Origin of the sequence: Nonomuraea sp. B10E15 (assembly GCF_039871615.1) — a bacterium.
Classification (GTDB): Bacteria; Actinomycetota; Actinomycetes; order Streptosporangiales; family Streptosporangiaceae; genus Nonomuraea.
This window is the reverse complement of sequence record NZ_JBDPMB010000001.1, coordinates 1,308,538-1,418,705: the sequence shown is the minus strand read 5'-3', so window position 1 is coordinate 1,418,705 and position 110,168 is coordinate 1,308,538. Positions and strand designations below refer to the sequence as shown.

Below are 110,168 nucleotides of genomic sequence, written 5' to 3'. Positions count from 1 at the left end.
GTGGCGGGCGCGGTGGCCGGGCTCACCCGCTTCCTGCTGGGCCTGGACTGGCGGCCGGGCTGGATCGTCGCGGCCTGCGCGGGCGCCGCGGTGCTGATCCTGGCCGCCGTGCCTGCCTATGACCTGGCCAGGTTGCGTACGACCCGCTGGCGGCTCACCGCCGAGCGCCTCGAGTTGCGCTCGGGCCTCACCACGCGCCAGCATCGCTCGATCCCGCGCGACCGGGTGCGCAGCGTGGACCTCAGGGCCGACCCGATCCTCCGGATGTTCGGCCTGACCGTCGTCAAGGTGGGCACCGGCGAGCACGCGGGCGAGCACACCGAGCTGACGCTCGACCCGCTGGCCAGGAACGACGCCGAGACGCTGCGCCGTACCCTGCTGCACGGGGAGGAGGAGCGGGAGGCGCGGGACGGGCCGCTGGCCGAGCTGCGCTGGTCGTGGATCAGGTACGCGCCGTTGTCGGTGTGGACGTTCACGGCGTCCGCGCTGGTGCTCGGCGCGCTCTACAAGCCGCTCAACGCGCTCGGGTTCAAGTCGGTCACCAGCAGGGCGGCGGGCGACCTGTGGGGCTGGATCGTCGCGCGGCCGCTGACGGCGGTCCCGCTGCTGCTGGCGGTCAACCTGGCCGTCGGCGTGCTCGGCGCGGTGCTGCTGTTCGCCGAGTCGTGGGGCCGCTACCGCCTGGAGCACGAGCCCGGCCGGCTCAGGCTGCGCCGCGGGCTGCTGACCACCCGGTCGCTGACCCTGGAGCTGCGCAGGCTGCGCGGAGTGGAGATCAGCGAGCCGCTGCTGCTGCGGCTGGGCGGCGGCGCCCGCGTCAGGACCGTCGCCACGGGGCTCGGCGAGAAGGCCGCGAACGAGACCGAGGACGCCGCCGCGCTCGCACCGCCCCTCCCCCGTGACCGGGCCTGGCGGCTCGCCGCCGAGGTCGCCGGGGCCGGCGGCGGCCATCCGGCCGGCGTGCCGGGGCCGCGCGGCCCCGCCGCCGAGGTCGCGTCGGCCGGCGTGCCGGTGTCGCGTGTCCTCGACGCAGGTGCCGAGCTGATCCCGCATCCCCTGGCGGCGAGGCGGCGGCGCGTCGTACGGGCCCTGCTGGCGACCACGCTGGCGACCGCGCTGGCGACAACGCTGGCGGCCGTTGCGGCGGGGGCCGCGTCCTGGCCGGCGCCGTGGCCGTGGGTGCGTGCCTGGGTGTGGCTGATCCCCGTCGTGGTGCTGGCGGCCGGGATGTGGGGCGCCGTCGAGGGCGCCAGGAACCTCGGGCACGCGCTGGGCGCCCGGCACCTGGTCAGCCGGAGTGGCGCGGTGGTGCGGCGGACCGTCGCGCTCGACCGCAGGGGCATCGCGGGATGGACGATCACCGAGTCGTACTTCCAGCGGCGCTCGGGACTGCTGACGGTCTCGGCCACCACCTCCGCCGGCCGCGGTCACTACGAGGTGGTGGACGTCGGCCGTGGCACCGGCCTGGACCTGGCCTCCAGCGCCGTGCCCGGCCTGCTGGAGCCGTTCCTCGTCAGGGGGAAGACGGTGGCAAAGCAATGAGCCGCGAGATCCCCCGTCGCTTGCCCATGCCCCTGTACTGGACAAACGTGATCGCGCGGCTCAAGTGCTTGCGGTCTTAACCGTATTTGTCACACTTGCAACCGGGTTGCAGGCTCTTTAACCGTTGATGCGAACCGCCGGTCAGGAGAACACGACAACGCCGCCCCTCCCCTCCCTGACGGCGGGGACGGGGCGGCGTCGCGCGAGGTCAGCCGCCCTTGGGCTGCTTGGTCAGCGTGGCCATGTAGGACTTGGCCAGGGTGAGCGCGCCGGCCATGGCCTCCTTCTCCGGCATGAACTCGACCTTGGACGAGTTCGTCGCCTCGCCCTCCGGCCGCTGGTGGCCCGAGTAGTCGACCCTGACGACCATGGCGCCCTTGCGGATGGTCACGGTGGCGCTGGACGCCGAGACCTCGCCCCGCCTCGTCTCCACGTACTGCCGGTAGGCCTGCTCGCCCAGCCCGTCGACCTCGGCCAGCTTGCCCCAGTTGATGCCTTCGAGCGATGAGTCGGCGGTGCTCTTGTCGCCGCCGTACTCGCTGACGTAGTAGGCCTTGGCGGCGGCCGCGTCGACCGCGCCGGCCCGGTTGGTGAAGCGGTGCACCGTGATCAGCGCGCTGCGGATCTTCTTGGTGCCCTCCCCGCCGGGCAGGTCCAGGTTGAGCCAGCGGCACTCGGTCTGGTTGTCACCCCCGGCCGTGGTGCCGCGGGCGCGGGTGGTGGGCTCGGGCACGAGCTTCGTGGCCGCCTCCGTCACGGCGGAGCAGTCGGCGGGGAAGACGGCCAGCACACTCGGCGAGGGCGTCGGGGTGGCGCTCGGCGACACCGTGGCCTCCGACGACTCCGCCTGGGCCAGCACGCCGGGATGCTTCGCCTGCCAGGCCGCCACCCCCTTCGCGAAGTGGCCGGCCAGCTTGGAGACCTCGCGGATCGCGTTGGCCTCGGTGATCGACTGGGTGGTCTCGTTGGACAGGATCTGGGCGTCCTTGCGCTGCTGGCTCGCCTGGTACTTGACCTCGATCGTCATGTCGCCGACGCGGGCGTAGGCCTTGCCGAACGAGTACCACAGCAGCTTGCCGTCGCGGCGCCAGGTGTACTGGGCGAACGCGCTGTCGCCGACGCCCTGGATGTCCTTCACCGGCGAGGTGTAACTCTTCTCGCCGGGCTTGAGCGACGGGGTGGCGGTCTCGCCGTACTTGCCGCCGCGGTAGTCGACCTCGTAGGAGTTCTGGGCCATCGCCCTGCCGGTCTTGGAGCCCTCGCCCTTGTGCTGATCGATCCGGACGTCGATCTCCCTGCTGCGCCAGAACTCGCCGTACGAGATGCGCTGGTTCTGCCAGTTGCAGGTGAAGCTGACCGTGTAGTGGCTGTCCCGGGACCTCTTGGCGATGGTCGCGTCGGGGACGAGCCGGTCGGCCTCGTCCTTCGGCAGCATGGCGCACACGTCGGGCCTCGTCGCGGCTGCCGCCGTGGAGGTCGCGGCGGAGGTCGCGGGGGCGGTGGCGGCCGGTTGCGCCGGCCCGTCGTCCGTCGTGTCGCCCGGTTGCGCGAACGGCGGCGTGGAGGTGCCCGCGACCTTGCCGTACACGAAGTAGGCTCCGACGCCGCCCGCCGCGACCAGCACGACGAGGGCGGCGGCCAGCGTGGGCAGCAGCCAGGCGGGCCGCCGCGGGCGCTGCGGCGGCGGCGACATCGGCGGCATGGCGGGAGGCAGGTACGGTGGCGTGTTCTGTGGCGTGCCGGGCTGCATGTTGGGCGGCATGTTGGGCGGCATGTTGGGCGGCCCGAACTGCCTGCCTGGCGCCTGGTGAGGGCTGGCAGGCGGCTCGTGCTCGCTACCGGGATTCACAAAGACTCCTGGGGTTGCCTTGACGTGCGGGGGTACATGGTAGTCACACCCCTTGCGAGAGGCTTGCAGGCGTTCACTTCGCCAGCGCCGCCGAGACCAGGCGGGCCGCGGCGACGGCCGGCTCCTTGTCAGCGGGGTCGGAGGACGGCACGTCATCACGATGCCAGACCACCTCGCCCAGCAGGTTGCTCGTCCGGAAGAGGATGACGCTGTCGGACGAGCCCTTCTCCTTGCTGTTGAGATGGAACTTGAACTTGTTCTGCATGATCGCCGCCTCCCCGACGCCCTTGACCTCTCTGATCCCGCCGCGCAGCTCGCGCATGTGCCTGCCCTCGGAGGCGGTGCGGGTGGTCCTCTCGCTGTCGAAGCGGCGCTGGGCGACCTGCGGCCCGCCGAGGTCGGCGCCCGGCTTCTCCGCCCAGGCGCGCACGATGAGCCGGCGTCCGGGCGTCGAGCCGTCACGGACCAGCCACTGGCACTCGTCCGGCCTGCTGCGCATGCGTTCGGGCTTGCCCTTCACCAGCCGGCCGGCCTGGGCGTCGGTGATCAGCGTGCACGGGTCGGGAGCCGTGGCGAACCTGCCGGTCTCCGGCCCGCCGACGAGCGCGCCGGCGGCGTACCAGCCGCCCGCGCCCAGGAGCGCGACGGCCGCGACCGCCACGGGCAGCAGCCAGCGCCGGGACCCCGAGCCCGCCCGCCGGCCGTGGGCGCCCGTGGTGGCGCCGGCCAGGCCGCGCAGCACGTGGCGCACCTGGGCAGCCGTGGGCCTGGCCGCCGGATCCTTCGCGAGCATGGCCATCAGCAGGCCGCCGAGCTCCCGCCCGGCCCTGGCGGGGAACGGCGGCTCGTGCAGCAGCACCGCCGCCGCGACCGCCGCGGACAGCTGCCGCTCGAACGGCGCCCTGCCCTCCACGGCCGTGTAGAGGCTGGCGCCGAGCGACCACAGGTCGGAGGCCGGGCCTGAGGGTTGCTCGTTGAGCCGCTCCGGCGCCATGTAGCCGGGCGAGCCCGCGCTGCCGAACCTGTCGGCGTGCCCGCCCATCGGCGCGGCGATGCCGAAGTCGGTCAGCATGGCCGAGCCGTCGGCGTCGAGCAGGATGTTGGCCGGTTTGACGTCCTGGTGCACCATGCCGTGCGCGTGGGCGACCTCCAGCGCGGACAGGACGCGCAGCCCGATCTCGGCCACGTACGCGGCGGGCAGCGGCCCCCGCTCCTTGATCACCTTGTCGAGCGAGCGGCCGGTGACCAGGTCCATGATGATCCACGGCTGGTCGCCCTCCAGGACGACGTCGTGCACGAGCACGATCGCCGGATCGCGCAGGCGTCCCGCCGACCTGGCCTCGTGGATGGCCAGGTCGGCGAAGTCCGCCCGCTGGGGCGGGGTCAGCCCTTCGGGCACGCGTACCTGCTTGACCGCGACCTGCCGGTCGAGCACCTCGTCGATGGCGCGCCACACCGTGCCCGCGCCGCCCTGTCCGAGCCGCTCGAGCAGCCGGTAGCGGCCCGCCAGCAGGTAGAGGTCACCCGGCATTGCGCAACGCCTGTTCGCTCGCCTGCGCCACCCTCAGCGCCGCCTGCCTGACGTCGTCGTCGGTCGGCCTGTTGGCCAGGGTGGAGTATTCGACGCTCACCACGAGGTTGGCCAGCCGGTAGTAGACGTGAGCGGAGTGCACGCGGCCGGTGGGGCCCTTCAGCTCGAAGGCGAAGGCCTCCTCGCCCACGCCGCCGACCGGCCGTACCGGCGTGCGCGTGGCCTCCCTGGAGTCCTTCACGCCGATCTCGGGCCACGACCAGGAGACCTCGTCGTATCTGGCCCAGTAGCGCTTCTGGTTCTCGAACAGCCTGTGGGCGGAATCATCGGTCATCGACCAGGGATCGACGGTGTCGGAGTCCTTCTGCACCTGCAGGCCCACGCCGCTGCCCGAAAGCGGCCAGCCGCACTTGGGCCCCGCCTCGTCGGCGTCGGGGCTCCCCTTCGGCGGGCTCTGCGTACGCAGCACGCTGCCGATCTCCTGGGAGCTGAGCAGGGTGCACACGTCCATGGGCACCGTGAACGCCGACGGCACGCCGTCGTCCTCCCCCCGCAGGAAGAAGAAGGCCGTGGTGCCCGCGGCGACCACGACCACCGCCGCGGCGGCGACGGCGATCCAGCGGGCCGCGCCGCCGGGCCGCTTCGTTCTGGTCGGCGCGGTCACGGTCTGGGTGACCGGCAACTGCGGCGCCGCCCCGCCCGCGGCGACCTGGCGCAGCGCCTCCCCTGCCGTGCGCGCGTCGGGCCGCGCCGCTGGGTGGTGCGCCATCATGGCGGCCAGCAGCGGCCCCAGCGGGCCCGGCGCGATCGGGACCGGCTCCATCAGCGTGGCCCGTACCCGCTGGGCCGCCGAACCGGAGTAGGCGGGCCCGCCCGTCACCGCGACGTAGAGCGTGGCGCCGAGCGACCACAGGTCGCTGGCGGGGCCGCCGGGCCGGCCCTCGAGTCGCTCGGGCGCGATGAACCCGGGAGAGCCGATCATGAGCCCCTGCTCGGTGAGGGTGGCCTGGCCCTCCTGCCTGGCGATGCCGAAGTCGGTGAGCACGACCCTGCCTCTGTCGGTCAGGAACACGTTGCCCGGCTTGACGTCGCGGTGCTGCACCCCCTGGGCGTGCGCCATGCCCAGGGCCTCCAGCACGTCGGCGCCGATCCGCGCGGCGTAGTCGGGAGGCATGGGCCCGAACTCGCGCACGGTCTCGGCGAGGGTGCGCCCGCGCAGCAGCTCCATGACCAGCCACGGCCGCTCGTTCTCGACGACCACGTCGTGCAGCGCCACGATGCCGGGGTGACGCAGCCGCGCGGTGGCCTGCGCCTCGCGCACGGCCCTGGTGATCGAGTCGGACCGTTCCTTGGGCGACATGCCCTCGGGCAGCGTGAGCTCCTTGACCGCGACCTCGCGGTCAAGCATCTCGTCCCTGGCCTGCCACACTTTCCCCATGCCGCCCGCGCCCAGCGGGCGCAGCAGGGAGTAACGGCCGGCAAGTCTTCCCGCGGACATAAAGGGAAGGGTAACTACTTATGGAGGTTCTGCTGAACAAAATGGTGGTAAGCGGCCTGGCCGCCCGGTGACAACAACGCCCCTCCGGTGACCTGTCACGGTGATCGCGGGTGCCGGTCGTGGTTCCTGTCGGTCGGCCTCTCTATGGTCTTGGTTCGTGGACCCGGTTCAAGGCACTCTCGACGAGCTCGGCACCCCGCTGAGTGACGTCACGTTCGTCGTGTTCGACCTCGAGACGACGGGGGGCGCCCCCGCCGAGGACGCCATCACCGAGATCGGCGCGGTCAAGGTGCGGGCGGGCGAGGTGCTCGGCGAGTTCTCCACGCTGGTCGATCCCGGTGGCCCCATACCTCCGTTCATCTCCGTGCTGACCGGCATCACCGACGCCATGGTCATGGCAGCGCCGCGGATCGACGCGGTGTTGCCGAGCTTTCTCGAGTTCATCCGCGGCGCCACGCTGGTGGCCCACAACGCCGGTTTCGACACCCGCTTCGTCAAGGCCGCCTGCGCCTCGCTCGGCTATCCCCCGCCGGTCAACCCGGTCGTCGACACCGTCGACCTGGCGCGGCGCGTGCTGACCCGCGACGAGACGCCCAACGCCAAGCTGGCCACGCTGGCGAGGTTCTTCCGCAGTTCCACCGAGCCGTGCCACCGCGCCCTGCAGGACGCCAGGGCCACCGTCGACGTGCTGCACGGGCTCATCGAGCGGGCCGGGTCGTTCCAGGTCCACACGCTGGAAGAGCTCAAGTCGTTCGTCCGCGCCCCCACCCCGGAGCAGCAGCGCAAGCGCCACCTGGCCGAGTCCGTCCCGCACGCCCCCGGCGTCTACCTGTTCGAGGACGAGCGCGGCGAGGTCCTCTACATCGGCAAGAGCACCAACCTGCGCAACCGCGTGCGCTCCTATTTCACGGCGAGCGAGACCCGCCCGCGCATCCGCGAGATGATCGGCATCGCCGATCGGGTGCGCCACATCGTCTGCTCGACCGCCCTGGAGGCGGAGGTCAGGGAGCTGCGCCTGATCGGCGGCGCCAAGCCCCGCTACAACCGCCGTTCCCGCTTCCCCGAGAAGGTGGTCTGGCTCAAGCTCACCACCGACCTGTTCCCGCGCCTGTCGATCGTGCGCGAGCTCAAGGACGACGGCGCCACCTATCTGGGCCCGTTCGGCAGCTCCCGCCTGGCCGACGACGCCCGCATCGCCCTGCACGAGGCGGTCCCCCTGCGCCAGTGCACGCAGCCGATCACGCTGCGCACCCGGCGGGCGGCCTGCGTGCTGCACGAGATGGGCCGCTGCGGCGCCCCCTGCGAGGGGAAGACCAGCCAGGAGGAATACGCGGTGCACGCCGAGAGCGCCCGCCGCGCGATGACGCTCGACGCGTCGCCGGTCTTCTCCGCCGTGTCGGCCCGCATGGAGCGCCTGTCGGTGGAGCAGCGCTACGAGGAGGCCTCCATCGACCGCGACCGGCTGGCCGCGTTCGTCCGCGCGGCCGCCCGCATGCAGCGGCTGAGCGCCATCACTCGCATCCCCCAGTTAGTGGCCGCCAGCCCCGCCTTCGGCGGTGGCTGGGACATCCACGTGATCCGCTACGGCCGGCTGGCGGCGGCTGGCGTCATGCCGAAGGGCGCCCATCCGACCCCTTTCGTCGCTTCGCTGACGGCCAGCGCCGAGTCCGTCATTCCTGGTCCCGGGCCCGTCCACGCCGCCAGCGCCGAGGAGACCGAGTGCATCCTGCGCTGGCTGGAGTCGCCGGGGGTGCGGCTGGTGGAGGTCGACGGCGAGTGGAGCCTGCCCGCCCGGGGGGCTGCCCGGCACAAGGCGCGCATCGATCTGGCATACCAGCGGCCTGATCGGCCACGCCCTCGGGAGGGGCGACCTTTGAGGTGAAACGATAGAGTTGTTACATGGTCACGGCTATTGTCCACATCAAGGCAGAGGTAGACCGCATCCCGGAGGTCGCCCAGACGATCGCCGAGATCCAAGGGGTCAGCGAGGTCTACTCCATCACCGGCGAATACGACCTGCTCGCCATGGTCAGGGTCTCCGCGTACGAAGAGATCGCGGAGGTCGTCCCCGGGCGGATCAACAAGGTCTCAGGCGTCCTGCACACCGAGACGCACATCGCCTTCCGCGCCTATTCCAAGCACGACCTCGAAGCGGCTTTCTCCATCGGCTTTCCCGAAGCCGACTGACCCCGCACCCGATCACTTCCTGACGCCCACCCCGGCCCTCACCCCGGCCCTCACCTGGAGCGTTCACCCACCCCGGCGCCTCCACCGCCTCGGAGCGTTCACCACCCCACCCGGCGCGTCCACCCCCGAGCGCTCACCGGCCCCTGACCCCGTGCGCCGCAGCCCGGCCGCCGGTGACATGCTCCCGGGTCCGCCCCCAGGTTCTCCCGCATCGCGTGCTTCTCCTGGGCCCCTGTGATGGTTGCCCCAGGATCCCCACCCGATCCCGGTTCCCGGCCGCGGCAGGGCGTCGTCCCCACGTCCTGCCGCGGTATCGGCCCGTCCCGGCGCCCCACCTGAACCACCGCACACGGCCGCGAACGCCGACGGGCCCGGACGAGCGGTGCTCGTCCGGGCCCGTACGGTGTGCGGCGTCAGCGCGTGAGGCTGTGGTCGTCGTCGGCTGAACCGACGGCGGCGTGCTCCTCCTCGTGCCCGTGCCCGTCCCCATGCCCGCCGTCCAGCGGGATCTTCTCCCCGCCGTACGCCTTGGACATGCGCGCACGCAGCTTGCCCAGGGGCCCGCGCATGCCCTTCGGCGGGATGCCCGAGCCGTCGGGCGCGACCGGGAGCATGAGCACCGGCTCCTTGCCGCGCATGTGCGCCTCGATGTCGTCGGCCGGGGTCGTGTGGACCTCGATGAACTCACCGTGCGGCAGCCGCTTGATCACGCCGGACTCCACACCGTGCGAGATGATCGCCTGGTCGGAGCGCTGCAGGCCGAGGCACATGCGATAGGTGATCATGTACGTCAGCGCCGGCGCCACGAAGATCAGCACCCGTCCCGCGTAGGTCGTCCAGTTGAGGCTGATGTGGAAGAACGCCGAGATCTCGTCGTTGGCGCCGAGCAGCCAGAGGACACCGTAGAACGCGATGGCCGACATGCCGATCGAGGTGCGGTGCGGGTTGTTGCGCGGCCGGTCGGCGATGTGGTGCTCGCGGTTGTCGCCCGTCACCCAGCGTTCGAGGAACGGATAGAGCGCCAGACCGGTCATGATGATGCCCATCGGCACCAGCGCCGGGATGATGACGCTCAACGGCAGCGTGCCGGCATGGGATGTGCCGAAGAGGTTGATCTCCCAGGCGGGCATGATGCGCAGCGCGCCTTCGAGGAAGCCCATGTAGAAGTCGGGCTGCGAGCCGGCCGACACGTCGGCGGGCGTGTAGGGGCCGAACAGCCAGATCGGGTTGATCTGGGCGAACGTCGCCAGGCCCGTGACCACGGCCAGCGTGAACAGGAAGTACGCCCCGCCCTTGGCCATGAAGGCCGGGTAGAACGGCGCGCCCACGACGTTCTTGTTGTCGCGCCCCTTGCCGGGCATCTGGGTGTGCTTCTGCACCCACATGAGCACCAGGTGGGCGGAGATCAACGCCAGCAGGATGCCCGGGATGAGCAGGATGTGCAGCGAGTAGAACCGGGCGACGACATCCTCACCCGGATATTCCCCGCCGAACAAGAAGAACGTGATGTACGTGCCGACCAGCGGCAGCGAGATCGCCACGCCCTCGGTGATCCGCAGACCGGCGCCGGAGAGCAGGTCGTCGGGAAGGGAGTAGCCGGTCAGGCCCTCGGCCAGCGCCAGCGTCAGCAGCAGCACGCCGATGATCCAGTTGAGCTCGCGCGGCTTGCGGTAGGCGCCGGTGAAGAACACCCGGAGCATGTGGACCATCATGCCCGCGACGAACATCAGGGCCGCCCAGTGGTGCATCTGCCGGATGAGCAGACCGCCACGGACGTCGAAGCTGATCTCCAGCGACGACGCGTAGGCCTCGGACATCATGACGCCCTTGAGCGGCGCGTACGAGCCGTCGTAGGCGATCTCCATCATGCTGGGCTTGTACCAGAACGTCAGGAACGTACCGGTCAGCAGCAGGATGATGAACGAGTAGAGGGCGATCTCGCCCAGGAGGAACGACCAGTGGTCGGGGAAGATCTTGCGCATGTTGCGCTTGAGGAAGTTCGCGCCGCCGAGGCGGTCGTCGAGGAATGTCGAGGGCCCGGAGACGGCCTTCGGAACATTCGTGAGCTCGCTCACGTCTGGCCTCCTTCCCTGACCGCGGCCTCGGCGTCACCGCGCTCCCAGTAGCTGGGGCCGACGGGCACCTCGAAGTCGTGCTGGGCGATGAGATAACCCTCGGCGTCGACGGTGATCGGCAACTGCGGCAGCGGCCGGGCCGCGGGACCGAAGATGACCTTGGCACCGTCAGCGGCGTCGAACGTCGACTGGTGGCAGGGGCACAGGATGTGGTGGGTGTTCTGCTCGTAGAGGGCAGCGGGGCAGCCCACGTGCGTGCAGATCTTGGAATATGCCACGATGCCGTCGTGCGTCCAGTTCTGGCGGGTGCCGCTCTTGATCTCTTCAGGACGGAACTTGATCAGGATCAGCGTCGCCTTGGCGAGGGCGTTGAGGTCGTGCTCGTAGCCCTCGGGGACGACCGACAGGATGCCGCCGGGCGAGTTGAAGTCGGCGGCGCGGATCGGCTGGCCCGTGCCCTCGACGACGAGCCTGAGCGGCTTGCCCTCCTTGGTCTTCTCTCCCCAGACGGTGTGGCGCAGCGTCTCGTTGAACTTGGCGCCGGGCATCTTGCTGTTGTCGAGGTCGCGCAGCAGCACCAGCGGCACCAGGCCGAGCGGCGCGGCCGCGAGCAGCAGCGTGCGGCGCAGCAGCTTGCGCTTGACGAAGCCGCTCTCGTTGGCGCCCTGGACGAACGTCTCGGCCACGACGTCGCGGTCGGGGGCGGCGGAGGCCATCTCGTGGCGCTCCTGGACCAGGGAGTATTTCGGCATGATCTGGCGGACCCAGACCACGATGCCGATCGCCAGCCCCAGGATCGCCACGGTCAGGGTGCTGCCCAGCGCGAAGTTGGACACCCCGGTCGCCTCGGGCCCGCCGACCTGGAAGACCACGTAGGAGACGATGAACCCGATCGCCGCCAGGAACGTGATCATGAAACACAGGGCGACGATCTTCTCGGCCTTGCGGGCCTTGGCTTCGTCCTGCAGCGTGACGCCGGGGACCTCCTGGCCGGCCTCCTGCGGCTTCTCGGTGGCGCCGAGCATCGAGGTGCCCGGCGCGGGGGTGCCGATGACGCGCTTGGGAACGCGTTCGTCCGGCTGCTCGATCTCGTGCTCGTTGTCTGTCATGACTTCTGTCGCTTCTTCGCGGTGATCCAGATGGCGGCCAGTGCGAGGGCGCTGAGACCCACGATCCACGCTACGAGACCCTCGGTGACCGGACCGATCCGCCCGAGGCCGAAGCCTCCCGGGTCTTTCTGCGCGCGCACCTGCGTGATGTAGGCGATCATGCTGCGCTTCTCTTCGGGCGTGATCGTCGTGTCGTTGAAGACCGGCATCGCCTGCGGGCCGGTGACCATCGCCTCGTAGATCTGCGTGGGGGTCGCCTCGTTGAGGTTGGGAGCGTGCTTGCCCTGCGTCAGGGCGCCGCCGGCACCGGCCCAGTTGTGGCACTGGATGCAGTTGGCGCGGAACAGCTCACCGCCCTTGCCCGCGTCGCCCAGTTTCGGGTCGACCTGCTCGGCGCCCGGCACCTGCGGGCCGCCGCCGAGCGACTGCACGTAGGCGGAGATCTGCGTGATCTTCTCCGGGGTGACCCACTCCGGCTGCGGCTTGCGCGGCGCCTGGGGCCCAGGGTTGGCGGCGGGCATGCGGCCCGTGCTCATCTGGAAGTCGACGGCCGCGGCACCGACCCCGATGAGCGTGGGCGCCGTCTCGGTGCCCTCGGCGTTGGTGCCGTGGCAGCTCGCGCAGTGCGCCACGAACAGGCTCTTGCCCTCGGCCACGTCGTCGACCTTGCCCGCCGCCAATGCCGCGTCGGCAGGCTTACCCGCCTGGACGAAAGCGGTGTATGCCATCCCGACCAGCGCCAACGCCAAAATCAGGACGGCGTATCTCGCTAGGGGATGCCGCCGCCAAGCGGTGATCCTAGTCACAGAAGTCCCGTTCCTTAACGAATGATGTAGATGGTCGCGAAAAGACCGATCCAGACGACGTCGACGAAGTGCCAGTAGTAGGACACGACGATCGCGCTGGTGGCCTGCTCATGCGTGAAGCGCTTCGCGGCGTACGTGCGTCCCAGCATGAACAGGAACGCGATCAGGCCACCGGTCACGTGCAGGCCGTGGAAGCCCGTCGTCAGGTAGAACACCGAGGTATAGGCGTTGGCGGACAGGGTCGCGCCGTCTGACGCCAGCTCGCCGTACTCGTACAGCTGCCCCGCGATGAAGACCGCGCCCATGAGGAAGCTGACGATGTACCAGAAGCGGAGCTTGCCGACCTGCCCCTTCTCCGCGGCCCACACGCCGAGCTGGCACGTCACACTCGACAGCACCAGGATGATCGTGTTGACCGTCGCGAACGGGATGTTCAGGTCGTGCTCGGGGTTCGGGACCATGAGCGGATTCCACGCCAGGCCCTTCCCCTCGCTCACCGACCGGATGGTGAAGTACATCGCGAACAGCGCCGCGAAGAACATGAGCTCGGAGGACAGCCAGACGATCGTACCGACGCTGACCAGGTTGGGTCTGCGGTACGGCTGGGCTGCCGTCGTCGAAGTTATTGCGGATGCTGTCGCCACGGGCAGCATTATTGCGGCTCCAGTGGTCGGTCCGGCGCACGACCCCCCGTTAGAGGGCACGAACCGCGCACCAACCTGGGATAATTGGGGCAAACCACACCCAAACCGCCCAGCATGCGCGGCACGCGCTCGGGCGGCCTGGGATTGCACACCGCCGCACCGGTACGATCCCAGGTGACCATACTGCTACGACACGATAGTGAGCGCGACAGCGATGTCCACTGGGAGCACCGACGACACGATGAAGGTCCTCGTCTACAGCGACGACGCCGCCACCAGGGCCGAGGTGAGCGCGGCCATCGGCAGGCGCCCGGCCGCCGACGTGCCTTTCGTCGAGCTCGTGGAGTGCGCCACCGAGCCCAAGGTCCACCAGTGGCTGGGCTCCGGCGAGATCGACGTGGCCGTCCTCGACGGCGAGACCCAGCCGGCGGGCGGCATGGGCATCTCCCGCCAGGCGAAGGACGAGGTCTACGACTGCCCGCCCATCTGCCTGATCATCGCCAGGCGCGACGACCGCTGGCTGGCCGACTGGTCCAAGGCCGACGCCGTCGTGTCGCAGCCCCTGGAGCCGATGGTGCTGGCCGACACGGTCGCCGATCTCATGCGCCGCCGCTCCTCCACCCGACTCAACGCTAAGTAGGTGCCCATGGACTCCCGCACGACCTGGCCCACCCTGCTTTCCGCTCTCCTGTCAGGCGAGCACCTCACCTCTGACGAGACGGCCTGGGCGATGCGGGAGATCATGTCCGGCACCGCGACGTCCGCCCAGATCGCCGGCTTCGCGATCGCGCTGCGCGCCAAGGGCGAGACGGTGGCCGAAGTGGTCGGCCTGGCCCGCACCATGCTGGAGCTGGCCACGCCGCTGAGCGTCGAGGGCCCCGTGGTCGACGTCGTCGGCACGGGCGGCGACCGTGCCCACACCGTCAACGTCTCGACGATGGCCGCCATCGTGGCCGCCGCCGCGGGCGCCAGGGTCGTCAAGCACGGCAACCGCGCCGCCTCGTCCTCGTGCGGCGCCGCCGACGTCCTGGAGCACCTGGGCATCCGGCTCGACCTGACGCCCGAGCAGACGGCGCTGGTCGCGCGCGAGGCGGGCATCGCGTTCTGCTTCGCCCCGGTCTACCACCCCGCGCTGCGCTTCGCCGGGCCCACCCGTAAGGAGATCGGCGTTCCCACGGTCTTCAACTTCCTGGGGCCCCTCACCAACCCGGCCCGCCCCGCCGCCCAGGCCATCGGCGTCTTCGACGCCGCGATGCTGCCCGTGCTGGCGGGCGTCTTCGCCGAGCGCGGGGTCTCCGCCCTGGTGTTCCGCGGCGACGACGGCCTCGACGAGCTGACCATCGCCGGCACCTCCACGGTCTGGGTGGTGAAAGACGGCACCGCGACGCAGACCGGCTTCGACCCGTCGGTGCTCGGCATCCCGCGCGCCGACGTGGGCGCGCTGCGCGGCGGCGACGTGGCGTTCAACGCCCAGGCCGTGCACGACCTGGTGCGCGGCAAAACCGGCCCGGTGCGCGACGCCGTCCTGCTCAACGCGGCCGCGGCCCTGGTGGCCCTCGACGGGCCCGGCGACAACCTCGACTCGGCGATGATCGACGGCTACGCCCGCGCGGTGCAGGCGGTCGACTCGGGTGCGGCCGCGGCCACCCTCGACCGCTGGGTCGAGGTCAGCGGCGCCTGCGGCCCCGCCTGACGTCCTGGTCGCCGGTCCTCCGGGATCGCGCTGCCCGGGCGGCACGTTGTGTGGCGCGCCGAGGCCCGCGGCCGGGCGGGAGGCGGGTCTGGCGGCAGGAACCGCCGGACCGGGTGGCGTGACCCGGTCCGGCGGTCGTCGTACGGTGGCCGGCTACGGCAGGGTGACGGTGGGACCCGACTTGATCGAGCTCCACTTGAGCCACTGTTTCCAGCTCTCCTGCCAGTGCCCCCACCCGTTCGTGGGCTCCAGCTGCCGCGGCGAGCCCGTGATGATGATGGGGTCGCCGATCAGCGTGTTCTTGATGAACCACGCGGCGTTCGCCGGGCTGACGTTGACGCATCCGTGGCTGACGTTCGCGTGGCCCTGCGACCCGACCGACCAGGGTGCGCTGTGCACGTACTCGCCGCTGTTGGAGATGCGGACCGTGTTGTAGACCGTCAGCCGGTAGTAGCCCGGGGAGCCGGGCCCGATCCCCGGAGAGGTCATGATCGTCACTGGTTCGCGCGACATGGCCAGGTGGATGCCGGAGGTGGTGTAGTACTTCCACTGCCCGCCCTGGCCGGCGCTCATCGGCATCGTCCGGATCTTCTTGCCGTTGCGCCTGACCGTGAGCACGTGGTTGTTGGTGCTGCCCTTGGTGATCTGCTCGCGGCCGATCTTGAAGTTGAGCCGGACGTCGCGCTTGCCGTACATGCCGGGCCCGCCGCGCACTCCTGCCAGCTTGGCTTCCACCCGCACCTTCGTGTGCGCGGGCCAGTACTTCCGCGGCCGGAAGTCCACGTGGGTGTCGTCGAACCAGTGCCAGGCGCCCTCGACCGGTTTGGACGTGCGGACGATGAGGTTGCGCTCGACGGACACGCGGTCGGCGACCGGCTGGTCGAACTCGATCATGATGGGCATGCCGACGCCGACCGTCAGCCCGGTGTAGTCCTTGTTCGGGGTGATCGTCTTGATGTCGAACGTCTTGTTGCTCTTGACCGTCTTGAACGTGCTCTTCGCCTGGGTCTGCTTGCCCGCGGCGTCGACCGAGAGCGCGGTGACCGTGTAGGTCACGCCCGGCCTCGCCGTGACGGTGCTGCGCCACCGCGTACGGTCGCCGCTCAGGACACCGTCCAGCGAGCCGGACTTGTCGCCCTCCACGCGCACGCTCCTGAGCGTTCCCCCTTGGGCCGACACCACGACGGGCTGGTCCGTGGGCACGTCGGCGGCCTTGTCGGCCGGAGAGAACGTCACAGAGGGCGCTCGCACCCCCGCGCCCGCCATCGCGACTCCGTCGGGCTCGCCCTCCGTGCCGCCCGCCGTGCCGGCTTCCGAGCACGCGGTGAGCAGCGCCAAGGCCAGCAGGCCGGCCGATCCATACGCTACGCGCCCCACGAGTGACTCCCTTGTCCCGCTCCATTGCCTTACCTGATGAGAAATCCGCTCGCTTGGCGCCCCATACCTGGTTAGGGCCATAGAGGCAGTCCACGCAGCAGATTTCTCATTAGTACCCTGAGTGATCGAATGACCACATCCGGACACCGGAAAAGAACACCAAAAAGCGGGCATCCTCCCTCATGGGAGCACGCCCGCCTCAGGTGTGGCTCAGTGCGAGAAGTTACCCCGGTAGTACTGGAACACAAACCCGATCATGGCCATGATGACCAGGAACACGCCGATCAGGAACATCCAGAAACCGATCACGAACCCGGCGAAGGCGAAGGCCGCCGCCAGGCAGAGGAAGAGCGGCCACCAGCTGCTCGGGCTGAAGAAGCCGATCTCCCCCGCGCCGTCGCTGATCTCGGCCTGCTTGCTGTCCTCCGGCTGGGCGCCGATGCGCCGCGCGGTGAACATCAGGTAGTAGCCGACCATGAACGCGAACCCGACCGAGATGGCCATGGCCGTGGTGCCGACCGGCTCGCCTCTGCCCATCGCCGCCTTGGTCCAGAACCAGTAGGCGATGTCGACGGCGGCGAAGAACAGGCCGCACAGCAGGAACAGCCAACCCTGGACCTTCATCAGGCCTCGACCTCCTGGGCGGACTTGGCGGACACGTGCGGATAGTGCAGGTCGAACGCGGGACGCTCGGACCTGATGCGCGGCAGCGACGTGAAGTTGTGTCGCGGCGGCGGGCATGAGGTCGCCCATTCGAGCGAGCCGCAGTAGCCCCAGGGGTCGTCGACGGTGACCTTGGGCGCGCTGCGCCAGGTCTTCCAGACGTTGTAGAAGAACGGCAACGTCGAGGCCCCCAGGATGAACGCGCCCACCGACGAGATCATGTTGAGGTCGGTGAAGCCGTCGGCCGCGCTGTAGTCGGCGTAGCGGCGCGGGAAGCCCACCACGCCCAGCCAGTGCTGGATGAGGAACGTGGTGTGGAAGCCGATGAACAGCAGCCAGAACTGCAGCTTGCCGAGCTTGTCGTCGAGCATCTTGCCGGTGAACTTGGGCCACCAGAAGTAGAACCCGGCGAACATGGCGAACACCACGGTGCCGAACACCACGTAGTGGAAGTGCGCGACGACGAAGTAGGTGTCGCTGATGTGGAAGTCGAGCGGCGGCGAGGCCAGGATGACACCGGTCAGGCCGCCCAGGAGGAACGTCACCAGGAAGCCGACCGAGAACAACATCGGCGACTCGAACGTGAGGTGCCCGCGCCACATCGTGCCGACCCAGTTGAAGAACTTCACACCCGTCGGCACCGCGATGAGGAACGTCATGAACGAGAAGAACGGCAGCAACACCTGCCCGGTCGGGAACATGTGGTGCGCCCAGACCGTGATGGACAGACCGGCGATGGAGATCGTCGCGGCCACGAGGCTGATGTAACCGAAGATCGGCTTGCGGCTGAAGACCGGCAGGATCTCCGTCACGATGCCGAAGAACGGCAGGGCGATGATGTACACCTCGGGATGTCCGAAGAACCAGAACAGGTGTTGCCAGAGCAGCGCTCCGCCGAACTCCGAGTCGAAGATGTGGGTGCCCAGCTTGCGGTCGGCCTCCAGCGCCAGCAGCGCGGCGGCCAGCACCGGGAACGCCATCAGCACGAGCATGCTGGTCAGCAGCACGTTCCAGGTGAAGATCGGCATGCGGAACATGGTCATGCCTGGAGCGCGCATGCAGATGATCGTGGTGATGAAGTTGACCGAGCCGAGAATGGTGCCCAGGCCCGACAGGGCCAGGCCCATGATCCACAGGTCGCCGCCGACGCCGGGCGAGTTGATCGCGTTGGACAGCGGCGTGTAGGCGAACCAGCCGAACGACGCCGCGCCCCCCGGGGTGAAGAAGCCCGAGACCGCGATGATGCTGCCGAACAGGTAGAGCCAGTAGCTCACCATGTTGAGGCGCGGGAACGCCACGTCGGGTGCGCCGATCTGCAGGGGCATCAGCTCGTTGGCGAAACCGGCGAACAGCGGCGTCGCGAACATGAGCAGCATGATCGTGCCGTGCATGGTGAACAGCTGGTTGAACTGCTCGTTGCTGGTGAACTGCAGGCCCGGCTGCGCCAGCTCGGCCCGCATGACCAGCGCCATGACGCCGCCGATGAGGAAGAACGCGAACGACGAGATCAGGTAGAGGTGCCCGATGATCTTGTGATCGGTGGAGGACAGCCACTTGGCGATGATCTGGCCCTTGGTGACGGGCCTGATCGGCGTCCTGAGTGGTTCTTGGATGGCGGTCACTGGGCACTCCCAGCCTGTTGGGTCGCGATGTACTGGTCGAACTCAGCCTGCGGAACGAGCTTCACCGAGAAGAGCATCCGGCTGTGGTCGACGCCGCACAGCTCAGCGCAGCGGCCGGCGAACACGCCTGTCCGGTCGAGCGTCGTGATCTCGAACTTGCGACCCGGGTTGTCCTCCGGGATGCCGGGGAGGATGTCCCGCTTGAACAGGAACTCCGGCACCCAGAACGAGTGGATGACGTCGTCGCTCTGCAGATCGAACTCGATCTTGGTCTTCGTCGGCAGGACCAGCTGGGGGCCCTTGTTGTAGTCGCTCACCGGAACGCCGGAGACCGGCGGCAGCTGCTTGCCGTCGACGGTGGTGGTGAAGCGCCAGCTCCACTGGTATGCCTCGACCTTGACCTTCACCGGCGCGTTCCCGGAGATCTGCTCCAGTCGCTCGCTGTCGCGGGCGGTGAAGAAGAAGAACACCGACACCATGACGAGCGGGATCAAGGTGTAGAGCATCTCGATCGGCAGGTTGTAGCGGACCTGCGGCGGGAGCTCGGCCTTCGCCTTGCGCTTGCGGTGGAAGATGGCCGCCCACACGATCAGGACAATGACGACGGCACCCGTGGCGAGCGCGGCGATCCAGGCCCCGTTCCACAGGCTTTGGACCACATTGCCCTCTTCGGTGATGTGGCCGGGAAGAAGGCCGCGAGACCAGTCGGCCTCGGGGACGTCATTAGCACACGCCGTAGCAGTGGCCAGCAGCAACGCCAAAGCGGCGGCGCGTGGCACCCTGCGCCGGGCCAACGAACGCCGCGTCGTACGGCGAGTCGGACTCACGGATCGCCTACCCCACAGATGTAGCCCAAGAGTCTTTCCCCTGGGCGCGTATTGCTGTTTCTGATTCATGCACAGACTGACAAGCAGACACATTAGCGTGCAGGGGCCTTGCCCCACCGCGCGACCCCTCCATGGCGCCGGAAGTGGGACGATGAGTCTCGTGGCGTATTTCGACGCGGCCTCGAGTGAGCCGCTCCACCCCCAGGCACGCGAGGCGCTGCTGGCGGCGATCGACGTCGGCTGGGCCGACCCCGCGAGACTCTACGGCCAGGCCCGCCGCGCGCACCTGCTGCTCGAACAGGCCCGCACGGAGGTGGCCGAAGCGCTCGGCGCGCGCCCCGACGAGGTGTCGTTCACCTCCTCGGGCACGCAGGCCGTGCATCTCGGCGTGCTCGGCACCCTACACGGCAGGCGCAGGGTCGGGCGTCATCTGGTCACCACGGCCGTCGAGCACTCCAGCGTGCTGCACGCCGGCGGCGTGCACGAGCGCGACGGCGGCACGGTCGAGACCGTCGGCGTCGGCCTGACCGGCCGGGTCGACCTCGACCGCTTCACCGAGGCGGTGGCCCGTCCCGGCACGGCGCTGGCCTGCCTGCAGACGGCCAACCACGAGGTCGGCACCCTGCAACCGGTGGCGGAGGCGGCTGCGGCGTGCCGCGCCAACGGGGTGCCGCTGCTGGTCGACGCGGCGCAGACGGCCGGCCGGATGCCGGTCCCGCCCGGCTGGTCGGTGCTGGCGGCCAGCGCCCACAAGTGGGGCGGCCCCGCCGGCGTGGGCGTGCTGGCGGTGCGCAAGGGCACGCGGTTCCGCTCGTTCCTGCCGGAGGACGAGCGGGAGCGTCGGCGGGTGCCGGGCTTCGAGAACGTCCCCGGCATCGTGGCCGCGGCGGCCGCGCTGCGCGCGATGGCCGCGGAGGCGTCGCAGGAGCAGGCGCGGCTGGCCGAGCTCGTCGGCAGGATCAGGGAGACGGTCCCGAAGATCGTCCCGGACGTGGAGGTGATCGGCGATCCCGACGAGCGGGCGCCGCACATCGTGACCTTCTCGTGCCTGTACGTCGACGGCGAGGCGCTGCTGACCGAGCTGGACAAGGCCGGGTTCGCCGTGTCGTCAGGAAGCTCGTGCACCGCTAGTACGCTTCGTCCATCGCACGTTCTGGAAGCGATGGGCGTGCTGACGCATGGGAATGTCCGGGTGTCGCTGCCCAGGGGCGCTTCCGCGGCCGAGGTCGACCGGTTCCTCGCCGTGCTGCCCGAGCTGGTGCGCCGCATCCGGCAGGACGCAGGAGTCGCATGACCGAGGTTACCCAGCCGGCTTTGACGATCGACGCGCTCGGGAAGAAGTGCCCGATCCCGATCATCATGCTGGCCGCGCAGATCAACCACGTACCGCTGAACGGGGTGGTGGCGGTGCTGGCCGACGACCCGGCCGCCTACACCGACGTGCCGGCGTGGTGCAGGCTGAAGTCGCACCGCCACGTCGGGTCGTACGAGCTGCCCGAGGGCGGCTGGGCGATCCACGTCAGGCGCAACTACTGACCATCCGCGCCGGGCCGTCCCGCCGGGCGGCGGGACGGCGCGCGCCGCTCAGGGGTGGTAGCAGCGGATGTGCTCGGCGATCTCCGCGGCTGCCTCGGCGCCGTAGGCGGCGCCGAACCGCTCGAGGAAGACCTGCTGGCCGAGCTCATATTCCTGGCCGCCGACGCGCTCCAGCACGTGGGTGGCGGTGAGGTTGCCGATCTGCCCGCAGCGCTCCAGCGGCAGGCCCCAGGCCAGGCCCGCGAGGAAACCGGCGCGGAAGGCGTCGCCGACGCCGGTGGGGTCGGCCTTGCCCCGCTCGGGGGCGGGAGCGACCATGATCGACGGCTCGCCCTTGCGGTCGATGACGGCGCCCTTGGGGCCGAGCGTGGTGATCCGGACGCCGACCCGGTCGAGGATCTCCGCGTCGGACCAGCCGGTCTTCTGCTCGATGAGCCCCTTCTCGTAGTCGTTGGAGAACAGGTAGGAGGCGCCGTCGACGAGGGCGCGGATCTGCTCGTCCTCCATGCGGGCGAGCTGCTGGGAGATGTCGGCGGCGAAGCCGATGCCGCGCTGGCGGCACTCCTCGGTGTGGCGCAGCATCGCGTCGGGGTCGTTGGGGCTGATGAGCACCAGGTCGAGGCCACCGGTGCGGGCGGCGACGGGCTGCAGCTCGATCAGCCGGGCCTCGGCCATGGCCCCCGTGTAGAAGGAGGCGATCTGGTTGTGGTGCTCGTCGGTCGTGCACAGGAAGCGGGCGGTGTGCCGGGTCTCCGAGACGTGCACGGATCCGCAGTCGACGCCGTGGCGCTCCAGCCACGAACGATAGTCGGCGAAGTCGTTGCCGACGGCACCCACCAGGATGGGGGTCAGGCCCAGACATCCCATGCCGAACGCGATGTTCGCGGCGCATCCACCGCGACGGATCTGTAGGTCATCGACCAGGAACGAAAGCGACACCCGGTCGAGTTGCTCGGCGATCAGCTGATCGCCGAAGCTTCCGGGGAAGGTCATCAGATGGTCTGTCGCGATGGAGCCGGTTACGGCGATGCGCACGGGGTTCTTCTTCCTCGTTGTCAGCAGGCCAGTGGGCCCAACGAGGATACGCGAAGGTCCCGCGCGCACAAAGGCGCGCGGGACCCGGCGACCAGTCGCCCGTCGCTCTAGTTGAACGAGTCGCCGCAGGCGCAGGAGCCCGTGGCGTTGGGGTTGTCGATGGTGAAGCCCTGCTTCTCGATGGTGTCGACGAAGTCGATCGAGGCGCCCATCAGGTAGGGGGCGCTCATCCGGTCGGTGACCACACTGACACCGCCGAAGTCGGACACCACGTCGCCGTCCATCGACCGGTCGTCGAAGAAGAGCTGGTAGCGCAGGCCGGAACAGCCGCCCGGCTGCACGGCGACCCGCAGCTGCAGGCCCTCCTCGCCCTGCTGCTCGAGCAAGCTCTTGACCTTGGCCGCGGCCGCGTCGGTCAGGATCAGGCCCTGTGCCGTGGTCTCGCTGCTCTCAACCGTCATCTGCTGACTCCCTAACCCGGCTGTCTGTTTTCGACGTCCTACTGATGACGCTACCAACACCTCGGGGATGCCACACATTCCCGGGCCCACCTCCCCCTGATTGCCCGCTTTCGTCCGTGTGTCATGATGAGTATCGTCAATTCGACGATAAGGGGGTACGGCCATGGCCACCCAGACTGGACTGCCGCTCTTCGTCCTCGGCAGTGGCGCCGATCCGCACAGCGAGAAGGGGGTCGAGTGTCCCGGCGAGCTACCGCCCGCCTCCGACCCCGGCCTCGTGGAACGCGCCCGCAAGGCGAAGGAGGCCCTCGGCGACCGCCTCTTCGTGCTCGGCCACCACTACCAGCGCGACGAGGTCATCCAGTTCGCCGACGTGACGGGCGACTCCTTCAAGCTGGCCCAGCAGGCCGCGGCCCGGCCCGAGGCGGAGTACATCGTCTTCTGCGGCGTGCACTTCATGGCCGAGTCCGCCGACATCCTGACCGGCGACGCCCAGAAGGTGATCCTGCCGGACCTCGCGGCCGGCTGCTCGATGGCCGACATGGCCACGTTCGACCAGGTCGAGGAGTGCTGGGACGCCTTGAAGGACGCCGGGCTGGCCGGCCAGGTGATCCCGGTCACCTACATGAACTCCAGCGCCGACATCAAGGCCTTCTGCGGCAGGAACGGGGGCGCGGTCTGCACCTCCTCCAACGCCCGCCGCGCCCTCGACTGGGCCTTCGAGCAGGGCGGCAAGGTGCTGTTCCTGCCCGACCAGCACCTCGGCCGCAACACGGCCGTCCTGGAGATGGGCATGTCGCTGGACGACTGCGTGGTGTGGAACCCGCACCGCCCGGGCGGCGGGCTGACGCGGGAGCAGCTTGAGCGCGCGCGGATGATCCTGTGGCGGGGCCACTGCTCGGTGCACGGCCGTTTCACCGCCGAGTCGGTGGACGACGTACGCGCGCGCATCCCGGGCGTCAACGTGCTCGTGCACCCGGAGTGCCGCCACGAGGTGGTGCTCAAGGCCGACCACGTGGGCTCGACCGAGCACATCATCAGGACGCTCGAGGCGGCGCCGGCGGGCTCCAGCTGGGCCATCGGCACCGAGCTCAACCTGGTCAAGCGCCTGGCCCAGACGTTCCCCGACAAGAACGTCTCGTTCCTGGACCGCACGGTCTGCTACTGCTCGACCATGAACCGGATCGACCTGCCCCACCTGGTGTGGGCGCTGGAGTCGCTGGTGCTCGCCGAGGACGGTGCGGTCGTCAACCAGATCACGGTGGACGACGACACCGCCCACTGGGCCAGGGTCGCCCTCGACCGCATGCTGGCCCTCCCGTGACGCGCCGCCCGAGGCCCAGGACCGGGCCTCGGGCCTACGCGAAGTCGTAGCCGACCCGGACCCTCACCGAGAGGGTCTGGCGTCCGGGACTGATCGAGGCGCCGCTCTCCGCGGCGGCCATCGTGAGCGGCTGCGGGCCGCTCGCGACCTCCTCGCTCACCGACACCACGCGGCCCAGCGGGCGGCCGGACAGCTCGGCGTACTGGGCCGCCTTGGCGGCCGCGTCGCGGAACGCCAGGGCCCGGGCCTCCCGCAGCGCGCCGGCCGGGTCCGACACCTCGAACACCACGCCGTTGAGCCGGGCCTCCTCGCCCACCCCCGCCACGGTGTCGATGACGCCGTCGGCCCCGGCCAGGTCGCGGACGACGACCTCCACGCCCCGCGCCCCGCGGTAGGCGGCCACCTTCGGATAGGACTCGTACTCGGGCCCGAGGGAGAGCTCGGCCGTGCGGACGTCCTCAGGGGCGATCCCCGCCCCGCTGAGCGCCTCGGCCAGCCGGGCGGCGGCGGCCCTGACGGCGGTGAAGGCGTCTGCGGCCGACGCCCTGCGCACCTCGACGCCGGCATGCAGCCGCAGGATGTCGGGCACGGCCAGGACGGCGCCCTCGCCGACGACGGTGATGTCCATACGGTGTCCTTCCCGCCCGGCGGTCGTGTCCCTCACTGCGTATCAGATCCCCCGGCCGCTTACGAGGCGTTCCCGCTGAAGCGGAAGCCCGTGCGGTCGAACTCCGCCCTCTCCGGCGCCGTCGCCGGGGCCCGGCTGACACGGCCGGTCAGGTCGATCACCACGGCCTCGTACCCGGAGCCCCTGGTGCGCCGGACCGCCGGATGCTCGCCGCCCCGCCGGCCGATGAGCCGCCTGCCGGCGGGACGGGACGGTGACCGCGCCGGTCACCCGTTCACGGGACCACCTCGGCGTAGGTCCGAGACGGCGTCCACGATCGCCTCCGGGGCTTCGAGCGGCACCTGGCGGCCGATGGCCGGCAGGCGTACGAGCTCGGCCTCCAGGTCCCGCGCGAGCCGCTGCTGGCAGGCGTCCCGCTCGCCCGTGCTGATCACGGTGACCGCCACGCCGGGGACCGGTTTCTCCTCCCTGAGCCGGTGCAGGTCGGCCGCCATGTCGCGGCGGGCCAGCCACTCCCCCACGACGGCGGCCGGCACCTTGCCCATGCTGTAGACGCCCGCCGGGTCGGAGCAGCCCGCGAACAGCCGGTGCGCCGGAGGGCCGATCATGCGGGCCAGCGCGGTCGCCCCCCACGTGCCGCCCAGGGCGGGCAGCCACCGGCCCGCCGACCTGGCCAGCGCGAGCGGCCGCCGCTCCCTGGCGCAGGCCGGGGCCACGAGGACGAGCCCCGCCACGCAGAGCGGGTGCAGCCTGGCGAACGCCTCCGCGTGCCAGCAGGCCACGCCGTGGGCGACGACCGTCACCTGCTCGGGGTGGGCGGGGGCCAGCGCGGCCAGCCTGGCGACCTCGGCGTACAGGGTGGGCGGGGCCGGCGAACGGGGACTGAGGCCGAGCCCTGGGCGGTCGAAGCGGATGACGCGGTGACGCCTTCCGAGCTGCGCGGCCACCGCGTCCCAGTGGAACCAGGCGCCCGCGGCGCCCGCCGTGATGAGCACCGCAGGCCCGGTCCCCTGCTCGACCACGTGGGGCGGCCCGTACCCGTCCACCGCTCCGAAGTCCGGCCTCATGCCCGGCGCCCTTCCCGGCCCGCGCGTGCCCGGCGGCCCGCCCGCCACCGCGCCGAGGGCGACGCCGGGGCCCGCGTTCAGCGCCATGCCGGGGCCCGCGCCCAGCACCTCGCCAAGGTCCGCGTCCGGCGGCACACCCGCCGCGGCCTCCCCCGCCGCGCCCGGCACACCGCGCCCCGCGGCGTCCCCCGCGGCGCCCGGCCCGATGCCCGGTGCGGCACCTGCCGCGACGCCGGGGGCAGCGTCTGAGGCAGCGCCTGCCGCGACGCCGCGGACGGTGCCCGACGCGGGCGGCGCGGGTCGTGCTTCGCGGGCCCGCGAGACGGACGCGGGCCCCAGGATGGGGACCGGCGTCTGGTGGTCGTCCGACACGAGCAGGTGCAGGGCCGCGTACACGAGCCAGATCGCGAACATCGTCAGCTGGGCCCGGTGCGCGATCCCCACCCCCTGCCCCGCCGCGAGCGCGCCCACCGTGAGCAGTGTGGCGGCCACGCTGAGCCAGGTGAGCAGCCACGACACCCACGACCGCCACCGCGCGCCGAGCAGCACCATCGCCGCCAGCCCGCAGATCGTGGACAGCGCCCCCGCCAGCGTGTGCGCCCGGTGCGGCCAGGACGGCTCCCGCAGCCCGCAGGCCGGGTCGCTCAGCGCCGCGCAGTCGAGGGGGAACACTCCTGAGGCGAAGGTGAACAGCCCGAACGCGGCCACCGCCAGCCAGCCCCGCCACTCGCGCGCCGTCCTCGGCAGGAGCAGCACGCCGGACACGCACGCCAGTCCGGCAAGCCCGTCGCTGACCCGGAACAGGCGCGTCCACGGCTGGTCGCGGGCGGCCAGCTCGCTGACGTACCCGTGGGCCCTGTCGACCGCCGGTGTGGTGAACTGGCCGGTGATCCACGCGCTGCCCAGCACCGCCGCCACGATGAGCGCGGATGCCGCGAGCACGACCAGTCTTCGCTCCACGTGACCATTAGACCACTGTGGGTGGTTATCGCCGGAAAGGCCCCCTGGTCAGAGGCCGGGCGCACCCCAGACGGGGAACCACCGGCTGAGGTCCTTCTCCAGCGGCAGCTCACCCTCCAGCGCGCCTCTGGCCTGCAGTTCGAGCGCGTTGTCGCGCCGCTGCCCGGAGAGCGGCGCAAACGGGTAGAACGTGCCCCGTTTGTACAGGTAGACGACCGCCAGCCGGCGCCCGTCGTCCGGGGCGGCGAACGACACCAGCGAGCACAGCAGCGAGGGCCCGAACCCGGCCGACTCCAGCGACGAGTTGACCGCGTGCAGCTCGGTGACCAGGTCGCTGAGCGCGTCGGGCGCGCGGCGCACCAGCAGCCAGGTGTAGCCGTAGCCGTCGTCGGACTCCTCGACGCGCTCGCCGAGCAGCGCCTTGACGTCGCGTTCGAGCGTGGCGAACGCGCCTCCCTCAGCGGCCCTGAACGCCACCGAGCCGAGGCCCGTGGGCGTGAGCCCGGTCGCGGCCTGCAGCGTCACGGCCGCGGACGGCAGCGCGAACAGCGCGTCGAGGTTGGGCTTGACCGGCTTCGACCGGCCGAGCAGCGCATCGAGCCAGCCCATGCGGGTTCAGCCCCTTCCGAGCTGCTTGGAGATGTTCGTCAGCTGCTCCAGCCGCCGCTCGAGCCGCGGGTGCGTGGAGAACAGGTTCGCGAGCGTCTCGCCGGGGGCCAGCGCCGGGGCGAAGTAGAAGGCGTTGAACGGCTCGGCCTCGCGCAGGTCGCGCGTGGGGATCCTGGCCATGTCGCCGGTGATCTTGACCAGCGCGCTGGCCAGGGCCGACGGCCTCTGGGTGAGCAGCGCGCCCGCGCGGTCGGCGGCCAGCTCCCGGTAACGCGACAGGGCGCGGGTGAGCAGGAAGCTGATGGCGTACACGAGGACGGAGACCAGGACGATGATCAGCCCGATCGGCACGCCGCCCTGGCCGCCGTTGCGGCGGCCGCCGAGCCCGGTGTAGAGGGCGAACCTGGTCATGAGGCCCGCCACGATGCCGAGGAACGAGGCGATCGTCATGACGGCCACGTCGCGGTGCGCGACGTGGGAGAGCTCGTGCGCGAGCACGCCCTCGAGCTCCTGCGGCTCGAGTCGCCGCAGGATGCCCGTCGTCACGCAGACGACGGCGTTCTTCTGGTTGCGGCCGGTGGCGAACGCGTTGGGGACGTCGGACTCCGCGATCGCCACCCGCGGTTTGGGCATGTCGGCCAGCGCGCACAGCCGGTCGATCAGGCCGTGCAACTCGGGGGCCTCCTGCGGCGAGACCTCCCGCCCTCCCATCGCGAACAGCGCGATGCGGTCGGACAGGAAATACTGCACGAGCAGCAGACCCCCTGCCAGCACCAGCACGGTCAGCGCCCGCACGCCCAAGACGATCAGGACGCCGACGAACACCACGTAGAGCAGCCCGAGCAGGAACATCGTCACGACCATGCGGCTGGTCAGGCCGCGGTCGGACGCGAACCGCGTACGCACGGGCTCAGCCCGGGATGAGGCCTTGGTCGCCCAGCATCTCCCGGACCTCCTCGATCGAGGCGTCCGCGGGGGGAAGGATCAGCTCTGACGGCTCAAGGCTGTCGTCGGGAAGCGCCTTGCCCACGTGGCGCACCTTGTCGAGCAGTGCGTGCAGCTTGACCCGGAACGACTTCTCGTCGCCCGCGTCGATGGCCGCCTCCAGCTCGGTGTCGAGCTCGTTGAGGACCGAGATGTCGTCGGCGGAGATCTCCACCTGACCCTCGCCCATGATCCTGACAATCATGCGCCCTCCCCTGGCTGACGCAGCTGCTGGGTCTGGCCGGGCTGCTGCTGGGCCTGCTGCGGGGCCTGCTGGGGCTGCTGCTGCGGCTGGCCCTGCTCGATGGCTCCCTGCGGCGCCGGGCCCTGGCCCAGCTCGGACTTCATCCTGGCCAGCTCGAGCTCGACGTCCATGCCGCCGCCCATGCGGTCGAGCTCGGCCTGGATGTCGTCGCCCTTGGTGCCGCTGTAGTCGTCGAGCGCGCCGCTGGCCAGCAGCTCGTCGATGGCGCCCGCGCGGGCCTGCATCGACGCCGTCTTGTCCTCGGCACGCTGGATCGCCAGGCCGACGTCGCCCATCTCCTCGGAGATGCCGGAGAACGCCTCGTTGATGCGCGTCTGCGCCTCGGCGGCGGTGTAGGTGGCCTTGATCGTCTCCTTCTTCGTGCGGAAGGAGTCGACCTTGGACTGCAGCCGCTGGGAAGCCGTGGTCAGCTTCTCCTCCTCGGCCTGCAGGTTGTCGTGCTGCACCTTCAGGTCGGCCATCTGCGCCTGCAGATTGGACCTGCGCTGCAGCGCCTCGCGGGCGAGGTCTTCACGCCCCACGGACAGCGCCTTGCGGCCCTGCTCCTCGTAACGCTGGGCCTGCTTCTCCAGGCCGGTGATCTGCAGCTCCACCCTCTTGCGTGACGTGGCGACGTCGGCCACGCCCCTGCGCACCTTCTGCAGCAGCTCCAGCTGCCGCTGATAGGAGTAGTCGAGGGTCTCGCGCGGATCCTCCATCTTGTCCAAAGCCCTGTTGGCCTTGGACTTGAAGATCATCGAAAGTCTCTTCATCACGCTCATGCGCGTCGGCCGTCCCCTTCTAGGTCGTGCTGGTGTTCCCAATGCAGCGCAGCCGCCTTGGGATTACCCTACGCATAACGCGCGAGGGCGTCACTAAGTTGCAGTCCAGGTAGGGTTGACGTCGTGTTGCGACGCCGTTCCCAAACCACCGTGGACGATACCCCCGCCCCCACTGACGATCCTAAGCCCAAGGGCAAAGGTCGTCCCACACCCAAGCGCCGGGATGCCGAAGGCAAACGGCGCCAGCCGGTCTCCGCGCCCAAAGACCGCAAAGAGGCCTATCGGCAGATGCGGGCCAAGCAGGCCGCCGAGCGCGATAAAGCCCGCAGGGGCATGCTCGCCGGTGACGAGCGCTATTTCCCCGCGAGGGACAAGGGCCCCGCGCGCAAGTTCGCGCGCGACTGGGTCGACTCCCGCCGGCTGCCGAGCCAGTATTTTCTGCCGTTCTCGCTACTCATCCTGCTGGCGACGTGGATTCCCTGGCCGATGGAGATCCGTGCGCAGGTGCTCAACCTCGTCATCGCGGTCGGCTGGCCGATCATGATGATCGGCGTGCTGTTCACCTCCATCTATGTCGCCTGGAAGGTGAAGCGGCAGGTGGCGGAGAAGATGCCGGACGAGAGCCTCAGGGGCGTCGGCTTCTACGCGGCCATGCGGGCGCTGCAGATCCGCAAGCTGCGCTTCCCGCCGCCGCAGGTTCTGCCGGGCGGCAAGCCGGTGCAGCCCAAGCGATAACCATAATTTCCCGATTTTCCGGAAGACTCCGACAAATCGGGAAAATTATGGCTTGCCGTACTTGGCGTTGTCCCAGCGCAGCACGCCTCCTCTGACCGCGGGCCGCCAGCCCTCGACCGCCGTGCCCTGCTCCAGGGCGTCGGCGACGGCCCGCATCAGCGCGTAGTAGGACGGCAGCCGGGGCGCCGTGCCGGAGATCGTGTCGTCCCACCCGACGGTGCCCGCCGCGGAATCGACCACGGCGTACACCCCGTCCTCGCCGTGGCGCTCCGCGAAGAGCACGAACGGGATCATGCGGCCGTTCCAGTCCCCGTGCGCCGGATCGGTGCGGTTCCTGGAGCACTCCGCCCGCCAGGCGTCCCTGATCCGGCGGATGCCGAGGTTGGCGGCGCCGTCGTACGAGAGCCCGAAACCGAACGCCCGCGCTCCTCGCGAGCCGTCGTGGCGCAGGAGCGAGGCGCGCAGGTCGTCGGGGAAGTCCACGCCCATCTGGGCCTCGGCGATCGCGATCGTGCGGGCCCTGCCGGGCGCTCCGAGCGTCCTGTACGAGCGGGGCGCGTTCGCCCTCAGCCACCGCTCGATCCGCCGCCACTGGCGGTCCACGGCCCGCCTGACCTTCGGATCGATCGGCCGCACCCGCACCGGGCGCGGCTCAGGCGCACAACCGAGGTCGGGCACGGGCCGGCCGGTCGGGGCCGGCGTGGGGAGCGGCGTGGGGGGCGGCGTGACGGCGGGGCCGGTGGCAAGCGGCGCAGGGAACTGAGCGTCGTTCTCGGACACCAGCAGCGCGGCGGTGAGGGCGTCCTGTTCGGCCTGGTGGGTCCGTGCCCGGGCCGAGGACGCCTCCTGCGCCTCCGTGGGGACCAGCGCGGCCGCCAGGGTGACCGCCACGATCAGCGCGATGCCGGCCCACGCCGCGCCCATCCCGGCCCTGCCGCCCGGCTGCCGCTCTGAAGGGGGCGAGGGAGGGGTCTGCGGCATGCGGGCGCGGCGGCGCAGCCGGACCACGATGGCGGTCACGACGGCGGCCGTCAGCGCCAGCCGTACGAGCTTCAGCACGTCGCGCACCCTATCCCGAAACGGATCACCCCACGTGCCGGGATTAAGGTCGGACGCATGGAATTCCGACACCTCGGTCGCAGCGGTCTCGTGGTCAGCGAGATCAGCTACGGCAACTGGCTCACCCACGGCTCCCAGGTCGAGGAGGACGCCGCCAAGCAGTGCGTTCAGGCGGCACTCGACGAGGGCATCACGACGTTCGACACGGCCGACGTGTACGCGGCGACGAAGGCCGAGGAAGTGCTCGGCCGGGCGCTGAAGGGCGTACGCAGGGAGTCGCTGGAGATCTTCACCAAGGTCTACTGGCCGACCGGGCCCGGCAGGAACGACCGCGGCCTGTCGCGCAAGCACCTCACCGAGTCGATCCACGCTTCGCTGCGGCGCCTGCAGACCGACTACGTCGACCTCTACCAGGCCCACCGCTTCGACTACGAGACCCCGCTCGAGGAGACGCTCAAGACCTTCGACGACCTCGTACGCCAGGGCAAGGTCCTCTACGTCGGCGTCAGCGAGTGGACGGCCGAGCAGATCGCCCAGGCCCTCAAGATCGCTGATCAGATGGGCTTCGACCGGATCGTGTCGAACCAGCCTCAGTACTCCATGTTGTGGCGGATCATCGAGTCCGAGGTCGTGCCGCTGAGCGAGAAGGAGGGCGTCGGCCAGATCGTCTGGTCGCCGATCGCCCAGGGCGTGCTCACCGGGAAATACCTGCCGGGACAGCAGCCCCCCGAGGGCTCGCGCGCGACCGACAAGAGCGGCGGCAGCAACATGATCGCCCGGTGGATGAGGGACGACGTGCTGACCCGCGTCCAGGAGCTCAAGCCGATCGCCGCGGACCTGGGGCTCAGCATGGCGCAGCTGGCCATCGCGTGGGTCCTGCAGAACCCGAACGTCTCCAGCGCCATCATCGGCGCCAGCCGCCCCGAGCAGGCGCGTGACAACGTGCGGGCGTCGGGCGTCAAGCTGGATGCGGACGTGCTGCGGCGGATCGACGACGTGCTCGCCCCGGTCGTCGAGCGCGACCCCTCCAAGACGGAGAGCCCCCGCACCCGCCCGTAATCACACGAGCGGCGAAAACCCCTTGAGCCACGAATGGCTCAAGGGGTTTTCGTGTTGCTGGCATTCACTCCGGACGCAATGACATTCCCGCGTACTCGACGCGATCCTCCTCGAGCAGGGCCACCTGCTCCACCCCGGATTCGAGCAGGTCACGCCAGTTCTCGCCGAGCCACGACTCCGCGTCCGCCTGGCTCGGAAAAACCTCTCGCGGCAAAGGACGATCCGTTACCTCACCACCATTTGCCTTTTCATAACGCCAACGCCATGTCATGCCATACGCTCCTTTTCCGCGGGTTCGCCGGCGCACCCTCCGCAGGCACTGGAACCCTACTCCCGAGCTTGGAGGTCCATCGATGCTGCGCGCGTTTCGTGTTGCGGCCGGAGCCGTCCTCGGGGTGGCCGCCTCGGTCTCCCTCCCCTGCTCTGCCCTCGCCGCACCGCCCGTCTCCCCCGGAGATCCCGTCCCGGGCGCGGCCGATCCCGGCGCCGCGCGCGGGTGGAGCGTCTGGCGGAGCGACGGCACCGCCTGGCTGGCGGCCGCGTCCGGCGACTCGCCGCCGGACGGCTCCGTCATCGGCTGGCGCTTCTCGGCTGCCCCGGACGGGACGGCGGGCGAACCCCCGCCGGGGAGCTGCCCTCGTTCCAGGCCTTGTGCGGCAAGGACACCGCCGGTTCCGGGCACAAGCGCGTGGTCGTGGCGGTGGACTTCGGCGAGGCCGGCACCGACGCCTACCCCGGCGAGCATCCGCCCGCCGAGCCGTCGGCCACGTGCGTCGCGGGCGCCGAGTCCGCCACCACCGCCCGGCTCCTCGCCTCCATGGCCGGGGTCCGGGTGAACGCGGGCGGTGACGTCGTCGCGGTCGACGGCTATCCGGGCAGGGAGAAGGGCGGCACGGCGCTCGACGGCGCCCTCCCCGAGACCGCCTCCGAGGGCGGGGTGCCGGTCACGTGGATCGCGGGTGGGGCGGGCGTGCTGGCCCTGCTCGGAGGCGGCGCCCTGGTGGCCGCCCGCCGCCGCACCACGGTGAAGGCCGGCGGCTGACCCCAAGGTCGCGCACCCGGGCGAGCGGGAGCGGACGCGGGTTTGTACGCTCGGCGCGGTGAAGCTCCTCATCAACGGCACTGCGGGCCGTACCGGCTGGCCCGAGCCCGGCTGCGGGTGCGTCTCGTGCGCCGGGTTGCCCGCCGGTCATCGCCGACCGTTCGAGCTGGTCGTGGACGGCGTGGTCCGCTACCCCTTCACCGGCCCGCCCGACGGCTACCTGCCCCTTGCGGGCGGTCTGGGGCTGGCAGGCCCCGGCGGCTCCGCGCTCCTCCACCTGCCGGCGGGACGGACGCTCCCAGTAAGTGAGCCGGTAGGCGGGCCGGCGCGCTACGACGTCGTGCTGATCGACCTGCTGGACCGGCCGGAGCGGCTCGGCGAGCTGCGGCGCTCGGGGCTGGCCGACGAGGCGACCCTGGTGGTGGCCGTCGGGCTCGATCACCGGGTCCGGTCGGAGGAGGAACTGGCCAGGCGCCTGCGGCTGTGGGGAGCGATCGCCGTCCCTGACGGCACCGAACTGGCGTGCGGCCCGCCGAACGGCCCGCGAAGCGACCCTGCGAGCCCTCGGCTGAGCGGCTCCGCGGACGAGCGGGCGGGCGGGCGGGCAGTCCGGCCGCAGCGGACGTTGTTGCTGGGCGGGTCGCGCTCGGGCAAGTCGGCGGAGGCGGAGCTGCGGCTGGCGGCGGAGCCGTACGTCACCTATGTCGCCACCGGCCCGGCCGGCGGAGAGGACGGCGAGTGGGCGGAACGGGTGCGGGCGCACCGGGCGCGGCGTCCCGCTCACTGGGCCACCGTCGAGACCACCGATCTGGCCACGGCCATCAGGCGCGCCACCACACCGCTGCTGATCGACGGGCTGGGGACCTGGGTGGCGGCGGTTTTCGACGAGCACAGGGCCTGGGAGGGCGAGCGCGCGCCCGTGGTCGAGCGCTGCGACGACCTCGTGGCGGCGTGGCGGCAGGCCCGGGAGCGGATCGTGGCGGTGTCCGACGAGGTGGGGCTGGGCGTGGTGCCCGCCACGGCCGCCGGGCGGGCCTTCAGGGACGTGCTGGGGAGGTTGAACGAGCGCCTGGCCGCCGAGTCCGAGCATGTGGCCCTGGTGGTCGCCGGGCGGTCGCTGGAGCTCTGACGGCGGCGCAGGCGCCGGCACGGACGCGGGTGGACCACCCACGAGGACGCGGAGGGGAACACCGACGCGGGCGCCTGCGAGGGCGGGGTCAGGATGGGCCGCGTCGGAGGCGGCGCCGGGAGGAGGGCACAGAGGAGGGTGCTGTCAGGGGCGTGCGGCCCGGGCGTACCAGCGGCCGTCCACGCGGTCCACGTGCAGGGAGCGGCCGAAGCAGTCGGAGAGGTTGGCGGGGGTGAGCACGTCGTCCACGGGGCCGGCGGCGAGCACTCTGGCGTCGCGCATCAGCATCGCGTGGGTGGTCGTCGCGGGCACCTCCTCCAGGTGGTGCGTCACCATCACGGTGGTGAGCACGGGCCTGGTCGTGGCGAGCTCCTCGACAGCGGTGATGAGGTCTTCCCTGGCGGGCAGGTCGAGCCCCGCGAACGGCTCGTCGAGCAGCAGCACCGCCGGGTCGGCCATGAGCGCCCTGGCCACCCGGATCCTCGCGCGTTCCCCCTGCGAGCACACGCGGAACGGCCGCTCCGCCAGCTCCTTGCAGCCCAGGTCCGCGAGCAGCCGGTGGGCCCGGTCACGCTCCACGTCGCCGTACCTGTCCCACAGCGGAGCGCTCGTCCCCGTGTGACCGGTGAGCACCACGGTGTGCGCGGTCGCGCCCTCCTGCTCCATCAGCTCCTCGTCGATCAGCCGCTGGCTGGAGGCGACGAGGCCGATGTGCCGGCGCAGCTCGCGCACGTCGACCCGGCCGAGCGGGTGGCCGAGCACCTTGACCGTGCCCTCGCTGGGATGGCGTACGGCGCCGGCCAGCGAGAGGAGCGTCGTCTTGCCCGCGCCGTTGGGGCCGAGGACGGCCCAGTGGTCGCCGTAGCCGACCTGCCAGTCGATGCCGTCGAGCAGCGCCTTGCCGACAACGCGGACGTCTACGCCTTCGAGTTCAAGCACGTGCATCCCGACAGACTAGTGGGCACCGGGATCGTCCGTTACCGATGTGAAATACGAACGCGTACCGGCGCTACGGTCTCTCCCAGGCACGAGGAGAGGACGGCGGTCCGGTGAGCGGGTTTGTCAGGGTTCGGCGGTTCGCGGACGGCTGGCGGTTCTCGACCGGCACGCTGACCGTCTTCCCCGTACGCGTGGAGCGGGTGGACCGGGAGGTCGCGGGGCGGGCGATGGTGCTGGCGCCGGCCGTCGGGCTGGTGCTCGGGCTCGTCGCCGGGCTGCCGTTGCCGCTGGTCTCGCTGCTGCACGGGCCGCCGCTGCTCGGCGCGGCGCTGGCGGCGGGGTCGCTGGCCGTACTGACCCGAGGGCTGCATCTGGACGGGCTCGCCGACCTCGCCGACGGGCTGGGCAGTGGCCGGCCGGCCACTCAGGCGCTCGACGTCATGAAAAAGTCGGACATCGGGCCGTTCGGGGTGATGGCGCTGGTATTCACGCTGCTCATCCAGGTGGTCGCGGCCGCCGACGCCGGCTACGCCGCCTTCGTGACCGCCTGCGCGACGGGACGGCTGGCGCTGGTGTGGGCCTGCCGGGCGGGCGTGCCCGCCGCCCGGCCCGGCGGGCTCGGCGCGATGGTCGCGGGCACGGTACGCCCGCTCGCGCCGTGGCTCGTCACCGTGGCCACGCTGCTCGGCGCGGGCTGGGCGGGCGTGCTGCCGGCCGGCCCGCCCGCCGGCCCCGGCCCGGGCTGGGCGGGCGCGGTCGTGCTGCCGGCCGGGCTGCTCGCCGGGCTCGGCGCCGCCCTGCTGCTGCTCCGGCACGCCGGACGGCGACTCGGCGGGATCACCGGCGACGTTCTGGGCGCGCTCGTGGAGACAGCCACGGCCACGGCGCTGGTGGTGTGCGCGCTACTCGGCTGAGTCGTGGTGTGCGCTGCTCGCCGAGGTCCGGGGCTCGGCGGCGGCTGGGGTCGTCCGGTCCGCCGGCTCCTGGCGTACCGGGAAGAAGCGGAGCAGCGCCGCGCCGGCCAGTGCCAGCACGACCCAGCCGACCAGGCCGGTCAGCCCGACCAGGAGTTCGTCGGGGGGCGCGGCGGCGTCGCCGAGCAGCAGGATGGGCGGCATGACCGCGTTGAGCGAGCCGTGGGCCACGACCGCGGGCCACACACTGCCCGTGCGCAGCCGCAACCATCCGATCAGCACTCCGGCCAGCACGCAGAAGCCGATGAAGAACAGGGCCGCCCACGAGCTCAGGCTGGGGTAGTTGTAGCCGAGCAGGGTGAGCGGGGCGTGCCAGACGCCCCAGATCGCGCCGGAGAGCAGCAGGCCGGCGAGCATGCCGTTCGTGGAGGTGAGGCGGGGCAGCAGCCATCCGCGCCAGCCCCACTCCTCCCCCAGGGCGGGGATGGCGTTGAGCAGCGGGCCGGCGACGATCGCCACCACGATCTGCAGTGCCGCGACCGTGCCGAGCTCGCCGGGGATCTCCATGCCGCGGGCCTGCAGGGCCGCCCTGAGCAGGCTGAGCCGGTCGAGGTCGAGCGCGACCAGGCCGGCGGCGGCGCTGAGCCCCATCGCGAGGAACGCCAGCAGGGGCACCCCGAGCCAGGCGGCCAGCACGAGCAGCCAGGTGCGCTTCCGGCGCTCGCCGAACGTGAGCCCGGTCCGGCGGGCCCACTCCCGGGCGGGCGCGCGCGTGACGGCCCACGCGCCGAGCACCGCCACGGTGGGCGTGAACATCATGGCCGAGGCCACCAGGGGCATCAGCGGCGAGCCGAGGCCCCCGCCGAGCCACAGGGGCAGCGCGACCGCCCAGGACAACCCGAAGGCGAGGACGATGAAGATGGGGAGAGGTCTGTTCATTGCTCCACTCGCTCCGCGATGAGGGCGTTGATGAGGGATGCGCCGCGGGAAGCGTCGTCGATGCTGATCGCGAGTCGACCGCCGGAACGGTACCTGATGATCAGGCACTCCCCGCCGCGCAACATGATGGTGGCGCTGCCGGGGAGCCCGCGGAAGCCCCAGCCGCCGACCTGGCTCGGATGGCGGGTCTCCGACAGCGCCACGTCGATCTTCTGCAGCCGGATCCTGCGCACCGGCCAGCCGAACGGCCCGAACCCGATCGCCACCCCGTCGCCGCTCACCCTGACGGCGACCGAGGCGGACAGCAGCCCCAGGAGGAGCACGATGACGAGCACGGGCAGCGTGACGCCCAGGACGGCGCCCGCCCCGGACCCGAGGAGACGCAGCACGGCCAGCACGCCCACGCCTCCGCCCGCGGCGGCGGCTACCGCGGCCAGCCACGGGTTGGTGACACGGCTGACCCAGACCGTGCGCTCTCCCTCCCTGAGCCAGAGCCGCGGCGGGCGCGCGTCTGCGGAAGGCGCCTGGTCGGGCTCGCCCCTGCCGAGGTAGCCGGCGGCGACGGCCACGGCGGCGGATCCCGCGAGGGTGACGATGACGTGCCAGGCCGTCAGCTGCGCCGCCGTCCAGACGGGTACGTCGAGGTTCGCCGCCAGAACGCTGAGGCTTGCGCCGGGCGCGAACACGCTCATGAAGCCCAGCGTGCCCCACCAGAACATCCGGCCGTCCCTGTGCGCGTGCGCCCACCTGCTCCCGACCAGCAGAAGCACCCAGGGCACTCCCCACAGCACCAGCCCCACGGCGACGAACCCGGTGAACGGCATCGAACCGTCCACCCCCTCGTTCCCCCAGTGCGTGGCCATCGGATCGGGCAGCCGGTCGCGTACCGCCAGGGGGACCAGGACGAACGCGGCGGTGACCGGCAGGCCCCATGCCGCGGCGATGACTCGGGGGTTCATGGCAGTTCCTCCAAGATGGCGATGAGGTCGTCACGGCCGTAGCCGTGCTTCCTGGCCTCCTCCAATAGCTCAAGCGCCCGCTGCACCAGCAGGGCGCGCCCGTCCGCGCGGCCCGCGACGCTGACCCCCCTGCCTCTCCTGAACTCCAGCAGGCCCTCGTCCCGCAGGTCGCGCAGCGCGCGCAGCACGGTGTTGGGGTTGATGCCGAGCGCCTGGGCCAGGTCGCGGGCCGGTGGCAGCCGGTCCCCCGGGCGATAGGAGCCCTCGCCGATGGCGCGCCGGATGGCGCCGGCCACCTGCTCGTGCAGGGGCCTGGCGTCGTTCAGGTCGAGGGTCAGCAGCATGATGCCAATGACACTAGCACCATGTCGCATGAAAACCTACAGCGCCATTGGTAGGATGAACCCCTGTTTGTGAGTACCGAGAAACCGTGGATAGCATCGGTTTACGTGACCACTGTGCGGCTGAACTCAGCAGATCCCGTCTCCTTCGACACCGACGCCTTGATCGTCGGCTTCAGGTCCGGCCCCGACGGCCCCCGGCCCGTGACGGGCGACGAGTCCCTCGACACGGCCTTCGGCGGCAAGCTCGCCGGCTCCCTCGCAGCCGTCGCCTTCACCGGCAAGGCCGGCGAGCTGGCCAAGCTGCCGACGTTCGGCGCCACCGCCGCACCGCTGCTGGTCGCAGTCGGCCTGGGCGACTCCCCCGACCCCGACGGCCTGCGCCGGGCCGCCGGCGCCGCCGTGCGATCACTGGCCGGCACCGCGCGCGCCGCGCTCGTCCTGCCCGCGGACACCCCTGACGAGGCCGAGGCCGTCGCGCTGGGCGCGCTGCTGGGGGCGTACACGTTCGCCCGCTACCGCACCGACGGCGAGCAGAAGCCGCCCGTCTCCGAGCTCACCGTGGTCTCCGGCCAGCCCGAGGGCGTGGCCGAGCGCGCGAGCGTGCTGGCCGAGTCCGTCGCGCTGGTGCGCGACCTGGTCAACACCCCGCCCTCCGACCTGTGGCCGGCCAAGTTCGCCGAGATCGCCGAGCAGTCGGGCGGCAAGGCGGGGCTGAGCGTCGAGGTCCTCGACGAGAAGGCGCTCAAGGACGGCGGCTACGGCGGCCTCATCGGCGTCGGCCAGGGCTCGGCCAACCCGCCGCGCATGGTCCGCCTCTCCTACACCCACCCCGAGGCGAGCAAGACGCTGGCGTTCGTGGGCAAGGGCATCACGTTCGACTCCGGCGGCCTGTCGCTCAAGCCGTCGGCCTCGATGGACTGGATGAAGTCCGACATGGGCGGCGCGGGCGCCGTGTTCGGCGCGCTGATCGGCATCGCCAGGCTCGGCCTGCCCGTCAACGCGATCGGCTACCTCTGCCTGGCGGAAAACCTGCCCAGCGGCACCGCGCAGCGCCCCTCCGACGTCATCCACAGCTACAGCGGCAAGACGGTCGAGGTGCTCGACACCGACGCCGAGGGCCGTCTCGTGCTCATGGACGGCATCGCCAGAGCCGCCGAGGACAACCCCGACGTGATCGTCGACGTCGCCACCCTCACCGGCGCGCAGATCGTGGCGCTGGGCTGGCGCACCGCCGGCGTCATGGCCAACGACGACGCCGTCAGGGAGCTCGTCCTCGAGGCCGCCACGGCCGCGGGCGAGGGCGCGTGGGGCATGCCGCTGCCCGAAGAGCTGCGCAAGGGTCTGGACTCACCGATCGCCGACCTCGCCAACCTGCAGCCCGAGCGGTGGGGCAGCATGCTGACGGCGGGCATCTTCCTGAAGGAGTTCGTGCCCGAAGGAGTGCGCTGGGCCCACATCGACATGGCCGGTCCCGCGTTCAACAAGGGCGAGCCGTACGGTTACGTCCCGAAGGGCGGCACCGGTGCGATCACCCGCACGCTCATCGGACTGGCAGAGCGGCACGCGAGCATCTGAAACAAATGAAAAGATGAGGGCATCACAACACCCCGACAAGGAGCCTTCCTGTGGCCTATGACATCGTCGTCCTAGGTGGCGGCAGCGGCGGTTACGCCTGCGCGCTCCGGGCGGCCGAGCTGGGCAAGTCGGTCGTCCTGATCGAAAAGGACAAGATCGGCGGCACCTGCCTCCACAGGGGATGCATCCCCACGAAGGCCCTGCTGCACTCCGCCGAGGTCGCCGACGAGACCCGCGAGAGCAAGTCCTTCGGCGTCAAGGCGCGCTTCGACGGCATCGACGTCCAGGGCGTCCACGCGTTCAAGGACAAGATCGTCACGCGGGCGTGGAAGGGCGTGCAGGGCCTGCTGAAGGGTGCCGGCGTGACGATCGTCGCGGGCGAGGGCCGCCTCGCGGGGCCCGGCCGGGTCCAGGTGGGCTCCGAGGTCTACGAAGGCCGCAACGTCGTCCTGGCCACCGGCTCCGCCCCCAAGACGCTGCCCGGCCTGGAGATCGACGGCGAGCGCGTCATCACCAGCGAGCACACGCTCACGATGGACCACGTCCCCAGCTCGGTGATCGTGCTGGGCGGTGGCGTGATCGGCGTCGAGCTGGCCAGCGTCTACCGCTCGTTCGGAGCCGAGGTCACGATCGTCGAGGCGCTGCCGCACCTGCTCCCCACGGAGGAGGAGTCCAGCTCCAAGCTGCTGGAGCGGGCCTTCCGCCGCCGCGGCATCAAATACGAGCTGGGCGTCTTCTTCGACGGCGCCAAGACCACGGAAACCGGTGTGGTCGTCACGCTCGCCAACGGCAAGACCCTCGACGCCGAGCTCCTGCTCGTCGCGGTCGGCCGCGGCGCCGTCTCCTCGGGCATGGGCTTCGAGGAGCAGGGCGTCACCGTCGAGCGCGGCGCCGTCGTGGTCGACGAGCACTGCCAGACGTCCGTGCCGGGCGTCTACGCCATCGGCGACCTCATCCCGACGCTGCAGCTCGCGCACGCCGGCTTCGCGGAGGGGATCATGGTGGCCGAGCACATCGCCGGCCTCAACCCGCCGCCCATCGACTACGCGGGCGTGCCGCGCATCACCTACTCCGACCCGGAGGTGGCCTCCGTCGGGATCACCTCGGCGCAGGCGGCCGAGCGCGGCATCGAGATCGTCGAGCAGGTCTACGACCTGGCGGGCAACCCCAAGAGCCAGATCCTCGGCACCTCGGGCGCCGTGAAGGTCATCGCCCAGAAGGACGGCCCCGTCGTCGGTGTCCACATGGTGGGCAGGCGTATCGGCGAGCTCGTCACGGAGGGCCAGCTGATCTACAACTGGGAGGCGCTGCCCGCAGAGGTCGCCCAGCTCATCCACGCACATCCGACGCAGTCCGAGGCAGTCGGTGAGGCGATGCTGGCCCTGGCCGGCAAGCCGTTGCACGTACACAACTAGTCCAGCCCTCGAGATCAGAACGCGAGAGAAGAATAACGATGCCGGTCTCCGTACAGATGCCCCAGCTCGGCGAGAGCGTGACCGAGGGCACCGTAACCCGTTGGCTGAAGAAGGAGGGCGAGCGCGTCGAGGCTGACGAGCCGCTCCTCGAAGTGTCGACCGACAAGGTCGACACAGAGATCCCGTCGCCGTCCGCGGGCGTCCTCACCAAGATCGTGGTGGCCGAGGACGAGACTGTCGAGGTCGGGGCCGAGCTCGCCGTCATCGACGAGAACGGCCAGGCGGGCGCCACCGCGTCGGCTCCCGAGGCGGCTCCGGCCGCCGAGCCGGCCCCGCAGCCGGCCGCGCAGCCCGAGCCCGAGCCCGCGCCCGCGCCGGCTCCTCCCGCCTCCTCGATCCCGCAGCCGGCTCCGGCGCAGCCCGCCCCGGCTCCGCAGCCCGCCCCGCAGGCGCCCGCGCCGGAGCGGCAGGCGCCGGCCGCCGAGCCCACCCCGATCCCGTCGGGCGACAGCCCTTACGTGACGCCGCTGGTGCGCAAGCTCGCGAACGAGCACGGGGTCGACCTCGACTCGATCACGGGCACCGGCGTCGGTGGCCGCATCCGCAAGCAGGACGTGCTCGAGGCGGCCAAGACGCAGCGCGAGCAGGCCGCCCAGGCCACGCAGGCGCCCGCCGCCGCCCAGCCCGCCGCCGCTCCCGCCCCCGCGGCCCAGGCTCCGGCCGCCGCCGCGGCGCCCGAGCCGGTGGAGGTCGACACGACGCTGCGCGGCCGCACCGAGAAGATGTCGCGCCTGCGCCAGACGATGTCCAAGCGGCTGGTCGAGTCGCTGCAGACGGCGGCGCAGCTCACCACCGTGGTCGAGGTCGACGTCACCAAGATCGCTCGGCTGCGCGAGCAGGCGAAGGCCGACTTCTTCCGCCGCGAGGGCGTCAAGCTGTCGTTCATGCCGTTCTTCGAGATGGCCACCATCGAGGCGCTCAAGCAGCACCCGAAGCTCAACGCGACGATCAACAACGAGACCATGGAGGTCACCTACTTCGACGTCGAGCACCTGGGCATCGCGGTCGACACCGAGCGCGGCCTGATCGCGGCGGTCATCAAGAACGCCGGCGACCTCAACCTCGCCGGGCTCGCCCGCAAGACGGCCGACCTGGCCGAGCGCACGCGCGCCAACAAGGTGACCCCTGACGAGATCACCGGCGGCACGTTCACGCTGACCAACACCGGCAGCCGGGGCGCCCTGTTCGACACGCCGATCCTCAACCAGCCGCAGGTGGGCATGCTCGGCACCGGCGCCGTCGTGAAGCGGCCCGTGGTGATCGACACGCCTGAGGGCGAGGCCATCTCCGTGCGGTCGATGGTCTACCTCGCGCTGACCTACGACCACCGGCTGGTGGACGGCGCCGACGCGGCGCGTTTCCTGACGACGGTCAAGCGCCGTCTCGAGGAGGGCCGCTTCGAGGCCCAGCTCGGGCTCGCGTAGCCGCGGGACGTCGTGACGCCGGGCGGTCCTCACGGGCCGCCCGGCGTTCGCATGTGACGCTGCCCTCGCGTGAAAGGCCGCAGACCGGCACAGGCGTTCGAACGGGCCTCGGACGCGAGAGGGCGACCCACCGGCCGCGACGCGCACGGCTCCTGGCGGGGCACGACGTCGCGAGCGGGGCCCCGCGACAACACGCGGCGTGCCGCCGCCTCCCGCGCCGGGGCCGGGGCGACACGTGCGAGTGGCGGCACGCCGCCGGGAAGGCGGCGGCGTACATTGGGATGATGGCGATCATCGTGACGGGGGCGTCGGGGCTGCTCGGCTCGGCGCTGGTCGAGGCGCTGCGGGCCGAGGGCCGGGAGGTCGTCAGGCTGGTACGCCGGGAGCCCCGCGGAGCCGGTGAGGCCTTCTGGCAACCGCGGGAGCAGGTGATCGACCTGGCCGCGCTCGAGGGCGCCGACGGCGTGGTCCATCTCGCCGGGGCGCCGATCGCCGACCGGCGGTGGAGCGAGGCGTACAAACGGCAACTGGTCACCAGCCGGGTGGAGGGCACCCGGGTGCTCGTCGACGCCCTGCGGGAGCTGGAGGCGCCGCCCAGGGTGCTCCTGTCGGCGTCCGGAGTCGATTTCTACGGCGACACAGGAGATCGGGTGATCGACGAGAGCCAGGGCCGGGGCGAGGGTTTCCTGGCGGACCTGTGCGCGACCTGGGAGGGCGAGGCGGAGCGGGCCCGGGAGGCGGGAATCAGGACCGCGTTCGCGCGTACGGGGCTGGTGCTGAGCCGCCGGGGCGGGGCGCTGGCCAGGATGTTGCCGATCTTCAGGTTGGGGCTGGGGGCGCCGCTCGGGTCGGGGAAGCAGTACTGGTCGTGGATCAGCGTGGACGACTGGGTGGGGGCCGCGCTCCATGTCCTGAAAAATCAGGACGTAGACGGGCCGGTGAACTTCACGTCGCCCTCCCCCGTCACCAACGCCGAGTTCACGAGGGCGCTCGGAAAAGCCCTGCGCAGAAGCACGATGCCGCTCCCCGTGCCGGCGTTCGCGCTGTCCGCGGGGCTCGGCGAGTTCGTCCGCGAGGCGCTGCTCCCCGGCCACCGGATCCTGCCGGCGAAGTTGTCCGCCGCTGACTACCGCTTCGCGCATACCCGTCTCGACGAGGCGCTCAGCACCGTACTCTAGGATGCCGTTCCACTACTTTCAGAACGTCGGGAGAATCTTGACATGAGCCGGTCAGGACAGTCGCACATCCTCGCCATCGGCGGTGGATCGTTCCGCCCGAGCAACCGCCACAACGTCATCGAGGCGAGCCCGCTGCTGCGCTACGGCATCGACCTGACCGGACAGGACCGCCCGAAGCTCGGCCTGGTCGCCACGGCGCTCGGCGACTCGAGCGACTGGCTGCTGAAGATGTACGGCGCCTTCGCCGGGTGGGACGTCGAGCTGAGCCATCTGACGGTGTTCCCGATGCCCAACGTGCCCGATCCCCGGGCCTGGATGCTCGAACAGGACATGATCTACGTCAGCGGCGGCAGCGTCGCCAACCTGATGGCGTTGTGGCGGCTGCACGGCCTGGACGAGGCGTTCGACGAGGCGTGGCGGGCGGGCGTGGTGCTGTCCGGGCAGAGCGCGGGCGCGTTGTGCTGGCACGTCGGGGGCAACACCGACTCCTTCGGCCCGGAGCTGCAGGTGTGGGCCGAGGGCATGGCCCTGCTGCCCTACTCGTGCGGCGTCCACTACGACTCCGACCCCCAGCGCCGCGAGCTGTTGCAGAGGTCGGTGGCCGACGGCGAGCTGCCCGGCGGATACGCCGCCGACGAGGGCGTCGGGCTGCACTACGTGGGCACCGAGTTCATCCAGGCCGTGACCGTCGAGCCGGGCGGCTACGCGTACAAGGTCGAGCACGACGGCGCCGGCGGGGTCAAGGAGGTCAGGATCGAGCCACGGTTGCTGACCCCCTGATTACCCTTCGAAGGTAAGGGAACGGCACAATAGGCTCATGCGCCCCATCCACGGGGACGATCCCCACGCACTCGCCATCGTCCGCCTAGGTGTCGACGTCCCCTACGAGCAGGCCTGGTCGCTGCAGCGCTGGGTGCACGACAAGCGGGTCGCCGGCGAGCTGACCGACACCGTCCTGTTCCTGGAGCACGCGCCGGTCTACACCGCGGGCAAGCGCACCGCCCCGCATGAGCGACCCGCTGACGGCACCCCGGTCATCGACGTCGACCGGGGCGGCCGGCTCACCTGGCACGGCCCCGGGCAGCTCGTCGCCTACCCCATCGTCGCGATCACCGACGTGGTCGCCTACGCCTGCCGCCTCGAAGACGTGATGATCCAGATCTGCGCCGACTTCGGCGTCACGGCCAGGCGCGTGCGGGGACGCGGCGGCGTCTGGGCCGCCGGCGAGCCCAGCCTCGGGCTGCCCGACCGCCAGCTCGGCGCGGTCGGGTTGCGCGTCACGCGCGGCGTCACCATGCACGGTTTCGCCCTCAACTGCGCCAACGACCCGCGCTGGTTCAACCGCATCACGCCGTGCGGCATCCCCGGCGTGGGCGTCTCCTCGCTGTCGGCGGAGACGGGACGCCGCATCGTGGTCGAGGAGGTCTTGCCGATCGCGGAGAAGCGGCTGGCCGAAGCACTCGGCATGGAGCCGTACGACCTGCACGAGGAGGATCTCCTCCGCCGGTAACCGTATCGGCACCTGACCGTGCCGGAAATATGGGCGTATTCCGGCTTAGGCTCGCGCGTGTGACGTCCATCCTGGCTTTTCTCCTCGCGCTCGTGGTGCATCTGCTGACCCTGGCGTTCGTCGCCCTGGGCGGGTGGATCATCCTCAGCCGACCGGACTCCCTGATCGCGTGGTTGTTCGGCGGCGCGAGCGTGACCATCGGGTGGGCGCTGCGGCCACGCCTGGGCGGTGGCCTGCCCGCCGACGCCGAGGTGCTCGACCGGGCCGCGGCTCCTCAGCTGTACGCCGCCGCGGAGCGGGTGGCCGACCGGGTGGGCGTCAAGCGCCCCGCGAAGGTGGCGGTCATGGACCTGGCCACGGACACCCGGTACGTCCGCGCCGGCCTCCTGCGCACCCCCGTCCTGCTGGTCGGCCTGCCGTTGTGGCTGGCGCTGCCGCCGAGGCAGCGGGCCGCCCTGCTGGCCGCGGCGTACGCGCAGGCCCCGACCGGCGGTGAGCTGGTGGTGAACGGCGCCCTGGACACCCTGGCGGCGTGGCATGACGCGCTGCTGGGCGCCGAGCCGCTCCGGGTCAGGGAGGAGGCGCAGACGACGATCGCCGCCTCCTCGCTGGGCGTTCTGGACCATCCGGGGACCACGTACGAGGTGGCGGGCTTCTTCGGCCGCCTGCTCGGCCGGGTGCTGGGCGTGCCGCTGCTGCTGCTGGAGTACACGCTGACCAGGCTGGCGCGCGCCGGCGAGCACCGTGTCCAGGCCCGGCGGCGGACGCTGACGCTGCGGGCCGCCTCCGCCGGGGAGATCGCGGCACTGGAGGAGCTGGCGGCCAAGGGGGGCTATCTGGCGCCGATGCAGGCGGCGGCGCTGCGCGGCGAGAGCGTCACGTCGATCAGGCAGAACGCGCTGGCCAGGTTCCGGCTCACCGACGACGGCGTGCTCGCCTCCGTCCCGCGCTCCGAAGTGCTCGGCGCGCACGAGTCCGAGCGGATCGACGAGGAACTGCTCCTTCACTACACCCGGGCGATCGGCGGGTTCGGCCTGGTCACGTGAGCGCGTACGCCCCCTCGGACGGCGCGGTTCGCGGGAGACGTAAGCTGAGAACGTGACCGTTGCTCCTGAAGGCCGAAAGCTCCTCCGCCTGGAGGTGCGCAACGCCGAAACCCCTATCGAGCGCAAGCCCCCGTGGATCAAGACCAAGCTGAAGACGGGTCCCGAATACACCGAGCTCAAGTCGCTGGTGCGCCGGGAGGGTCTGCACACGGTCTGTGAAGAGGCGGGCTGTCCCAATATCTACGAGTGCTGGGAAGACCGCGAGGCCACCTTCCTGATCGGCGGCGACCAGTGCACGCGCCGCTGCGACTTCTGCCAGATCGACACGGGCAAACCCAAGGAATACGACCGCGACGAGCCCCGCAGGGTGGCCGAGTCCGTCCAGCAGATGGGCCTGCGCTACGCCACCGTCACCGGGGTGGCCCGCGACGACCTGCCCGACGGCGGCGCCTGGCTCTACGCCGAGACCGCGCGCCAGATCCACGCGCTGCTGCCCGGCTGCGGTGTCGAGTTGCTGGTGCCCGACTTCAACGGCGACCGCGACCAGCTGGAGGAGGTCTTCTCCAGCCGGCCCGAGGTGTTCGCGCACAACGTCGAGACGGTGCCGCGGATCTTCAAGCGCATCCGCCCGGCCTTCCGCTACGACCGTTCGCTCCAGGTGATCACGACGGCTCGCGAGGCCGGGCTGGTGACCAAGTCCAACCTGATCCTGGGCATGGGCGAGACGCGCGAGGAGATCACCGAGGCCATGCGCGACCTCCACGCCGCCGGCACCGACCTGCTGACGATCACCCAATACCTCCGGCCGACGCCGCGCCACCACCCGGTGGAGCGGTGGGTCAAGCCGGAGGAGTTCGTCGAGCTGCAGGCCGAGGCCGAGGCCATCGGGTTCGCCGGAGTGCTGTCCGGGCCGCTGGTCCGCTCGTCCTACCGGGCGGGCAGGCTCTACAAGCAGGCCATCCAGGCGCGCCAGACCGCTTGAGCGGCCGGCTGGGCCCCGGGCGCGCACCGCCCGGGGCCCTGCCACGTCTGTGCCGCTCTGCAGTTCCCGCTCTGCCGTGCCCGCTCTGCCGTGCCCGCTCTGCCGTGCCCGCTCTGCCGTGCCCGCTCTGCCGTGCCCGCTCTGCCGTGCCCGCTCTGCCGTGCCCGCTCTGCCGTGCCCGCTCTGCCGTGTTCGTCGGCGTTAGCATGACCTGGGCTGCCCGACGGGAGGATGACGGGCGTGACTCCTCCGCTCCCCGAAGGAGCGGCTTGTCGCCCCGCTTGCGCCGGAGACGACGGCCAAGCCCTGACCGATGCCCGAAAGCACAAGCTCAGTCCTATCCGGAGGTGGCGACAATGTCCGAGGATCTGCCACTGCACGCTCGCGCCTTGGCGGCCCTCCCGCTCCCGATGCCCCCATCGCCCGAAGGCGACGGTCCCTTCAGGCGGCTCTGATGGCCGTGCTGATCAGAACCAGCGACTTACCCGCCAAGAGCCGCCACGAGGCCTGGCGGGCTCTCGTGTGTGACACGCTCGGCCCGCTCGACCTGCGCATCGACCCCGACGCCCCGCTGCGGGGCGAGATGGAGCTCGGCCAGCTCGGCTCCGTGGGGGTCGGCAGGGTTCGCACCTCGACCCCGCACAGCGTTCACCGCACCCCCGGCCTGATCCGCCGCGACAACCCCGACGTCTACCGGGTCGTGCTGGCCGTGTCAGGCAGCCCGCGGATCTCCCAGGACGGCCGGGCCACCCAGCTCCGCCGCGACGAGTTCGCCATCTACGACTTCACCCGCCCGTACGAGCTGGCCTATGACGGGGCGGTGCAGCTCGCGGTGTTCAGCCTGCCGCACGACCTGCTCGCCCTGCCCCCGGGCGCCATGTCCGAGCTGACGGCGCTGCCCATCACGGCGGAGACGGGCGCCGCCGCGCTCGCCGCCCCGCTGCTGCGCAGGGTGGCGTTCGACCTCGAGAGCTACCAGCCGGCCAGCGCCGCCAGGCTGGCGACCGTGGTGCTCGACCTGATCGGCACGGCCGTCGCCGAGCGGATGGAGCAGGCCCAGGCCCTGGCACCCGACACGCGCAGGCGCACGCTGCTGCTGCGCGTCCGCGCCTTCATCGAGGAGCGCCTCGGCCAGGTCGACCTCGACCCGGCCACCGTCGCCGCCGCCCACCACATCTCCGTGCGCTATCTGCACCGGTTGTTCGAGCAGGAGCACACGACGGTGGCCGCCTACATCCGCCAGCGCCGGCTGGAGCGCTGCCGCGCCGACCTGGCCGACGCCGCGATGCGCGACCTGTCCGTGAGCAGCGTCGGAGCCAGGTGGGGCTTGCCCGACTCGGCGCACTTCAGCAGGTTGTTCCGGCGCGCGTACGGGATGCCGCCCGCGGAGTACCGCCGCGCCGGCCTGCTCTGAGCACAGTGCGCTGATCGTCAAGTCGCCTGGCATGCAGATCCAAGACCCGGGAGCCACCGGTCGGCAGACTCGAGGGTGTTCCTCTCCGACGATGAAAGGTCTCGGACATGCAGCTTTTCGTGAACCTCCCGGTCAAGGACCTGGAGCGGTCGAAGGAGTTCTTCACCGGTCTCGGCTTCCAGCTGTTCGGCGCGTCCCCCGACATGGCGTCGGTGATCATCAGTGAGGAGACGCAGGTCATGCTGCTCACCGAACCGGTGTTCGCCCAGTACATCACCAAGGACGTCGGCGACGCCGCCAAGGCCACCGAATCGATCCTGGTGCTCGGCGTGGAGAGCCCGGCGCAGGTGGACGAGCTGGTGGACAAGGCGCTGGCGCTCGGCGCCACGCCCGCGGGCGTGCAGCCGAACGACGGTTTCCGCTACCAGCGCGGCTTCGCCGACCTCGACGGCCACCACTGGGAGGCGTTGTGCCTGCTCCAGCCCGCCGGCTGAGCGGCGAGGCGACCTCGGCGGACGGCACCGCCATCGCCTTCGACCGGTACGGCTCGGGACCCGTCCTCGTCCTGGTCAACGGAGCCTTCACCGACAGGGGGCACGCCACGCTGGCGAGCGTGGCGGCCGCCCTGGCCCCGTGGTTCACGGTCGTCAACTACGACCGCAGGGGCCGCGGCGACAGCGGCGACACCGCGCCGTACGCCGTCGAGCGGGAAGTGGAGGATCTGGCCGCCGTCATCGGCTCGGCGGGCGGCACGGCCATGGTGTTCGGCGGCTCGTCGGGGGCCGCGCTGGCGATCGAGGCGGCGGCCGTGAACCCGGAGATCTCGAAACTGGCCCTGTGGGAGCCGCCGTACCATGTGGACGACAGCGCGCCCCCGCTGCCGGACGACTTCGCGGCGCAGCTCGACGCTCTGGTACGCGCGGGCAGGCGGGGCGAGGCGGTGGAGCGGTTCATGGTGGAGGCCGCCGAGGCGCCGCCCGAGGCCGTCGCCGCGATGCGCGCGCTGCCGTCCTGGGCGCCGATGGAGGCGGTCGCGCACACCCTCGCCTACGAGGCGGCCGTGATGGGGCCGGGCAACCGGCTGCCCGCCGGTCTGGCGGCACTCACCCAGCCGACGCTCGTGCTCAACGGCGAGGCCAGTCCCGCGTGGATGGCTCGGGCGGGGCAGGAGGTGGCGGCGGCGGTACCGGGGGCGGTGCACCGCGTGCTGGAGGGGCAGGCGCACAACGTGGCGCCGGAGGCCCTGGTGCCCGAGCTGCTGGAGTTCTTCGTCGCCGCGTGAGGACGCGCGCCCGGCGTGCGGCGGGCGTGCGGTCGGCGTGCGGTCGGCGTGCGGTCGGCGTGCGGTCGGCGTAGGTCACGATCCAGCTTGGAAGGGACAACGGCCGGGCCGCGTTTTCCATCCCGCACCAGTTGGTTTGTATCCTTCTGAGCATGGCGAAGTCCGAGGACCCAGAGAAGCCGGGGCGCATCAAGCAGCTCCGCATGATCGCGAAGATCATCAAGCAGGCCAATCCCAAGGGGATGCCGATCGTCTTCCTCTCGGCGGTGGGCACGCTGGCCGTGGTCGTCGTGATCGGTCTGGTCACGGACTACCTGTGGTATTCGGTGTTCATCGGCGTGCTGGCCGCGTTCACCGTCGGCCTGGTGGTGTTCGGGCAGCTGGCGCAGAAGGCCCAATACTCGATCCTGCACGGCCAGACGGGCGCCGCGGCGGCGGTGCTGCAGGGCATGCGGGGCAACTGGCAGGTCACCCCGGCCATCGCGGTCAACCGCGACCAGGACCTGATCCATCTCGTGGTCGGCTATCCGGGCGTCGTGCTCGTGTCCGAAGGGCCGGGCAACCGGGTGGCGAAGATGCTGGCGGCCGAGAAGAAGCGGGTCGCGCGGGTGGTGCTGGGCGTCGAGATCTACGACATCCAGTGTGGTGACGGCGAAGGGCAGGTGCCGATCAGCAAGCTGCAGCGCCACATCATGAAGCTGCCGCGCAACCTGAAGAAGCCCTCGGTCAACGAGGTCAAGGACCGCCTGCGGTCGTTGCCGAAGAACATGCCGATGCCCAAGGGGCCGATGCCCAAGGGCGCCCGCATGCCGCGCGGCCCGAAGATGCGCTAGTGCCGTCGGTCTCGTCGCGGGCCAATCGCGGCTGGTGGGACGGCAACGCCGACGACTACCAGGTCGAGCACGGCGGCTTCCTGCGTGACAGCGGGTTCGTGTGGTGTCCGGAAGGCGTGGACGAGGCCGCCGCGCACCTCCTCGGGGAGGTGCGCGGCCGGCGCGTGCTCGAGATCGGCTGCGGTGCGGCGCAGTGCGCCAGGTGGCTGGTGTCGCAGGGGGCCGAGGTCGCCGCGTTCGACATCTCCCACCGCCAGCTGCTCCACGCGAGGCGCATCGACCTCGACACCGGCCTGCGCGTTCCCGTGCTGCAGGCCGACGCCGAGTCGCTGCCGTTCGCCGGGGCGTCCTTCGACCTGGCCTGCTCGGCGTACGGAGCGCTGCCGTTCGTGGCCGATCCCCTCGCCGTGTTCCGCGAGGTGCACAGGGTGCTCAGGCCGGGTGGCCGGTTCGTGTTCTCGGTGAGCCATCCCGTCAGGTGGGCGTTCCCCGACGATCCGGGGCCGCGCGGCCTGACGTCCGACCGGCCCTATTTCGACCGGTCCCCCTACGTGGAGCACGACGAGCACGGCACCGTGACGTACGTCGAGCACCACCGCACGATGGGCGACTGGGTGAATCTGCTGGTGATGTCGGGGTTGACCGTCACCGGGCTGCTGGAGCCCGAATGGCCCGAGGGGCACGAGCGGGTGTGGGGTGGCTGGAGCCCGCTGCGCGGCCGTCACCTCCCGGGCACGGCCATCTTCAGCTGCTCGCGTTCCTAGCGGCCATGGCGTGGAAGACCTCCCTGGGCTCCCACCTCTTCTCGTCGAGCATCCTGACCACGCCGTAGGAGCCGAGGTCGTCCTCGCCGGTCCTGTTGTAGGCGGCGAAGGTGAACCACAGGGCGGTGTCGACGCCTTCCTGCTCGAAGATGTCCATCAGTTCGGTGTAGTAGCGGATCTGCTCCCCCTCGTCGCGCACCGCGCCTTCCGGCACCACCCACGCCGAGCCGCCGCGCTCGCCCGCCCCCCTGTAGGGACAGGTGCCGAACTCGGTGACCGCGACCGGCCTGCCCTGCTTGAAATGTGCGCGCAGCTCGCCGGTGAAGTCGTGCGCGTTGTACGCAGCGCGGTAGGCGTCCACGCCCGCCACGTCGAACGGCGTCCAGTCGACCGGCTCCCACGGCCCGGCGGCGTAGCTCAGCCGGCCGCCGAACAGCGGCCGGACGTGCTCGGCCACCGTCGCCAGGTAGGTGTTGAAGCGCGGCATGACCTGCATGAGCGTCGTCCACCACGTCACGTCGCCGGCCATCATCGTGTCGAGCCGGTCGCGGTAGGTCGCGCCGTCCATGAAGCCGTGGCCGAAGGCGGTGATCTCGCAGCCGGTGACCAGCACCACGTCGCCGCCCGCCCGGCGCAGGGCCTCGGCTCGCCCGGCCGACTCGGCGAAGAGCGCCAGCATCTCGTCCTCCGTCAGGTCCACGGGGAAGGGGGCGAACCAGACCTCCAGGCCGGCCGCCACCGCGTGTTCGGCGGCGGCGGCGATGCGCCCGGGGTCGCGGCCGGAGATGCGGACGGAGTCGCAGCGCAGGTCGCGGGCGATGGCGCGCATGTCGCGCTCGACGTCTTCGAGGTCGAACGACTTGCGGCTCAGGTCGTCACCCGGGAGGAACCCGGTGTCATAGTTGATGCCCTTTTTCATGTTTCTCCTCGTCCGTGTGCGTCAGCCCGTGCTCCAGGAGGTCGAAGGCCACCTCGACGTCTGCGGCCAGCCGCCTGGCCGCCTCCTCCAGCGGCGCGCCCGCGGCGAGCCGCTGGAAGAAGACCTCCTGGAGGGTGGTGATGGCGGCGGTGATCTGCGCGGCCATCAGGTGCGCCGTCAGATCCGGCTCTCCGTCGCCGGCGAGGGCCGCGGCCAGTTCGTGGCGCTGGCCCATCTGGACTCCGTGCACCGCGGCCAGCAGGGCGGGGCTGGACGAGATCACGCGGATCCTGGTGATCAGCGTCTGGACGTCCAGGTCTTTCGCGACCGGCACGGCCGTCGCCCCGTAGTGCGCGCGCAGGGCCCCGATCGGCGAGCACCCCTGGGGGCGGCCGGTCACGACGGCGGCCATGTCGTCCTGCACACCGTCGGTGACCAGGCACTCCTTGGTGGGGAAATAGCTGAACAGCGTCACCTTGGCGACGCCGGCCGCCTCGGCGATCTCGTTGACGGTCACCTGGTCGTAACCGCGCTCGTCGAACAGCCGCAGCGCCACCTGGGAGATGCGCCGGCGCGTCTGCTCCTTCTTCCGCTCCCTGAGCCCCGCCATCATCATGCGGACAGCGTAAACCATACCGGGTTCATTTTCGAACCCGGTATGGTTTTTTCTCACTTACATGCGGACGACCATCGTGTTGGACACGCGGTCGTGCACCCCGCGGTGGTCGCGGTCCCAGATCAGGGCCGGCAGGGCCAGGGCGAGCAGCACGGTGCGCACCACCACGGGCAGCAGCCGCGGATTCCCGCCGTCCATCGCGGCGACCCTGATGCCCGCCAGGCGGTGCCCGAACGTCTGCCCCATGAGCCCGACCAGGATCAGATATTGCACGGCGAAGGCGAGCACCGGCGCCCACGGCGACTCCGCCGGGTTCATCCGGAACAACAACTGCACGACGACCCACGTGCAGATCATCCAGTCGATGACGAGCGCGGCGATCCTGCGACCCCAGCCGGCGATCGACCCGCTGCCCTCCTCGGGCAGCCCGAGGCGCTCCCCCGGATATCCCAGATCGACCCCGGCGGAGCGGAGCCCGCCCAGCCACGTCTGCGTCCACCGAGGTTCCTTGCCGCTCATGAAGTCAACGGTAGCCGCCCGATGAGGCGGTCCGCTTCGTGACCCGGCCGCATCGGCCGGCTGGGAACGTGAGGCGTCGCAGCTCACGTGACCCCGCGTAACACGTGCGAAACAGTCGGGACACCGGACGGAAACGGCCGAGTTCTAGCGTCGGCATGATGGCCAGTCCCCAGGGAGGTTCGAGAGTGTTCAACTCCGCCGACGACGTCCTGAAGTTCATCAGTGACGAAGGGGTGCAGTTCGTCGATGTCAGGTTCACCGACCTGCCGGGGACGACTCACCACTTCACCTTCCCGGTAGAGAACTTCAGTGCGAGCGTCTTCACCGACGGGCTCATGTTCGACGGATCGTCGATCCGTGGATTCCAGGCGATCCACGAGTCCGACATGCTGCTGCTGCCCGACCCGGCCAGCGCCGTGGTCGACCCGTTCCGCCAGCACAAGACGCTCAATATCAACTTCTTCGTGCACGACCCGCTGACCGGCGAGGCCTACAGCCGTGACCCGCGCAACGTCGCGCGCAAGGCCGAGGAATATCTCAAGGGCACCGGCATCGCCGACACGGTCTATTTCGGGCCCGAGGCCGAGTTCTACATCTTCGACGACGTGCGCTTCGAGACGCGCCAGAACGCCGGCTACTACTACATCGACTCCATCGAGGGCGCCTGGAACACCGGCAAGGCGACCGAGGGCGGCAACCTCGGTTACAAGCCGCGTTACAAGGGCGGCTATTTCCCGGTGCCGCCGATGGACCACTTCACCGACCTGCGCTCGGAGATGGTGCGCAACCTCATCGAGTGCGGCATCGACGTCGAGATGCAGCACCACGAGGTCGGCACGGCCGGTCAGGCGGAGATCGACTTCAAGTTCGGGACGCTGCTCAAGACCGCTGACAACCTGATGCTGTACAAGTACATCATCAAGAGCACGGCGCTCGAATACGGCCACACGGTCACGTTCATGCCCAAGCCGATCTTCGGCGACAACGGCTCCGGCATGCACTGCCACCAGTCGCTGTGGAAGGACGGCTCGCCGCTCTTCTACGACGAGGTCGGCTACGCGGGCCTGTCCGACACCGCCCGCTACTACATCGGCGGCCTGCTCAAGCACGCGCCGTCGCTGCTGGCCTTCACCAACCCGACGGTCAACTCCTACCACCGTCTGGTGCCCGGCTACGAGGCCCCGGTCAACCTGGTCTACTCCCAGCGCAACCGTTCGGCCTGCGTCCGGATCCCGATCACGGGCTCCAACCCGAAGGCCAAGCGCATCGAGTTCCGGGTGCCCGACCCGTCGTGCAACCCCTACTTCGCGTTCTCGGCGATGCTGATGGCCGGCGTCGACGGCATCCGCAACAAGATCGAGCCGCCGGAGCCGGTCGACAAGGACCTCTACGAGCTGCCGCCGGAGGAGGCCCGCCAGGTGCCGCAGGTGCCGGGCTCGCTCACCGACGTGCTCAACGCGCTGGAGGACGACCACGACTACCTTCTCGAGGGCGGCGTGTTCACGCCCGACCTGATCGAGACGTGGGTGGCGTACAAGCGCGAGAACGAGGTCGACCCGATCCGGCTGCGCCCGCACCCGCACGAGTTCGAGCTCTACTACGACGTGTGACGGTGCGGTTCCCCGGCCCCGGCGACCTGTCTCATGACGGTCGCCGAGCTGGAGAAACCGTTCTCGTCCTTGCTCGTTGTTCCCGGTCCTCACCGTCCTCTGGCGGCACGGGACCGGAGCGGAACGGCCCGGCATCGCCTCGTGATGCCGGGCCGTTCCGGCACGTGAACGGCCCCCCGAACCGTCCAGGCTCGTCCGGTGGAGCGTCTGTTTCGGCACCCGGACGCCCGATGCGGCGGGACGAGCGTCACGAGCGGTTCCCGGTCGGCGCCGTCAGCAGGCGCAGGTGGCGGAGCCTGCCGGGGCGGTCAGCGGATCGGGTGCGCGGCGCTCGGCGCCGGTCGTGGTGCCGACGGGAAAACCCTCGCGGATCCAGTACTCGATGCCGCCGATCATCTCCTTGACGCGGTAGCCGAGCATGGCGAGGGCGAGTGCCGCGCGGGTGGCCCCGTCACAGCCCGGCCCCCAGCAGTAGGTGATCACTGGAACCGCGGGGTCGAGCAGGCCGGCCGCGCGGGCCGGGATGTGGCCGGTGGGCAGGTGTACGGCGCCCGGCACGTGGCCCTGCCTCCAGCCGTCGGCGGACCGCGAGTCGATCAGGACGAACCCTGGGTCTCCTGACTCGAGCGAGGCATGAACGTCGGAGACGTCGGCCTGGTAGGTGAGGCGTGCGGTGAAGAAGGCGGTGGCGTCCGCCGGAGCCGCGGGCGGCACCCGGAGGGCCGGACTGGTGAACGGGGTGGTCATGGCCACGACGATATGAGCCCCGCTCTCGCGCTGGAAGCGACGATCAACGGCACTTGCACCCTTTTACCGGGGCTTTCATGGTAAATATCGATTGTGGCCGGTGTTTCCCTTGACGAGACGGATATGCGCATCCTCGAAGCGCTGCAACGCGACGGGCGCGCGAGCTACGCCGAACTGGCCCGGATCGTGTCCATGTCGGCCAGCGCCGTCACCGAACGGGTCCGCCGGCTGGAGGAGACCGGCGTGATCAGCGGTTATTCCGCCGTCGTGGATCCCGAACGGCTCGGGCTCGGCATCCTGGCCTTCGTCCGGCTGCGCTATCCGACCGGCAACTACCGGCCGTTCCACGACCTGATCGCCACCACACCCGAGATCATGGAGGCCCACCATGTGACCGGCGAGGACTGCTTCGTCCTGAAGGTCGTCGCCGGTTCCATGCAGCACCTCGAACACGTCACCGGCCGGATCTCCGGGCTGGGCTCCGTCACGACCAGCGTCGTCTACTCCAGTCCGCTCCAGGACCGCGCCGTCACCACGACCGCCACCACCTGGCGCGCCGCGGGTTCCCGCCGCCCGCGGTGACCGGCCGCCCGGGGACGAAACGGGCGCGTGAAAGGCCATCGGCTGCTTCGCCGATGGCCTTTCACGCGCGCCCTCGATGCGGGCCTCAGCTCCTGGAACGGGACGCCGGCCCGGCCATGGTGTCAGCCGCTCTCGCGGTCACCACTCGGTCAGATCACCATCCGTCGGCCACCACTCGTCGCGGTCGTTGTTGGAGCCGTCCTGCTCGGGGCCGCGGTGGTCGAAGTCACCGTGCTCGAAGTCGTGGTCCTTGAAGTCGTGGTCCTTGAAGTTGTGATCCTTGAAGTCGTGGTCCTTGAAGTCGTGGTCCTTGAAGTCCTTCTTCTTCTTGACGACCTTGACCTTGACCTCGTCCTGGTGGTGATGGTGGCGGCGGTGCTTGTTCTTGTTGCGGTTGAGGTTGTGGACGATGATGTCGATCCTCGGCGGGTGCCAGTGCGGGTTGCGCAGGATCGGCTTCTCCCTCACGACGCGCCTCGGCTTCGAGACGTGCCGGACCGGCGCGGACGGCGGGCCACCGGCCTCGACGGCGACGTAGCCCGCGCTCGCGCTGGCCACCCCCTGGCCCAGCGGAAGGAACATGCCACCGGCGACGGCGCCGGCCAGAGCTAGTACCGCGAACCGCCCATGGCGCGGCGTCCGCGATTGCCGACTTCTAGTATTCACGAGCTCGTTTCCCATTCATGGATAGATCAGCCGAAACCAGGCACCCACCTCGGGTGCTCAGACGCAAGCAGACGTACCCATGCACATATTCTCAGCTACCTCTATAAACCCAAACGTCCCGTCAAAACCTAAACGTCCAATAATGATCTGGACAGAACTTACGGGTTCCGGGACATATCTCCAGGAGTCGTCGCACCGGCGGTGTCCCGTACGGAATCTCAGAACGTGAAGCGAGGCGCCGAGGCGGTCAGGAGGACGGGTTCCGGAGTCGCCCGCCAGAGGCCGCGCACCTCACCGGCCAGTCCGGCGGTGAGCGCCTCGATGTCCGCGCGTGCCGTACCGTGCAGGGCCTCCGCGACGATCAGGACGTCGGTCGTGGTGTCGCGCACGGCCGACCGGCCGCTCTGGCGGTTGGTCCAGCGGCGGGCGTGGGCCATCGCGTCGGCGTCGGCGAAGACGACCTCCCCGGCCGGCGGGCGCTCCGTCTCGCCGGAGAAGGTCACGTACGTCTCATCACCCGCCGCGTACCGGACCTCGACGTAGGAGGAGATCCGGGAGACGTCGAAGACGGCCACCGGGACCGCGTACGCGAGGGACACCGCGTTGCACAGGTCGATCAGCGGGTGCAACCGCGGCAGCGCGCCCTCCTTCCTGAAGCGGCGCAGCAGCGACTCCGAGGCGCAGCGGTACTGCGTCGGCTTCAGGCCCATCGCCGAGAACGCCCGCCGCCACGCCCTGATCTCCGGCAACTCGCCCTCGGAGGCGGTGGCCAGGCGCCTGGCGGCGAGCTCGCCGTAGTGCGCGAGCCGGTCGTCCACGCGGACGTCCTTGGTGACGCCGGCCACGGACATCACCCCCGGGACGAGCTCGGGAAAGTCGCGCCAGATGTCGGTCGAATGCTGGAAGTGCACGGTCACCTCGTCGTCTCGGCCAGGGAGGACGGGCCGATCACAATACCCGCACCCCGGTGCGGGAACGCGGAAGGCGCGACACGGACACGCCGGACGCGCGCGCGGCCGAGGCCGTCCCGCCGCTCACCAGCACCACGCGCGAGGACCGCTCGTCAGCGCCGCTCTCCAGGACCGCTCTCCAGGACCGCTCATCAAGGCCGCCCTGCCGGCCGGCTGGGCCCCGGCGTGCGGGACCGCACGCCGGGGATCGTCTTCACCGGGTGTCGCGCCTGAGCCGGTAGAGGACGTGGCGGCGCAACGGGCTGTTCCCGGGGACCCTCGGGTGGTCGACGTCCTCGGCCGGGTCGCGGGTCATGCCCGGGCGCTCCATCACGGCACGCGAGCGCGCGTTGCGCACGGCCGTCATGGAGATGATGACGTCGAGCCCCGCCTCGGCGAACGCGTACGCGGCGGCCCGCCTGGCCGCCTCGGTGGCGTAGCCGTGCCCCCACGCCGGGCGGGCCTGCCGCCGGCCGATCTCCACGGCGGGCAGGAAGGGAGCGTCGACGTCTGCGGGGCCAGCCCGGCGAAGCCGATGAAGGGCCCGCTCGGTCTCCACCCGGGTCAGAGTACCCGGCTCAAGAACGCCTTCGTCCGCGGGCTGGCCGGGCGGTCGAGCACGTCCGCGGGGGCGCCCGACTCGACCACGACGCCGTCGTCCATGAACACCACCCGGTCGGCCACCTCCCGCGCGAACCCGACCTCGTGGGTCACCACGATCATGGTCAGGCCGTCCTCCGCCAGGCCCTTCATCACCGCGAGCACCTCGCCGACGAGCTCGGGGTCGAGGGCGCTGGTGGGCTCGTCGAACAACATCAGCTTGGGCCGCATGGCCAGCGCGCGGGCGATGGCGACGCGCTGCTGCTGCCCGCCGGACAGCTGGCGGGGGTAGGCGCCCGCCTTCTCCTCCAGCCCGACCCGGCGCAGCAGCGCGTGCGCGCGTTCCCTGGCCTGGTCGCGGGGTTCGCCGCGGACGCCGACGGGGGCCTCGATGACGTTCTGCACCACGGTGAAGTGCGGGAAGAGGTTGAACTGCTGGAAGACCATGCCGATCTCCCTGCGCTGGCGGGTGACCTCCCGCTTGCGCAGGTGCCGCACCCGGCCTCCGGACGCCTCGAACCCGATCAGCTCCCCGTCGACGTGGATGGATCCGCCGTCGATGGTCTCCAGGTGGTTGACGCAGCGCAGGAACGTCGACTTGCCCGATCCGGACGGCCCGAGGACGACCACCACCTCGCCCTGCGTCACCTCCAGGTCGATGCCCTTGAGCACCTCCAGGTGACCGAAGTGTTTGCGCACGCGGCGGGCGCTGACCATGGGTACGGTCACGAGGGCACCTCCGGGGTGGGGCGGCGGCGGAAGGTCAGGAACGACCAGAAACTCTGCGGGGCGTTCCTGGTGGCGCCGCGCGCGTAGTGACGCTCGATGAACGACTGGCCGACGTACAGGATCGAGGTGATCACCAGGTACCAGACGCAGGCGACGATCAGCAGCGGGATGGTCTGGAACGTACGGTTGTAGATGGACTGCACGGTGTAGAGCAGGTCGGCCAGCGCGATGACGCTGACCAGCGACGTGGCCTTCAACATGCTGATGACCTGGCTGCCGGTGGGCGGGATGATGAAGCGCATCGCCTGGGGCAGCACGATCCTGCGGAACGTCCTGGCGCCGCTCATGCCGAGCGCGGAGGCGGCCTCGGTCTGGCCGTGGTCGACCGACATGAGACCGCCGCGGATGATCTCCGCCATGTAGGCGCCCTCGTTGAGGCCGAGGCCGAGGATGGCGGCGAGCAGCGGCGTGATGAGCACGTTGGTGTCGGCGCTGACGAACTCGGGCCCGAACGGGACGCCGAACGAGATCTCCGGCAGCAGGTACGACAGGTTGTACCAGAGCACGAGCTGCACCAGCACCGGAGTGCCGCGGAAGAACCACACGTACAGGCCGCAGGCGGCCCGCGCGACCGGGTTCTCCGACAGCCGGCCGATGGCGAGGAGCACCCCGAGGACGACGCCCACGGCCATGGCGATCACGGTGAGCAGCAGCGTGGTGAAGATGCCCTGGCCGATGATCTGGGCGTTGACGTACCGGCCGACCACGTCCCACTGGAAGTTGGGGTTGGTGACCAGCAGGCTCACGAGCTGGACGGCCAGCACGAGCAGGACGATCGAGGCGACCCAGCGCAGCGGGTGGCGGGTGCGGGCGGCGCCCGCGACGTCGACGTCGGGCAGGCTCATGATTCCGCCAGGTTCACGCCGGCCTGGTCGAGCTTGTTGTCGGACGTGCCCCACCTGTCCATGATCTTGTCGTAGGTGCCGTTGTCCATCAGCTTCTGGATGCCGTCCTTGAGCACGTCGCGCAGCGGCGAGTCCTTGGCCACGACGGCGCCCTGGTACAGGTCGTCGAACCCGTTGGACTGCCCCTTGCCGGCGAGTTCGAGTTTGCCGCCGGCCTGGTCCACGAAGTAGGTGAGCGGCGCCTGGGAGGAGAAGAACGCGTCGGCCCGCCCGGAGCTGACCGCCAGCACGGAGGTGGGCTGGTCCTTGTACGACTGGACGTTGATCTTGGGCTTGCCCTCCTTGACGCACGTCTGCGACTGGCCCTTGATCACGCTCTCGGCGGAGCCGCCGGCCATGACGGAGATCTTCAGCCCGCAGGTGTCCGCGAGGGAGCCGATGTTCTTGGGGTTGCCCTTCAGCACGGCGAAGACGACGAACTCCTTGACCCAGTCGACGAAGTCGTTGGACTTCTGCCGCTCGCGGAAGTCACCGACGGGTCCGATGGCGAAGTCGTAGCGCCCGGAGGCGATGCCGGTGAGCGAGCTGGGCAGCCCGTCCACGGTGACGTGCTCGATCTTGACGCCGAGCAGCTGGCCGAGTGCCTCGGACATGTCGGCGGCGGCGCCGGTCAGCGACCTGCCGTCGGCCCCGGCGATCTCGTACGGAGGGAAGGAGCCGTTGTTCACCGAGACGAGCTTGCCCGCCTGCTTGGCCTTGTCGGGCAGCCGGTCGTACAGCGCCTGGTCCTTGGTTTGGGCGGCGGTCGTGCCCTGGGGCTGCTGGGAGTTCAGCACGCCCTCCGCCTCCTCGGGGTTGGCGCCGCATCCGGCCAGCAGGAGGGCCGCGCCGAGCAGGGCGGCCGTCACGCCTCTGGGCGTCGTGTGCCTAGTCATGTCGCTCCAATCGCGGGTCGACGGCGAAGCGCCGGTTCTCGAGGACGGGCAGGGTGAGCCGGGCGTCGGCCAGCTCGGCGGCCGAGGCGTCGGCCCAGAGCATGCCCGGCGCGGCGCCGAGGCGGGCCCGGGTGATGCCGAGCGGGTCGACGACCATGCTGGATCCGATGTTGCGCCGGCCGCACTCGCCGGAGGCGGCCACGTAGCAGGTGTTCTCCAGGGCGCGGGCGGTGACCATGACCTCCCAGTGCCATTCCTTGGCCGGGCCGCGCACCCACGCGGTGGGCAGCGCGATGATCTGGGCGCCCTGGTCGGCCAGGAGCCTGGCCATCTCGGGGAAGCGCACGTCGTAACAGGTCATCATGCCGACCTTCCAGCCCGCGCAGTCGATCACGACAGGGGCGTTGGTGCCGGGGACGACGTTGTCGGACTCGCGCTTGCCGAAGGCGTCGTACAGGTGGAGCTTGGTGTAGGTGGCGACGAGCTCGCCGTCCCTGGCGGCCACCAGGACGTTGTACACGCGCCCGTCGTCCGCCGGGATGTGCACGCCGGCGATCACGGTGGTGGCGGAGCCGCGCGTGCGCTCGACCAGCCCGCTGACGAACGGCCCGTCCAGCGGCTGCGCGGCCTGCCTGATGCGGGCGGGCTCGTCGACGAAGAGCGCGAGCGAACCCTCGGGCAGCACCAGCAGTCCGGCGTCGCCCGCAACGGCCTCGTCGATCAGGGCCTGGCAGGTCTTGAGGTTCTGGGTCCAGTCCTCCGCGGAGGCGAACTGTCCGACGGCGATTCTCATGCGGCGAAGACCTCCTCGGCTCCGATGGGGCGGGGTGAGATGCCCTGGGCGTGCAGTTCGGCGCAGAAGGCGGCGACCATGGCCGCGTTCGGGGCGGCGCCGTACGGCATCCAGTCGTGGCCGAAGGTCAGCGCCGTCGCGGTCAGGTCGGACAGCAGCCACGGCGTGGTGTCGGCGAGCAGCCGCCGCCGGGCCAGCCAGTGCCGCTTGGAGCGCTCGAACACGTCCTGGACGGCCTGCGGCAGCCACGGGTGGCGCTCGACGCTCTCGCGCTTGAGCGTGACCAGGTGGATGCCGGGCACGAAGCCGGTCCGCTCGTAGTAGGCGAGTTCGGCGGCGCGGTGGTCGGGCAGCAGGTGGCGCAGGCGGCTCTCGGGGGTGAAGAGCTCCGGAGGCATGAACGGCGTCATGATCGCGTCGTGGTGGCCGGCCGCGAGCCCTTCGGCGAGCCCTTCGTCCGTCAGCGTGACGTTGCCGGGGAGCGGGACCGGGCCGGTCCTGTCCTTGCCGGTCTCGCCGGCGACCAGCGGGCCGACCGTCCAGTCGATGCCGCCGAGGTCCACGCCCGCGGCTCTGAGCAGGGCGCGGGTCCAGGTGTTGCCCGAGTCGGGCCAGCCGGTGAGCCCGACGCGGGCGCCCTTGAGCTCCTCCAGCGAGGTCAGCTCGCTGTCGCGGCGGACGAGGACGCAGCGGTGCCGGAAGCCGCGCATGACGAAGACGGGCAGGCCCACGAGCCGGTCGTCGCCGGCCGCGCGGCCGAGCACGTACCTGCTGAACGAGGTCTCGCCGCCGTCCAGCCCCGGCTCGCCCAGCACGTCCGGCGTGACGGCACGCGAGTCGAGGTCGAGGGCGAAACCCTCGGGCTTGACCGCCTCCGTCGCGATCGGCACGAGGTGGTCCCAGTCCCGCGCCGCCAGCCGAATCCGAATCTCGGCCACAAACCCCCCAAACGACATTAGTTGCCCCGAATTGCGAAGAACCATATGTTCAGGGGAAAGGCCAACACAAGACGATCTTTGTTGCTGAACAAAGATTTGCGGAACCCATGGGGGTGGAGTGGACGCCGCATGGCTGGCGGAACGCATCGGCGAACCGAGTGCTCGCGGGATCGCGACCGTCCTGACCGACCTGATCAGGCAGGGCACGGTGACCGCCGACACCCGCCTGCCGACCGTGCGCGCCCTGGCCAGGGAGTTGCGGGTCAGCTCGGGCACCGTCGCCGAGGCCTGGTCGGAGCTGCGCCGGCACGGGATGATCCGCACCGACCGCCGCAGGGGCACGGTGGTGCTCGGCCCGCCCGACGTGCCGCGCCCCATCCGGTACGAGCGCATCGGCCACTTCGGCGACCGGCTGGCCATCGACCTGGCGATCGCCTCCCCCGACCCGGCGCTGCTGCCGCCGCTGGAGAGCGCCCTGGCCGCGGCCGCCCGCACCGACCGGCTCAACGACTACACGCGCGAGACGATCACGCCGCGGTTGCGCGCCGCCGTGGAGCCGGACTGGCCGTTCGCCGCCCAGGGCTGGCTCGCGGTCGGCGGCGGCTACGAGGGCGTGCAGCTGCTCTGCCAGACCGCGGCCCTGCCCGGCGACCGGATAGCGATCGAGGAGCCGACGGCGGCGCGGCTGCTGGACATCCTGGAGACCATCGGCGTCCAGATCATCCCGGTCGCCTGCGACGAGGACGGCCCGCTGCCCGGCGCGCTGGACAGAGCTTTGCGGGCCAGGCCGGTGGCGTTCGTCTACCAGCCGCGCGGCCAGTCGCCCTGCGGCCACGCCGTCACCCCGGAGCGCTCCGCCGAGCTGGCCGCCCTGCTGGAGCCCACGGCGACCCTCATCGTCGAGGACGACGGGATCGGCGAGCTGTCGGTCTCGCCGATGGTGAGCATGGGGACGCGCTTTCCCGACCGTACGGTGCTGGTGCGGTCGTACTCCAAGTCCCACGGCCCCGACCTGCGCATCGCGATCGTCGGCGGGGCGGCCGAGGCCGTGGAGCGGGTGCGCGTGCTGCGCAGCTTCGGCACCGGCTGGACCAGCAGGATCCTGCAGGACGCGCTGGCCCACCTGCTCGGCGACGCCGCGGCACGGGCCGGCGTCGAACGCGCCCGTGACACCTACGCGGGCCGGCGCGCGCGGCTGGCCGCGGAACTGTCCGCCCGCGGCGTCCGCACGGGCGGGCGCGACGGCCTGGTGTTGTGGGTCCCGGTACGCGAGGAGTCCGCGGCGCTGGTCACCCTCGCGGCGCACGGGATCTCGGCGGCGCCGGGCAGCCGCTACGTGATCGACCCCGCGCCCGCTCCCCACCTGCGCCTGGCCACGGCCCGGCTGACCGACGACCCCGGCGAGCTCGCGGAGCTGGCCGACGTGATCGCGCTGGCGGCCACGGGCTCGCGGCTCAGCGCCTCGACCTGATCCCCGTCAGCCGGCGCAGGACGTCCCACCAGAACGGGGCACCGAACAACAACGCCACGTACGTCAGCAGGAATCCCGGCCAGTGGCTCGGCGTGGTCAGCCGGTCCCACCACACGCCGCCGTTCCAGGCGAACACCGGATCGCCCCGCTCCGGGATCGACACGCTGAGCGGCGCCTGGCCGAGCATCCTGGCCAGCGCCGGCCGGCTGAGCGTCTCCGAGACGCACGACACCGGGTCGCCGCCCGTGCACCGCGCCCTGAGCTCGTCGTACGCGGCGGGCCCCGCCTCGGCGACGGCCGTCACCGAGGCGCGGAAGGCGTTGTCCCGCAGCAGCGTCTTGGCGTGCTCCAGCCCGTCCACGGTGAACAGCAGCGTCACCGCGACGCACAACACGGTGACGACCCACCGCACATAACGCCGGTAGAGCAGGGTGAGCCGCTGCATCTCGCCGTCGAACCAGGCCTCCACGCCCTGCCTGAACCGGTCGAGGTCGCGCTGTGCCGTCTCCCACACGCCGTTGAGCGGCCCGTGCAGCGGGCTGCCGATCTCCTTCAGCTTCGCCAGGAACCCTTCGACGCCGCCGGGCGCGCCCGCCGCCAGCTCCATCACGGCCACCGCGAACCGCCCAGGCGGGAGGTCGGCGATGCTGGTGCGGCCCCTCTTGGGGTGGTCGATCTCGCGCACCCGCTGGTAGAGCAGGGTGACCAGGGCGTCGTCGGACTCGCCCGCGCGGGCGGGCAGCTCTCCCGCCTCCGCGGGGGCGGGCCGGCCACTGTGCCGAGGGCGCGGGTCGCGCTGGAACGGCAGCGCCGCGAACACGTCGCGTACGCCGGCCGGTAACCAGGACCGGCCCTGGGCGTCCGAGCCGTCCAAGGTGTCCCTGAGGTAGGCCCACAGGAACTTGCTGCGGATGGACAGCAGCCGCACCACGGCCTCGTTCAAGCCGCTCACGAGCAGCGACAGCAGCAGGAACGACACGGCGAGGCCGAGCGCCAGGTCCACGTAAACGGAGAGCATCGCGCTTTGATACACCCCGCCGGATCGAGCGAGCAAGCCCTCACCGGGTTGTCGCGGCGGGCCGTCAGGCGTAGAAGACGCGCTCCACCACCTGGCGGGCGCGGCGCGTCACGCGGCGGTAGTCGTCGAGGAAGTCCTCGGAGCCGTCCGGCGGGTAGCCGAGCGCCTGCGCGATCAGCCCGCGCTCCCCCGAGTCGCGCGGCACGCTGTCGCCCGGCCTGCCCTTGACCAGCATGATCGCGTCTCGGACGCGGGAGGCGAAACGCCACGCCTCGGCGAGCACCTCCTCGTCCGCCCGGTCGAGCAGGCCCTCCGCCACGGCCGCGCGCAACGCCTCCAGCGTGCGGGTGGTGCGCAGGGACGGCAGCCCGCCCGCGTGGCGCAGCTGCAGCAGCTGGGCCACCCACTCCACGTCGGACAGGCCGCCGGGGCCGAGCTTCGTGTGCAGGGCGGGGTCGGCGCCGCGCGGCAGACGCTCGGCCTCCATGCGGGCCTTGAGCCGCCTGATCTCCCTGACGGCGTCGTCGGGCAGGCCCTGCCCCGGGTAGCGCAGCTCGTCGATCATCGCGACGAACGCGGCGCCCAGTTCGGGGTCGCCGGCCGAGAACCTGGCCCGCAGCAGCGCCTGCGCCTCCCACGGCGACGACCAGCGCGCGTAGTAGGCGCGGTAGGAGGCCAGCGTGCGCACCAGCGGGCCCTGCCGCCCCTCCGGCCGCAGGTCGGGGTCGATGGCCAGCGGCGGGTCGGGGGCGGGCAGTGACAGCAGCCTGCGCAGTTCGTTGGCCACGGCGTGGGCGGCGTCGGTGGCCTCGCGCTCGTCCACCCCCGGCAGCGGCGAGTGCACGAACATGACGTCGGCGTCGCTGGCGTAGGAGCACTCCATGCCGCCGAGCCGGCCCATCGCGACGATCGCGAACGAGGTGACCCGCGCGGCCCTGTCAGAAGCGGCGTCGAGCGCGGCCTGGAGGGTCACGTCGGTCAGCCGCGACAGCGCCGTGCCCACCGTCTCGATGTCGATGAGCCCGGCGATGTCGGCGACGGCCGTACGGAACAGCTCCTTGCGCCGCAGCGCCCGCACGGCCGCGACGGCGTTCTCCGGGCCGCCCGCGTGCCGCGACACCGCGGCGGACGCCTCGCCCAGCAGCGACTCGCGCGAGCGCACGGCCAGCTCCTCGTCCGAGCCCAGCATCGCCACCGCGTCGGGCGCGTGCATGAGCAGGCCGGTCGCGTAGCGGCTGGTGCCGAGCACGCGCGCCATCCTGGCCGCCACCGCCGTCTCGTCGCGCAGCAGCCGCAGATACCACGGCGTGCTGCCCAGCTTGTCGCTGACCTGCCGGAACCCGAGCAGCGCCGCGTCCGGGTCGGGCGTGTCGGCGAACCAGCCGAGCATGACGGGCAGCAGCGTGCGCTGGATCGCGGCCCGCCTGGACACCCCCGTGGTGAGCGCGGCGATGTGGCGCAGCGCGCCGGTGGGGTCGTCGTAGCCGAGCGCCTCCAGCCTGGCCGCGGCGGCCGTCGCCGACAGGCGCGCCTCCGACTCCGGCAGCCGGGCCACGGCCTGCAGCAGCGGGCGGTAGAACAGCTTCTCGTGCAGCCGCCGCGCCTCCATCGCGTGCCGTCGCCACCGGGCGGTGAACTCCCCCACCGGGTCGGCCTGCATGCCCAGCGCCCGGCCCAGCCTGCGCAGATCGGCCTCGTCCTCCGGCACGATGTGCGTACGCCGCAGCCGGTGCAGCTGCAGCAGGTGCTCGACCCGGCGCAGGAACGCGTACGCCTCCGCCAGGCCGCGCGAGTCGTCGCGCCCGACGTAGCCGCCGCGGGAGAGCGCGGCCAGGGCGGGCAGCGTGCCCCGGCGGCGCAGCAGCGGGTCGAGCCTGCCGTGCACGAGCTGCAGCAGCTGCACCGCGAACTCGATGTCGCGCAACCCGCCGGGGCCCAGCTTGAGCTGGCGCTCGCCCTCGGCGCGCACATGCGCCTCCACCCGGCGGCGCATCGCCTGCACGTCCTCGACGAAGTGCTCGCGGGTGGCCGCCGACCAGACCAGCTCGTTGACCGCCTCGACGTAGGCCGCGCCCAGCTCCAGGTCGCCGGCCACCGGCCGGGCTTTCAGCAGCGCCTGGAACTCCCACGTCTTCGCCCAGCGCCGGTAGTAGGCCAGGTGGCTGGCCAGCGTGCGCACCAGCGGCCCCGACCGGCCCTCCGGCCGCAACCCGGCGTCCACCTCCCACAGCGAGCCCTCGGGGGTGGTCGCGGTGCAGGTCCGCATCATGGCCTGGGCCAGCCGGGTCGCCGAGCGCAGCGCCTTCTCCTCGTCGGCGCCCTCCCGCGGCTCGGCCACGAAGATCACGTCGACGTCGCTGATGTAGTTGAGCTCGCGGGCGCCGCACTTGCCCATGCCGATCACGGCCAGGCGCACGTCGGCGGCGTCGACCTCGGCCCGCGCGATGGCCAGCGCGGCCTCCAGCGCCGCGCCCGCCAGGTCGGACAGCTCCGCCATGACCTCCGCCTGCGTGGCCTGGCCGGTGAGGTCGCGCGCGGCCAGGTGCATCACCCTGCCCCGGTAGGCCACCCGCAGCGCCGTCATCGCCTCGGCCCCGTCACGCTTCCGCGCGTCCGGCCCGCCGGCGCCGACCGCCCGGAGGAGCTCCTCGCGCGGATCGCCCAGGCGGTGTTCGGCGAGCAGCGCCACCTGCTCCGGGTGGCGTGCCAGGTGGTCGCCGAGCGCCTCGCTGACCCCGAGCACGGCGGCGAGCCTGGCCCTCAGCTCGCCGTCGGCGCGGAGCTTTCCCGGCACGGACGGGTCCCGCTCGGCCAGGCGGGCCAGCGAGGCCAGCGCCAGGTCGGGGTCGGCCACGTCGACCAGCGGCTCCAGCAGGTCGTCCAGATCGGCTCCGGCCTGGCCGACGAGCCTGGCCGCCCTGGCGCCGTCGGCGAAACCGAGCTTGGCGAGCCTCGCGGCGGTGGATTCGATCCTGGGCACCCCTCCATAGTGGCAGTTCCCCCGCCGCGGGCCGTAGCAGGCCGGCCTCCGTTTCGGCCCGTGGCCGCACCAGGTCAGCGGGCGGGATCCCGGACCACGTCCGCGAACGCCCTCGCCACCGGGCGCCAGGTCGCGATGAGGTCGGCCTCGGCCGCCTTGACCTCGGCGTCGAGCTCCCCGGCCCCTTCCAGGGCCGTCTCGCCGGTCCAGGACGCGAAGATCTCGGGGGTGGCCTCCGGGTGGAACTGCACCGCCCAGGCGGCATCCCCGAGCCGGTAGGCCTGGTGAGGGTACGGAGTGCCGGTCATCAACGGCACCGCGCCGCCGGGCGGCCGCGTGATGACGTCCTGGTGGTACTGCACGGCCACGGCCGTGCCGATTCCGGAGAAGAGCCGGTCGGCGGCGGCGCCGGGCAGGGCGGCGACGTCGCGGGCGCCCACTTCGAGCCCGTACGCGCCGCGATCGACGGCGCCGCCGCAGGCCATGGTCAGCAGTTGCGCCCCGAGGCAGATCGCCAGCGTGGGCGTGCTCTCCTCTACCGCCCGCAGCAGCAGGTCGCGGGTGGCGGGCTGCCAGGGGCTGCGCTCGTCCTCCCAGGCGGCCGCCGCGCCGCCGAGCACGATCAGCCCGTCGCCCGCGCGTACGGGAATCTCATCGCCCAGGTACGGCCGCACGACGTCGAAGTCCAGTCCCAGCCATTCGCCCAGATATCCGAGCCCGGCGTCGGCCTCGTGCTGGATGACGGTAACGCTCATATCGGCCCATTATCCGGAAATTTCGTTTGGTGGCCATGTCACCTGCGTATATCCGGTCTTAGAGCTGAAAGGGGAACTCGTGAAGATCGTCGCCCTCGAGACCGTCCGGCCCGCCGTCCAACCCAACCTGCTGTTCGTCCGCCTGCACACCGACTCCGGGCTGACCGGGCTCGGCGAGGCGTTCTTCGGCGCGCTGACGGTGGAGGCGTACCTGCACGAGAGCGTCGCCCCCGTCCTGCTCGGCCTGGCCGGTCCCACGCCGGAACGGGTCGCCCGCCTGCTCACCCCGTACACCGGCTACCAGGGCTCAGGCGCCGAGACGCGCGGCAACGGCGCCGTCGATCTCGCCCTCTGGGACCTGCTCGGACAGGCCGCCGGGCTGCCGCTCGTCGACCTGCTCGGCGGCGCCGTCCACGACGGCATGCCCATCTACAACACCTGCGCGGGCCCCGGGTACATCGCCACCTCGGCCCGGCAGGAGAGCGGCAACTGGGGCCTGGCCACCGGCCGCTACGAGGATCTGGACGCCTTCCTCACCGACCCGGCCCGGCTCGCCCGCGACCTGCGCGAGCAGGGCATCGGCGGCATGAAGGTATGGCCGTTCGACACCGCGGCCGAGCGTACGGGCGGCGCCGGCATCTCCCGGGCCGACCTGGACCAGGGGCTCGAGGTGATCGCCGCGATCCGGGAGGAGGCCGGCCAGGACATGAAGCTGATGGTCGAGCTGCACGGCCTGTGGAGCCGGCCCGCCGCCGAGACGATCCTGGCCGCGCTGGAGCCGTACCGGCCGTTCTGGGTGGAGGACCCGCTGCGCTCGGACGCCGCCGACGCCTACGCCCGCCTCGAGTCGCCCGTGCCGATCGCCGCCGGGGAGACGTGCGTCGGGCGGCGGGGCTTCAAGCCGCTGCTGGACTCCGGCGCCGTCGACGTCCTCACTCTCGACGTCCAGTGGACGGGCGGCCTGACAGAGGCCCGCAAGGTCGCCTCCCTCGCCGACGCCTACGGCGTGCCGGTGGCGCCGCACGACTGCACCGGGCCCGCCACGCTGGCGGGCTGCGTGCACTTCGTGTGCGGCCAGCCCAACGGGCTCATCCAGGAGACGGTCAGGGCCTTCCTGCACACCTGGTACGGCGAGCTCGTCACCGGGCTGCCCGTCATCGAGAACGGCGTCGTCACGCCGGGCCGCGAGCCCGGTCACGGTGTACGGCTGCGGGAGGGCGACCTGGCCGCGCAGCGGCGCGTCTCCCGCCTGCCGCCCTGACGATCGATGCGAGCCGGCGACCGGCGGTGACGGCGCGGTGTCAGCGTGGAGCGATCCAGGTGGCGCGGGCCGCGGCCACCAGGGTGCCGTCGTCCTCGTAGATGGCGCTCTGCCCGAACATCTTGCGCCCGTCGCGGCCGGTCGGGCGAGCCACCACGGAGTAGCGTGCGCCGGGCTGGACCGGCCGGTGGATCTGCACGCCGAGCCGCCCGAGCAGCGCGCTCTCGCCCGGGCCGAAGTGGGCCCAGCCGGTGATGCAGTCGAGCACCGCCCCGACGATCGAGGCGGGAACGCCGACCTCGCCCGTCACGTTGAACGGCACCCGCCATCCGGCCGCCACCAGGTCGGAGCCCTCCACGGGCCCGGGGAAGATGCGCAGGCCGTCGCCGGGCTCGCGCATGCCGCAGGCGAAGCACTCGGCGAACGGGTGCGCCCGCAGGCCGACGAATCCCGCCTCGGCGCGGGCGGCGTCGGTGAACGGCACGAAGCCGGGGCCCTCCAGGTCTTCGGCCACGGGGATCGCCTCGACCAGGAGCCGGTCGCCGTGGGAGAGGGAGACGGAGTTGGCCACGTGTTCGAGGCGCAACTCGGTCTCCAGCGGGGTGGGAGCGTGGAGCGTGACCTCGACGGCTGATCGGCCACCGTTCAGAGCCTCCGCCATGGTGCCCGCTATCCAGCCGCCGTTGGCGACCCCCACCGGGCCACGGAAGCGCTCGGGAACGGTCAGCACGGTCTGCAAGGCAGCCGTCGTCATGCCACACCCTCCTATATCGCCGCACAGGGCGAAAAGTCCGTAAATGTCAATAGAGGCAGGCCGATTTTACCCAGACTCCCGATCCCCGCAGATGCCGGGGGTCTCGCGGCTGATCGACATGACCTACAACGCCTCGACGAGGTCCGCTGCTTCCCGCCCGTCGCGCGGCCATGCCTGCCGTCACGCCCACCGAGAGATGGTGGGCGCCCCACATCGCGCGGACGTGAGCCGGGGGTGAGAAGTAACGAAAATCGGCCTCACTCCGAACCGCTGCCGGGAGTGAGGCCGATCAAGGCGTCGGGCAGTAGCCTATCCCGCCTCCTCCGCCTCCCGCGACCAATCCGCCGATACCGGCCCAGAGCCACAGGCAGAGGGAGCCGGGACGGATCGGCCGGGCTCCCTGACCACACGCCTGGCCCGCCGATGGCGGCCGGGCCGCGCGCCACGGCCCGGCTTCGACGAGTCTCTTAGGCACGCGGTCCCCTCGCCGGCACGGCACGGGACATGTACGTTGATCATCGGGGGTGGGCCTGTGCAAGGGTCGAGATTGCGATACCCGCCCGGATCCCTGGTCATCCTGACCGGGCTTCCGGGCGCGGGCAAGACCACCCTGCTCCGCCGCCTGTACGGCCTGGGCGGCGCCGAGAGCCTGCCCGTCACCGCGGGCGCGGTCGCGGTGATCGATTCGGCGCAGGCCAAGCGGCACTGGCACGGCAGGCTCGGCTGGATGCCAGGCCCGGTGCGCCGCGCCCTGGTGTTCGCCACCCATGTGGGCCGCATCCGGGGGGCGCTCGCCGGCGGCCGCTCGGTCATCGCCCACAACCGGGGCTGCGCCCCGTACGTGCTGAGGGGCTTCGCGTGGCTGGCGCGGCGGCACCACTCCCGCTTGCACCTGCTCCTGCTGGACGCGACGCCGGAGGCGGCGCTGGCCGGGCAGCGGGCCAGGGGCCGGGTGGTGGCGCCGCGCACGTTCGCCCGCCATCAGCGGCGGTGGGCCCGCCTGGTCGCGCGGGTGAAGGGCGGCGACCCCACGCCGGCGGCGGGCGTGCTGATCCTCGACAGGGCGGAGGCGGCCCTGCTGGAGGCCATCACCTTCGACGGCGGGGACGACGACCGCCTGCGCGAGATCCGGATCACCGGATCGTCGCCCGACCACGACGGATGACGGCGGGCCGGAACACGGCCGATTTTTTCCGCGTGGCGTGTCGATCCGGGCGCGGGCCGTTCGTGTGAAGGGTGAACTCCGAGGAAAGGACACCGCGATGAGGCATTACGTGCTCACCATGTACCAGCCCGACGGCGAGCCGCCGGGACCCGAGATCCTCGACCCGGTCATGCGCGACCTGGGGGCGCTGGAGCAGGAGATGAAGGACGCCGGCGTGTGGGTCTTCTCCGGCGGGCTGCGCCCGCCGGACCAGGCCGCCGTGGCGCGGCTGAGGGAGGGCGAGGTGCTCACCACCGACGGCCCGTACACCGAGGGCAAGGAGCACGTCGGCGGGTTCACCATCATCCGGGCGGCCGACATGGAGGCCGCGCTCGGGTGGGGCCGCAAGATGGCGAGGGCCGTGGCGCTGCTCCCCATCGAGGTGCGCGAGTTCCAGGGCTGAGCAGGCTCCGCCCCGGAACGGGCCTCGTCACAACACGGGCAGGTAGCGGCCGAGCTCGAACTCGGTGACGGTGCGGCGGTAGTCGCGCCACTCGGCCCGCTTGTTGCGCAGGAAGAAGTCGAAGACGTGCTCGCCCAGTGTCTCGGCCACCAGCTCGCTGCGCTCCATGACGGCGATCGCCTCGTCGAGCGACCCGGGCAGCGGCTGGATGCCGAGGGCCCGCCGCTCGGCGCTGGTCAGCGTCCACACGTTGTCCTCGGCGGCGGGCGGCAGCTCGTAGCTGTCCTCGATGCCCTTCAGCCCGGCCGCCAGGACCAGCGCGAACGCCAGGTAGGGGTTGCACGCCGAGTCGAGCGAGCGGAACTCGATGCGCGTCGAGCCGCCCTTGTGTGGTTTGTACATCGGCACCCGGACCAGCGCGGACCGGTTGTTGTGGCCCCAGCACACGTAGGAGGGCGCCTCGCCGCCCTGACCGGCGATGAACTCGGCCCCGCCCCAGAGCCGCTTGTAGGAGTTGACCCACTGGTTGGTGATGGCGGTGATCTCGGCGGCGTGCTTGAGCAGCCCGGCGATGAACGAGCGGCCGATCTTGGACAGGCGGTAGTCGGTGCCGGCTTCGTGGAAGGCGTTGCGGTCGCCCTCGAACAGCGACATGTGGGTGTGCATGCCGGAGCCCGGGTGCTCGGTGAACGGCTTGGGCATGAACGAGGCCCAGATGCCCTGCTCCAGCGCGACCTCCTTCATGACCAGGCGGAAGGTCATGATGTTGTCGGCCGTGGTCAGCGCGTCGGCGTAGCGCAGGTCGATCTCCTGCTGGCCGGGCGCGCCCTCGTGGTGGCTGAACTCCACCGAGATGCCCATCGACTCCAGCATCATGATCGCCTGGCGCCGGAAGTCGTGGCCGGCGCTGTGGGGGGTGTGGTCGAAGTAGCCGCCCGAGTCGATCGGCTCGGGCCGCCCGCCCGGCTCGGGCCGGTTCTTCAGCAGGAAGAACTCGATCTCGGGGTGGGTGTAGAAGGTGAAGCCCATGTCGGCGCACTTGGCGAGCGTGCGCTTGAGCACCCAGCGGGGGTCGGCGTGCGACGGCGAGCCGTCGGGCATGAGGATGTCGCAGAAGATGCGCGCCGCACCGGGCGTCTCGCTGCGCCAGGGCAGGATCTGGAACGTGGCCGGATCGGGCTTGGCGAGCATGTCGGACTCGTAGACCCGGGCGAAGCCCTCGATGGCCGAGCCGTCGAAGCCGATGCCCTCGGCGAACGCGCCCTCCAGCTCCGCGGGGGCGATCGCGACGGACTTGAGGAAGCCGAGCACGTCGGTGAACCACAGCCGGATGAACCGGATGTCGCGTTCCTCGAGCGTGCGGAGCACGAACTCCTGCTGGCGGTCCACGGCATCCCCTCAAGACGACAGTACGGGTCCCCTACCAGCATGCCGTGTCCGTGTTTCGCACACGTTACGGGGGGTGCCGGGGAAGGCTCCCGCGGAGGAGCCCGTGAACAAGCCGGTGCGAGCCTCGCTGACAAAGGGCCCGCCCCGACTTACTGTGATCACGCAGTCAGTCTCGGGGGAGGCATTGGTGGCTATCGACCTGCTCAATCACAAGCTCGATCGAGCGTTCGACCACATCGACGCGAGCGGCAACGGCGTCGTCGAGCGTGAGGACCTGCTGGGTCTGGGCGCCCGCATTCTGGTGGGCTTCGGGGAGTCCCCCACCTCGGTCACCGGGGCGAGCCTCGTCGGCAGCTTCGACGGCATCTGGTCCACCTTGTCGCTGGCGCTCGAGCGCGACGGCGACTCCGGCATCGCGCGGGAGGATTTCCGCAAGGGGATGACGGCGGCGTTCGTCACCGGCGACCGCTACGACCCGGTGTTCAGGCCGGCGACGGTGGCGGTGGCGGAGTTGTGCGACGCCGACGGCGACGGAGAGATCGGCCCCGCCGAGTTCCGTACGCTGCTGTGCGCGTTCGGCGTGGCCTACGACGACGTGGACGAGGCGTTCGACCGGCTCGACAGGGAGGGCAGGGGCACGCTCACCGTGGACGGGCTGGTCCGGGCCGCTTGCGACTACTACACGAGCGGAGACCCCAACGCCGCGGGCAACTGGCTCTTCGGACCGCTGTGAAGACTCCGCTGAAGACGACCGTGAGGACGAGTGTGAACACCACCGCGAGCCCCACCGTGTTCGCCACGGTGCGCACCGCGCTGCGTTCCGCGCTGACGTCCATGCTGCCCCTGCCGCGCAGGGGCCACTCGGCCGCCGTGGCGCTGCTGCCGCTCACCGAGCGGGTGCCCGCGATGGCGGCTCCGTGCCGGATGCACCCGGCCGTGTACGCGATCGAGGCCGCGGTCATCGACTGGGCCAGGCGCACCGGCCTGCGCGCCGACCCCGGCGTCGGTTTCCACCGGATGGCGGGCCGGGCCTTCGCGGAGTTCGACGCGGCCGCGGCGGCGTTGTTCGCGCAGTGGCTGACGTGGCTGTTCCACCTGGACGACGAGCTGGACGAGGGGTCGTGCCGGCTGGACATCTTCGACGGCATGCTCAGGGGCGCGGCCGGCCATCCGCTGGAGGCGGCCTTCGCCGATCTGTGGCGGGTGACGAGCGCGCGGATGAGCGACCGGTGGCGGTCGAGGTTCGCGGTGGGGCTGCAGCGCCAGCACGACGCGTGCCGCACGGAGGCCGACAACAGGGCGGCCGGCCGCATGCCGACGCTGGAGGAATATCCCGAGCTCCGCAGGGGCACGGTGGGGCCCTACCTGTACGACCTGGTGGAGCCGTGCCTGCGGGTGGAGGTGCCGGGCTGGGTCCACGACGGCGAGCCCTGGCGCCGGCTGGTGGACGCCTGCAGCGACGTCACCGCGTGGTGCAACGACGTCGCCTCCCGGCCGAAGGAGCGCGGCGACGTGCACAACTTCGTCGTGCTCGCGATGCGCCAGCTCGGGCTGGGCGAGCGGGAGGCGACCGCGTGGGTGCTGGACCGGATCGCCGATCGGTGCCAGGACATGCAGGAGGCGGCCAGGCGGCTGCCCCTCGCGGATCTCGCGCCGAAGGCGGCCAGGGACGTCAGCAAGGTCGCCTGCGCCTACCTGGCGGCGCCGCGCGCCCACCTCGACTGGCTCCTGGAGTCCCAGCGTTACGCCTGACCGCACGGTCACGGCCGCGGCGCCTGGGCGCTAGGCGGCGCCGCACGCGAGCATGTCGCCCGTGGGGGTGCGGCGGTAGACGACCTGCTTGCCGACCCGCATCCCCACCGCGAGCCCGCCGCCGCTGAGCACGCCGAGGTGCTGGCTGACGGCGCCCGGGGTGAGCGACATCCGGGCGGCCAGGGCCGAGGTGGTGGCGGGCTCGGCGAGCGCGAGGAGGATCTGCGCCCTGCTCCTGCCGATCAGCGCGGCCAGCGCGCCGGGCGCGGGCGGCGGCCCCTGTTCCCACAGCGTGCCCACGCCGAGCACGGGATAGACGAGCATCGGCTGGTACGGCGGCGCGATCACCCCCACCGACGGCCACCAGAACGCGCTGGGCACCAGCACCAGGCCGTCACCGCGCACCGCTTCGTCGGCGCACCACGGCCGGTCGATGAGCAGCTTCTCGCCCGTCCAGGTGACGGCGGGGTCGAGCGTGGCGAACAACTGGCGCGCGCCGCCCTCGGCCAGCAGGCGGGAGCGGCGCAGCACGTCGCGTTCCAGCAGCCCGTACACGCGCGGCCAGAACTCCGCGAAACACGTCTCCCAGTACGCCTCCAGCGCCCGCGCGACCCTGGCCACGCCCGCCTCGGGGTCGGCCGTGAACCGCTCGATCACCGCCCGGTCGGTCCCCTCGACCCGCAGGGCCTCCCGCCGGGCCGTCTCGGGCGGCGTACGCCTGACCCGGTCGAGCTCGGCGGTGAAGTCGGGCATCGGCGTGTCGGGCGGCGGGGTGATGAAGTCGGCCACGTAGCCGGAGGGCGGGACGAGCGCGAACAGCTCGCTGAGGTCGAGCCCGGCGAGCCGTGGCCGGACGGCCTTGATCCACTGCAGGTGGAGTGACTGCCGGGCGGGCCTCTGGAGGGTGCGCAGGCTCGCGACGAGCTCCCACATGGGCGAGAACGCGAACCGGATGCGGGCGACGTCCTCCGGGGTGAGCGCCCAGGTAAGCGACATGCTTTTAGTCTCCCCTAAATCGTTCGCACCCTAAAGACCCAAACATCACGATTCCTGCGTGTCACACACCACCGCCGAGAAGCCGTCAGACCCGCAGCGGAAGCCGTCCTTCCTCCAGTCCATGGTGGGCGGGTTGCCCCGCCCGTTCTGGGCCCTGTGGGGCGGCACCCTGGTGAACCGCCTGGGCACCATGGTCGTCCCCTTCACCGGCGTCTACCTGACGCAGAGCCGTGGCCTGTCGCTGGCCGCGGCGGGCCTCGTGATGGGCGTCTACGGCGTGGGCTCGCTGCTGTCGCAACTGCTCGCCGGGATCCTCACGGACCGGATCGGGCGCCGGGCCACGCTGTCGGGCGGCATGGTGGCCACCGCCGTGAGCATGCTGGCGCTCGGCTACAGCTCCACGCTGCCGGCGATCCTGGTCTCCATGTTCGCGCTCGGCCTGGTGATCGACGTCTACAGGCCCGCCTCGACCGCCCTGGTCGCCGACCTGGTCTCCCCCGCGGAACGGCCCCGGGCGTACGGGCTGCTGTTCTGGGGGATCAACCTCGGCTACGCGATCGGCATGACGAGCGGCGGCCGGCTGGCGGAGCTCGGGTTCGTCTGGCTGTTCTGGATCGACGCGGTCTCCTGCCTGGTCTTCGCCGCGCTGGTGTGGCGGGCGGTCCCGGAGACCAGGCCGGAGGCGAGGGAGTCGGCCGGCGGCTTCGGCGTGGTCCTGCGCGACCGGGTGATGGTGGGGTTCACGCTGGTCGTGCTGGGCAACGCGCTGGTCTACGGGCAGACGATGACCATGCTGCCGGTGGCGATGACGGAGGTCGTGAAGTTGTCGCCGGGGCAGTTCGGGCTGGCCATGGCGCTCAACGGGGTGCTCATCGTGCTCGTGCAGCCGCTCGTGTCGGGCTGGCTCGGGCGCAGGGACGCCTCCCGCACGCTCGCGACGGGGCTGGCCGTGATGGGTCTGGGGTTCGCGATGACGGCGTTCGTCACCAGCACCCTCGGGCTGGTCGTGACGATCGCGGTGTGGACGACGGGGGAGATCATCACGGCCGGCGTCCCCGGCGCCGTCGTGGCCGCGCTCGCGCCCGCGCACCTGCGCGGTCGGTACGCGGGGTTGTTCGGCTTCGCGTGGTCGATGGCCGCCGTGCTGGCGCCGCTGATCGGCGGCCCGCTGCTGGAGCTGGGCTCGAAGGCGTTGTGGTTCACGGTCGGCGGGGTCGGCGCGGTGTCGGCGCTCGGCATGCTGGCGCTCGGACCCGCGATCCGGCGCCGCTGAGCGACATATATCACTTTTCGTCGCTTGGACGATAAAAAGCGTGACGTATTAGGCTGAGCGCGTGGCTCAACTGCGGATTGCCCTGGCACAGACCAACCCGACCGTCGGCGATCTGGCGGCCAACGCGGACCGGCTGATCGTGTGGACCCGCGACGCCGCCGAACGCGGTGCCCACCTGGTCGTCTTCACCGAAATGTTCCTCACCGGCTATCCCGTCGAGGACCTCGTGCTGCGTACGTCGTTCGTGGACGCCAGCATCAGGGCCCTGGAAGAGGTGGCGCGCAGGCTGGACCGGGAAGGGCTCGGCGATCTGCCCGTGGTGGTCGGCTACGTCGACCGCGCCGCCCGGGCTCCCAGGACCGGCCAGCCGAAGGGCGCGCCGCTCGACGCCGCCGCGCTGCTGTTCAAGGGCGAGGTGGTCACCCGTACGGCCAAGCACCACCTGCCCAACTACGGGGTGTTCGACGAGTACCGCTACTTCGTGCGCGGCGATCGCCTGCCCGTCTTCCGCCTGCACGGGGTCGACGTGGCCATCGCGGTGTGCGAGGACCTCTGGCAGGACGGCGGTCCTGTGTCCGTCGTCGGGCAGGCGGGAGCCGGGCTGCTCGTCGTCCCGAACGCCTCGCCGTACGAGAAGGAGAAGGACGACGTCCGCCTGGAGCTGTGCGCGCGCAGGGCGCGCGAGGCAGGCTGCGCGCTCGTCTACGTCAACCAGGTCGGCGGGCAGGACGAGCTGGTCTTCGACGGCGACTCGATCGTGGTGGACGGCTCGGGAGAGCTCCTGGCGCGGGCCGGGCAGTTCAAGGAGGAGCTGCTGGTCGTGGATCTCGACCTGCCGCCCTCGCAGGCGCAGACGGGGACGTTCCCGTACGACGCGGGCGACGGCACCACGATCACGGTCGAGCGCCTGGTGGTGTCGGCCGACCCGGTCGCCCCCTATCCCCCGGTGCCCGCCCCCATCGCCGAGCGGCTGGACCCGCACGCCGAGGTCTACTCCGCGCTGGTGCTGGCCGTCCGCGACTACGTGGCCAAGAACGGCTTCGAGTCGGTCATCCTGGCCCTGTCGGGGGGCATCGACTCGGCGCTGACGGCCACGATCGCCGCGGACGCCATCGGGCCCTCGCGGGTCCATGTGGTGCCCATGCCGTCCCGCTACTCCTCCGACCACTCGCTGCGCGACGCGGAAGAGCTGGTGCGCAGGCAGGGGGTGCAGTCGCAGGTCGTGCCGATCGCCGAGATCGTCGACGCGTACGAGAAGGAGATCCACCTGTCCGGCCTGGCCGCCGAGAACATCCAGGCCAGGGTGCGGGGCATGATCCTCATGGGCCTGTCCAACGAGCACGGCCACCTGGTGCTGACGACGGGCAACAAGAGCGAGCTCGCGACCGGCTACTCCACGCTGTACGGCGACTCCGCGGGCGGCTTCGCGCCGATCAAGGACGTGCCGAAGACGATGGTCTGGGAGTTGTCGAAGTGGCGCAACACCCACTCCGACCCCTCCTTCCTGCTGCAGGCCGAGCGGCCGATCCCGGAGAACTCGATCACCAAGGAGCCGAGCGCCGAGCTGCGGCCAGGGCAGCGCGACACCGACTCGCTGCCCCCGTACGAGGTGCTGGACCGGCTGCTGGACGACTACGTGGAGAAGGACATGGGCTCGCGGGAGCTCATCGCGGCCGGCCACGATCCCGAGCTCGTGACGCGGGTGATCAGGCTCGTGGACGTGGCCGAGTACAAGCGCAGGCAGTATCCGCCGGGCCCCAAGATCACTCCCAAGAACTTCGGCCGGGACCGCCGCCTGCCGATCACCAACAGGTGGCGCGAGACCACGAGCTGATCCCCCCACCCCGGCTCATGACGACCGGGCCCAGGCCCGGGAGTTGTGCACCAGCGACGCCTGGTGGGCCAGCGCGGACGCGAGCTCCAGGGCTCCACCGCGCTGGATCCGCTCGGCCACCCCGGCACCGCGCATGCCCGCGCTGACCTGCCGCCGTAACTCCGCGTGCCACACCACGGCCGTGGAGGTGCGCTCGCGCCAGATCCGCCACCCCGGGTAGGTGTCGCGCAGCACCTGGAGCTGGCGGACGGCCGGCTGGAGGGTCGGATGGGAGCGGAAGGCCCGATCCGGCGCATCGGTGACACCGGGAGAGCCCGCGCCGCCGTGGTCGATCGATGCGGAGAGGTCTACGGCGCCCTGCGGCTTGCTCATGCTGCGTACCTCCGCCATCCGTGGCCGCTGCGAAGAAGGTTCTTCATGTATCTGGGCCCACGGGAGGTTGCCCCGACGTGGCACCCCAACTCTGGCCGAACACGTAACCAGTAGGTTACGCTTTCTGGGTGGACGAAGTGGCGGGAGCGATCGCCGACCCCGTGCGGCGGCGGATCCTGGTGATGCTGCGCGACGGGCGGCTGTCCGCCGGTCAGATCGCCGGTCAGATCGCCGGGCAGTTCGCGATCAGCAGGCCGGCCGTGAGCCGTCACCTGCGCGTGCTCAGAGAGAGCGGCCTGGTGCGCGACGAGCTGGTCGGAAGGCAGCGCCTCTACGCGCTCGACCCCGGCAGGCTCGGCGAGCTGCTCGCCTGGCTCTCCCAGTTCGCCCGGCCCTCCGGGTGGGAGCACCGCTTCGACGCGCTGGAGACGGAGGTGCACCGAACGCGCCGCGAGCGCCGCACCACCAGCACCAGCACCAGCACCAGCAGCAGCAGCAGCGAGGAGAACACCGCATGAGCCCGATCCCCACCGGCAGGCTGTTCGGCACGGCCTCAGGAAACGATCTCGTCCTCACCCGGACGTTCCGCGCACCCGCCGAGGACGTGTGGGCGAGCATCACCGAGCCCGAGCGCACGGCCCGCTGGTTCGGGCCCTGGGAGGGCGAGGCCGCGCCCGGCCGCACGATCAAGGTGCGGATGGTGCACGAGGAGCAGGAGCCCTGGTACGACCTGCGCATCGAGGCCTGCGAGCCGCCGCACCGGCTGACCGTGTCGGCGCTCGACGCGTACGGGGCCTGGCGGATCGACCTGCTGCTGTCGGAGACCGCCGGCATGACGGAGTTGCGCTTCGTCCAGCACCTGGACGGCACGGACCTGGCCGGCGACGTCGGACCCGGCTGGGAGTACTACCTCGACATGCTGGTGGCCTCCCGCGACGGCTCCCCCACACCTGATTTCCACGATTACCACCCCGCCATGCAGGCGTACTACCGCGGCCTGTCGCCGCAGACGCCGAACGGCGCATAGGTCGCCGGCGCGGCGCCGCCCGCGGCTTCTCCAGGGGGGTGAGAACTGTCGGTGGCGGCTGGCACAGTATCGCCGTGGCTCAACCCCTGAAAGAAATGATCAACTCCGCCTCCGTGCAGGTCCTGGCCGACGGGCTGAGCGCGGCCTGGGCGCCGTTCCCCCGCGCCCGCTTCACCGAGCGCGCCCTGGCCGGGCTCGGCGGGCTGGAGCTCAAGGACCGCGTCAGGCATGTCTCGGCGGCGCTGCACGACGCGCTGCCGCTGCCCTATCCCCAGGCCGCCGAGATCGTGCGCGCGTGCGCGTCGCGGGTGCGGCTCGACATGTGGAGCGGCTGGCCGGCCACCGACCACACGGCCGCGGCGGGGCTCGATCATCTGGAGCCCGCGATGGCCACGCTGGCCGCGCTCACGCCGTACGCGACGGGCGAGTTCGCCGTACGCCCCTTTCTGGAGCGCTACCGCGACGACGCTCTCAGGATCATGCGTGCCTGGGCCGAGTCCCCCGACGAGCACCTGCGCCGTCTGGCCTCAGAGGGCTCACGGCCCCGGCTGCCGTGGGCCGGGCGGGTGGCCTGGCTGATGACGCCTGGGCCGACGTTGCCCCTGCTCGGCCGCCTGCGCGACGACCCGAGCGAATACGTGCGCCGCTCGGTCGCCAACCACGTCAACGACCTGGCCAAGGACCATCCCCAGGTGGCTCTGGAGCTGCTCGCCCGCTGGCGTTCCGACGGCGGCTCCCACGTGGAGAAGGTGCTGCGGCACGCGGCGCGCGGGCTGCTGCGCACGGGCCACCCCGAGGCGCTCGCGCTCATGGGCGTCACCCCGGGCAGCGGCGCGGTCGACGCGCTGGCCCTGGAGGCCGACACCGTGACCATCGGCGGGAAGCTGTCCTTCACCGTCACGGTCACGGCCGGCGCGCCGGGGCCGATGCTGCTGAAATACGCGATCCGGCGGCCCGGCTCGCGCCGCGTGTTCCACCTCGGCCAGCGGGCGGCCGACGGGTCCGGCGCGGTCTTCACCCTGCGCAAGAGCCATTCCTTCCGCCCGGTCACCACCCGTGACGAGCCGCCGGGCGGGAGGGAGCTCGACGTGATCGTCAACGGCAGGGTGGCCGCGACGACCGCGTTCACCCTCGTCGATCCCGCACCCGGGCCACGTGGAAGCGTCGGCTAGTTGTCCTTCTTCAGGGACACGTCACTGGCTGTGAAGTCGTCGTGCTCGTGAAGACAGAAGGATCCGGCGGCCGGCGCGGAAACCAGCGGGCAAGGCAGGCGGCTTTCAGGTAGATTGCCCCGGGCTGTTCGCAGCCGTCGCACCGACCTGGAGGCGGACCCACCGTGACCCCCGACGTCGACCTGCTGGCCATCGAGATCGGTGTCATCTGGCGCCTCGACGACCGCGGCCGCCTGCCCGGGCCGGAAGACCTGGTGGTGGGTGTGGCGGCCGACGGCATGACCGCGGCGGTGGGGCCCGACGTGCCCGGCGCGCTCGCCGCCCGGCTGCTCGATCTGGTCGCCCGCGGCCTCCCTTCCTCCCCAGGCCGGCCGCCGGAGGTGCTGGAGCGGTGCCGCGCGCTCCTCGGAGAGGCGACGGTGTCCGGCGGGCCGTGCTATCTGATCCCGCCGCCACCGGTGCCCTTCGACGCTCCCGCAGCCGAGGTGCTGCGGTCGGACGACCCGGCCCACGCCGAGCGCGTACGCCCCCTGCGGCCCGCGAACTGGGCCCGCGACGAGTGGCACGACCTCCTCGACGGCCGCGACGGCGCGCCCTGGGCGATGGTCGCGGCGGACGACCAGGTGGCCGCCGTCTGCCACACCGCGCGCCTGACAGCGGCCGGCGCCGAGGCCGGGGTGTGGACCGCACCCGCGTTCCGTGGTCGTGGCCTCGCCGCGGCGACCACCGCCACCTGGGCCGGTCTCCTGCCGGGCACCCGCCTGTTCTACAGCACGGGCGCGGACAACCACTCCTCGCAGCGGGTGGCGGCGCGGCTCGGGCTCCGTTCCATCGGCTGGTTGTGGAAGCTCACCCGCTGACACGGCCCGCGGACATCCCGCCCGCCCGGTGCGACCTCGCTGACCGTCGCCGCATGCGGGCACCCCGCCACCTGCTGCACCAGCTCCCTTCCGGCCATCGGCGGTCTCCTGCTCACCCGCCGGCGCCGCCGTGCAGCACCTCCCGGTCCCAGCGGGACCTCGGCTGGGTGTGCAGGCGCCAGTAGTGCTCGGCGATGTCGTCGGGGTCGAAGTCCGTGCCGGGCGCGACGGGCCCGGCCACGGTGACGCCGGCCACGTGCACGCCCGACGATCCCCACTGCTGGTCGAGGATGTCCACCAGGGTCCGCACGCCGGCCTTGCCGAGCGAGAGGCTGGTGTAAGCCGCCTTGGGCTCGGGCATCCCGCCGGTGATGAGGAACGAGCCGCCGCCGCGCCCGGCCATGGCCGGCACGACGTGCGCGGCCGCGATCAGCGCACCCACCACGTTGACCGCCCAGGCGTCGAGGTGCGAGCGCATGCTCGCCTCGGCGGGCGTGTCGGGCCGGATGACGGCCGCGTTGTAGACCACGACGTCCGGCGTGCCCAGCTCGGCGGCGGCCGCGTCGAGCGCCGCGCGCAACTCGTCCTCGTCGGCGCTGTCGGCCCGGTAGGCGCGCGCACCCTCCAGGTCCAGCGTCGTCCCTGACCGCGAGACGAGGGCGACCTCCATGCCCTCCTTCGCGAACCGGCGGGCGACGGACCGCCCGATCCCCGGTCCTGCCCCGATCACCACCGCACCCGGCATCATCAGCTCCTTCGTGTTGTTGCTCTAGAACAATGGGACGGTAAGGCGTCACATCGATGTGAAGGTCAAGTGTGAGGGACAAGGGAGCACATGCGGATCGGTGACCTGGCCCGGGAGACCGGGGTGAGCAGGCGGCTGCTGCGTTACTACGAGGAGCAGGGCCTGCTCAGGCCCGTGCGGCTGCCCAACGGCTACCGCGACTACGGCGACGCGGACGTCGCCGCCGTCCGCCACATCCGGATGATGCTGGCCGCCGGGCTGCCGACGTCGGTGATCGCGCGGTTGCTCGACTGCGTGCATGACGACGGCGGACGGATGGTGCCGTCCGGCTGCCAGGGCATGGCCGGCAGCCTGCGGAGGGAACGCCGGCGCCTCGCCGAGACCATCGAACGGCTCCAGACGTCCCAGCGCGCCCTCGACTCCCTGCTGGCCGCCGTCGCGGAACAGCGGTGACCGCGGACGGGCCCGGCCCGAGCCGGCGACCTCAGCCGGGTGGCAGGCGGGTCGCGATGCCGTCGAGGATGAGGTCGAGCCCGAGCAGGAACTGGGCGTCGAAGTCGCCGTTGTCCACCTGGGCGTGCCGGGCGAGCTCGCCGGCGTGGTCGTCGAGATGCCGGGTGACCTTGCCGCGGATCTCGGCGTCGGCTCCGGCCGTGCGTACGGTGTCCCACCAGGTGTTCTCCGACGCGACGAAGCCGTTGACGTACGAGCTGAGCGTGCCGACGGCGGCGACGAGCGTGGCGCCGCTCAGCCCGGCGCCGGCAAGCGCGGAGTAGAACACGCGGGAGCGGGCCACCGCGTTCGGCCCGAGCAGGGGACGCGTGGCGGTGAGCGCGGGCACCCAGGGGTGGCGGCGCATCACCTGCCTGCTCTGGGCGAGCTGGCGCACCAGGAGCTCTCGCCACGGGCCCGCCTCCGCCGGCTCGATCTCGCCGATCACCTCGTCGAGGGCCAGGTCGAGGACGTCCTCCTTGCTCCTGACGTACTCGTAGAGCGACATCGTCCCCGCCCGCAGGCGCGCGGCCAGCGCCCGCATCGAGAATCCGGCCACGCCCTCGGCGTCGAGGAGCGCGACGGCGGCCGTGACGATGCGCTCGCGCGTCAGCCGTGGCCGGCGCGGCCGGTCGTCGTCGCGGAACCAGATGGATTCCGGCACGCTCCCGCTCCCTTTCCGCGCGCGTTTCCGTGCACTGTACGGAAAACCGTACGGCTAGCTTAGGGCGCCCAGGACAGAGGAGGAGAATCCATGGCAGAGCAGCGGTGGCAGCACGACTTCGCGATGCTGGCGTTGCGGGTCGACCAGGCGCTGGGCGGCGGCATGCTCATCTACTCGGGTCCGGCGGAGTGGAGGGCGACGGCGGAGTCGGAGCCGCCCGCCGCCCCGGGCGAGCTGGCCGGGGAGGCGGATCGGCTGCTGGAGTCCGCCCCGTCGGCATACCTGGCCGCACAGGTGCGCGCGCTGCGGGCCGTCGCCCGCCGGCTGGACGGCGAGCGGCTGCCCCTGGCCGAGTACGCGCGCGAGTGCCTGGGCCTGGAGCCGCGACGGCTGCCCGAGGAGGTGTTCGAGCAGGCGCACGCGGAGCTGGACGCGGCGCTCCCGAGGACCGGCGGGTCGCTGGCCGACCGGATGCGGGCGTGGCAGGCGGCCCACACCCTGGAGCCGATCGAGCGGCTGCCGGAGCTGGCGGCCAGGGCGGTGGCCGAGACGCGGGCGCGGACGAGCGCGATCATCGCGCTGCCGGAGGAGAGTGTGGAGGTCCGGCTCGTGGAGGGGGTGGCGTTCCACGCGGCCGGCGCGTACGAGGGCAGCCTGAAGTCCACGATCCACGTCAACAAGGCGATCCCGTTCAACCTGGCCGATCTGCTGTACGTCATCGCGCACGAGGGCCATCCCGGGCACATCGCCGAGTCGCTGCTCAAGGAGCACCGGGACGGCCAGAGCGTACGGTTCATGTTGTCGCCGTCGTTCGTGCTCAGCGAGGGCCTCGGCCTGCTCGCCGAGGAGCTCGTCTTCCCCGGCGAGCAGGCGCGGGCCTGGCTGGACGAGCACGTCTTTCCCGAGGCCGGCATCCGGCCAGACGGGAGCGACCTGGCCGCGATCCACCACGCGAAGAACGTGTTGTGGGGCGTCTGGGGCAACGCCGTGTTCATGGCGGAGGAGGGGAGGGGCGAGGCGGAGCTGGCCGCGTACCTGGGCCGGTGGGCGTTGTACAGCGAGAGCGAGGTGGCGCTGGCCATGGGGCTGATCAAGCCGTCGCCGACGAGCCCGTACCTGTTGGGATATTTCCATGGATGGGAGCTTCTGCGGCCCTGGGCGACCACCCCCGACCGGGTCCGCCGCCTGCTCACCGAGCAGCTACTTCCCGCCGACGTCATCGCCTGACGCGCGCCGCGCGATCAGCGCCTCGACGCCGTCGAGCAGCAGCTCCAGGCCGAAGCGGAAGTCGCTGTCGTCGACCCACCCTTCGGCGCCGCGCAGCGCGCCCGCGCGCACGGCGGCCGACAGCGCCGGGTAGGTCCCGGCGTCGAGCAGCCCGGCCAGGGCCTCGCCGTAGTCCTCGGCTCCCTCGACGGCCGGGCCGTCGGCCTGCGGCTCTCCGGACGTGGCCACGAGCGCCGCGTCGGTCAGCGCGTAGCCCGCCAGGACACTGGCCACGTTGACCTTCTCCCCGCCGTCCAGCCCCATGCCGTCGAGCGCGGCGAGCAGGCGGTCGAGCCAGAGCAGCCGCCGGGGGCCCAGCGGCGGGGTGAGCCGCGAGATCGGCAACAACCACGGGTGCTCAAGGAGGGTGTCGCGCTGGGCGCGGGTCCAGAGCTCGAGATAGTCGCGCCAGGGCCGGCCCGCGGGGTCGGGCGGCATCGGCACGACGAAGTCGGCCATCGCGGTGAGAAGGTCCTCCTTGCTCCCGACATAGCGGTAGAGCGCCGTCGCCGCCACCCCCACCCGCGAGGCCACGCTCGCCATCGAGACCCCGGTCAGGCCTTCAGCATCGGCGATCTCGATGGCGGCCGAGGCGATCGTGGCCAGGTCGAGCCGCGGCCTCGGGCCTCGGCGCGGGACCGGCTCGCGCCCCCACAACCGCTCCACCACGGGCGGCAACGACCGCTCCTGCGACATTCGGGTTCCTCCTTGACTCACTCCTAGGATTCTGCATTACCTTAAAACTATGAACGTCATACACAGTACGCCATTCACAGAAGCTGTGCACGCCAGAGGACTGACCAAGTCCTTCGGCGGCAGGCCGGTGCTCGCGGGGATCGACCTGACCGTGCCCACCGGCTCCCTGCTGGCCCTGCTCGGGCCGAACGGCTCCGGCAAGACCACCACCGTGCGCATCCTGACCACCCTGCTCGCGCCGGACGGCGGCACCGTCACCGTGGGCGGCCACGACGTCACCCGCGAGGGTGCCGCGGTACGACGCGTGATCGGGCTGACCGCTCAGCAGGCCACGGTCGACGGGCTGCTGACCGGCCGGGAGAACCTCGAGCTGTTCGCCGGCCTCTACCACCTCGGCGGGAGGCAGGCCCGCCGGCGAGCGGGCGAACTGCTCGAACGCTTCGACCTGAGCGCCGCGGCCGGCCGTCAGGTCTCCACCTATTCCGGGGGGATGCGCCGCCGCCTCGATCTCGCCGCCAGCATGATCTCCAACCCCAGGATCCTCTTCCTTGACGAGCCCACCACCGGGCTCGACCCGCGCAGCCGGGCCGAACTGTGGTCGGTGATCCGCGAACTGCTCGCCTCCGGCACCACCATCCTGCTGACCACCCAGTACCTCGACGAGGCCGACCACCTCGCCGACCGCGTCGTGGTGATCAACGGCGGGCGGGTCGTGGCCGATGACTCCCCCGCCGCGCTCAAACGCCAGGTCGGCGCGGAACGCCTGGTGATGCGCCTGTCGCGGGCCGACGACGTGCCCCGTGCCGGGGCCGCGCTCGCCGACGCCCACCTCGGCCAGGACTCCCGCGAGGTCACCGTGGCCGTCCAGGACCCCCGGCACCTGCACAGGACGCTGGACCTGCTCGACCGGGCCGGGATCGACGTCGAGCACGTGGCCCTGCGCGCCCCCACCCTGGACGACGTGTTCTTCGAGCTCACGGCGGCCGCGGCGTGAGCGCCCTCGTCACCTCGGCGGGCGACCTTCGCCGCCTCGTCGTCCGCGACCTGCGCCGCGAACTGCGCGTCCTCGACGGCCTCATCGTGAACACGGCGCTGCCCGTGATCATCATGCTGCTCTTCGTGTACGTGTTCGGCGGCGCGATCACCACCGGCTCCAGCGGCCTGGCCTACATCGACTTCGTCGTCCCCGCCGTGCTGCTCATGTCAGGCGGGTACGGAGCCGCCCTGTCGGCCGTGAACATCTCCGAGGACCTGACCGGAGGCATGATCGACCGTTTCCGCACCCTGCCCATCAGCGGGTGGGTGGTGCCCGCGGGGCACGTCGTGGCATCGGTCGTGCGCAACGTGGCATCGTCCGCCATCGCCCTGCTCGCCGCGATCGTCCTCGGGTTCCGCCCCGAGGCCACCCTCACCGGCTGGGCTCTGGTGCTGGCGCTGGTCGCGGGATACGTCCTGGCGATGTCCGCCCTCGCGGTCGTGTGGGGGCTGCTGGTCAAGTCGGCCCAGGCGGCGGGAGCGTTCAGCTTCGCGGTGCTCTTCCTGCCGTACGTCTCGGACGGGATCGTCCCCGCGGAGACGATGCCGGGCGTGCTGCGCGACTTCGCCTACAACCAGCCGGCCACACCGATCATCGAGACGCTGCGGGCACTGCTCCTCGACCGGCCCGTGGGCTCGTCGGGGGCGGTGGCGGCGGCGTGGCTGATCGGTGTGGTGGTGATCAGCGTCCCGGTCGCGGCCCTGCTCTTCCGCCGCAGGACCGCCGCCTGACGGCCGCTCCGCCGATCAGGGCCTGGGCGTCATCCCGGCCAGGACCACGTCGACCACCCGTACGGCGAGGTCGGGAGCGAGCTCGCCACCGGGCCCCCACTTGGTGTGCCAGAGCATCGTCCCCGAGAGCAACGCCATGCCCATGTCGACGTCGAGGTCAGGATTGAGCTCGCCGGAGGCGATGCCGCGCTCGATCACCGCGCGCATCGCCTCCCTGCGAGGTGTGATGGCCCGCTTGACGAACCGCTCCATCAGCTGCGGATATCGATCGGCCTCGCTCATCGCGATGTTCATCACGCAGCGGCTGCGGGGCTGGCCCGCCTCCCTGCGCATGGCGTCGAGCAGGCTGATCAGGTCGTCGCGCACCGATGTGCCGCCGAGCTCCGGCAGCGGCGCCTTGAGCGTGGCGAGGGCGTCGACGACCAGATCTTCCTTGTTGGACCAGCGCCGGTAGATCGTGGTCTTGCCGACGCCGGCCCTCGACGCGATCGCCTCGATGGACAGCTCGGACACACCCATGCCTTCGCCGAGCAGGTCGAGGGTCGCCTCGATGATCGCCTTCTCGGCCTTCTCGCTGCGCGGACGGCCCGCCGGGCGGGCAACCGCTGGTTCCTGGATCGTCATCGCGGCCTCACACTGTAGCGGGTTCCCTCTGTTCCGTCTGCCGCACCGGTCGCGGCTTGCCGGGCATCCACCTCGCCACGACCACGATGCCGAGCAAGCCGACCACCGCCGACACCATGGCCGTGACGTGCATGCCTTCGACGAACGCGGCGAACGCCGGCTTGATCAGCGCCTGGCCCTGCTCCCCCAGAGCCTGGGCGACGCCCATCGTCCCCATGATCGACTCACCGGCGGCGTGCTGGGCGTCGGCGGGCAGGCCCGCCAGCACCGGCGCCATCTCGCCCCGGTAGCTGGAGGACAGCACCGAGCCGAGCACCGCCACGCCGAGCGCGCCGGCCAGCTGGCGGACGGTGTTGCTCATCGCGGATCCGACACCGGCCTTCTCCCTGGGCAGCGACTCCATGATGGCGGTGGTCGCGGGCGGCATGATGTTGGCCATCGCCGCACCCTGCACGAAGAAGACGATCTCGATCAGCAGGATCGGCGTGTTCTGGTCCATCAGAGCGTAGCTGCTCAACGCCAGGGTCACCACGATCATGCTCACCGTGGCCGACAGCTTGGCGCCGAACCGCTCGTTCACCCGCTGGCTGAGCGGCGCGAAGATGAGCTGCGCCGCGGCGAACGGGATCATCAGCGCTCCCGCCTGCACCGGCGTGAACCCCAGCACGATCTGCAGGTAGAAGGTCAGGAAGAACATCCCGCCCATCATCGCGAAGAAGACGATGCCCATCATGCCGATGGCCGAGCTGAAGCGGACGTTGGCGAAGTTACGGACGTCGAAGACCGGGTGGTCGATGCGCCGCTCCCACCACACGAACACGCCGAGCACCGCCAGGCCGAACAACGTCGGCACCAGCACTTCGGCGCTGGCCACGGTGGCGAGTTCGCCGCCGCGGATGATGCCGTACACGATGGCCACCAGACCGATGATCGACAACGCCACGCCCAGCGGGTCGAGCCTGGACGGCTTCGGGTCACGCGACTCGGGCACGACCATGGAGATCAGGACCAGGCTGACCAGCACGATCGGCACGTTGACCAGGAACACCGAGCCCCACCAGAAGTGCTCGATCAGCAGGCCGCCCGTGATCGGGCCGATCGCCACCGCGAGACCGACGCCGCCGGCCCACACGCCGATGGCCTTGCCACGCTCACCGGGCGGGAACACGTTGGAGATGATCGCCAGCGTGGCCGGCATGATGGCCGCGCCGCCGATGCCCATCGCCGCCCTCGCCAGGATCAGCTGCGTCGGATCCTGGGCGTAGGCGCTGGCCAGCGAGGCCAGCCCGAACAGCACCATGCCGATGAACAGCATGCGCTTTCGTCCTGTTCGGTCGCCGATCACGCCGAACGTGAACAACAAGCCGGCGAACACCAGCGTGTAGGAGTTGATCGCCCATTCGAGCTCGCTCTGCGTCGCCCCCAAGCCCGCCGTCTCGTCGGCGATGGTCTTCATCGCGACGTTGAGGATCGTGTTGTCCAACACGACGGCCAGCAGGCTGAACACCAGCACGCCGAGAATCGCCCATCGGCGTGGATGCCCCGTTTTCGGGTCCATGACAAGGTCCTTAATTTCGATACGCCTAAGTTTCGCAACGACACCGTAGCGCAATGCATTCCGATACGCAACGGTCCCGTTTCGTTAATCCGTGCGAACTCCGCGACCGAACCGGATCACTGCCGCCACCCCCGCCACGCGAGACGTCAGCCGGAGAAGACGCGCTCGGCTTCGTCGCGTCGGGTGTGCAGGTCCCAGTAGAGAGGGGCGATCTCCTCGGGCTCCGCGGTCGGGGCTCCGGGAGGGCCGCCCCCGCCGATCCACACGTCGATGGCGACGTGCGCGGCCTGGACACCGGTGCCGGCCAGCTCCTTGTGCAGGTTGAGCACCCAGTTGCGCAGCGCCGCCTGGGCGGCGTTGACGTTGCCGAGTATCGGGTGCGGGTCGAGCGAGCCGCCTCCGTTGGTGTAGAGCAGGGTGCCCGCGCCGGCCTCACGCATCGCGGGGAGGACGGCCCGGGTGGCGGTGATGGCGCTGTAGAGCAGCAAGTCGATCAGCCACTGCACGTCGGACGGGTTGGTCTGGGACGGCGAGGCGAGGGCGATGGAGCCGACGCTCGGGGCCGGGGAGTGCTCCAGGACATCGATGCCGCCGAAGAGAGTGGCGGCGTCCTTGAGGGCCTGGGCCAGCGCGTCGTGGTCGAGCACGTCCGCCGGGAACGCGGCGGCGGTGATGCCCTCCGCGGTGAGCCGGCCGACGAGGTCGTCGAGCTTGGCCCGGTTGCGGGCGATGAGAGCGACATCGTAGCCCTGGGCGCCGAAGGTGCGGGCGATGGCGAGGCCCATGCCGGGGCCGGCGCCGACGATGGCGAGAGCAGGCATGATCAGTTCACTTTCTCTCGAGTACGGGGTCAGGAGGTTGCGGAGGGGACGGCGCAGCCGTCGGAGCGCAGGCAGGAGCATGGCCGCCGGGGGCGAGGTGACCACCTCCACGTGCTCGACGGCTCGCGCCAGGCGATGGCCGCCCAGCCCGCACCAGGGGAAGGCCACCTCGGACCAGAGCTCGACCTTCATGGCATCCCCTCCAATTCTTACTATTTGTGCGTAACGTCAAGATAGGACAGCATGGAGGGGCCTACAAAAGGCACATCACTGTGCGTCACGGAGAGGAATGTGCGTCATGGAGCACGCAGGGGGATCGGCGGCCGCCGCGAGCCGGGGGCCCTGCGCGGCGATCCCGGCCGACCAGATGGCCTTCATCCGCCAGATCCTGGACCGGGTCGGCGACAAGTGGAGCATGCTGATCATCGCGATCCTGGAGGACGGCGCCCTGCGCTACACCGACCTGCAGCGCGACGTCCCCGGCATCTCCCAGCGCATGCTCAGCCACACCCTGCGCCAGCTTCAGCAGGACGGGCTGATCACCCGCACGGCCTACGCGGAGGTCCCGCCGCGCGTGGAGTACACCCTCACCCCCCTCAGCCGTGGCCTGCTCGACATCGTCAAACAGCTGATCGGCTGGGCCTCCGACCACCACGACGAGATCCGCGCCCACCGCGCCGCAGCCGGGTCCTGACCCCGTCCCGGCCCTCCGCAAGCCTGCCACCGGCCCGCGTCGGCTGCCTCCGTAGGTGCCCGAGTCAGGTGCGGGCGGGCTTGATGACTCCGCACCACCGCTGCAAGGCTGCCCGGAGCGTCCCGATCTCCGTGGGATCGGGCCGAGGCGATGCAGATGCCCAGGCCACGTAACAGTCCGGCCGGAGGAGCAGGGCGGTGGGCGCGGGGGTCTGGGAGCGCGCCGTGACGACATCGACCTGGTCGTGCCCCAGGGCGAGTGTCTCCGCCAGTGATGATTCTTCGGTCAGGTCGAGCAGCAGAGGGCGTGCGGTTCTGGTCAGCTCGGCCAGCCGGACCGGCCCGGTCGCGGTGTGCAGGTCCATGTCCGGGGCGAACCGGCCGGTCAGCGGGTGCGCCTCGGGTACGCCCATGTCGTAGCGGACGTCGGCGCCTGCGGTGAGTCCGGCCAGGCGCCGCACCGCGCTCGGGTCGCGGAGCAGTTCGGCGAACACCTCGCGCAGTCCGGTGACATCGCTGCCGGGGGCGATCAGGGCCGCCTGTGCCTGCGCGTTCAGCACCATGCGCCGGGCGGCCGATCGCCGCTCTGTCTCGTAACTGTTCAGCAGCCCGGGCGGGGCGCTTCCCCGGATCTCGGCGGCGAGTTTCCAGCCGAGGTTGACCGCGTCCTGCAGGCCGAGGTTGAGCCCCGGACCGCCTCCCGTGGCGGCGTACACGTGGGCGGCGTCACCGATCAGGAACACCCGGCCGTCGGCGAACCGTTCGGCGATCCGGGTGTTACCGCCGGTCAGCCGGCGCAGCGCGTGCGGTCCTTGGCCGTCGGGCGGCCCGAGCGGCACGTCGACGCCGAGCACGCGGCGGATACTCGTCCCCAGCTCCTCCAGGCTCATCGGAGCGTCGGTCGCAGGCTGGTCCCACTCGGTGGTGCTGACCAGCGGTGGATGGCCGGGCATCGGCGCGTAGGAGAACCCCCCGTGCTCGGTGCGGTGGGGCATGAACGGCATGACGGCGCCGTAGCCGGGCACGTTCAGCGCGCCGGTCGCGGGATCGACCCAGTCCTCTGGGATCGTCGCATGCGCCGAGCGAACGGTCATCCGGTCGTGGGTGATTCCGGGGAACCCGATGCCGGAGAGCTTGCGCGTGGCGCTGTGGGCTCCGTCGGCACCGATCAGGTACCGGGCCCGCAGGTGGTACTCCCCGTCCGGGCTCGTGACGTCGACGGTGACGGCGTCGTCGTCCTGCGCCAGGCCGACGACCTCGTGCCCCCGCCGGATGTCCACGCCCAGTTCGACCGCTCGCTCCTGCAGAACCCGCACGACACGTCGCTGCGGCACCGGCAGGGCGTGGACGGGGCTGTCCTCCAGCAGGCTCAGCTCCAGGCCCATCGCGCCGAACATGAAGTACGCGGAGTTCGGCCGCGGCGGTTCCTGGCTGCCGCTGAGACGTTCGTGCAACCCGCGGTGGTCGAGCATCCTCACGACCTGACCGAGCAGTCCGTTCGCTTTCGGTTCCCGGCTGGGCTCGGGCAGCCGCTCCAGCACGAGCGGCCGGACCCCTGCCAGGCTCAGTTCGCAGGCCAGCATCAGCCCGTTGGGGCCGCCGCCGACGATGACAACATCTGTGATCATATGTACTCCCTTGTTCGCCCGCAGGGGGGCGGGTCGGATGAGGCGCTGAAGCGCTCGCCCGGCCGGCGGGCGGCGGCCGGCGAGGCTCGCCGCAAGACGCGGGCATGGCGACGCGGTCAGCCGCGGTAGCACTCAGCGAGGGCGATGAAGGCGGCCTTGGGTTCCCAGGACATGTCGGGGTAGGTGTCCCCGCGGCGGTCCTCGAGGACTTTGACGATGCCCGGACTGGCCAGGTCGAGATCGTCGCGGGGATCGCCGTCGGGGCGGTGCGGGAAGTTGTCGAGCGCGAAGAGGAAGACAAAGGCGCTGTCGACACCTGCGGCGTCGTAGATCTCCAACAGCTCCCGCAGGTATGCGGCCTGGCCGGGCTCGTCGCGGACGCACTCGCTGTTCAGCCGGACCGGCACGCCGGTGTCCTCGCCGAACTCGACGACCTCCAGTACGCGGCCGCCCCTGTCACCCGCGCCACGGTAGGCGGCGGTGCCGAACTCGGTGATCGCGACCGGCTTCCCCTGCGCGACGAGGGTGCGTACGGCCTCGGCGAACGGGCCGGCGACCTCGGCCGACCGGTAGAGATCCACGCCCACGATGTCGAAGGAGGCCCAGTCGACGCGCTCGAGCGGTATGGAGGCGTAGGTGATCCGGCCGCCGAATCGCTCGCGAATGAGTGCCACGGCGCCGGACAGGAAGTCGTTGACCCGCGCGCTGAGCTCGCCTGCCCGCTCGGCCAGCCGATCTCGCCGAGCCAGCAGCCCGAGCCTGTCCTCCTGGGTGTCGCCCGGCAGGAATCCCTTGTTCATCAGGCTCAGCTCGGCGCCGGCGACGAACACGACCTCGGCGCCCCGCTGCCGGATCCGCTCCGCCCGCTCAGCGCAGTCGGCGAACAGCGACAGCGTCTCCTCGGAGGTCAGCTCCAGAGGGTAGGGCGAGAACCAGACCTCCAGGCCGAGGTCGGCGGCGTACGTCGCGGCCAGCTCCAGCCGCCCGGGGTCACCGCCGATGACGCGGACCGCGGTGCAGTGCAGGTCGTCCCTGATGATCTCCAGCTCGCGCTTGACCACGTCCGGGTCGAAGCGCTCGCGGGAGGACCCTCCGTTGCGGATGAAGCCGGTGTCGTAGGTGATGCCCTTGGCCCTCATTGCACGGGTCCTTCCTGTGGGATGAGGACGCCCAGGCTATGAAGAAACTTGCGTGCACGCAAGTTTGCGCACACGCATTCAAGCTGGAATGCTGGGACGGTGACGACGAGACGGACGGGGTTGCGCGAGCAGAAGAAGCAGGCCACCCGAGAGGCCTTGCGCGCGGCGGCCCTGCGGCTGGCCCTCGAGCGTGGGCCGGACAACGTGCGCGTCGATGACATCGCCGAGGCCGCCGGCGTCTCACCGAGGACGTACAACAACTACTTCTCCAGCCGCGAGCAGGCGATCGTCGCCGCCGTCGCCGGCGAACGGGAAGCGCGAGCCGCGGCGGCGGTGGCCGATCGGCCCGCCGGCGTCGGCCTCGCCGACGCCGTCATCGAAGCGCTCGTGGATCAGTACACCGTCCCGGACGAATCCGGCCGGGACGCGCTGCTGCTGATCACCACCCGTCCCGCACTGCGCGACGCGTTCGTCGAAACCACCACCGCGATCGAACATCCTCTTACCGACGCGATCGCCGACCGTCTGGGCGATGGCGACCCGCACACCGCACGGGTGCTCGCGGCGAGCGTGGCCGCCGCAGTTCGCGTGGCGCTCGAGCAGTGGCTGCAGACGACTGCTTCGTCCTTCACGACCAGCGGGCTCGTCGTGCCGTCCGGCTCGCTACCGGGCCTCCTTCGCACCACGCTCGCACCCCTCGCACCCGCACTCGACGCCGCCGAGCAACGAGCACTCCACCGCCGGCATCGGTGACCTCCCGCCTCGAGAAGCGGCGGCCCCGGCCTCTGCCGCCGGGGCGTCGCAGGCGCGTGGGAACCCGCCGAACACCCCCGATCAGACCGCGCCCGCTCACGTGCGACCACGCGGACCCGCGACGACCTGCTCAAGTGAGTGCGGCGGGTCCTTCCTGACGTAGCGGAGCGTCCTCCACCAGGACCGGAGGCTCCCCCATCGGCGTGAGCGAGGCGTCGTTCTCCAGTGCCCGGACGACCTCATGTCCCTGCACGCCGGACGTCCCCTCCACCGCCGCCGCGGACCCGCCCTCCGGCCGCGGCGCAGCGGACCGGCTCAGGGCGGTGGATGTCATCGGGCGGCGGCGCCAGAACGGGAGGGCGATCATCACCGTGGCCACCCCCACCAGGCCGGCCACGGCGAACGCCCAGGCCGGACCCGTCCCGTCGATGACGGCCCCCGCGATCGGCGCCGAGACGGCACCGCCCACCAGCAGCGCGGTGCCGTGGAAGCCCATCGCCTCTCCCCTCGCCCCTGCGGGCACCCAGCGGCTGAGCACGTCGACGGTGGACGACAGGGACGGCGCGCAGAGCATGCCCGAGGGCAGCAACGCCAGGACCAGCCAGTGCCAGCCGCCGCCCACCCACGCCACGGGGACGGTCAGCAGGCCCATGGCTCCGATGAGGACCAGCGGCGAGAAGCCACGGGACAGGCCACCGTACAGGAAACCACCGATCAGGGAGTAGACCGCCCAGATAGCCACGGCGAGCCCGACCCACGCTGTCTGGCCTGCGTGCTCCATGGTGGCGACCAGAGCGAGCTCGGCCGCCGTGAGCACGAACGTGGCCGCCGCGACCGTGCCGAGCAGTGCCACGAACGCCGGCGTGACCCACTGCCTCCTGGGCACCTTGACCGCCTGCTCCGCCATCTCGTCGGCCGAGCGGGTGGGCGGGTTGAGCACGATCAGCCCCACCCCCGCCGACGTCACCCCGAGCCCGATGACGGCCATCGTCGGGCCGCTGCCGAGCGTCGTGACGCCGGCCACCGCGAGCGCGGGACCGGTCATGTAGGACAGCTCGACCAGCATCGAGTCGAGCGCGAAGCCGCTGCGCCGCTGGGGCTCGGGCACCATGGCGGCCAGGCACTGCCGCGTCACGCTGAAGACCGGCAGCCCCAGCAGCCCCGCCACCGCCGCCGCCACGGCGAGGACGGGGAACGGCAGCGCCCACGCGCACGCCCAGAACACCGCCTGCGCCACGGTCGTGACGACGACCACGGGACGCAGCCCGTGCTTGTCGACGAACCTGCCCGCCAGGGGCGAGCCGATCGCCATGCCGATCGTGCTGGCCATGGTGACCAGCCCGGCCTTGGCGAAGCCCAGATCGAGCGTGGTGGCGACGTGCAGGGTCAGCGCCATGCCGACCGCCGTGGACGGGATGCGCGCCAGCAGCCCCACCAGCAGCAACGTGGGGAGACCCGGAATCCTGAGCAGGCGCCGGTAGGGGTCAAGAGCCATGGTGTTCGTTACCTCCGCGCTGATTCTGGCAAGAGGCACCGACAGTTCTGCCACTCGTTTTCCGCGCGTGCCATCATCGGAGGAGTCCGGGGACGCCGCCGGGGCGCCTCGAGACCTTTCTGGAGTGATGACACATGTCCTCTTCAACCACGCTGTACGGCGGCGCCGCCGGACGCCGCGTCACCGTCCGCGACCTCGTCGCCGCCAAGGAGCGCGGAGAGCGGTGGCCCATGGTCACCGCCTACGACGCGATGACGGCGAGGGTGTTCGACGCGGCGGGCATCCCCGTCCTGCTGGTGGGCGACTCGGCGGCCATGGTCGTCTACGGCCACGACTCCACGCTCCCCGTCACGGTCGACGACCTGCTGCCGCTCACGGCGGCCGTCGTACGCGGGTCGTCGCGCGCGCTGGTGGTCGCCGACCTGCCGTTCGGGTCGTACCAGTCCTCCCCGCGGCAGGCGCTGGAGACGGCGGCGCGCTTCATGAAGGAGGCGGGCGCGCACGCGGTCAAGCTGGAGGGCGGCCGCCGGGTCGTTCCCCAGGTCGAGGCGCTCGTCTCGGCGGGCATCCCGGTCATGGCGCACCTGGGCCTGACCCCGCAGTCGGTCAACGTCATGGGCGGCTACCGCGTCCAGGGCCGCGGGCAGGCGGGGGACGAGCTCATGTCGGACGCCAAGGACCTGGAAGGGGCCGGCGCGTTCTCGGTGGTGCTGGAGTGCGTGCCGGCCGATCTGGCGCAGCGGATGACGACGTCGCTCGCGATCCCGACCATCGGCATCGGAGCGGGCCCGTCGACGGACGCGCAGGTGCTGGTGTGGCAGGACCTCATGGGACTGACGCCGCGGCCGGCCAAGTTCGTCAGGCAGTACTCGGATCTGGCCGCCGAGATGGACCGCGCCGTCCGCGCCTTCGCGGCCGACGTCGCATCCGGCGCCTTCCCCGCGCCCGAGCACACCTACCGCTGACCGCGGCGCACCGGCGCTTTCCTGTCGGGGCGGGGGCGGCTCACGGGCAGTCAGGCGGCCAGGGTGGCGGGATCGGTGTTGGAGCCGCAGACGACGACCCCCACCCGCTCCCCCGGGCTCGGTGTGTAGACGCCCGACAGGAGCGCCGCGTACGCGGCCGCGCCGGCGGGCTCGGCCGCGATCCGGTGCCGCTGCCAGAGAGTGCGACGGGCGGCCAGGATGGCCTCGTCGGTCACGAGCGCGCTCTCCACCCTGGGGCCGGAGAGGATCTCGAAGGCCAGGCCGCCGATCTTGCTGGCGCCCAGCGCGTCGGCCCCCACGCCGCTCACCTCGACGGGCACCGGCCGGCCCGCCCGCAGCGCCGCCGCCAGGGTCGGGATCCGCTCGGGTTCCACGGCGACGATCCGCGGTCCCGCGCCGGAACCGCCCGCCGTGCTCGCGGTGCCCAGCGTGACGCCGGCGGCGAAGCCGCCGCCGCCGACGGCCACCACCACCGTGTCCACGCCACCGGTCTGTTCCACGATCTCCAGCCCGGTGGTGCCCTGCCCGGCGATCACCTCGGGCTGGTCGTAGGCGTGCACCGCCAGCGCGCCGGTCTCGGCGGCGCGTTTGGCGGCGGCCTCGGCGGCCTCGGCATAGATGGCGCCGGTCTGCGTGATGTGCGCGCCCAGCGCCTCCAGCCCCGCCACCTTCACCGGGCTGGTCACCTCGGGGACGAAGATCTCGGCCCGCACACCCAGCTCTCGCGCCGCGTACGCCACCGCGAGCCCGTGGTTGCCGCCGCTGGCCGCGATCACTCCGCCCGCGGGCAGCTCGCCCGCCGACAGGATGCGGTTGAACGCCCCGCGCACCTTGAAGGACCCCGAGTGCTGGAGCAGCTCGAGCTTGAAGAACAGCCCGGGCGAGATCTCGAGCACCGGGGTGCGGAGCGCGAGGCCGCCGATCCTCCTGGCGGCGGCCAGCACGTGCTCGTGGGCGACGGTGGTCACGGTGTCCCCTTGTTCGTCGTTGCGGATCTGATCGCAGAACCCGACCCTATGCCAGCGCCTGGGCGATGTCGGACCACAGGTCCTCGGGGTGCTCGATGCCCACCGCGATGCGCACCGTGCCCTCGCCGATGCCGCTGCGCGCCAGTTCCTCCGGGCTGAGCGACCGGTGCGAGGTGGTGGCGGGGTGCAGGATGAGCGTCTCGACGCCGCCCAGCGAGGGGGCGAGCAGCGCCAGGCGTACGGAGCTCATGAACTTCTCACCGGCCGCCCGCCCGCCGGCCAGGTCGAACGCGAACACCCCGCCGAACCCCGGCAGCAGCTTGCCCGCCAGCTCGTACGAAGGGTGCGAGGCGAGCCCCGGCCAGTGCACCGCCGTCACGGCGGGGTGCTCGGCGAGCCGGACCGCCAGGTGACGGGCGTTGGAGCAGTGGCGTTCCATGCGCAGTCCCAGCGTCTGGAGCCCGCGCAGCGTCAGCCAGGCCGCGAACGGGTCGGCCGAGGCCCCGAGCTCGATCGAGAAGTGCCACACCTTCTCGTAGAGTGCCGCGTCGGCGAAGACGGCGAGCCCGCCGACCACGTCGGTGTGCCCGGACAGATATTTGGTCGTGGAGTGGACCACGACGTCCGCCCCGTGCTCGAGCGGCCGGCAGAGCATGGCCGTGGCGAACGTGTTGTCGACCACGGACAGGATGCCCAGCTCGCGTGCGGCCGCGCACATCCCGGGCAGGTCGGCCACGAGGGTCATCGGGTTGCTGATCGTCTCCAGGTAGACGAGCCTGGTCTCGGGCCGCACGGCGGCGCGCAGGGCCGCGGGGTCGTTCTCCGGCACGTACGTGACCGCGATCCCGAACCTGCCCGTCAGCTCGTTGAGCATGGCGGCGGTCCCCCCGTAGAGGGATCGCTGGGCCACCATGTGGTCGCCGGGCTTGAGCAGGGCGAGCAGGACGGTGTTGATCGCGCCCATGCCCGATCCGGTGGCCACCGCTCCGGCGCCGCCTTCGAGCCCGGAGACGGCCAGTTCGAGGGAGCGGACGGTGGGGTTGGTGTAACGCCCGTAGACGAACGCGCCGTCGGGGCGGCCCATCGACGTGGCCATCACGGCGGGGTCATCGAACACGAACCCCGAGGTCTGATAGATGGGAACGCTGATCGGGCGGCTGCCCTCGACGGCCGGCTGCGGCGGGTGCACGGCCCGCGTTTCAGGTCGGAATTCGCTCATAGGTTAAGGATCGCCCATAAAAGGGACTCCACGGCAGAGCCCACGCGCCGGAATCGCTCCGGAGAGGCCGGCCATGATGACCCCGTCGATCCGCCGGGACGCGGGCCGCCGTACTCGCTGCTCGCCGCCAGGCTGCGGGCGCGACCGCGCGCAGTCCCGAGGACGGCCTTTCGCGGGCGGTGAACACCCTGGCTGCGGCCTGGGACGTCTTCAAGAATTCGGACAAATCGGTCTCCCGTCGGACCCTGGTCATCTGACAGGGTGGGGTCATGAAAACGACCTTCGTACTCGTGCACAGCCCAGCGGTCGGGCCCTCGACCTGGGCTCCCGTGGCCGAGTCGCTGGAGCGCCGCGGGCACGCGGCGGTGGTGCCCGACCTGACCGGCGTGACCGCGGGAGAGGCGCCCTACTGGCCGCGGGTGGTGGAGAAGGTGCGCGCGGCCACCCCTCCCGGCACCAGCGTGGTGCTGGCCGGGCACAGCAACGCCGGGCTCTACCTGCCGTTGATCAAGGAAGGGCTCGACGGGCAGGTGGTGGCCTGCGTGTTCGCCGACGCGGGCCTCCCGCCGCGCGACGGGCCGGTCAAGGTCGCCGAGGACGGGTTCCTGCCGTTCCTGCGCGACCTCGCGGGCCCCGACGGGATGCTTCCGCGCTGGACCGACTGGTGGGACGAAGAGGACGTGGTGGCCCTGCTGCCCGATCCGGCGGTACGCGTACGGGTCGCGGCGGAGCAACCACGGCTGCCGCTCGACTACTACACGCAGTCCCTGCCCGTGCCCGCGGGGTGGGACGACGTCAGGTGCTCGCTGTTGTGGTACGGCCCGCCGTACGACTCGATCGCCGAGGAGGCCGCGCGGCGCGGCTGGCCCGTGACCCGCCTGCCCGGCCGGCACCTGCACCAGGTGATCGACCCGGAGGGCGTCACCGACGCGCTGCTCAAGCTCTCCGGAAAGTCGTGAATTCTTCACTGCCGTCCGCGATCGGGTCCGGCGATAGTCGGATCCATGACAGCGATCGACGTGACCGGGCTCAGCAAGAGCCACCAGGGTTTCCCCGCGGTGAAGGACGTCTCGTTCGAGGTGGCCGAGGGTGCGATCTTCGCGCTGCTCGGCAGGAACGGCGCGGGCAAGACCACGACGGTCGAGGTGCTCGCGGGTTTCCAGCGCGCCGACAGCGGCACGGTGCGGGTGCTCGGCCTCGACCCCTGGGCCGACAGGGCCGCCGCGCGACAGCGCGTCGGGATCATGTTGCAGGAGGCCGGGTTCTTCCCTGACCTGACGGTCGCCCGGACCGTCGACATCTGGCGTGACTTCACCGCCGTGCCCCGCCCGCGCGACGAGGCGCTGGAGCTGGCCGGGCTGGCGGGCAGGTCCGGTACGAAGGTGCGCCAGCTCTCCGGCGGCGAGAAGCGCCGGCTGGACCTCGCGCTCGCCCTGCTGGGCCGCCCCGACGTGCTGTTCCTCGACGAGCCGACGGCCGGCATGGACCCCGAGGCGCGGGCGCGAACCTGGGAGGTCGTCCGCGACCTCGCCGGGCAGGGCACCACGGTCCTGCTGACGACCCACTACCTCGAGGAGGCGCAGCGCCTGGCCTCCGCCCTGGCGATCATGGACAGGGGCGAGATCGTGGCCTCGGGCGGGATGGCCGAGACGCTCGCGGCGCGGAGCGGGCGGGTGGCGTTCCGGATGCCCGCCCAGGTCCGTCCCGCGGACCTGCCGCTGCCGGTCACCCTGGAGGGCGGCAACGCCGTCTGCCGCGCCGAGGATCCCGACCTGGCCGCGCAGACGCTGCTCAGCTGGGCCGCGTCGCGCGGCGTGCGCCTGACCGGCCTGGAGGTCCGCACGGCCACCCTCGAAGACCTCTTCCTCGACCTGTCCGGGAGCGCCCGATGAGCTTGACCGCCACCTACCGTCTCGGCACCCGCCTGTTCTGGCGGGACAAGTCCATGGTGTTCGCCTCGGTGATCACGCCCGTCGGGCTGGCCGTGGGGATGCCCGCCCTCATGCGGAACGTGACCTCCGGCGGCGTCGCCGCCGCCACCCACATCTTCCAGGGCGCGCTCGCGCTGCTGCTGGCGATCACCGCGTTCATGAACGTCGCCGTCGCCCTGGCCGCCCGCCGCGACCAGCTCGTCCTCAAACGGCTGCGGGCGACCCGGCTGACCGACGCGCAGATCCTCACCGGCCAGATCGCCGGCACCGCCACCCAGACCGTGGCCGTGATCGCGCTGTGCACGCTGGCCGTCCACCTCGTGGCCGACGTTCCGCTGCCCGCGAACCCCCTCGCCTTCGCCACCGTCACCATCGCGGGCTCGGCCGTGCTGTCCCTGCTCGGCGCCGCGTACACGGCCGCGATCCCGCGGGCGGAGCTGGCGGCGGCGTTCACCACGCCGGTGTTCCTGGTGGCGGGCGTCTCCGCGGGCGCGATGGGCCCCGTCCCGGTGCCCGCATGGCTGCGTCCCGCCCTCGACCTGCTGCCGACCACGGCCGTCGTCGACGCCGTCAGGACCGGCGACCTCGTCGTGCCCCTCCTGGTCCTGGCCGGGTGGACGCTGGCCGGGCTGGCCGCGATCCGGCTGTGGTTCCGCTGGGAGCCGCGCAGGTCATAATCGTGCCCGTGGTCTCGTCATCCGCCAGGCGGCTCGCGACCGGGCTGATCGTCGGCGTCGCATGCGCCTACACCATGATCGCGCTGCTCTACTTCCAGCACGGCGCGGGCTACGGCGTGCTGGCCGCCATCGCGATTACGGCCGTGGTCACCACCTACTCCGTCAACATGCGGGCGGCGCTGCGCGATGGGCGCCCGCCGCTCTTCCCTCTCACGCTCGTCCTCCAGGCGGTCGCCACCTACCTGCCCGAGCTGCTGCCCGGCGGCTGGTCGGCCGTGGCGGCCCCGATGCTGGCCGGAACCCTGCTGGTGTTCCTGCCGCTGCGCTGGGGCGGCGCGCTGGTGGGGCTCATGATGGTGTACGAGGGCGCCGTCCTCTCCCTCAGCGGGGCCGTGCCCGTGATCGTCGCCTTCTACGTGGTCACCGTGCCCACGACGGGCGCGATGACGTACGCGCTGGTGCGGTTCGTCCGGGTGACGGTCGCGCTGGAGGAGGCCAGGGCCGAGCTGGCGGACGCCGCGGTGCTGAAGGAACGCCTGCGCATCTCCCGCGACCTGCACGACGGGCTCGGCCGCAGCCTCACCGCGATCGCGCTCAAGGGCGACCTGGCCGCCCGCCTCATGGACCGCGACCCCGGCTCGGCCCGCACGGAGGTGGGGCAGCTGGTGCAGGTGGCGAGGGAGGCGGCCAAGGACGTGCGGCAGGTGGCCAAGGGCTACCGGGCGCTGTCGCTGGCCGGTGAGGTCGACAAGGCGGTGGCGCTGCTGGAGTCCTCCGGGGTGGCGGCGCAGGCGCACCTGGCCGACGTACCGCTCCCCAGGCGTTCCGAGGAGGCGCTGGCCTGGGCGGTGCGCGAGGGGGTCACCAACGTCCTGCGCCACAGCAGGGCCACGACCTGCACGATCACCACGTCGCTGCACGGCGGGACGCTCCGCCTCGAAGTGGCCAACGACGGCGCGCCGGCCGGCTCGGAGCCGCGTGGCGGCGGGCTCACGGGCCTGGCGGAGCGGGCCGCGCAGGCGGGTGGCTCCTGCGCCGCCACCTCGACGGGCACCGGCGGCTTCCTGCTGGCCGTGGAGGTCGCGGCATGATCAGCGTGCTGCTGGCCGAGGACATGCACATGATCCGCGCCGCCCTCACCGCCCTGCTCGGCCTCGAGTCCGACATCGACGTGGTCGCGGAGGTCACCCGCGGCGACGAGATCGTGCCGAGGGCCATGGAGGTCCGCCCCGACGTCGCCGTCGTCGACATCGACCTGCCGGTCGTCGACGGCATCACCGCCGCCGCGGCGTTGCGGGAGCGCCTGCCGTCCTGCCGGATCCTCGTGCTCACCGCCATGGGCCAGCCCGGGCACGTGCGCAGGGCGCTGGCCGCCGGCATCGAGGCGTTCCTGGTCAAGGACGCCCCCGGCGACCGGCTCGCGGACGCCGTCAGGCGCACCGCCGCCGGGCTGCGCGTGCTGGACGCCGAGCTGGTCTCGTCGGCCATGGAATACGGGGAGAGCCCGCTGACGCCCAGGGAGTCGACCGTGCTCAGAGAGGCGGCCGGAGGCGCGTCCGCCGAGGACATCGCCTCCCGCCTGCACCTGTCACCCGGCACCGTACGCAACTACCTGACCGGGGCGATCACCAAGACGGGCGCCCGCAACAAGATCGACGCCATCCGCATCGCCGAGGACGCCGGCTGGCTCTGAGCCGGAACCCGGCGCGCGCCCGCCGCCGGTCAGATGTCGGTGATGCGCAGTCCGGCGTGCGCCTTGTAGCGGCGGTTGACGGAGATGATGTTGGCCGTCAGCGCCTCCACCTGGCAGGCGTTGCGCAGCCGTCCACCATAGACGCCCCGCACTCCCGGGATGGCCTCGGCCAGGGCCTGCACGGTGCCGGTGGCCTCGCGGTCGTCGCCCAGCACCAGCACGTCGAGGTCGACCTTCTCCACCGACGGGTCCATCAGCACGACGGCCGACACGTGGTGGAAGGCCGCCACCACCCGGCTGTCGGGCAGCACCGCGGCGGCCTGCTGCGCCGCGCTGCCCTCCTCGACGGGCAGCGCGTACGCCCCCTGCTTGTCGAACCCGAGCGGGTTGACGCAGTCGACCACGATCTTGCCGGCCAGCTCGGCGCGCAGGGACTCCAGCAGCGCTTTGTGCCCTTCGTACGGCACCGCGACGATCACGAGGTCCGCCTGGGAGGCGACGGCGGCGTTCTCGTCGCCCGTCGCACCCGCTCCGATGGAGCCGGCCGCCTCCTGGGCTCGCTGGGCGCTGCGCGACCCGATCAGCACCGGATGCCCCGCCAGCGCGAACCGCCGCGCCAGCCCTTTGCCCTGGTCGCCGGTGCCGCCGAGGATGCCGATGGAAAGCCCGTTAACGTCAGTCATAGCCAGATCATGCCAGCTCCACCCCGCCGGACCGGCAGCCGGGCTCGCCGCAGGCGAGCCCGGCGTGAAGGAGCGCCGGTGAGCACGGCCCGGCGGGTCAGCAGTTGCCGGACGCGGGCAGCCCGTACATCCGCAGCGCCAGCCACTCGATGGCCAGCGGCCCGCCCTCGACGGCCCCGGTGACGTGGTCGGGCGCGGGCAGCGACACCCAGCGCACGGTCACCCCGGCCCGGCAGTACGCCGAGCGCAGCGTCGATCCCACGATCTCGTCCCCGGTGCCGTGGTACAGGAACATCGGCACCTGCGGGGCCGCGGACCCGAGCCGGTTCTCCGCCAGGCGCGCCTGCCACTTCGGCTGGCCGAGCAGGTCGATCGGGCTCAGGTCGGAGAAGCGGAGCCCGGCCAGCCTGTCCAGGTCGCCCACGCAGTCGTCGGCGGCGTCGGCGAGCAGCGCGCGGCCCCGGTCGTTGAGGTCCGCCTCGAGGCCGAGCTCGGGGTAGGCGGCGTCGAGGCCCACACCGGCGGCCGCGGCCAGCCCGAAGTCGTCGCCGCCGTCGAGGTGGTTCGCCACGGCGTGCAGGTCGGCGGGGACGCCGCCGGCCGCGACGCCCTTGAGCCGCAGCTCGGGCGCGTACGCGGGCTGCAGCTGGGCGGCCCAGCCGGCGGACGCGCCGCCCTGGGAGTAGCCCATGACGGCGACGGGCGCCCGGCTCGACAGCCCGGAGCCGGGGACGCGGGTGGCCGCCCTGATCGAGTCGAGGACGGCGTGCCCCTGCGAGATCCCGGCCATGTACGTGTGCGGCCCGGGCGTGCCGAGCCCCTCGTAGTCGGTCATCGCCACCGCGAACCCCTTGAGCAGGAACAGGCTCACCAGCGCGAGCTCGGCCTCCCGGCCCTGGCTCATGGCGGCGGAGGGGGCGCACTGGTCGCCCAGCCCGTGGGTGCCGACGGCGTACCCGACGATCGGGCGCGTGCCGAACGGGTAGCGGCCCTTCGGCACGAGCAGCGTGCCGGAGACCGTGTTGAGCGAGCCGGTGGCGGAGGTGGAGCGGTAGAGGACGTGCCAGGCGTTGACCGGCACCTCGAGCAGCCTGCCCGGCAGCAGGTAGACGGTGGTGGGCTGGGCCGAGACCACGTCGCCGGGGGTCGCGGCGCGGGCGGGGGTGGCGATGAGAGACATGATCGATAACAGGATCACTGACATGCTGACGCGGACACGAAAGGTCATGTGCCGCCCCTCTCCTTGAGGATCACACGCTCGGAGACGGCGGCGCCGCGAGCCCGATCGTTACTCGCAAGTAACCCCCTGTCAAGGCCCGATTCGACCGATAAATCCACCTCGTGTCCGCACGCCACTCCCGAATCAGCCACCCCGGAAGTACGACGTCAGGCACCATGGATGAATGGACTCAGGATCGGTGGCACTCCTGCGCGAGCTCCTGACCGACACCGGCTGGATCGACCGCGCGCGCGAGCTGGGGCTCGCCCTGCGCGCCACCCGCTCGCCCGGAGGCCTGCTGCTGGTCGGCCCTCCCGACGACGAGCCCTGGCACCTGACGGCGCATCTCAGCGACGAGGCCCGATACTCCGGGCTGACGCAGCTCTCACCCACCCTGGTGCGCTGGACACCGCCGGCCGACGCTCCTCCCCACCTGCGTGTCGGCCTCGACCGCCTGGAGCGGGCGGCCCGGGGCGAGACGTTGTTCGTGCTGGCCGAGGAGCAGGCCCCGGTCCCGCTGCTCGAACGCGTCGACGACGCGCGGCGCACGGGCGCGACGATCCTGGCGATCGAGGGCGGCGACGCCGAGCTGACCGGCCTCGCCCATGACGCGATCGCGGTGCCGCGCGGCGGGCTGGTGTCGTTCGACGGCGCGCAGCACCTGGTGAGCGCGGCGGCCGGCGAGGTGGAGCGGCGTCCTGGTCTGCGCGAACGCCTGGCCCGGCTGCTGGAGAAGGTCAGCGGCCCTCAGATGACCGACTAGTAGGAGGCGCCGCGTGATCGTCGAGCTCAGCCACCGCATCGTCGAGGGGATGACCACCTATCCCGGCATCCCCGCTCCGAAGCTCTGGGTGCACCTGAGCCGGGAGGACTCCCGCAGCTTGTACGCGCCGGGCACGGAGTTCCACATCGGCGTGATCACGCTGGCCGCCAACACCGGCACCTACGTGGACACCCCGTACCACCGCTACGCCGGCGGCGACGACCTCGCGCGGGTGCCGCTGACGAAACTGGCCGACCTTCCCGGCCTGGTGATCCGGGCCGGAAGGCAGCGGGCGGTGACCCTCGACCGGGCACTCGACGTACGCGGCCGGGCCGTGCTGATCCACACGGGATGGGATTGCCACTTCGGCACCGGCGCCTACGCCCAGGGCCACCCGCACCTGGCCCCCGAGTCGGCGGCCTGGCTGGCGGAGCAGGGCCCGGCGCTGGTCGGGATCGACTCGCTCAACATCGACGACACCCCGCCGCACGGCGAACGCCCCGCCCACTCGATCTTGCTGCGCGCGGGGATCCCCGTCGTGGAGCACCTGACGGGGCTGGGCGCGCTGCCCGACGAGGGTTTCCGCTTCCACGCCGCGCCGCCGATGGGCGCCGGCCTCGGCACGTTCCCCGTCAGGGCCTACGCGGTCGTGCCCTAGTCGTCCTCCTCGTCGGCCTCATCCCATGCCTTGTTGCGGTCGGCGGCACGCTGCAGCGCCCCGGCGGCCTCCTGCTCGGACGCGTAGGGCCCCATCCGGTCCTTGTTGGGGCACCCCTTGTCGGGCTCGACCCTCATGTGCTTGAGGCAGAACCACCACTGGCCTTCGCTCACGAGGTCAATTCTGCCCCGTAGACTCATGTTTCATGACGACACTGCTCCAGCCAGGGCGAGTTTCGCCCATGCGAAAGGTCCCCGCCCACATCGAGCGGCCGGAGTACGTCGGCAAGAAGCGCCCCACCACCGGCGAGTCCGACGTGAAGACCCCCGAGATGATCGAGCGCATGCGGGTGGCGGGCAGGATCGCCGCCCAGGCGCTCGAAGAGGTCGGCAACAACGTCCGGCCGGGCGTCACGACCGACGAGCTCGACAGGATCGGCCACGAGTTCCTCATCGACCACGGCGCCTATCCGAGCACGCTCGGCTACAAGGGCTATCCCAAGTCGCTGTGCACGTCGATCAACGAGGTGATCTGCCACGGCATCCCCGACGACACCGTCCTGCGCGACGGCGACATCGTCAACGTCGACATCACCGCCTACATCGGCGGCGTCCACGGCGACACCGACGCCACCTACCTCGTGGGCGAGGTCGACGAGGAGTCGCGGTTGCTGGTGGAGCGCACGCGCGAGGCGATGACGCGCGCGATCAAGGCGGTCGCGCCGGGGCGGCAGCTCAACGTCGTGGGCCGCGTCATCGAGGCGTACGCCAAGCGGTTCGGCTATGGCGTCGTGCGCGATTTCACCGGCCACGGCATCGGCACGAGCTTCCACTCCGGCCTCATGGTCCCCCACTACGACGACCCGTCGTTGCGGGTGGAGCTGGTGCCCGGGATGACGTTCACGATCGAGCCGATGCTGACGCTGGGGACCATCGACTACGACATCTGGCCCGACAAGTGGACCGCGGTCACGAAGGATCGCAAGCGCACGGCCCAGTTCGAGCACACGATCGTCGTCACCGACACGGGCAGTGAGATCCTCACCCTGCCCTGACCGCGCTCCGAGGCACCGTCACCGGCGCATGGGCACCACCCCGGTCACCGTGGTGCCCTCTCCGGGCACGCTGTTGACCGACAGGCTCCCGCCGATCTCCGCGAAGGCCGCCCGCATCCTGGCGATCCCGCGCCCCGTCAGCGGCGCGGGATCACCCTTGCCGTTGTCGCTGACCGTCATGCGCAGCCCGCTCCTGCCCGCGGTGACGGCGATGGAGACGGTCTTGGCCCTGCTGTGACGCTCGACGTTCGACAGTGCTTCGCCCATCGCGGCCATGACACCGCGTGTCAC

The 110,168-nt window shown here is 71.4% G+C and carries 114 protein-coding genes (2 of these 114 only partly in view); 55 read left to right on the top strand and 59 right to left on the bottom strand.

Annotated features, from left to right (window positions below):
• On the top strand, positions 1-1,542 hold the 3' portion of the coding sequence (locus tag ABGB14_RS06530; protein WP_347642619.1) for a PH domain-containing protein. Its footprint begins 132 nt before the window's first position; 1,542 of the gene's 1,674 nt are visible here — the last part of the coding sequence; its start codon lies off the left edge, out of view; the stop codon is at positions 1,540-1,542.
• A gap of 208 nt (positions 1,543-1,750) precedes the next feature.
• On the opposite strand, the gene ABGB14_RS06525 is transcribed toward ABGB14_RS06530, so the two are convergent.
• The 3 genes from ABGB14_RS06525 to ABGB14_RS06515 form a co-directional block, all read right to left on the bottom strand.
• Positions 1,751-3,391, bottom strand: coding sequence for a hypothetical protein (locus ABGB14_RS06525; RefSeq protein WP_347642618.1), 1,641 nt, complete (start codon positions 3,389-3,391; stop codon positions 1,751-1,753).
• 73 nt (positions 3,392-3,464) lie between these two features.
• Positions 3,465-4,922, bottom strand: coding sequence for a serine/threonine-protein kinase (locus ABGB14_RS06520; RefSeq protein WP_347642617.1), 1,458 nt, complete (start codon positions 4,920-4,922; stop codon positions 3,465-3,467).
• Entirely contained in the window at positions 4,912-6,420 is a 1,509-nt protein-coding gene (locus ABGB14_RS06515; RefSeq protein WP_347642616.1) for a serine/threonine-protein kinase, read from the bottom strand. The genes ABGB14_RS06520 and ABGB14_RS06515 overlap by 11 nt, the downstream gene beginning before the upstream one ends.
• Before the next feature lie 157 nt (positions 6,421-6,577).
• On the opposite strand from ABGB14_RS06515, the gene ABGB14_RS06510 reads away from it, so the two are divergent.
• On the top strand, positions 6,578-8,302 hold the full coding sequence (locus ABGB14_RS06510) for a DEDD exonuclease domain-containing protein (RefSeq protein WP_347642615.1): 1,725 nt from the start codon (positions 6,578-6,580) through the stop codon (positions 8,300-8,302).
• 17 nt (positions 8,303-8,319) lie between these two features.
• Entirely contained in the window at positions 8,320-8,607 is a 288-nt protein-coding gene (locus tag ABGB14_RS06505; RefSeq protein WP_132603442.1) for an Lrp/AsnC ligand binding domain-containing protein, read from the top strand.
• A gap of 413 nt (positions 8,608-9,020) precedes the next feature.
• On the opposite strand, the gene ABGB14_RS06500 is transcribed toward ABGB14_RS06505, so the two are convergent.
• From ABGB14_RS06500 to ABGB14_RS06485, 4 genes are read right to left on the bottom strand one after another with little or no spacing between them, the layout of a single operon-like run.
• Entirely contained in the window at positions 9,021-10,682 is a 1,662-nt protein-coding gene (locus ABGB14_RS06500) for a ubiquinol-cytochrome c reductase cytochrome b subunit (protein ID WP_347642614.1), read from the bottom strand.
• Positions 10,679-11,791 carry a Rieske 2Fe-2S domain-containing protein gene (locus tag ABGB14_RS06495; RefSeq protein ID WP_347642613.1) on the bottom strand — a complete coding sequence of 371 codons (1,113 nt, stop codon included), beginning with the start codon at positions 11,789-11,791 and terminating at the stop codon, positions 10,679-10,681. Before ABGB14_RS06495 ends, ABGB14_RS06500 begins: the two co-directional genes overlap by 4 nt.
• A complete protein-coding gene (locus ABGB14_RS06490; protein WP_347642612.1) occupies positions 11,788-12,597 on the bottom strand; it encodes a c-type cytochrome in 810 nt (269 codons plus the stop codon). The genes ABGB14_RS06495 and ABGB14_RS06490 overlap by 4 nt, the downstream gene beginning before the upstream one ends.
• Before the next feature lie 14 nt (positions 12,598-12,611).
• Complete coding sequence (locus ABGB14_RS06485; RefSeq protein ID WP_347620840.1) at positions 12,612-13,250, bottom strand: heme-copper oxidase subunit III; 639 nt, start codon at positions 13,248-13,250, stop codon at positions 12,612-12,614.
• A 205-nt stretch (positions 13,251-13,455) separates the two neighbouring features.
• Here ABGB14_RS06485 and ABGB14_RS06480 point away from each other — a divergent pair, with 205 nt between their 5' ends.
• Together ABGB14_RS06480 and trpD are read left to right on the top strand one after the other, a co-directional pair.
• Positions 13,456-13,881, top strand: a complete 426-nt coding sequence (locus ABGB14_RS06480) for a hypothetical protein (RefSeq protein ID WP_347642611.1) — start codon at positions 13,456-13,458, stop codon at positions 13,879-13,881.
• Between the two features lie 6 nt (positions 13,882-13,887).
• Complete coding sequence (gene trpD / locus ABGB14_RS06475; RefSeq protein ID WP_347642610.1) at positions 13,888-14,934, top strand: anthranilate phosphoribosyltransferase; 1,047 nt, start codon at positions 13,888-13,890, stop codon at positions 14,932-14,934.
• 153 nt (positions 14,935-15,087) lie between these two features.
• Here trpD and ABGB14_RS06470 read toward each other — a convergent pair whose 3' ends face one another.
• The 4 genes from ABGB14_RS06470 to ABGB14_RS06455 form a co-directional block, all read right to left on the bottom strand.
• A complete protein-coding gene (locus ABGB14_RS06470) occupies positions 15,088-16,311 on the bottom strand; it encodes an Ig-like domain-containing protein (protein WP_347642609.1) in 1,224 nt (407 codons plus the stop codon).
• Between the two features lie 210 nt (positions 16,312-16,521).
• Positions 16,522-16,935, bottom strand: a complete 414-nt coding sequence (locus ABGB14_RS06465) for a cytochrome c oxidase subunit 4 (RefSeq protein WP_347642608.1) — start codon at positions 16,933-16,935, stop codon at positions 16,522-16,524.
• Positions 16,935-18,596 (bottom strand): cytochrome c oxidase subunit I, encoded by a 1,662-nt coding sequence (gene ctaD / locus ABGB14_RS06460; RefSeq protein ID WP_347620835.1) that lies wholly within the window; start codon positions 18,594-18,596, stop codon positions 16,935-16,937. The genes ABGB14_RS06465 and ctaD overlap by 1 nt, the downstream gene beginning before the upstream one ends.
• A complete protein-coding gene (locus ABGB14_RS06455; RefSeq protein WP_347642607.1) occupies positions 18,593-19,357 on the bottom strand; it encodes a cytochrome c oxidase subunit II in 765 nt (254 codons plus the stop codon). The genes ctaD and ABGB14_RS06455 overlap by 4 nt, the downstream gene beginning before the upstream one ends.
• Before the next feature lie 217 nt (positions 19,358-19,574).
• Between ABGB14_RS06455 and ABGB14_RS06450 the strand changes: the two genes are divergently transcribed.
• Both ABGB14_RS06450 and ABGB14_RS06445 read left to right on the top strand, forming a co-directional pair.
• Entirely contained in the window at positions 19,575-20,717 is a 1,143-nt protein-coding gene (locus ABGB14_RS06450) for an aminotransferase class V-fold PLP-dependent enzyme (RefSeq protein ID WP_347642606.1), read from the top strand.
• Positions 20,714-20,959: a sulfurtransferase TusA family protein gene (locus ABGB14_RS06445; RefSeq protein WP_347642605.1), complete on the top strand. Its 246-nt coding sequence runs from the start codon at positions 20,714-20,716 to the stop codon at positions 20,957-20,959. The genes ABGB14_RS06450 and ABGB14_RS06445 overlap by 4 nt, the downstream gene beginning before the upstream one ends.
• Before the next feature lie 48 nt (positions 20,960-21,007).
• Here ABGB14_RS06445 and ABGB14_RS06440 read toward each other — a convergent pair whose 3' ends face one another.
• Positions 21,008-21,994, bottom strand: coding sequence for a carbohydrate kinase family protein (locus tag ABGB14_RS06440; RefSeq protein WP_347642604.1), 987 nt, complete (start codon positions 21,992-21,994; stop codon positions 21,008-21,010).
• A gap of 107 nt (positions 21,995-22,101) precedes the next feature.
• A complete protein-coding gene (gene erpA / locus ABGB14_RS06435; protein WP_043638338.1) occupies positions 22,102-22,455 on the bottom strand; it encodes an iron-sulfur cluster insertion protein ErpA in 354 nt (117 codons plus the stop codon).
• A gap of 163 nt (positions 22,456-22,618) precedes the next feature.
• Between erpA and nadA the strand changes: the two genes are divergently transcribed.
• Positions 22,619-23,779 (top strand): quinolinate synthase NadA, encoded by a 1,161-nt coding sequence (gene nadA, locus ABGB14_RS06430; protein WP_347642603.1) that lies wholly within the window; start codon positions 22,619-22,621, stop codon positions 23,777-23,779.
• A gap of 34 nt (positions 23,780-23,813) precedes the next feature.
• On the opposite strand, the gene ABGB14_RS06425 is transcribed toward nadA, so the two are convergent.
• The 6 genes from ABGB14_RS06425 to ABGB14_RS06400 form a co-directional block, all read right to left on the bottom strand.
• Entirely contained in the window at positions 23,814-24,407 is a 594-nt protein-coding gene (locus ABGB14_RS06425; protein WP_347642602.1) for an SIMPL domain-containing protein, read from the bottom strand.
• Between the two features lie 266 nt (positions 24,408-24,673).
• The gene (locus tag ABGB14_RS06420; protein WP_347642601.1) at positions 24,674-26,434 is read right to left on the bottom strand and encodes an alpha/beta fold hydrolase; all 1,761 of its coding nucleotides are present in this window, start codon (positions 26,432-26,434) and stop codon (positions 24,674-24,676) included.
• Between the two features lie 48 nt (positions 26,435-26,482).
• A complete protein-coding gene (locus tag ABGB14_RS06415; RefSeq protein ID WP_347642600.1) occupies positions 26,483-27,043 on the bottom strand; it encodes a hypothetical protein in 561 nt (186 codons plus the stop codon).
• 6 nt (positions 27,044-27,049) lie between these two features.
• Entirely contained in the window at positions 27,050-27,949 is a 900-nt protein-coding gene (gene htpX / locus ABGB14_RS06410; RefSeq protein ID WP_347642599.1) for a zinc metalloprotease HtpX, read from the bottom strand.
• Positions 27,950-27,953: 4 nt separating this feature from the next.
• The gene (locus ABGB14_RS06405; RefSeq protein ID WP_132519798.1) at positions 27,954-28,232 is read right to left on the bottom strand and encodes a hypothetical protein; all 279 of its coding nucleotides are present in this window, start codon (positions 28,230-28,232) and stop codon (positions 27,954-27,956) included.
• Positions 28,229-29,053: a PspA/IM30 family protein gene (locus ABGB14_RS06400; RefSeq protein ID WP_347642598.1), complete on the bottom strand. Its 825-nt coding sequence runs from the start codon at positions 29,051-29,053 to the stop codon at positions 28,229-28,231. Before ABGB14_RS06400 ends, ABGB14_RS06405 begins: the two co-directional genes overlap by 4 nt.
• A 123-nt stretch (positions 29,054-29,176) precedes the next feature.
• On the opposite strand from ABGB14_RS06400, the gene ABGB14_RS06395 reads away from it, so the two are divergent.
• Positions 29,177-29,788, top strand: coding sequence for a DUF3043 domain-containing protein (locus ABGB14_RS06395; protein WP_347642597.1), 612 nt, complete (start codon positions 29,177-29,179; stop codon positions 29,786-29,788).
• Positions 29,789-29,833: 45 nt separating this feature from the next.
• Here ABGB14_RS06395 and ABGB14_RS06390 read toward each other — a convergent pair whose 3' ends face one another.
• On the bottom strand, positions 29,834-30,847 hold the full coding sequence (locus ABGB14_RS06390; RefSeq protein ID WP_347642596.1) for an SMI1/KNR4 family protein: 1,014 nt from the start codon (positions 30,845-30,847) through the stop codon (positions 29,834-29,836).
• Positions 30,848-30,904: 57 nt separating this feature from the next.
• Here ABGB14_RS06390 and ABGB14_RS06385 point away from each other — a divergent pair, with 57 nt between their 5' ends.
• A complete protein-coding gene (locus ABGB14_RS06385; RefSeq protein WP_347642595.1) occupies positions 30,905-31,906 on the top strand; it encodes an aldo/keto reductase family protein in 1,002 nt (333 codons plus the stop codon).
• A gap of 64 nt (positions 31,907-31,970) precedes the next feature.
• Here ABGB14_RS06385 and ABGB14_RS06380 read toward each other — a convergent pair whose 3' ends face one another.
• On the bottom strand, positions 31,971-32,177 hold the full coding sequence (locus ABGB14_RS06380; protein WP_347620821.1) for a hypothetical protein: 207 nt from the start codon (positions 32,175-32,177) through the stop codon (positions 31,971-31,973).
• Between the two features lie 225 nt (positions 32,178-32,402).
• Here ABGB14_RS06380 and ABGB14_RS06375 point away from each other — a divergent pair, with 225 nt between their 5' ends.
• Together ABGB14_RS06375 and ABGB14_RS06370 are read left to right on the top strand one after the other, a co-directional pair.
• On the top strand, positions 32,403-32,948 hold the full coding sequence (locus tag ABGB14_RS06375; RefSeq protein ID WP_347642594.1) for a hypothetical protein: 546 nt from the start codon (positions 32,403-32,405) through the stop codon (positions 32,946-32,948).
• Positions 32,949-33,006: 58 nt separating this feature from the next.
• The gene (locus ABGB14_RS06370) at positions 33,007-34,077 is read left to right on the top strand and encodes a bifunctional adenosylcobinamide kinase/adenosylcobinamide-phosphate guanylyltransferase (protein ID WP_347642593.1); all 1,071 of its coding nucleotides are present in this window, start codon (positions 33,007-33,009) and stop codon (positions 34,075-34,077) included.
• Between the two features lie 144 nt (positions 34,078-34,221).
• Here ABGB14_RS06370 and ABGB14_RS06365 read toward each other — a convergent pair whose 3' ends face one another.
• On the bottom strand, positions 34,222-35,022 hold the full coding sequence (locus ABGB14_RS06365; RefSeq protein ID WP_347642592.1) for an ATP-binding cassette domain-containing protein: 801 nt from the start codon (positions 35,020-35,022) through the stop codon (positions 34,222-34,224).
• Between the two features lie 104 nt (positions 35,023-35,126).
• Between ABGB14_RS06365 and ABGB14_RS06360 the strand changes: the two genes are divergently transcribed.
• Complete coding sequence (locus ABGB14_RS06360) at positions 35,127-35,930, top strand: adenosylcobinamide-GDP ribazoletransferase (RefSeq protein ID WP_347642591.1); 804 nt, start codon at positions 35,127-35,129, stop codon at positions 35,928-35,930.
• Here ABGB14_RS06360 and ABGB14_RS06355 read toward each other — a convergent pair.
• Genes ABGB14_RS06355 through ABGB14_RS06345 form a run of 3 tightly spaced genes read right to left on the bottom strand, consistent with a single transcriptional unit; the run spans position 35,919 to position 38,172 of the window.
• Positions 35,919-36,869 carry a CPBP family intramembrane glutamic endopeptidase gene (locus ABGB14_RS06355; protein WP_347642590.1) on the bottom strand — a complete coding sequence of 317 codons (951 nt, stop codon included), beginning with the start codon at positions 36,867-36,869 and terminating at the stop codon, positions 35,919-35,921. The two genes, ABGB14_RS06360 and ABGB14_RS06355, sit on opposite strands and share 12 nt — an antisense overlap.
• Positions 36,866-37,828, bottom strand: a complete 963-nt coding sequence (locus ABGB14_RS06350; protein WP_347642589.1) for a hypothetical protein — start codon at positions 37,826-37,828, stop codon at positions 36,866-36,868. The genes ABGB14_RS06355 and ABGB14_RS06350 overlap by 4 nt, the downstream gene beginning before the upstream one ends.
• Entirely contained in the window at positions 37,825-38,172 is a 348-nt protein-coding gene (locus ABGB14_RS06345; protein WP_347642588.1) for a GntR family transcriptional regulator, read from the bottom strand. The genes ABGB14_RS06350 and ABGB14_RS06345 overlap by 4 nt, the downstream gene beginning before the upstream one ends.
• A gap of 105 nt (positions 38,173-38,277) precedes the next feature.
• Between ABGB14_RS06345 and ABGB14_RS06340 the strand changes: the two genes are divergently transcribed.
• From ABGB14_RS06340 to ABGB14_RS06280, 13 genes are all read left to right on the top strand, one after another.
• Entirely contained in the window at positions 38,278-39,747 is a 1,470-nt protein-coding gene (locus ABGB14_RS06340; RefSeq protein WP_347642587.1) for a leucyl aminopeptidase, read from the top strand.
• Positions 39,748-39,797: 50 nt separating this feature from the next.
• Positions 39,798-41,162, top strand: coding sequence for a dihydrolipoyl dehydrogenase (lpdA, locus tag ABGB14_RS06335; RefSeq protein ID WP_347642586.1), 1,365 nt, complete (start codon positions 39,798-39,800; stop codon positions 41,160-41,162).
• Positions 41,163-41,200: 38 nt separating this feature from the next.
• Positions 41,201-42,646 carry a 2-oxoglutarate dehydrogenase, E2 component, dihydrolipoamide succinyltransferase gene (gene sucB / locus ABGB14_RS06330; RefSeq protein WP_347642585.1) on the top strand — a complete coding sequence of 482 codons (1,446 nt, stop codon included), beginning with the start codon at positions 41,201-41,203 and terminating at the stop codon, positions 42,644-42,646.
• Positions 42,647-42,930: 284 nt separating this feature from the next.
• On the top strand, positions 42,931-43,824 hold the full coding sequence (locus ABGB14_RS06325) for a TIGR01777 family oxidoreductase (protein ID WP_347642584.1): 894 nt from the start codon (positions 42,931-42,933) through the stop codon (positions 43,822-43,824).
• A 42-nt stretch (positions 43,825-43,866) separates the two neighbouring features.
• Positions 43,867-44,604, top strand: coding sequence for a peptidase E (locus ABGB14_RS06320; protein WP_347642583.1), 738 nt, complete (start codon positions 43,867-43,869; stop codon positions 44,602-44,604).
• Between the two features lie 37 nt (positions 44,605-44,641).
• Positions 44,642-45,334, top strand: a complete 693-nt coding sequence (lipB, locus tag ABGB14_RS06315; protein WP_347642582.1) for a lipoyl(octanoyl) transferase LipB — start codon at positions 44,642-44,644, stop codon at positions 45,332-45,334.
• Positions 45,335-45,393: 59 nt separating this feature from the next.
• On the top strand, positions 45,394-46,380 hold the full coding sequence (locus tag ABGB14_RS06310; RefSeq protein WP_347642581.1) for a hypothetical protein: 987 nt from the start codon (positions 45,394-45,396) through the stop codon (positions 46,378-46,380).
• A gap of 52 nt (positions 46,381-46,432) precedes the next feature.
• Positions 46,433-47,362, top strand: coding sequence for a lipoyl synthase (gene lipA, locus ABGB14_RS06305; RefSeq protein ID WP_347642580.1), 930 nt, complete (start codon positions 46,433-46,435; stop codon positions 47,360-47,362).
• 454 nt (positions 47,363-47,816) lie between these two features.
• On the top strand, positions 47,817-48,776 hold the full coding sequence (locus ABGB14_RS06300; RefSeq protein ID WP_347642579.1) for a helix-turn-helix domain-containing protein: 960 nt from the start codon (positions 47,817-47,819) through the stop codon (positions 48,774-48,776).
• Positions 48,777-48,883: 107 nt separating this feature from the next.
• Positions 48,884-49,270, top strand: coding sequence for a VOC family protein (locus ABGB14_RS06295; protein WP_347642578.1), 387 nt, complete (start codon positions 48,884-48,886; stop codon positions 49,268-49,270).
• The gene (locus ABGB14_RS06290; RefSeq protein ID WP_347642577.1) at positions 49,246-50,058 is read left to right on the top strand and encodes an alpha/beta hydrolase; all 813 of its coding nucleotides are present in this window, start codon (positions 49,246-49,248) and stop codon (positions 50,056-50,058) included. The genes ABGB14_RS06295 and ABGB14_RS06290 overlap by 25 nt, the downstream gene beginning before the upstream one ends.
• A 152-nt stretch (positions 50,059-50,210) precedes the next feature.
• Positions 50,211-50,891: a DUF4191 domain-containing protein gene (locus ABGB14_RS06285; RefSeq protein WP_132595668.1), complete on the top strand. Its 681-nt coding sequence runs from the start codon at positions 50,211-50,213 to the stop codon at positions 50,889-50,891.
• Positions 50,891-51,655, top strand: a complete 765-nt coding sequence (locus tag ABGB14_RS06280; protein ID WP_347642576.1) for a methyltransferase domain-containing protein — start codon at positions 50,891-50,893, stop codon at positions 51,653-51,655. Before ABGB14_RS06285 ends, ABGB14_RS06280 begins: the two co-directional genes overlap by 1 nt.
• Here ABGB14_RS06280 and ABGB14_RS06275 read toward each other — a convergent pair.
• The 3 genes from ABGB14_RS06275 to ABGB14_RS06265 are packed head-to-tail and all read right to left on the bottom strand — an operon-like array spanning position 51,636 to position 53,709.
• The gene (locus ABGB14_RS06275) at positions 51,636-52,574 is read right to left on the bottom strand and encodes a hypothetical protein (protein ID WP_347642575.1); all 939 of its coding nucleotides are present in this window, start codon (positions 52,572-52,574) and stop codon (positions 51,636-51,638) included. The genes ABGB14_RS06280 and ABGB14_RS06275 overlap by 20 nt on opposite strands.
• A complete protein-coding gene (locus ABGB14_RS06270) occupies positions 52,552-53,208 on the bottom strand; it encodes a helix-turn-helix domain-containing protein (protein WP_347642574.1) in 657 nt (218 codons plus the stop codon). Before ABGB14_RS06270 ends, ABGB14_RS06275 begins: the two co-directional genes overlap by 23 nt.
• A 39-nt stretch (positions 53,209-53,247) precedes the next feature.
• A complete protein-coding gene (locus ABGB14_RS06265; protein ID WP_347642573.1) occupies positions 53,248-53,709 on the bottom strand; it encodes an RDD family protein in 462 nt (153 codons plus the stop codon).
• A gap of 185 nt (positions 53,710-53,894) precedes the next feature.
• On the opposite strand from ABGB14_RS06265, the gene glnA reads away from it, so the two are divergent.
• A complete protein-coding gene (glnA, locus tag ABGB14_RS06260) occupies positions 53,895-55,319 on the top strand; it encodes a type I glutamate--ammonia ligase (RefSeq protein ID WP_132512635.1) in 1,425 nt (474 codons plus the stop codon).
• Positions 55,320-55,592: 273 nt separating this feature from the next.
• On the opposite strand, the gene ABGB14_RS06255 is transcribed toward glnA, so the two are convergent.
• Entirely contained in the window at positions 55,593-56,066 is a 474-nt protein-coding gene (locus ABGB14_RS06255; RefSeq protein WP_347642572.1) for a rhodanese-like domain-containing protein, read from the bottom strand.
• A gap of 93 nt (positions 56,067-56,159) precedes the next feature.
• On the opposite strand from ABGB14_RS06255, the gene ABGB14_RS06250 reads away from it, so the two are divergent.
• On the top strand, positions 56,160-56,648 hold the full coding sequence (locus ABGB14_RS06250) for an Lrp/AsnC family transcriptional regulator (RefSeq protein WP_347642571.1): 489 nt from the start codon (positions 56,160-56,162) through the stop codon (positions 56,646-56,648).
• A 138-nt stretch (positions 56,649-56,786) separates the two neighbouring features.
• On the opposite strand, the gene ABGB14_RS06245 is transcribed toward ABGB14_RS06250, so the two are convergent.
• The 8 genes from ABGB14_RS06245 to ABGB14_RS06210 form a co-directional block, all read right to left on the bottom strand.
• Positions 56,787-57,230 carry a hypothetical protein gene (locus ABGB14_RS06245; protein ID WP_347642570.1) on the bottom strand — a complete coding sequence of 148 codons (444 nt, stop codon included), beginning with the start codon at positions 57,228-57,230 and terminating at the stop codon, positions 56,787-56,789.
• A gap of 302 nt (positions 57,231-57,532) precedes the next feature.
• Positions 57,533-58,225: a phenylalanine--tRNA ligase beta subunit-related protein gene (locus ABGB14_RS06240; RefSeq protein ID WP_347642569.1), complete on the bottom strand. Its 693-nt coding sequence runs from the start codon at positions 58,223-58,225 to the stop codon at positions 57,533-57,535.
• A gap of 253 nt (positions 58,226-58,478) precedes the next feature.
• Entirely contained in the window at positions 58,479-58,823 is a 345-nt protein-coding gene (locus tag ABGB14_RS06235) for a GNAT family protein (RefSeq protein ID WP_347642568.1), read from the bottom strand.
• Between the two features lie 5 nt (positions 58,824-58,828).
• Complete coding sequence (locus ABGB14_RS06230) at positions 58,829-59,581, bottom strand: amino acid ABC transporter ATP-binding protein (protein WP_347643130.1); 753 nt, start codon at positions 59,579-59,581, stop codon at positions 58,829-58,831.
• An 8-nt stretch (positions 59,582-59,589) separates the two neighbouring features.
• Complete coding sequence (locus tag ABGB14_RS06225; protein ID WP_347642567.1) at positions 59,590-60,498, bottom strand: amino acid ABC transporter permease; 909 nt, start codon at positions 60,496-60,498, stop codon at positions 59,590-59,592.
• On the bottom strand, positions 60,495-61,433 hold the full coding sequence (locus tag ABGB14_RS06220; protein ID WP_347642566.1) for an ABC transporter substrate-binding protein: 939 nt from the start codon (positions 61,431-61,433) through the stop codon (positions 60,495-60,497). The genes ABGB14_RS06225 and ABGB14_RS06220 overlap by 4 nt, the downstream gene beginning before the upstream one ends.
• Positions 61,426-62,226 carry a deaminated glutathione amidase gene (locus ABGB14_RS06215; RefSeq protein ID WP_347642565.1) on the bottom strand — a complete coding sequence of 267 codons (801 nt, stop codon included), beginning with the start codon at positions 62,224-62,226 and terminating at the stop codon, positions 61,426-61,428. Before ABGB14_RS06215 ends, ABGB14_RS06220 begins: the two co-directional genes overlap by 8 nt.
• Positions 62,223-63,164, bottom strand: a complete 942-nt coding sequence (locus ABGB14_RS06210; RefSeq protein WP_347642564.1) for a hypothetical protein — start codon at positions 63,162-63,164, stop codon at positions 62,223-62,225. The genes ABGB14_RS06215 and ABGB14_RS06210 overlap by 4 nt, the downstream gene beginning before the upstream one ends.
• A 118-nt stretch (positions 63,165-63,282) precedes the next feature.
• Between ABGB14_RS06210 and ABGB14_RS06205 the strand changes: the two genes are divergently transcribed.
• Positions 63,283-64,635 (top strand): PLP-dependent aminotransferase family protein, encoded by a 1,353-nt coding sequence (locus ABGB14_RS06205; RefSeq protein WP_347642563.1) that lies wholly within the window; start codon positions 63,283-63,285, stop codon positions 64,633-64,635.
• On the opposite strand, the gene ABGB14_RS06200 is transcribed toward ABGB14_RS06205, so the two are convergent.
• The 3 genes from ABGB14_RS06200 to ABGB14_RS06190 all read right to left on the bottom strand — a co-directional run bounded on the left by ABGB14_RS06200 (position 64,619) and on the right by ABGB14_RS06190 (position 69,388).
• A complete protein-coding gene (locus ABGB14_RS06200; RefSeq protein ID WP_347642562.1) occupies positions 64,619-65,653 on the bottom strand; it encodes a hypothetical protein in 1,035 nt (344 codons plus the stop codon). The two genes, ABGB14_RS06205 and ABGB14_RS06200, sit on opposite strands and share 17 nt — an antisense overlap.
• 64 nt (positions 65,654-65,717) lie before the next feature.
• Positions 65,718-68,633 carry a bifunctional [glutamine synthetase] adenylyltransferase/[glutamine synthetase]-adenylyl-L-tyrosine phosphorylase gene (locus ABGB14_RS06195; protein WP_347642561.1) on the bottom strand — a complete coding sequence of 972 codons (2,916 nt, stop codon included), beginning with the start codon at positions 68,631-68,633 and terminating at the stop codon, positions 65,718-65,720.
• 74 nt (positions 68,634-68,707) lie between these two features.
• The gene (locus ABGB14_RS06190) at positions 68,708-69,388 is read right to left on the bottom strand and encodes a type 1 glutamine amidotransferase (RefSeq protein ID WP_347642560.1); all 681 of its coding nucleotides are present in this window, start codon (positions 69,386-69,388) and stop codon (positions 68,708-68,710) included.
• Positions 69,389-69,467: 79 nt separating this feature from the next.
• On the opposite strand from ABGB14_RS06190, the gene ABGB14_RS06185 reads away from it, so the two are divergent.
• A complete protein-coding gene (locus tag ABGB14_RS06185; RefSeq protein WP_347642559.1) occupies positions 69,468-70,649 on the top strand; it encodes a mandelate racemase/muconate lactonizing enzyme family protein in 1,182 nt (393 codons plus the stop codon).
• Positions 70,650-70,689: 40 nt separating this feature from the next.
• Here ABGB14_RS06185 and ABGB14_RS06180 read toward each other — a convergent pair whose 3' ends face one another.
• A complete protein-coding gene (locus ABGB14_RS06180) occupies positions 70,690-71,403 on the bottom strand; it encodes a hypothetical protein (RefSeq protein ID WP_347642558.1) in 714 nt (237 codons plus the stop codon).
• A gap of 547 nt (positions 71,404-71,950) precedes the next feature.
• Between ABGB14_RS06180 and ABGB14_RS06175 the strand changes: the two genes are divergently transcribed.
• On the top strand, positions 71,951-72,568 hold the full coding sequence (locus ABGB14_RS06175; protein ID WP_347642557.1) for an AAA family ATPase: 618 nt from the start codon (positions 71,951-71,953) through the stop codon (positions 72,566-72,568).
• A gap of 97 nt (positions 72,569-72,665) precedes the next feature.
• On the top strand, positions 72,666-73,010 hold the full coding sequence (locus ABGB14_RS06170) for a YciI family protein (protein WP_347642556.1): 345 nt from the start codon (positions 72,666-72,668) through the stop codon (positions 73,008-73,010).
• Between the two features lie 27 nt (positions 73,011-73,037).
• Here the strand turns inward: ABGB14_RS06170 and ABGB14_RS06165 are convergent, their stop codons facing one another.
• Entirely contained in the window at positions 73,038-74,399 is a 1,362-nt protein-coding gene (locus tag ABGB14_RS06165) for a glutamine synthetase family protein (RefSeq protein WP_347642555.1), read from the bottom strand.
• A gap of 187 nt (positions 74,400-74,586) precedes the next feature.
• On the opposite strand from ABGB14_RS06165, the gene ABGB14_RS06160 reads away from it, so the two are divergent.
• The gene (locus tag ABGB14_RS06160; RefSeq protein ID WP_347642554.1) at positions 74,587-75,132 is read left to right on the top strand and encodes a hypothetical protein; all 546 of its coding nucleotides are present in this window, start codon (positions 74,587-74,589) and stop codon (positions 75,130-75,132) included.
• A gap of 32 nt (positions 75,133-75,164) precedes the next feature.
• The gene (locus ABGB14_RS06155) at positions 75,165-76,151 is read left to right on the top strand and encodes a terpene synthase family protein (protein ID WP_347642553.1); all 987 of its coding nucleotides are present in this window, start codon (positions 75,165-75,167) and stop codon (positions 76,149-76,151) included.
• A 30-nt stretch (positions 76,152-76,181) separates the two neighbouring features.
• Here the strand turns inward: ABGB14_RS06155 and ABGB14_RS06150 are convergent, their stop codons facing one another.
• Positions 76,182-77,147, bottom strand: a complete 966-nt coding sequence (locus ABGB14_RS06150) for a DUF5937 family protein (RefSeq protein WP_347642552.1) — start codon at positions 77,145-77,147, stop codon at positions 76,182-76,184.
• Positions 77,148-77,205: 58 nt separating this feature from the next.
• Between ABGB14_RS06150 and ABGB14_RS06145 the strand changes: the two genes are divergently transcribed.
• Together ABGB14_RS06145 and ABGB14_RS06140 are read left to right on the top strand one after the other, a co-directional pair.
• Positions 77,206-78,420: an MFS transporter gene (locus tag ABGB14_RS06145; RefSeq protein WP_347642551.1), complete on the top strand. Its 1,215-nt coding sequence runs from the start codon at positions 77,206-77,208 to the stop codon at positions 78,418-78,420.
• 61 nt (positions 78,421-78,481) lie between these two features.
• Positions 78,482-80,254: an NAD+ synthase gene (locus ABGB14_RS06140; protein WP_347642550.1), complete on the top strand. Its 1,773-nt coding sequence runs from the start codon at positions 78,482-78,484 to the stop codon at positions 80,252-80,254.
• A 15-nt stretch (positions 80,255-80,269) separates the two neighbouring features.
• On the opposite strand, the gene ABGB14_RS06135 is transcribed toward ABGB14_RS06140, so the two are convergent.
• Positions 80,270-80,626 carry a hypothetical protein gene (locus ABGB14_RS06135; protein ID WP_347642549.1) on the bottom strand — a complete coding sequence of 119 codons (357 nt, stop codon included), beginning with the start codon at positions 80,624-80,626 and terminating at the stop codon, positions 80,270-80,272.
• Positions 80,627-80,754: 128 nt separating this feature from the next.
• Between ABGB14_RS06135 and ABGB14_RS06130 the strand changes: the two genes are divergently transcribed.
• The 4 genes from ABGB14_RS06130 to ABGB14_RS06115 all read left to right on the top strand — a co-directional run bounded on the left by ABGB14_RS06130 (position 80,755) and on the right by ABGB14_RS06115 (position 83,685).
• Positions 80,755-81,144, top strand: a complete 390-nt coding sequence (locus ABGB14_RS06130) for a metalloregulator ArsR/SmtB family transcription factor (protein WP_347642548.1) — start codon at positions 80,755-80,757, stop codon at positions 81,142-81,144.
• A complete protein-coding gene (locus ABGB14_RS06125; protein WP_347642547.1) occupies positions 81,141-81,653 on the top strand; it encodes an SRPBCC family protein in 513 nt (170 codons plus the stop codon). Before ABGB14_RS06130 ends, ABGB14_RS06125 begins: the two co-directional genes overlap by 4 nt.
• A 74-nt stretch (positions 81,654-81,727) precedes the next feature.
• Positions 81,728-82,825 (top strand): hypothetical protein, encoded by a 1,098-nt coding sequence (locus ABGB14_RS06120; protein ID WP_347642546.1) that lies wholly within the window; start codon positions 81,728-81,730, stop codon positions 82,823-82,825.
• Positions 82,826-82,989: 164 nt separating this feature from the next.
• A complete protein-coding gene (locus tag ABGB14_RS06115; RefSeq protein ID WP_347642545.1) occupies positions 82,990-83,685 on the top strand; it encodes a GNAT family N-acetyltransferase in 696 nt (231 codons plus the stop codon).
• Positions 83,686-83,797: 112 nt separating this feature from the next.
• Here ABGB14_RS06115 and ABGB14_RS06110 read toward each other — a convergent pair whose 3' ends face one another.
• Entirely contained in the window at positions 83,798-84,430 is a 633-nt protein-coding gene (locus ABGB14_RS06110) for an SDR family NAD(P)-dependent oxidoreductase (protein ID WP_347642544.1), read from the bottom strand.
• Between the two features lie 90 nt (positions 84,431-84,520).
• Between ABGB14_RS06110 and ABGB14_RS06105 the strand changes: the two genes are divergently transcribed.
• Complete coding sequence (locus tag ABGB14_RS06105; RefSeq protein WP_347642543.1) at positions 84,521-84,883, top strand: MerR family transcriptional regulator; 363 nt, start codon at positions 84,521-84,523, stop codon at positions 84,881-84,883.
• A gap of 31 nt (positions 84,884-84,914) precedes the next feature.
• Here ABGB14_RS06105 and ABGB14_RS06100 read toward each other — a convergent pair whose 3' ends face one another.
• Complete coding sequence (locus tag ABGB14_RS06100) at positions 84,915-85,586, bottom strand: TetR/AcrR family transcriptional regulator (protein ID WP_347642542.1); 672 nt, start codon at positions 85,584-85,586, stop codon at positions 84,915-84,917.
• Between the two features lie 90 nt (positions 85,587-85,676).
• Between ABGB14_RS06100 and ABGB14_RS06095 the strand changes: the two genes are divergently transcribed.
• The gene (locus ABGB14_RS06095) at positions 85,677-86,813 is read left to right on the top strand and encodes a hypothetical protein (RefSeq protein WP_347642541.1); all 1,137 of its coding nucleotides are present in this window, start codon (positions 85,677-85,679) and stop codon (positions 86,811-86,813) included.
• On the opposite strand, the gene ABGB14_RS06090 is transcribed toward ABGB14_RS06095, so the two are convergent.
• Positions 86,787-87,548: a TetR/AcrR family transcriptional regulator gene (locus ABGB14_RS06090; RefSeq protein ID WP_347642540.1), complete on the bottom strand. Its 762-nt coding sequence runs from the start codon at positions 87,546-87,548 to the stop codon at positions 86,787-86,789. The two genes, ABGB14_RS06095 and ABGB14_RS06090, sit on opposite strands and share 27 nt — an antisense overlap.
• A gap of 85 nt (positions 87,549-87,633) precedes the next feature.
• On the opposite strand from ABGB14_RS06090, the gene ABGB14_RS06085 reads away from it, so the two are divergent.
• A complete protein-coding gene (locus ABGB14_RS06085) occupies positions 87,634-88,542 on the top strand; it encodes an ATP-binding cassette domain-containing protein (protein ID WP_347642539.1) in 909 nt (302 codons plus the stop codon).
• Positions 88,539-89,315, top strand: coding sequence for an ABC transporter permease (locus tag ABGB14_RS06080; RefSeq protein WP_347642538.1), 777 nt, complete (start codon positions 88,539-88,541; stop codon positions 89,313-89,315). Before ABGB14_RS06085 ends, ABGB14_RS06080 begins: the two co-directional genes overlap by 4 nt.
• A gap of 15 nt (positions 89,316-89,330) precedes the next feature.
• Here ABGB14_RS06080 and ABGB14_RS06075 read toward each other — a convergent pair whose 3' ends face one another.
• From ABGB14_RS06075 to ABGB14_RS06065, 3 genes are all read right to left on the bottom strand, one after another.
• Positions 89,331-89,939, bottom strand: a complete 609-nt coding sequence (locus ABGB14_RS06075; protein ID WP_347642537.1) for a TetR/AcrR family transcriptional regulator — start codon at positions 89,937-89,939, stop codon at positions 89,331-89,333.
• A gap of 7 nt (positions 89,940-89,946) precedes the next feature.
• Entirely contained in the window at positions 89,947-91,497 is a 1,551-nt protein-coding gene (locus tag ABGB14_RS06070; RefSeq protein WP_347642536.1) for an MFS transporter, read from the bottom strand.
• A 146-nt stretch (positions 91,498-91,643) separates the two neighbouring features.
• Entirely contained in the window at positions 91,644-92,510 is an 867-nt protein-coding gene (locus ABGB14_RS06065; RefSeq protein ID WP_347642535.1) for an SDR family oxidoreductase, read from the bottom strand.
• Between the two features lie 106 nt (positions 92,511-92,616).
• Between ABGB14_RS06065 and ABGB14_RS06060 the strand changes: the two genes are divergently transcribed.
• Positions 92,617-93,012 (top strand): helix-turn-helix domain-containing protein, encoded by a 396-nt coding sequence (locus ABGB14_RS06060; protein ID WP_347642534.1) that lies wholly within the window; start codon positions 92,617-92,619, stop codon positions 93,010-93,012.
• Between the two features lie 64 nt (positions 93,013-93,076).
• Here ABGB14_RS06060 and ABGB14_RS06055 read toward each other — a convergent pair whose 3' ends face one another.
• Together ABGB14_RS06055 and ABGB14_RS06050 are read right to left on the bottom strand one after the other, a co-directional pair.
• Positions 93,077-94,639, bottom strand: a complete 1,563-nt coding sequence (locus ABGB14_RS06055; RefSeq protein ID WP_347642533.1) for an FAD-dependent oxidoreductase — start codon at positions 94,637-94,639, stop codon at positions 93,077-93,079.
• 116 nt (positions 94,640-94,755) lie between these two features.
• Positions 94,756-95,778, bottom strand: a complete 1,023-nt coding sequence (locus ABGB14_RS06050) for a hypothetical protein (RefSeq protein ID WP_347642532.1) — start codon at positions 95,776-95,778, stop codon at positions 94,756-94,758.
• A 120-nt stretch (positions 95,779-95,898) separates the two neighbouring features.
• On the opposite strand from ABGB14_RS06050, the gene ABGB14_RS06045 reads away from it, so the two are divergent.
• The gene (locus tag ABGB14_RS06045; RefSeq protein ID WP_347642531.1) at positions 95,899-96,531 is read left to right on the top strand and encodes a TetR/AcrR family transcriptional regulator; all 633 of its coding nucleotides are present in this window, start codon (positions 95,899-95,901) and stop codon (positions 96,529-96,531) included.
• 130 nt (positions 96,532-96,661) lie between these two features.
• On the opposite strand, the gene ABGB14_RS06040 is transcribed toward ABGB14_RS06045, so the two are convergent.
• On the bottom strand, positions 96,662-98,026 hold the full coding sequence (locus ABGB14_RS06040) for an MFS transporter (protein WP_347642530.1): 1,365 nt from the start codon (positions 98,024-98,026) through the stop codon (positions 96,662-96,664).
• Positions 98,027-98,160: 134 nt separating this feature from the next.
• Here ABGB14_RS06040 and panB point away from each other — a divergent pair, with 134 nt between their 5' ends.
• The gene (gene panB, locus ABGB14_RS06035; RefSeq protein ID WP_347642529.1) at positions 98,161-98,991 is read left to right on the top strand and encodes a 3-methyl-2-oxobutanoate hydroxymethyltransferase; all 831 of its coding nucleotides are present in this window, start codon (positions 98,161-98,163) and stop codon (positions 98,989-98,991) included.
• A gap of 50 nt (positions 98,992-99,041) precedes the next feature.
• On the opposite strand, the gene ABGB14_RS06030 is transcribed toward panB, so the two are convergent.
• On the bottom strand, positions 99,042-99,980 hold the full coding sequence (locus tag ABGB14_RS06030; protein ID WP_347642528.1) for a serine/threonine dehydratase: 939 nt from the start codon (positions 99,978-99,980) through the stop codon (positions 99,042-99,044).
• Between the two features lie 46 nt (positions 99,981-100,026).
• The gene (locus ABGB14_RS06025; protein WP_347642527.1) at positions 100,027-101,199 is read right to left on the bottom strand and encodes an aminotransferase class I/II-fold pyridoxal phosphate-dependent enzyme; all 1,173 of its coding nucleotides are present in this window, start codon (positions 101,197-101,199) and stop codon (positions 100,027-100,029) included.
• Positions 101,200-101,468: 269 nt separating this feature from the next.
• Here ABGB14_RS06025 and ABGB14_RS06020 point away from each other — a divergent pair, with 269 nt between their 5' ends.
• From ABGB14_RS06020 to ABGB14_RS06000, 5 genes are read left to right on the top strand one after another with little or no spacing between them, the layout of a single operon-like run.
• Positions 101,469-102,158 carry an alpha/beta hydrolase gene (locus tag ABGB14_RS06020; RefSeq protein ID WP_347642526.1) on the top strand — a complete coding sequence of 230 codons (690 nt, stop codon included), beginning with the start codon at positions 101,469-101,471 and terminating at the stop codon, positions 102,156-102,158.
• A gap of 45 nt (positions 102,159-102,203) precedes the next feature.
• A complete protein-coding gene (locus ABGB14_RS06015) occupies positions 102,204-103,091 on the top strand; it encodes an ABC transporter ATP-binding protein (protein ID WP_347642525.1) in 888 nt (295 codons plus the stop codon).
• Positions 103,088-103,807 (top strand): ABC transporter permease, encoded by a 720-nt coding sequence (locus ABGB14_RS06010; protein ID WP_347642524.1) that lies wholly within the window; start codon positions 103,088-103,090, stop codon positions 103,805-103,807. The genes ABGB14_RS06015 and ABGB14_RS06010 overlap by 4 nt, the downstream gene beginning before the upstream one ends.
• A gap of 8 nt (positions 103,808-103,815) precedes the next feature.
• Positions 103,816-104,898: a histidine kinase gene (locus ABGB14_RS06005; RefSeq protein ID WP_347642523.1), complete on the top strand. Its 1,083-nt coding sequence runs from the start codon at positions 103,816-103,818 to the stop codon at positions 104,896-104,898.
• Positions 104,895-105,500 (top strand): response regulator transcription factor, encoded by a 606-nt coding sequence (locus ABGB14_RS06000; protein WP_347642522.1) that lies wholly within the window; start codon positions 104,895-104,897, stop codon positions 105,498-105,500. Before ABGB14_RS06005 ends, ABGB14_RS06000 begins: the two co-directional genes overlap by 4 nt.
• Positions 105,501-105,529: 29 nt before the next feature.
• Here ABGB14_RS06000 and npdG read toward each other — a convergent pair whose 3' ends face one another.
• Positions 105,530-106,183 carry an NADPH-dependent F420 reductase gene (gene npdG, locus ABGB14_RS05995; RefSeq protein ID WP_347642521.1) on the bottom strand — a complete coding sequence of 218 codons (654 nt, stop codon included), beginning with the start codon at positions 106,181-106,183 and terminating at the stop codon, positions 105,530-105,532.
• A 97-nt stretch (positions 106,184-106,280) separates the two neighbouring features.
• Entirely contained in the window at positions 106,281-107,411 is a 1,131-nt protein-coding gene (locus tag ABGB14_RS05990; RefSeq protein WP_347642520.1) for a lipase family protein, read from the bottom strand.
• Positions 107,412-107,586: 175 nt separating this feature from the next.
• On the opposite strand from ABGB14_RS05990, the gene ABGB14_RS05985 reads away from it, so the two are divergent.
• Positions 107,587-108,165 carry a hypothetical protein gene (locus ABGB14_RS05985; protein WP_347642519.1) on the top strand — a complete coding sequence of 193 codons (579 nt, stop codon included), beginning with the start codon at positions 107,587-107,589 and terminating at the stop codon, positions 108,163-108,165.
• A gap of 13 nt (positions 108,166-108,178) precedes the next feature.
• Positions 108,179-108,823, top strand: a complete 645-nt coding sequence (locus ABGB14_RS05980; RefSeq protein WP_347642518.1) for a cyclase family protein — start codon at positions 108,179-108,181, stop codon at positions 108,821-108,823.
• Here the strand turns inward: ABGB14_RS05980 and ABGB14_RS05975 are convergent.
• Positions 108,820-108,996 carry a hypothetical protein gene (locus ABGB14_RS05975; protein WP_347642517.1) on the bottom strand — a complete coding sequence of 59 codons (177 nt, stop codon included), beginning with the start codon at positions 108,994-108,996 and terminating at the stop codon, positions 108,820-108,822. The genes ABGB14_RS05980 and ABGB14_RS05975 overlap by 4 nt on opposite strands.
• Before the next feature lie 32 nt (positions 108,997-109,028).
• Between ABGB14_RS05975 and map the strand changes: the two genes are divergently transcribed.
• Positions 109,029-109,877, top strand: a complete 849-nt coding sequence (map, locus tag ABGB14_RS05970) for a type I methionyl aminopeptidase (protein ID WP_347642516.1) — start codon at positions 109,029-109,031, stop codon at positions 109,875-109,877.
• Positions 109,878-109,895: 18 nt separating this feature from the next.
• Here map and ABGB14_RS05965 read toward each other — a convergent pair whose 3' ends face one another.
• Positions 109,896-110,168, bottom strand: the 3' portion of a protein-coding gene (locus ABGB14_RS05965; RefSeq protein WP_347642515.1) for an ATP-binding protein. Its footprint extends 117 nt past the window's final position; only the last 273 of its 390 coding nucleotides appear in the window; its start codon lies beyond the right edge, outside the window — the gene reads right to left on this strand; its stop codon occupies positions 109,896-109,898.

What these genes read in the sequence shown, in the direction of transcription:
- ABGB14_RS06020 (WP_347642526.1), top strand. Translation starts at nt 101,469, where the DNA reads ATGAAAACGACCTTCGTACTCGTGCACAGCCCAGCGGTCGGGCCCTCG.
- ABGB14_RS06515 (WP_347642616.1), bottom strand. Translation starts at nt 6,420, where the DNA reads ATGTCCGCGGGAAGACTTGCCGGCCGTTACTCCCTGCTGCGCCCGCTG.
- npdG (WP_347642521.1), bottom strand. Translation starts at nt 106,183, where the DNA reads ATGACTGACGTTAACGGGCTTTCCATCGGCATCCTCGGCGGCACCGGC.
- ABGB14_RS06090 (WP_347642540.1), bottom strand. Translation starts at nt 87,548, where the DNA reads ATGTCGCAGGAGCGGTCGTTGCCGCCCGTGGTGGAGCGGTTGTGGGGG.
- ABGB14_RS06255 (WP_347642572.1), bottom strand. Translation starts at nt 56,066, where the DNA reads ATGACCACCCCGTTCACCAGTCCGGCCCTCCGGGTGCCGCCCGCGGCT.
- ABGB14_RS05990 (WP_347642520.1), bottom strand. Translation starts at nt 107,411, where the DNA reads ATGACCTTTCGTGTCCGCGTCAGCATGTCAGTGATCCTGTTATCGATC.
- ABGB14_RS06015 (WP_347642525.1), top strand. Translation starts at nt 102,204, where the DNA reads ATGACAGCGATCGACGTGACCGGGCTCAGCAAGAGCCACCAGGGTTTC.
- ABGB14_RS05985 (WP_347642519.1), top strand. Translation starts at nt 107,587, where the DNA reads ATGGACTCAGGATCGGTGGCACTCCTGCGCGAGCTCCTGACCGACACC.
- ABGB14_RS06190 (WP_347642560.1), bottom strand. Translation starts at nt 69,388, where the DNA reads ATGAGCGTTACCGTCATCCAGCACGAGGCCGACGCCGGGCTCGGATAT.
- nadA (WP_347642603.1), top strand. Translation starts at nt 22,619, where the DNA reads ATGGCCACCCAGACTGGACTGCCGCTCTTCGTCCTCGGCAGTGGCGCC.
- ABGB14_RS06465 (WP_347642608.1), bottom strand. Translation starts at nt 16,935, where the DNA reads ATGAAGGTCCAGGGTTGGCTGTTCCTGCTGTGCGGCCTGTTCTTCGCC.
- ABGB14_RS06040 (WP_347642530.1), bottom strand. Translation starts at nt 98,026, where the DNA reads ATGGCTCTTGACCCCTACCGGCGCCTGCTCAGGATTCCGGGTCTCCCC.
- lipB (WP_347642582.1), top strand. Translation starts at nt 44,642, where the DNA reads ATGCGCCCCATCCACGGGGACGATCCCCACGCACTCGCCATCGTCCGC.
- ABGB14_RS06265 (WP_347642573.1), bottom strand. Translation starts at nt 53,709, where the DNA reads ATGAGCGGCAAGGAACCTCGGTGGACGCAGACGTGGCTGGGCGGGCTC.
- ABGB14_RS06025 (WP_347642527.1), bottom strand. Translation starts at nt 101,199, where the DNA reads ATGAGCGAATTCCGACCTGAAACGCGGGCCGTGCACCCGCCGCAGCCG.
- ABGB14_RS06380 (WP_347620821.1), bottom strand. Translation starts at nt 32,177, where the DNA reads ATGACATGGCGTTGGCGTTATGAAAAGGCAAATGGTGGTGAGGTAACG.
- ABGB14_RS06200 (WP_347642562.1), bottom strand. Translation starts at nt 65,653, where the DNA reads ATGCTCTCCGTTTACGTGGACCTGGCGCTCGGCCTCGCCGTGTCGTTC.
- ABGB14_RS06180 (WP_347642558.1), bottom strand. Translation starts at nt 71,403, where the DNA reads ATGACGACGGCTGCCTTGCAGACCGTGCTGACCGTTCCCGAGCGCTTC.
- ABGB14_RS06075 (WP_347642537.1), bottom strand. Translation starts at nt 89,939, where the DNA reads ATGACGATCCAGGAACCAGCGGTTGCCCGCCCGGCGGGCCGTCCGCGC.
- ABGB14_RS06170 (WP_347642556.1), top strand. Translation starts at nt 72,666, where the DNA reads ATGAGGCATTACGTGCTCACCATGTACCAGCCCGACGGCGAGCCGCCG.
- ABGB14_RS06365 (WP_347642592.1), bottom strand. Translation starts at nt 35,022, where the DNA reads ATGCACGTGCTTGAACTCGAAGGCGTAGACGTCCGCGTTGTCGGCAAG.
- ABGB14_RS06010 (WP_347642524.1), top strand. Translation starts at nt 103,088, where the DNA reads ATGAGCTTGACCGCCACCTACCGTCTCGGCACCCGCCTGTTCTGGCGG.
- ABGB14_RS06300 (WP_347642579.1), top strand. Translation starts at nt 47,817, where the DNA reads ATGGCCGTGCTGATCAGAACCAGCGACTTACCCGCCAAGAGCCGCCAC.
- ABGB14_RS06150 (WP_347642552.1), bottom strand. Translation starts at nt 77,147, where the DNA reads ATGTCGCTTACCTGGGCGCTCACCCCGGAGGACGTCGCCCGCATCCGG.
- ABGB14_RS06520 (WP_347642617.1), bottom strand. Translation starts at nt 4,922, where the DNA reads ATGCCGGGTGACCTCTACCTGCTGGCGGGCCGCTACCGGCTGCTCGAG.
- ABGB14_RS06095 (WP_347642541.1), top strand. Translation starts at nt 85,677, where the DNA reads ATGGCAGAGCAGCGGTGGCAGCACGACTTCGCGATGCTGGCGTTGCGG.
- ABGB14_RS06215 (WP_347642565.1), bottom strand. Translation starts at nt 62,226, where the DNA reads ATGAGAATCGCCGTCGGACAGTTCGCCTCCGCGGAGGACTGGACCCAG.
- ABGB14_RS06400 (WP_347642598.1), bottom strand. Translation starts at nt 29,053, where the DNA reads ATGAGCGTGATGAAGAGACTTTCGATGATCTTCAAGTCCAAGGCCAAC.
- ABGB14_RS06230 (WP_347643130.1), bottom strand. Translation starts at nt 59,581, where the DNA reads ATGGTCAGCGCCCGCCGCGTGCGCAAACACTTCGGTCACCTGGAGGTG.
- ABGB14_RS06415 (WP_347642600.1), bottom strand. Translation starts at nt 27,043, where the DNA reads ATGGGCTGGCTCGATGCGCTGCTCGGCCGGTCGAAGCCGGTCAAGCCC.
- ABGB14_RS06355 (WP_347642590.1), bottom strand. Translation starts at nt 36,869, where the DNA reads ATGAACAGACCTCTCCCCATCTTCATCGTCCTCGCCTTCGGGTTGTCC.
- ABGB14_RS06425 (WP_347642602.1), bottom strand. Translation starts at nt 24,407, where the DNA reads ATGGACATCACCGTCGTCGGCGAGGGCGCCGTCCTGGCCGTGCCCGAC.
- ABGB14_RS06495 (WP_347642613.1), bottom strand. Translation starts at nt 11,791, where the DNA reads ATGACAGACAACGAGCACGAGATCGAGCAGCCGGACGAACGCGTTCCC.
- ABGB14_RS06135 (WP_347642549.1), bottom strand. Translation starts at nt 80,626, where the DNA reads ATGAGCAAGCCGCAGGGCGCCGTAGACCTCTCCGCATCGATCGACCAC.
- ABGB14_RS06110 (WP_347642544.1), bottom strand. Translation starts at nt 84,430, where the DNA reads ATGCCGGGTGCGGTGGTGATCGGGGCAGGACCGGGGATCGGGCGGTCC.
- ABGB14_RS06345 (WP_347642588.1), bottom strand. Translation starts at nt 38,172, where the DNA reads ATGCTGCTGACCCTCGACCTGAACGACGCCAGGCCCCTGCACGAGCAG.
- ABGB14_RS06275 (WP_347642575.1), bottom strand. Translation starts at nt 52,574, where the DNA reads ATGAAAAAGGGCATCAACTATGACACCGGGTTCCTCCCGGGTGACGAC.
- ABGB14_RS06245 (WP_347642570.1), bottom strand. Translation starts at nt 57,230, where the DNA reads ATGTTCCTTCCGCTGGGCCAGGGGGTGGCCAGCGCGAGCGCGGGCTAC.
- map (WP_347642516.1), top strand. Translation starts at nt 109,029, where the DNA reads ATGACGACACTGCTCCAGCCAGGGCGAGTTTCGCCCATGCGAAAGGTC.
- ABGB14_RS06225 (WP_347642567.1), bottom strand. Translation starts at nt 60,498, where the DNA reads ATGAGCCTGCCCGACGTCGACGTCGCGGGCGCCGCCCGCACCCGCCAC.
- ABGB14_RS06060 (WP_347642534.1), top strand. Translation starts at nt 92,617, where the DNA reads ATGGAGCACGCAGGGGGATCGGCGGCCGCCGCGAGCCGGGGGCCCTGC.
- ABGB14_RS06000 (WP_347642522.1), top strand. Translation starts at nt 104,895, where the DNA reads ATGATCAGCGTGCTGCTGGCCGAGGACATGCACATGATCCGCGCCGCC.
- ABGB14_RS06405 (WP_132519798.1), bottom strand. Translation starts at nt 28,232, where the DNA reads ATGATTGTCAGGATCATGGGCGAGGGTCAGGTGGAGATCTCCGCCGAC.
- panB (WP_347642529.1), top strand. Translation starts at nt 98,161, where the DNA reads ATGTCCTCTTCAACCACGCTGTACGGCGGCGCCGCCGGACGCCGCGTC.
- ABGB14_RS06220 (WP_347642566.1), bottom strand. Translation starts at nt 61,433, where the DNA reads ATGACTAGGCACACGACGCCCAGAGGCGTGACGGCCGCCCTGCTCGGC.
- ABGB14_RS06065 (WP_347642535.1), bottom strand. Translation starts at nt 92,510, where the DNA reads ATGAAGGTCGAGCTCTGGTCCGAGGTGGCCTTCCCCTGGTGCGGGCTG.
- ABGB14_RS06445 (WP_347642605.1), top strand. Translation starts at nt 20,714, where the DNA reads ATGACCGAGGTTACCCAGCCGGCTTTGACGATCGACGCGCTCGGGAAG.
- ABGB14_RS06480 (WP_347642611.1), top strand. Translation starts at nt 13,456, where the DNA reads ATGTCCACTGGGAGCACCGACGACACGATGAAGGTCCTCGTCTACAGC.
- ABGB14_RS06385 (WP_347642595.1), top strand. Translation starts at nt 30,905, where the DNA reads ATGGAATTCCGACACCTCGGTCGCAGCGGTCTCGTGGTCAGCGAGATC.
- ABGB14_RS06050 (WP_347642532.1), bottom strand. Translation starts at nt 95,778, where the DNA reads ATGAGGGCCAAGGGCATCACCTACGACACCGGCTTCATCCGCAACGGA.
- ABGB14_RS06295 (WP_347642578.1), top strand. Translation starts at nt 48,884, where the DNA reads ATGCAGCTTTTCGTGAACCTCCCGGTCAAGGACCTGGAGCGGTCGAAG.
- ABGB14_RS06055 (WP_347642533.1), bottom strand. Translation starts at nt 94,639, where the DNA reads ATGATCACAGATGTTGTCATCGTCGGCGGCGGCCCCAACGGGCTGATG.
- ABGB14_RS06485 (WP_347620840.1), bottom strand. Translation starts at nt 13,250, where the DNA reads ATGCTGCCCGTGGCGACAGCATCCGCAATAACTTCGACGACGGCAGCC.
- ABGB14_RS06350 (WP_347642589.1), bottom strand. Translation starts at nt 37,828, where the DNA reads ATGAACCCCCGAGTCATCGCCGCGGCATGGGGCCTGCCGGTCACCGCC.
- ABGB14_RS06105 (WP_347642543.1), top strand. Translation starts at nt 84,521, where the DNA reads ATGCGGATCGGTGACCTGGCCCGGGAGACCGGGGTGAGCAGGCGGCTG.
- trpD (WP_347642610.1), top strand. Translation starts at nt 13,888, where the DNA reads ATGGACTCCCGCACGACCTGGCCCACCCTGCTTTCCGCTCTCCTGTCA.
- ABGB14_RS06125 (WP_347642547.1), top strand. Translation starts at nt 81,141, where the DNA reads ATGAGCCCGATCCCCACCGGCAGGCTGTTCGGCACGGCCTCAGGAAAC.
- ABGB14_RS06450 (WP_347642606.1), top strand. Translation starts at nt 19,575, where the DNA reads ATGAGTCTCGTGGCGTATTTCGACGCGGCCTCGAGTGAGCCGCTCCAC.
- ABGB14_RS06285 (WP_132595668.1), top strand. Translation starts at nt 50,211, where the DNA reads ATGGCGAAGTCCGAGGACCCAGAGAAGCCGGGGCGCATCAAGCAGCTC.
- ABGB14_RS06270 (WP_347642574.1), bottom strand. Translation starts at nt 53,208, where the DNA reads ATGGTTTACGCTGTCCGCATGATGATGGCGGGGCTCAGGGAGCGGAAG.
- ABGB14_RS06320 (WP_347642583.1), top strand. Translation starts at nt 43,867, where the DNA reads ATGAGCCGGTCAGGACAGTCGCACATCCTCGCCATCGGCGGTGGATCG.
- erpA (WP_043638338.1), bottom strand. Translation starts at nt 22,455, where the DNA reads ATGACGGTTGAGAGCAGCGAGACCACGGCACAGGGCCTGATCCTGACC.
- sucB (WP_347642585.1), top strand. Translation starts at nt 41,201, where the DNA reads ATGCCGGTCTCCGTACAGATGCCCCAGCTCGGCGAGAGCGTGACCGAG.
- ABGB14_RS06505 (WP_132603442.1), top strand. Translation starts at nt 8,320, where the DNA reads ATGGTCACGGCTATTGTCCACATCAAGGCAGAGGTAGACCGCATCCCG.
- ABGB14_RS06325 (WP_347642584.1), top strand. Translation starts at nt 42,931, where the DNA reads ATGGCGATCATCGTGACGGGGGCGTCGGGGCTGCTCGGCTCGGCGCTG.
- ABGB14_RS06070 (WP_347642536.1), bottom strand. Translation starts at nt 91,497, where the DNA reads ATGGACCCGAAAACGGGGCATCCACGCCGATGGGCGATTCTCGGCGTG.